The sequence below is a fragment of the Aminobacter sp. 01T433 genome, assembly GCF_056398585.1.
Genome location: NZ_JBFTPR010000001.1, coordinates 276,555 through 389,507, shown reverse-complemented (window position 1 = coordinate 389,507; position 112,953 = coordinate 276,555). Strand labels below are relative to the sequence as shown.

Here is a 112,953-nt window from a genome sequence, read left to right as displayed (position 1 = left end):
GGGTCTTCGACCTCGACAACACGCTGTATCCGCACCATTCGAATCTGTTTTCGCAGATCGACGTGAAGATGACGGGCTTTGTCGCGGAACTACTGACGCTGTCACGCGAAGACGCTCGCAAGCTGCAAAAAGATCTCTACCTGGAATACGGCACGACGCTGAACGGGCTGATGCACCGCCACAACATCGATCCCGATGCCTTCCTCGAGCATGTGCATGACATCGACTATTCCTGGCTGGTGCCCGATCCTGTCCTGGGCGCGGCCATCCGCCAGCTGCCGGGCCGCAAATTCATCTTCACCAACGGCAATCGCAGCCACGCCGAGCGCACCGCGCGCCAGCTCGGCATCCTAGACCATTTCGATGACATCTTCGACATCGTCGCCGCGGGCCTGACGCCCAAGCCGGCACGGCAGCCCTATGAGACGTTTGCCGCCCTGCACAAGGTGACGGGTGCCAATGCCGTGATGTTCGAGGATCTGGCCCGCAACCTTGCGGTGCCGAAGTCGCTTGGCATGACCACGGTGCTGATCGTGCCGCGCAATTTCGAGCCGACTTTCTCGGAGATCTGGGAAAGCGACCCGACGAACGAAGACGATGTCGACTTCGTCACCGACGATCTCGCGACGTTCCTCACGACGCTTGTCGAGGCCAACGCCGCTTGAGTCGCTTCACCTCCGTCGAGGCACGGATCGATGCCACGGCACACGCCGTGCTCGACCGCCTGCCTGCCGGTGGGTTCTATGGGGCACTGGTCGAATTTCTGGTGTTCGGGCTGAAACAGGCATGGGCCTGCCTGTTCGGCGGCGCAATGCTGGCGCTCATCATGGCAACCAAGCTGTGGTGGCCGCAAGAAGCCGGGCTCGCGCGCTATGACTTCCTGTTTCTTTCAGCCGTCGCCATTCAGCTGGCAATGCTGGCCTTGCGGCTGGAAAAACCCTCCGAAGCCAAGGTCATCCTGATCTTCCACGTCGTTGGCACGGTGATGGAGATATTCAAGACGTCGGCCGGGTCGTGGATCTATCCGGAGGAGAATTTCTTCCGCATCGCCGGCGTGCCGCTGTTTTCCGGTTTCATGTATGCGGCGGTCGGTTCGTACCTTGCCCGCGTCAGCCGCATCTTCGACATGCGCTACACCAACTATCCGCAGCTATGGGCAACAGTTCTGTTGTGCGCGGCGATCTACGTCAATTTCTTCGCCCACCATTTCACGGTCGACATCCGCTACGGGCTGTTTGCCGCAACCGCACTGCTCTACTTGCGAACGGTGGTGCACTACCGCGTCTTCCGCTTTCGCCACCGCATGCCGCTGCTGCTTGGCTTCCTTTTGGTGGCACTGTTCATCTGGTTCGCCGAAAACATCGGCACCTGGTCGCGGGCCTGGATCTACCCCGGGCAGGGCAATGGCTGGGCGCCGGTTTCCATCCAGAAGCTCGGCGCCTGGTATCTGCTGATGATCATTTCCTTCGTACTGGTGACTTTGGTCCACCGGCCGCGGCCGATGGACAGAAACGCCAGGAGTTCAAAGGCTGTAGAACTTGCTGATGATGTCCCAGGCCTCATCAGCGGTGTCGACAAAGTCGATAATGTCCTGGTCGCCCGGCGAGATCGTGCCCTGGTCGGCAAGGAAATCGAGGTCAATCGCGCGCTTCCAGAATGACTTGCCAAACAGGATCACCGGCACACGCTCCATGCGCCCGGTCTGGATCAGAGTCAGCGTCTCGAAGAACTCGTCCATCGTGCCGAAGCCGCCGGGGAACACGGCAACCGCCTTGGCCCGCATGACGAAATGCATCTTGCGGATGGCGAAATAGTGGAAGTTGAAGCACAGCTCCGGCGTCACATAGGCGTTGGGCGCCTGTTCGTGCGGCAACACGATGTTGAGCCCGATCGAGGGCGCGCCGACATCGTCGGCACCACGATTGCCGGCCTCCATCACGCCCGGGCCGCCGCCGGTGACCACGACGAATTCACGGTAGTAGGAAGCAGCCGAATGCTGCGAACACAGGCGGGCAAACTTGCGCGCTTCTTCATAGTAGCGGCTGTTGGCCTCGAGGTTCTTGCGCTGCGTCTCGTTCTTGGCGGCCCAAGCGTCGCCGCCGGGTTCGGGAATGCGCGCGCCGCCAAACAGGATGACCGTCGAACGGATGCCGCGCTCGGCCAGGACCATCTCGGTCTTGAGCAGTTCGAGCTGCAACCGGACCGGGCGCAGGTCGCGCTGGGTCATGAAGTCTTCGTCGTTCCACGCAAGCCTGTAGGTCGCAGCACGCGTCTGCGGCGTGTCGGGCACGCTTTTCGAGCGCTCGAGGTCCTCGTCGGAGTGCGGCAGCGGCGTCCAGCCAGCCTTTTCCATAGGATTCATTTTCAGCTCGACCCCAAATTACCGTTGACCGCGACATTACGCGGCGCCACCGCGATTGACCCCTTCATAAGGCTGAAATAGGGTCCGCGCGATTTTATGCCAGCTTAGAAGCCTTAAGCTTAACGGCTCGTAACGGAGATGTTTATGTCGAAGCCCGATCTCGCCAGCCTCGAAAAGACCATCGACAAGGCGTTTGAGGAACGCGACGGCATCTCGACGTCGACCCGCGGCGAAGTCCGCGAGGCCATCGAAACCGCGCTCGACCTGCTGGACAAAGGCACTGCGCGTGTCGCCGAGCGCCAGGACGACGGCAAATGGCAGGTCAATCAGTGGCTCAAAAAGGCCGTCCTGCTGTCCTTCCGCCTCAACCCGATGGAGCTGATCTCCGGTGCGCCGGGCGGCGCTTCCTGGTGGGACAAGGTGCCGTCCAAGTTCGACGGCTGGGGCGCCATGGACTACGAGAAGGCCGGCTTCCGCTCGGTGCCTTCGTCGATCGTGCGCCGTACCGCCTATGTCGCTCCCGGCGTCGTCTTGATGCCGTCCTTCGTCAATGTCGGCGCCTATGTCGATACCGGCACGATGGTCGATACCTGGGCCTCTGTCGGCTCCTGCGCCCAGATCGGCAAGAACGTTCACCTGTCGGGCGGCGTCGGCATCGGCGGCGTGCTTGAGCCGATGCAGGCCGGCCCGACCATCATCGAAGACAACTGCTTCATCGGCGCGCGTTCGGAAGTCGTCGAAGGCTGCATCGTCCGCGAGGGCTCGGTGCTCGGCATGGGCGTATTCATCGGCCAGTCGACCAAGATCGTAGACCGCGCCACCGGCGAAGTGTTCTATGGCGAAGTACCGGCCAATTCGGTGGTTGTCGCAGGCTCCTTGCCAGGCAAGCCGCTGCCCAATGGCGAGCCTGGCCCGAACCTCTACTGCGCGGTGATCGTCAAGCGCGTCGACGCCAAGACCCGCTCCAAGACCTCGATCAACGAACTGCTCAGAGATTAATCTTGCGGCAGGACTTCTAACCGGGCATTTGAACAAATCGGTCGAATGCCCGGCCAAACAGAACGGACCAGATCCACTTGCCTGACAAATCCCAGCTTTTCTGGTTGTTCTTCCGATTCTCGGGCCGCGTGAACCGCGCGGTCTATGTGCTCGGTTTCCTGTTCATGCTGGTGGCGATGTCATTCCCGCTCTACCAGTTCATGCGCGTGCATCCCGAAAGCGGGGCCGCGCAAATCTGGTCGATGCTGTTCGGCCTGACGTTCCTTGTCTTCTTGTGGGCGCATATCGCCTTCAGCGTCAAACGCCTGCATGACTTCGACAAGCCCGGTCTCTACGCGATTGCCTTGTTCATCCCGGTGATCTCGATCTTCGCCTTCATCGCGATGTGCTTCTTTCCGGGCACACCAGGTCCGAATCAGTTCGGATACGAGACCAACGCGCCGCGGTAGCGGCTGACGGCCAACTGTTTGCAGCCCGAACGGTTGGCTGGGACGGCAAAAACCGCAGCGATGCTTTACTGAGCCTGGAATCGGCGTGCGCTGGAACAACCGAACGTCGTGACAGGACCGGGCGATTCGATTATCGCTGTCGCCATGAAGCTGCCCACAGACCCCGCCGAGAACCTCGCCGCCCTCATCCGTTGCCCGTCGGTGACACCCGCCGAAGGTGGCGCGTTGACTGCGCTCGAAGCCATGCTGAAGCCGCTCGGCTTCGCAGTCGACCGCCCGACCTTTTCCGAGGACGGCACACCCGACATCGAAAACCTCTATGCCCGGCGCTCGGGCAACGGCCCGCACCTGATGTTCGCCGGCCATACAGACGTGGTGCCGGTTGGCGACGAGGCGGCATGGACACATCCGCCCTTTTCGGCCGCGATCGCCAATGGCGAGATGTATGGTCGCGGCGCAGTCGACATGAAGGGCGGCATCGCCTGCTTCATTGCCGCTGTCGCACGCCATGTGGAAGCCAAGGGCGGGCCGAAAGGGTCGATCTCGCTCGTGATCACCGGCGACGAAGAAGGCCCGTCGATCAACGGCACCAAAAAGCTGCTGGAATGGGCCGCTTCGCGCGGCGAAAAGTGGGACGCTTCGCTGGTCGGCGAGCCGACCAACCCGGATGCGCTGGGCGACATGATCAAGATCGGCCGGCGCGGCTCCGTCTCGGCCACCATCACCGTCAATGGCCGGCAGGGCCACGCGGCCTATCCGCATCTCGCCGACAATCCGGTGCGCGGGCTGATGACGCTGGTCGACGCGCTCCTCAACCCGGTCCTCGACACGGGGACGAAGGATTTCCAGCCTTCCAACCTGGAGGTCACCACCGTCGACGTCGGCAATCCGGCGACGAACGTCATCCCGGCCAAGGCAACCGCAGTCTTCAACATCCGCTTCAACGACACCTGGACGGCCGAGACGCTGCAGGCCGAGATCCACAACCGCCTGGACAAGGCCAGCGGACGCAAGAAATACCGCAAGGACCGCAAGGAACCGATCGAATTCGAGATCGCTTGGCGCGACACGCCGAGCCATGTGTTTCTGACCCGCAACGACAAGCTGATCGACGCTTTGGCGGGGTCCATCAAGACGGTCACCGGCCGCGAGCCCAAGCTTTCGACCACCGGCGGCACCTCGGATGCACGCTTCATCAAGGACTACTGTCCGGTCGTCGAGTTCGGCTTGGTGGGCAAGACCATGCACATGGTCGACGAGCGCGTGCCGCTTGCCGAACTGGAAATGCTGACACAAGTCTACCAGCAGTTCCTCGCAGACTGGTTCGGGTGACGAAAAGCCCTCATGCTGGCAACCAATGACATCGAGCAATATCTGTCGGGTGCCTGGCGGCTGATGCTGGGCAAGGCCGATGGCCTGCGCCAGCTCGATCTCAGCGCCGACGGTTTCTGGAATTCGTTCTTCGCCATCTTGATCGCAGCCCCCGCGCTGACTGTCGGCTGGGTCGGGGTATCAGATGAGGTTGCCGTGCAGACGGCAACATTCGCCGGGCGTTTCGGCATCGTTGTGCGGCTGGCTCTGGTCGACATCGGTGCCTGGGTATTGCCGCTAATCGCCTTTGCGCTGGTGGCACCGCGCGCCGGCGTCGGCGACCGCTTCGTCCACTATGTGGTTGCCAGCAACTGGGCTTCGGCGATCATCGCCTGGCTGATGTTGCCGACCGCACTCTCGCGCATGCTGTTTCCAGCGGCGCAGAGCTTCACAACGCTGCTGTCGCTGGGGCTGTTTACCCTGTCGATGGTGTTTACCTGGCGAATGACCAATGTCAGCATCGGCAAAGGTGCCGCTGTAGGGTCGGCGGTCTTTACCGCCATGTTCATGATGTCGCTTGTGGTGCTGTTTTCGCTACAGGCGATGTTCGGGATTTACGTGCCTCAGTAGTCCACACCAGACAGGTACAGCCCGTCGGGCGGCGCCACCTGGCCGCAGGCAGCGCGATTGCGCGCATCGAGTGCCGCCTTGAGATCATCGGCTGTCCAGCCGCCCTCGCCAACCCGCTTCAGGCTGCCGACCATCGAGCGAACCTGATTGTGCAGGAACGAGCGCGCCGATGTCCGGACCTCGATCATCTCGCCGGTCCGTGTCACGTCGAGCTGGTCTAGCGTCCTCAGCGGGCTGTTAGCCTGGCACTGGGTCGAGCGGAAGGTGGTGAAATCGTGCCGGCCGAGCAAAAGCTTGGCCGCCTCGGCCATGGCCTCGTGGTCGAGGCGCTTGGGCACCCACCAGACCTTGCCGCGCTCAAGGGCAGCGGGTGCCCGGCGATTGAGGATACGGTAGATGTAGTGCCGCCCGGTGGCCGAGAAGCGGGCGTCGAAATCGTCTGGCACCTGCCGTGCTGCAAGTACCGCCACGGTCTCGCCGGCGGCCTGCATATGCGCGTTGACGGCATCGCGCACCTTGTCATTGGCCCACGCCTTTGTGAGGTCGGCATGGGCGACCTGAGCGGTCGCATGTACGCCGGCGTCGGTGCGGCCAGCGCCGCGCAGCGAGATCTCGTCGCCCGAAAACTTGAAGATCGCTTGCTCGATGGCAGCCTGCACCGTATGCAGGCCGGCCTGCCGCTGCCAACCGGCATAGGCGCGACCGTCATACTCGATATCCAGGCGATAGCGCGGCATGTGCTGGGAAAACTCCGGCCGCTTTAAGCGGCCAGAGCCGTGCCGAAGGCCGAGGCGTAGACCAGCTTGCCGGTCTCGGGCGCATCGCCCCAGGCCAGCGCCTGCAGCGCGTCGCACTGATAGTCGCTTTCGAACTTCGCAGCACGTTCATGCGTGTAGCCGAAGCGGCCGTAATAGGCCGGATCGCCAAGCACCACCGCCAACGTCTCGCCGGCATCCTTGAGGCGGATATGGGCTTCGCGGATCAGTGCGCCACCGATGCCGCTGCCGTGGAAATCGGGTTCGACCGCCAGCGGCGCAAGTGCGACCGCCGGAACGGCGCTGCCGCCGTTCTGGACATAGAGACGCGAAAACAGGATATGGCCGACCACGTCGCCATCTTCCTCGGCGACCAGTTCGACGACCACGTCGCCTTCGGCAACCAGCGCATCGACCAGACCGGCCTCAGCCTGCTGGCCGAAGGCATGTTCTTCAACGAGGCGGATCGCCTCACGGTCGCGTGGCGTTGCCGCCCGGATCGACATCATGCTCATGACAACTTCATTCCTTTTTCGATCTTGGCACCGCGCAGGAATTCATCCGCGGTGACGGGTTTTCCTCCCGCCCTTTGTACCTCGACCAATCCAACGGCACCTTCGCCGCAGGCAATCTCCAACCGGTCGTTGAGAACCGTTCCCGGCTCTCCTTGTCCAGCGGCACGTCGCGAGCGCAAAACTTTCAGGCGCTCTGTTCGTCCGCCGATTTCGAATTCGCACCAGGCGCCGGGAAACGGCGACAGGCCACGGATATTGTTGTCGACCGCCGTCGCCGGCAAGGTCCAATCGATCCGCGTCTCCGCTTTATCGATTTTTTTGGCGTAGGTCACGCCTTCGCTCGCCTGGGGCACTGTTTCCAGCCTGGCCGCTTCGAGTTCCGCCAGCGCTTCTACCATGAGCGAGGCACCCACCGCCATCAGACGATCGTGCAACTCGCCGGCTGTCATGTCGGGTCCAATCGCGACTTTTTCAAGTCTCGCCACCGGTCCGGTGTCCAATCCTTCTTCCATCCGCATGACCATCATGCCGGTTTCGGCATCACCTGCCATGATGGCGCGCTGGATGGGGGCTGCCCCGCGCCAGCGTGGCAGAAGCGAGGCATGACCGTTGTAGCAGCCAAGCCGGGTGCCCAGAAGAATGGGTTTGGGCAGCAGCAATCCATAAGCGACGACGACAGCCACATCGGCCTTGAGGCCGGCAAATGCGGCCTGCTCGGCCTCGCCTTTGAGCGACAGCGGCGTGCGCACCTCGATGCCCAGCCGCTCGGCCTCGCGCTGCACCGGCGACGGCGTCAGCTCCAGCCCGCGACGACCGGCGGCGCGCGGTGGCTGGCTGTAGACGGCGACGACCTCGTGGCCGGCCTCCGCGATCGCCCGCAGTGTCGGCACGGAAAAATCCGGCGTGCCCATGAAGATGACGCGAAGGCTCATTCGGCTTTGGCTATCCCGCAATGCCCCGGATGGCATTTGGCTATCCGTTCAGGCTCTAGCTTCAAACGGGTTTACGAGCCTGAGGTCAAGTCCGTCGAAGTCTCGTATGTTGCGTGTGGCAAGCGTAGCATCATGAGAAAGGCAGATCGCAGCGATCATAGCGTCCATCGGCCCGATCGGACGGCCGGCCGCCATGCGCCTCGCCATGATCTCCCCGAACTTGATGGCGGAGACGACGTCGTTGGGGAGAATCTTGTTGCGAAACTGCTGGCCGATCAGCACGGACAGTGCATCAAGATGGCCCATATGCTTGTCTCGTTGCAGAATGCGGTATCCACCGTAAGAGAGTTCGGCGACTACGGGGATGCAGAGAAAAAGCTCGGCCGGATCCTGCCGTGCCAACCAGGCAACAGCATTGGCGTTCGGACGCTGCAGGCGTACCTCCGAAATCACATTCGTATCAAGGACGATCATTCAAGGTCGGGGACTGGTCGCCCCATGTCCTTGCGCATCTCTTCCACGGCTTGCATGAAGTCTTCGTGGTCCTCATCCGACATCAGCGCATTGTGTTCCTGAAAGATGCTTCTCAGCATCTCGTAGGCATTGCGGGTGTCCGCCGGCGCCTCTTTCTCTTCCGCCAAGCTCTGCGCCAGCCGCAACGTCGCCTCGTCAGACAGGCTACGCCCGCCTTGGCGCGCCTTGTCGGCCAAGCTTTCCTTGACGGATTCCGGAATATTCCTGATCAGCAGGTCGCCCATATGCGCCTCCATCGGTTGATATCAATGATATCAGACCGTGACGATACCGGCAAACGGGCAGAAACTACCCCACCATGCGGCTCGGCGGACGGTCCTTGGCGAGCTTCTTGAACTTCTTCATCACCATGTCGCGCTTGAGCTTGGAGATGTAGTCGATGAACAAAACGCCGTTCAGATGGTCGATCTCGTGCTGCAGGCAGGTGGCGAGCAGGCCGTCGGCGTCGACTTCCTGGGGCTTGCCATGCTCGTCGAGATACTTGACCCGCACCGTCGCCGGGCGCTCGACCTCGGCGTAATAATCGGGGATCGACAGGCAGCCCTCTTCGTAGACCGAGCGGTCATCGCCGCTGGTAACGATCTCGGGATTGATGACGATGCGCGGTGCTGGCTCCTCGCCTTCCTTGGCAAGGTCGATCACCAGCATCCGGATCGGCTCTCCGACCTGGATCGCGGCGAGGCCAATGCCCGGCGCGTCATACATGGTGTCGAGCATGTCGCGCGCGAAGTTGCGCACGCCGTCGTCGATGCGTTCGATCGGCTTGGATTGTTCACGCAGGAGCGGATCGGGAAGGAGGATGAGCTGCTTGATCGTCATGCGCTTCAACTAAGATGTCGGAATAAAACCGTCAACTGGTCTGAAATGATGATGTTCCTGTTTTGATCTGCCCAAGCGAGGCGAATCGGCTATGGTGCCGGCGATGAACGAGCTTTCCAGCATTCTGTCCGCCCCGATCGCCCAGCTTGGCGCGACCATCATCACCCTCGGCCAGGCGCTCGGCTTTGGCGCGTTGTTGTTCGTTGTCCTGCTCGCCGTGCTGATGATCGCCCTGTGGCGCTCAGCCAAGGCACGCGCGGTAGCCGCGGCAGAGGCCGCCGACCATGCCCGCGACGCCGAGGCCCGTATGGCCGGCATCCTGCGGGCGCAGGCCGAGATGCAGGGACGTCTCGGCACGGTCGCCGATATCTTCGGCGCGCGCCAGGCGGAACTCACGCAATCGCTCGGCCAACGCCTCGACGCCATGACCGGCCGCATCGGCCAGACCATGGTCGAGCAGACCAAGTCGACGCATGACAGCCTGGCCAAGCTGCAGGAGCGGCTGGCCGTCATCGACACAGCCCAGGGCAACATCCAGTCGCTCGCCGGCCAGGTCGTGCAGTTGCAGGCGATCTTGTCCAACAAGCAGACGCGCGGCGCTTTCGGCCAGTCACGCATGGAAACGATCGTCGCCGACGGCTTGCCGCTTGGCGCTTACGAATTCCAGGCGACGCTGTCGAACAACAACCGGCCGGACTGCCTGGTCAAGATGCCGAACGGCGCGCCGTCGCTGGTGATCGACGCCAAATTCCCGCTCGAGGCATGGAACGCCATCCGCTCGGCAGCCGACGTCGAGGGCGCGGCGGAAGCACAGAAATATGCAGCCCAGGCATTCCGGCGCGACCTTGAGGTGCACATCAAGGCGATCTCGGAAAAATACCTGATCGCGGGCGAGACGCAGGACACCGCCTTCATGTTCGTGCCGTCGGAGTCGATCTTCGCCGAGATCCACGAGAATTTCGAATCGCTGGTGCACCGCGCCCACCGCGCCCGCATCGTCATCGTTTCGCCTTCGCTGTTGATGCTGTCGATCCAGGTCATTCAGGCGATCCTCAAGGATGCCCGCATGCGTGAGCAGGCCCACCTGATCCAGGGCGAAGTGATTCGCCTGATGGAAGACGTGGGCCGCCTCGACGAGCGCGTGCGCAAGCTTCAGACCCATTTCAGCCAGGCCAGCAAGGACATCGACGATATTTTGGTGTCGTCGTCCAAGGTCGCCAAGCGCGGCGAAAAGATCGAGGCGCTTGAGTTCGTCGCCTCGCATCCCAGCGCGGCGGAGGAGGCCGCGAAACCGCAAGCACCGAATGCCCGCACCGCTGATTCCAAGACCGGCCAGCTCAGGCTACGTGTTGTCGACGAGCGCGATTAGCAGAAGCCTGGCTGGGTTCCGGTCGGCCAGCTGGCTTATGAAGCCTTCTCGGCGGTCTCCATGCCCTCGAACTCTGGCAGCCAATGCAGGGCTGAGCGATGCCAAACCTGCCGACGCGGAACGAGCTGTTCACGCTGGTCGGATGTTCCGACCCTGAGACCGTAGACCTTGGGTCCATCGCCGACTGAGGTTGCAAACAAATGTGTGCCACATTCGCCGCAGAACCCTTGTGCGCGCTTGTTGCCGCTGTCGCCTGTCTTCACATAGATCTTGGGCGTGCCCAAGAATGCGATGTTTGCTTCGGGCACCTGCACCGTGACGCGAAACGCGGTTCCGGTCAGCTTCTGGCAGTCGGTGCAATGACAGATTGCCGTCTTTTCCGGATCTACGTCAGCCTTGTAGGTGATGGCGCCGCAATGGCATCCGCCTTCGATCTTCACTGGAAGTCCTCCATTTCACAAAGTTGATGATTCCAGTGGCATCCTAATCCTTTTCGGGTTTTGCCGTCTCGGGCGACCGGTCCACGATCCGCTCCCTCCGTTCCCGCCAAAGCCGCGACGTCTGCGGCTTGACGAAGACCGCTGTCACCTCGGGAACCTCCGCCTTGAGCTTCGCCTCCAGCCGCTCGACGCATGTCTCGATGTCGGCAGCCGAGATGTGATCGACGAAATCGAGGCTCAGGCCGGCGACGATCTGCTCGGGGCCCATATGCACGGTCAGCACGCCATTGGCCTTTTCCACCGCTGGATCGGCCTGTGCGATCGCCAGGATCGACGATTGCACGTCAGGCAAAGCCGGCTCGCCCATCAAGAGCCCCTTGCTCTCGCGGGCCAGGAATACGGCCGTTGCGCCCAAAATCAGGCTGATGCCGATGGAAGCGGCGCCATCGAGCCATGGCTGCTCGAAATACTGCGCGGCGGAAATGCCGACGAGCGCGATCATCAGGCCAAGCAGCGCGGCACTGTCTTCGAACAGGACGGTATAGACGCTTGGGTCCTTGCTGCGGCGAACCGCCTGGATGTAGCCGAGATTGCCCTTGGAGCGTCGGAATTCCTTGAGCGCCACCAGCCACGAACCACCCTCGAACACCATGCACAGACCAAGCACGATGTAGTTGATGAGCGGGTTTTCGATCGGCTCGGGGTCAAGAATGTGGATGATGCCTTCATAGAAGGCGACGCCGGCACCAAGCGCGAAGACCAGGAGCGCGACGATGAAACTCCAGAAATAGAGTTCGCGGCCATAGCCAAATGGATGCAGGCGGTCAGGCGGCTGGGCCGCACGATTGAGCCCGTAGAGCAGCAACAGTCCGTTGCCAGTGTCGACCAGCGAATGCACGCCTTCCGACAGCATCGCCGAACTGCCTGTGATGGATGCCGCAACGAACTTGGTGGCAGCGATGAGCAGATTGCCCGCTATCGCCGCAAAGATCACAATCTTCGAACCGGAATGTGCTGCCATCTGTGCCTCGTGCTGTCGGACTGTAGCGGGGACATTGACGCACTCAAGCATTTTCGCCTCGGCGGTAGACTCGCTGTCGACGCCTCAATACCCCCCTTGCAAGCGCGGCAAGTTCGCGTTTCACTTCGCTTCTCAGCAGCGGGAGAAACGAATCATGGCCAAGGGTGCGATGAAAGCCGGGAAAGAAGCCCGGAAACCTAAAAAGGATGCCAAGAAGCCAGCACCTGCGCCGGCATTCAAGGCGCCTCCGGTGCAAGCGACCAAGATCAAGGACAAGTAGTCCCTGCTTTCGGCTTGACGCCAGTCAACCACGCCCGGTTTCGGCCGGGCGCATGGTTGAATTCTTCTTCAAAAAAAACTATTTGAGCGGGGCAAGGACGACCTTGCACTCCCCCAAAAAACCCGGCCGGGACGACCCGCCATCCCAATGGAGCGTTCCATGGCTTGGACTTATCTGTTTTTCGCCGGCCTGTTCGAGATCGGCTGGGCCATCGGCCTGAAATATACTGAGGGCTTTTCGAAGCTGACGCCGACCGTCCTCACCGTTGCTTCGATGGTCATCAGCCTCGGCCTGCTTGGCCTGGCTCTGAAGACACTGCCCCTCGGCACTGCCTATGCCATCTGGACCGGCATCGGTACGGTCGGCACTGCGATGCTTGGCATCTGGCTTTTTGGCGAGCCCGCGACGGCGATCCGCCTCGCCTGCATCGGCCTGATCGTGTCGGGCATCGTTGGCCTCAAGCTCGTCGCCTGATCAGCAGCCAACCTTTATTGGCCTGCCCGAAATGGGCGGGCCTCACCATTATCCCGTTTTGAACCAGGTACTCCCGAGAATCGATTCAGATTCTGGGGGCATGCTTTAGACGCGCGAAAGCAGCCCGCGACCGGGACTTGGCAATACCCCCGGTCGCGAACTGCTAGCAATGAGAATTTACACAATCGACCTCGAGCGCCGCGCGTCCGAACGGACGTACAAAGGGCGCTCTAGCCGATGCGTCGGATGTATCCCGCGATCAGCCGAAGTTGGCTGAGGGCGGCATCCGCTTGCCGCGCGACTTGCGCGCTGCGTAACGCGCGTCACGCTTGGCCTTGCGCTCGGCCTCGTCGGAAAGCACGCGGCTGATACGGTCGGCCTCTTCCGCCTCGCGTGCCTTGGCCTCTGCTTGTGCTGCCTCTTCGGCGGCTAGGCGTTCGGCTTCGGCCAGAGCTTCGCGCTCGGCCTTTTCAACGGCTTCGCGAGCCAGGCGTTCCTGCCTCAGCTTTTCCTTCTCGGCTTCGCGGATGGCGCGAGCCTCGAGGATGGCCTTGCGTTCGACCTGGCGAGCCAGAACTTGCGGATCGTCAGCAGCCGGGCGTGCCTTGTACTTTTCGAGGAGAGCCTTCTTTGCGTCATTAGCAGCGTTACGCCGCTCGAAGACGTCTTTTTCTCTGTAGATTGCCAATTTGATTTCCCTGGAGTCACTTCTCGCCGTTTACATACGCGCGCGAAGGCAGAGTTCAAGCGCCAAAAAGGCATGTCTCCCATGAAATCGCCTGATGTTGCCGATGGGAAACGCTCTTTGGGCGCCAATCTCGATATGGATTGTTCACTAGACCGCATCTGGCGGCTTCGTGGAGCGATAGCTACGTGTAGCACGAATAATAGCGATAGGACCAGCGATCATGGAACTTGGCCTCTATACTTTTGCGGACGTCAGCCCTGAGCCGGGCCCTGGTGCCATCGGGCCGCATCAGCGGCTGCGCAATCTCATCGAGGAAATCGAGCTGGCCGACCAGGTCGGGCTCGACGTATTCGGCCTCGGCGAGCATCACCGCCCCGATTATGCCGCTTCCGCACCTGTCGTGGCACTCGCGGCAGCGGCCGAGCGCACCAAGCGCATCAGGCTGACAAGTGCTGTCACCGTGTTGTCGTCGGACGACCCGGTGCGTGTGTTCCAGCAGTTCGCAACGCTCGACCAGCTCTCCGGCGGTCGCGCCGAGATCATGGCCGGACGCGGCTCGTTCATCGAATCGTTTCCGCTGTTTGGCTACAATCTCGAGGACTACGACGACCTGTTCGCCGAAAAACTCGATTTGCTGCTGGCACTGCGCGACAGCGAGCGCGTGACATGGTCGGGCACGCATCGCGCGTCGATCAATGATCGTGGCGTCTATCCCCGCCCCTATCAGGACAAGCTGCCGATCTGGATCGCCATTGGCGGCACGCCGCAATCGGCGGCACGAGCCGGCGTGCTCGGCCTGCCCTTGGCACTCGCCATCATCGGCGGCGAGCCAGCGCGATTCGCCCCCCTGTTCGACCTCTATCGCGAGGCAGCGCGGCGCGGCGGACAGGATCCGGCCAAGCTCGCCACCAGTATCAACGTGCATGGTTTCGTCGGCGAGACGACCGAACAGGCGGCTGACGACTTCTACGCACCGCAGGCTGAAGTGATGAACCGAATCGGCCGCGAGCGCGGCTGGGGACCAACATCCAGGGCGCATTTCGACCAGTCGCGTTCTCCGCAAGGCGCGCTGTTTGTCGGCAACCCGGAGGTGGTGGCGGAAAAGATCGTGGCGCAGCACAAGCTGTTCAAGAACGACCGCTTCATGCTGCAGATGGCGATCGGCATCATGCCGCACGACAAGGTCATGAAAGCGATCGAACTCTACGGCACCAAGGTCGCGCCACTGGTGCGCAAGGAACTGGGCGCAGCGGCAACGGCGGCCTGACAACCACAGGAACCTTCAGCGGGCTTCGGCGTTTATCGCCAAGCCCGTCGTCCCGATGGCGGGCATTGGGGGTTGATCATGCAAACCGAGTCTGAAGCCTCCGGCGCGGAGCAGCTGGAGCGCGGCTTTCCTCTGGCCGAGATTCGCCTGATCCGCTCGCTGTTGCTCGGCCTCTTCATCTTCGCCAGCGTCTACGCGCTCTATTTTGCGCGCGACTTCTTCATGCCGGTGGTGCTCGCCTTCTTGTTGGCGCTGATGCTGACGCCGATCGTGCGTTTCTTACGCAGGCACGGCGTGCCGGAGGCGGTATCGGCCACGCTTCTGGTGCTGTTTTCCGTGCTGACCATCTCAAGTGCTGGCTATTTCATGAGTGGGCCGGCGATGGACCTCGCCAACAACGCGCCGGCGATCGGCCGCAAGCTGACCGAACGCCTTGCCGAGATCAGGCATCCCTTCGACCGGATGCTGGAGATTTCTCAGCAGGTCGACCGTGTCGCCGAGACCACCCAGGAGCCCGGCCTGCAGAAGGTCATCGTTTCCCAGCCAGGCATTGTCTCGCAAGCCGCGGGCAACCTTCTGTCGGCGGCAACCACCGCGGCTATCACCTTCGTGCTGTCGCTGTTCCTGCTCGCGTCCGGCACGCTGTTTTACGAAAAGATCGTCCAGTCCTTCGCCCGCATGAGCGAGAAGAAGCGGGCGCTTCGCGTCGTCTATGATGTCGAGCGCGAAATCTCGCGCTACCTGCTGACCGTTGCGGTGATCAATGGCGGGCTTGGGGTGGTGGTCGCCTCTGGCCTTTGGTTGATCGGTATGCCCACGGCAGCACTATGGGGCGTGACAGCCGCCCTGCTCAATTTCTTGCCTTATGTTGGCGCGCTGGTGTCGGTCCTGCTGGTCGCAGCCATATCGCTGGTCACTTTCGACAGCCTTTCCTACGCCTTGCTGGCACCTGGCTTTGTCATCCTTTGCAATGTCATCGAGGGCCAGTTCGTCACCCCGCTCGTCGTGGGAAGGCGCCTGGAGGTCAATGCGGTGGCGATCTTCATCGCGGTCGCCTTCTGGTCCTGGCTGTGGGGTTTCGTCGGCGCACTGATCGCCGTGCCGCTGCTCGTCGTCATCAAGGTGTTCTGCGACCATTTCGACAGCCTGAGGCATGTCGGCAATTTCCTCGCCGCCCAGCAAACGGCCGAGCCCGAAGAGCAGGCGTCCGAGTCAACAAGTTGAACGCAGCTGTTTGTGACCGAGGGTGGCCATACCTATATCGGAACGGCAACAGGTTGACTGCCATGTCCGATTTCGATCTCAGCGCCTATTTCCAACGCATTGGCTATGACGGCCCAGGCGTGCCGACGCTTGAGGTTCTGCGGGCGCTGCATCGGCTGCATCCACAAGCGATCCCATTCGAGAACCTGGACCCTTTCCTGTTCCGCCCGGTCGATCTCGACGCGGCGGCCGTGCAGCGCAAGCTGGTGGCAAGCCGGCGCGGCGGCTATTGCTTCGAGCACAACCTGCTTTTCATGGCGGCACTTCAAACGCTTGGATTCACTGTATCGGGCCTTGCCGCACGCGTTTTGTGGGGCCAGCCGGAGGACGCCATCACGATGCGCGGCCACATGCTGCTCAGGGTCGAACTGGACGGGCAGACATGGCTGGCCGATGTCGGTTTTGGGGGACTGACGCAGACCGCGCCACTGCTGTTTCAACCCGGGCTCGAACAGGCAACGCCGCACGAAACCTTCCGCATCATCGAAACCGACGGCCATTTCCGTACCCAGGCGAACACCGGAGGCGAATGGCGCACGCTCTACCGTTTCGACCTGCAGCAACAGTATCCAATCGACTACGGCGTCACGAACTATTTTCTGTCGACCAATCCGGCCTCGCATTTCCGCATCAACCTGATGGCCGCGCGCGCTTTGCCCGAGGGCCGGCTTGCGCTCGCCAACAACCGTCTGTCGCATTACCTCGCCGACGGCCGCATCGAGCGTCGCGAACTCGCTGACGCAGCTGGGTTGGCCGAAGTCATCACCCATGAGTTCCGCGTCGACATCCCCGATGTGGATGCCTTCAGCGCGCTTGCGCGCGAAAAAATCTTCCAGGAGAAGCCATGACCACCCTGTCCGTGCTCGATCTATCCCCGGTCACCGAAGGCAGCACTGCCGGCCAATCGCTGCGAAACACGCTCGACCTCGCCCGCCACGCCGAGAAGCTGGGCTTTCACCGCTACTGGCTGGCCGAACACCACAACATGGCGGGCATCGCCAGCGCCGCGACATCCGTAGTCATCGCCCATGTTGCAGCCGGCACTAGCACCATCCGCGTCGGCGCAGGCGGCATCATGCTGCCCAATCATGCTCCGCTGGTCATCGCCGAGCAATTCGGCACGCTGGCCGCCCTGCATCCAGGCCGCATCGATCTTGGCATCGGCCGTGCGCCGGGCACCGACATGCTGACCGCGCGTGCCCTGCGCCGCAATCTCGAAGCCGGCGTCGACAACTTCCCGCAAGATGTGGTCGAGCTGATGGGCTATTTCGAGCCGGCGACGCCGGAGCAGCGCATCCGCGCCGTACCCGGCGAGGGCGAGCAGGTCGAGGTCTGGGTGCTCGGCTCCAGCCTTTACGGCGCCCAGCTCGCGGCCATGCTCGGCTTACCCTACGCATTTGCCTCGCATTTCGCCCCGGCCGAACTCGACCATGCGATCGAAATCTACCGCTCGCGCTTCCAGCCCTCGGAGCGTCTGGCAAAGCCTTATGTCATGGCCGGCATCAATGTCGTTGCCGCCGATAGCGACGCGGAGGCGAAGCTGTTGTTCACCTCGGTGCAGCAGGCTTTCGTCAATCTGCGTAGCGGCCGGCCAGGCAGGTTGCCAGCACCTGTCGAAGGCTATGAGCGCGAGCTCGACCCGGTCGCACGCCAGATGCTGTCGCAGACGCTCGCCTGCGCGGTCGTCGGTGCGCCCGAAACGGTGCAACGCGGCGTCGAAGCCTTCATCGCACGCACCGGCGCCGACGAGCTGATGGTGACCGCTCAGGTCTACGATCACACAGCGCGCAAGCGCTCATATGAGATTTTGGCCGAAGTGGGAGCTGGGCTGTCCAAGGCGGCGTAAGTGGCGTTCCTGCCCTCGCCCGTTTACGGGGAGAGGGAAGCGAAGCGAGCTTGCGAGCTGAGTAGGGTGAGGGGCAGCGCCTACCTGCAAAAGTTCACGCTGCCCCTCATACGCCCTTCGGGCACCTTCTCCCCGTAAACTGGGAGAAGGTAGAATTCACCGCATCGCCTCGACGATGGCCTTGTCCGGAAAGCATGTGGCGGCACGGCCGTTCTTGGCCTGCCAGTCGCCGATCGAACGGCGGGTCTTGAAACCGGGCAGGCCGTCGGAGCCACCGACGTCGTAGCCGAGCTTTTCCAGCCCGCGCTGCATATCGGCGATGTCGGAGCGATAGAGCCCGTCGACCTTGCCCCAGCTACCTACGAAACGCCTATCGCCGCTGGCGATGCGGTCGGCACCGTGGCCGATGAACAGCGCGTAGACGTCGCTCTCGTTATACTCCTTGAGCACGTAGAAATTGGGCGTGACGATGAAGGCCGGGCCGTTGCGCCCGGCCGGCATCATCAAGAAACCTTCGGCACGTGCCTCGCTGGCCGGAAACGGCTTGCCACCGACACGGGTGATACCCATCGCCGCCCAATCGGCGATCTTCTTGCCCTTGTCGGGGCCTTCCAAGGCGCAGGTGACATTGTCGGGCAACGTCACCTCAAAACCCCAGCCGCGCCCTTTGACCCAGCCATAATGGACGAGATAGTTGGCGATCGAAGCCAGCGTGTCGGGCGTCGAATTCCAGATATCGGCGCGGCCGTCACCGTCAAAATCGACGGCATGTTGAAGGAATGATGTCGGCAAGAACTGCGGCTGGCCCAGCGCGCCAGCCCAGGACGAGCGCATGTCCTTGCGGCTGACCAGCCCGCGCTCGACCATTTCGAGGCCGGCGAGCAGCTCCTTGCGGAACATGTCCTTGCGGGTCGCCAGAAACGCCTTCGTGCCCAGCACCTCGAACGCGTCATATGGCATCTTGGCAGCACCGAAGCCGGATTCGCGGCCCCAGATGGCGAGCACCACCCCGCCAGGCACGCCGAAACGTTTTTCGATCGCGGCAAGGGTCTTGGCATTCGCGCTGGCGCGCGTGCGACCGCCTGCGGTGACGGCACCGAGGGTCTTTTCGGCGAAATAGTTGCCCGGCGAGCCGAATTCGGCCTGATGCTGCTTCTTGGGCGTCGTGGGTTTTTCACCCGGCAGCACGAGGTCGGGCAGCTTCAGGTTGGGCGAAACGCCTGAAAAAGCCGCATCGAAGGTGGCCTTGGAAATGCCCTTGGCCTTGGCTTCCGGCCACAGGTCCTTGGCCAGCCAGGCCTGGAACTGATCATCGATCTTTGCCGCCGAAGCGGGGGTGGCGATGGACAGCGCGGCAAAAGCCACTGCAAACAAGGCGGCCAGCGTTGAAGGCTCGCGTCTCTTCGCGCCCCCCTCTGGCCTGCCGGCCATCTCCCCCGCAAGGGGGGAGATCAGCAGCTTCAAGCTCGGCGCTTGTTTTGCAATGTTGGTGATTGGCGAAGATGGTGGCGACAGCTGATCTCCCCCCTTGCGGGGGAGATGGCCGGCAGGCCAGAGGGGGGTGTGAAGGAACGAAAAAGCAGCAAGAAGACGTTTCATCCACCCTCCCTGCCGGGCAATTGCGTCAAAAGACGGTCCGCGACTTGAGTGCGGCGGACAGCGTTCCCTCGTCGAGATAATCGAGCTCGCCGCCGACCGGCACGCCATGGGCGAGCCGCGTGATCTTGACGTCGAAGCCTGAAAGCTGGTCGGTGAGGTAGTGCGCCGTGGTCTGGCCCTCGACGGTGGCGTTGACGGCCAGGATGACCTCGCCGACACCGCCCTCGGCGATGCGGGTCACCAGCTGCTTGATGGTCAGCTGGTCGGGGCCGATGCCATCGAGCGGCGACAGCGTGCCACCCAACACATGGAAACGCGCGTTCATCGCCCCTGCCCGCTCCAGCGCCCAGAGATCGGACACGTCCTCGACGACGATGATGGTGGCCGAATCGCGGCGCGGATCGGTGCAGATCATGCACGGATCCGACGTATCGACATTACCGCAGGTCGAACACACGCGCACCTTGTCGACCGCCTCGCCCATGGCGGCGGCCAGCGGGGCGAGCAGCTGCTCTTTCTTCTTGATGAGATGAAGTGCGGCGCGGCGGGCCGAGCGCGGCCCAAGTCCCGGCACCTTGGCCAGGAGCTGAATCAGGCGTTCGATCTCGGGACCGGCGATTCGCTTCGACATGGAAGCGATATAGGACGAGTACGGAGTAGTGAGTAGCGAATAGTGAACTGAAAAGCGGCCTGCCGCCTCGTTCCCCTACTCGCTACTGACTATTTCCCACTCTCTCAGTCGTTCATCGGCCGATCCTGGCTGGCGATCAGCGCTCCGACAGCATCGGCTTGCTTGGGGCTGGCCTGGAACGACATGGCACTCGCCAGCGCTGCATCGGAGCCTGCGGAAGCGACAGTGGTGGGCTTGGAATCGTCGACGCCAGGCAATGTCGGCTGGTCGGCGGACGCCACCATCGTTTCCGGCTCCGCAACGGCTGGCAGGCGATGCCGGCCGCGCTTTTCATAGAAGGCATTGCCGCCGGCAACCGTGGTGTAATGCATGTTCTTGTAGGGGAATTTCAGACCGGCCGTGTGGAAGAACATGACCTCTTCCTTCACCTTCGGATGGCGCTCGCCCTTGAGCACCGCTTCGGCTGCCGCCTGCACATCGGGGAGCGCTGCCGAATCCATGCGCCTGGACAAAACGCCGGGCGCGAACTGGCCCTTCTGGCCGACCACGCCGCAAACCGTATTGGCATATTCGCCCGATTTGAGCCGGTTCATGACAACACTGCCGACGGCCACAAGGCCGTCGCGACTGGAGCGGTTCGATTCGAAGAACATCGCGCGGGCCAGGCATTCCTTGTCCTTCGCCGTGTAGGCGTAGGATCCCGTGCGGACCGAACTCGTGGTGACCCCGTCGGCCATTTTGCTGGTGGTGCAACCGGACACGACGAACGGGGATGCGACGACGCCGATCAAAATCGGCATCTTCCATCTCTTGGCGACCAAAATCGCCCCCTCTCTCTATGCCCGCCACGTCCCCGTAATGCATGCCAGCATGGACCAGTTTCGGGCAAAATAATGGCCACAGGTCGAAAAGCAGCTCCTTGCCGGTCTCGCCTGCGCAACGTCCGGTCGTTATGCTCGAACCACAGCCAATGGAACCGACCGGGCGAGCCGCCTGAAGAGCGGAGGGAAAAACCGTGAAAGCCGTTTTATTCGAGCAGTTCGGCCAGCCGCCGAAGGTGCAAAATGTTGCCGATCCGACGCCCTCGCCAACAGGCGTGGTGATCAAGGTCGAGGCCACGGGGCTGTGCCGCAGCGACTGGCACGGTTGGATGGGACACGACGCGGATATCGTGCTTCCACATGTGCCAGGCCATGAACTTGCCGGCACGATCGCGGCACTCGGCAAGCAGGTCACGCAGTGGAAGATCGGCGATCGCGTCACCGTTCCCTTCGTCGGCGGCTGTGGGCACTGTTTCGAGTGCAATTCAGGCAACCACCAGGTCTGCGAGCATCAGTTCCAGCCGGGCTTCACCGCCTGGGGCTCGTTCGCCGAATATGTCGCTGTCGATTTCGCTGACACCAATCTGGTGCGCCTGCCTGAAACGCTCGATTTCGCGACGGCAGCGAGCCTCGGCTGCCGCTTCGTCACCTCTTTCCGCGCGGTGGTCGACCAGGGTCGCGTCAAGCCGGGCGAGTGGGTCGCCGTGCACGGCTGCGGCGGCGTCGGCCTGTCGGCGATCATGATAGCCTCCGCCGCTGGTGGCAATGTCATTGCCGTCGACCTCGCCGACGACAAGCTGGAGTTCGCCAGGCAGGTCGGGGCGGTGGCGACGATCAATGCGTCAAGCACGAGCGACGTTGTTGGCGCTGTCAGGGAGATCACCAAGGGCGGCGCGCATTTGTCGCTCGACGCGCTTGGCCACCCCACCACCTGCTTCAACTCGATCGCCAATCTTCGCCGGCGCGGCCGCCATGTCCAGGTCGGCCTCATGCTCGGCGATCACCACCACCCGAAAATCCCGATGGACAAGGTGATCGCCCACGAGCTCGAAATCCTCGGCAGCCACGGCATGCAGGCGTTCCGCTACCAGGCGATGATGGAGATGATCGAGGCGGGCAAGCTCAGGCCGCAAAAGCTTGTCGGCAAGCATCTCAGCCTCGACGAAGCGCCCGCCGCGCTGATGGCGATGGACAGGTTCGAAGTACTGGGGATCAGCGTGATAACGAGATTCTGATGACTTGCTAAGACTTCGGCTGCGCCGTTGTTGCAATCTGCCCGAACACCCAGTTGCGAAAGGCTAGAACCTCGGGGTCCTTCCTGCGTTCGGCCGCCACTATCAGCTGATACTGGAGGTCGGAGTTGATCGTCTCCGAAAAGCATCGCGTCAGTTGATTGCTGCGCAGATCATCCGCAACCAGCGACGTGCGGACAAGCGCTATTCCTGCACCTTGCTTGGAAGCAGCCAGCATCTCCGAAAATGTCGCGTAACAAGGCCCGTCATCGAATTCGATGCCCACGGCCTCGCTGTCGGTGCCGGAGACCAGGCCGTACCATCGCCGCCAATCGAGCGCTGTGTGCCTACTTCCCTCGTAGCGCAACAGCTGGGCCGCGCGCAGGGCTCCCCTGGAAGGCAGACTTTCCGCCAGCTCCGGCGAGCAAACAGCGAACTCTTCGTCGGATGTCAGTATTTCGGCACCAGGTTCCTGCGACACGCCTCCCAGCCAAATGGCGACATCGACATCATCCGCGGCAAAACGCGTGCGGCGATACTCGACGACAACGCTCACATCGATATCCGGATGGCTGCTGCAGAAATCAGGCACCCGCGGGACGAGCCACTGGGTTGAGAATTCAGGTGTGGTGGAGATCCTGAGCTGCCCGCGCGCTGACGTCCGGCGCGCACGCTCCAGCAAGTCGGCCAGGGTCTCGATGCTTCGTCCAAGCTCAGGCGCCAATTTCGTTGCCAGGCTGGTCAGTTCAACGCCACGGCGATCCCGCATGAACAAGCGAGCACCTAGCCACGCCTCCAGCTGCGCAACGCTGTGGCTGACCGCCGTCTGCGTCACGCACAACGCCTCGGCGGCCTTGGTGAAGCTCTTCAATTCGGCGACGGCAACAAACGCCCGCAATGTCTGGATCGGTGGGATGGCTGGCGGCTTCTGCATAAGTTTTCCTCATGCAATTGCTGACGAGCATTCATTTTCCAGCCAGAAAATGCTGCGCCAACATGCACCGCATGAAAAACGCGCCGGCCAACATCACGAGAAGAATTGCTTACTGGGTCGTCATGTCAATGGCTAAAATTCTTGGCGCCAAGGCATGCCGATCTAAACATCCGCCCGAGCATCTCAGGTGCGACGTTGGTTTGTCCGAGGCCGAACGGCCCCGGCAATGGCAGGATTATCTCTGAAGTATCAGCTGCTCAGAACGGCAGTTTCATGCCGGGTGGGATCGGCAGGCCGGCGGTCAGCGCCTTGGTCTTTTCCTGCATCGTCGCCTCAACCTTGGCCTTGGCGTCGTTGTGTGCGGCAACGATCAGGTCCTCGAGAATCTCGCCTTCGCCTTCCTTGAGCAGCGACGGGTCGATCTTCAGCGACTTCATTTCCGACTTGCCCGAAAGCGTGACGACAACCATGCCGCCGCCAGACTGGCCGGTGGCTTCGATCAGGGCGACCTCTTCCTGCATGGCCTGCATTTTGGCCTGCATTTCCTTCGCCTTGCTCATCAGGCCCAGCAAATCTTTCATCGTCTTGTTCCTTTCGTCTCAGAACGGATCGTCATCGTCATTGTCCACGCCCGGATCGGGCGGCAACTCGATGTCTGTGTCGATATCGGGTGCATCAGGCGCTGTGGGAAGACGCACGTCGATGATTTTCGCACCGGGAAAGCGCGACAATATCGCCGCCACCGTGGGGTCGGCGCGCGCGTCGGTCAGGGCGACCTCGCGCTTGTTCGCCTCGATCTCGGCGAGCGTTGGCCCGCCCTCCTCGCGCGACAGCGACACCATCCAGTGCCGACCGGTCCAGGCCTTCAGCCTGACCGTCAGGTCGTTGAGAAATGTCCGCGGCGCATCCGCAGTGAGGCTGACCTCGATATGGCCGGGCTCGATGCGGACTGGACGCATGACGCGCCGGATCAGCACCTTGAAGGCCATTTCGCGATTGGATTCGGCGAGGTTCGCGAGTTCGGCGATCGTGCGCACCGGCACGGCATCGACAACCGGTTCGGGCGCGGGGGTCGGTGCGACAAAGGCCGTGGGCGCTGGCGCGCTTTCAACCAAACGCATCGCCTGGCCGCCGCCATTGCTGACCGGCATACGAGCCTGCGACACGGCCGAAGTGCTGGGTCCGCCATTGCCCGCGCCGGGAGCCGCACCACCGTTGCGAGGGCCAGATGATGGCTGCGACGACGCATCGCCCAATGATTTCAGCGCCTCGTCGAGCGTCGGCAGGTCGGCGGCATGCGCCAGCCTGATCAGCACCATTTCGGCGGCACTGACCGGGCGGTTGGACGACTGCACCTCGGGAATGCCCTTGAGCAGCATCTGCCAGGCGCGCGACAACACCCGAATCGACAAGCTCTGTGCGAACTCCGCGCCGCGCTTGCGCTCGTCTTCCGACAGCGAAGCGTCGTCGGCCGCCGACGGCACGAAGCGCAGCCGGGTCACCAGATGGGTGAACTCGGCAAGATCGTTGAGCACCGCCACCGGATCGGCACCGGTGTCGTATTGAGCGCGCAGCTCACCGAGCGCTGCGGCGATGTCGCCCTTCATGATGTTTTCGAACAGGTCGACGACACGGGCACGATCGGCGAGGCCGAGCATGGCGCGCACCGCTTCGGTCGTCACCTTGCCGCCGCCATGGGCAATGGCCTGGTCGAGGATCGACAGCGAATCGCGCGCCGAGCCCTCTGCGGCGCGGGCCACCATGGCCAACGCATCGTCTTCGACAGATATGCCTTCCTGCGCCGAAATATTGCGGAGGTGGCCGACAAGCTTGCCGGCGTCGATGCGGCGCAGGTCGAAGCGCTGGCAGCGCGACAGGACCGTGATCGGCACTTTGCGAATTTCGGTGGTGGCGAAGATGAACTTCACATGCGGAGGCGGCTCTTCAAGCGTCTTCAGCAGGCCGTTGAAGGCCTGCGTCGAGAGCATGTGCACCTCGTCGATGATGTAGACCTTGTAGCGGGCCGAAACGGGGGCATAACGCACGCGGTCGATGATGTCCCTGATGTCGTCGATGCCGGTGTGGGACGCCGCGTCCATCTCGATGACGTCGACATGGCGGCCTTCCATGATCGCCTGGCAATGCTCGCCAAGAACTGTGAGGTCGACCGATGGGCGGTCGATGTCAGCTGTCTTGTAGTTGAGCGCGCGGGCGAGAATGCGGGCAGTGGTGGTCTTGCCGACACCGCGGACGCCGGTCAGCATCCAGGCCTGGGCGATGCGGCCGGAGGAAAACGCGTTGGTCAGCGTCTGGACCATCGGCTCCTGGCCGACGAGTGCTGAGAAATCCGCAGGGCGGTATTTGCGCGCGAGAACGCGGTAGGCGCCGTCCTTGCTCTTTTCAGTCTGTCCGGCTTCGCTCATTCGCCCCGTCGCCCGTTCGTATTGGCGCCCCTGCCTCGACCGCAAAGGGCCGATTCCGCGAAACGAGTTTCGCCCGCACGGCGTAACGCCGTCAATGACGCGGAGAAGGGCGAAGAGGCGGGAGGCTGGAACAATGACCCGTTCCGGGCTCGTTAGGGCTGCTTCCTTCCGGACCTGACCCAGTTGGCGAGTGGATCGTCCACCACCAACCTCCCAGCCTCCATATCGGCAATTGCCGGACGAATTGCAAGAGCCAAGGATGAGCTGCCCCCAACCGCGATCAAATGCCTTAGGAATTGAGCGCCCAGAGATAAGCGAGGGTCGCAGCGCACCCCAAGGCTGTGCGCACCGCGTGCAGCGTCCCCCAGCGCATGATCAATGTCCGGGATACAGGGCCGCCTTCATCGTTGGGAATCGCCTCGATCTTTTTGTTGGTCGGCATGATGGCAAGCATTGTGTAGGGCCAGTTGGCGAGCATGAGCAGCGCGCCGACAACCCATCGCCAATCCGCTGTCAGCCACGCCGCGAGCAGGCCAAGAATGCCCGAGACGGCCGCAAGTGTTGCCTGCATGGTGAAGCCGGCGGCATAGCTGGGTTTCCACTGCGCGAGCAGATTTTTGTCGTCGAGGCCAAGCCGTGCGGGCTGTTCGGCGAAATTGATGTAGAATGCGGCGCCCGCAAAGGCAGCTGAGAGAACCAGGGCAATCTGACCGGCAAACATTGCGCATCTCCGCTGGAATTCTACGCATAACATATCGGCGCTAAGCCGGCGCTTGCCACTGTCCGGTCGGCAAGTTGCGACCTGGCCTTTTTCAATGATTCGCTTGCAGGCGCCGCAGGCAGGCTCTAGCCTTCGCCTGAACAAAGGAAACGCAAATGATGTCGGGCCTCAAGGCTGGGTTTACGCTCGATTCGCGTCTCGACGCCGACAGCGAACCGCTGATGTGGCTCGGCCTTTGCGAATTGCGCGTGATGAACGACCAGCGCTGGCCCTGGCTGGTGCTGGTGCCACAACGCCCTGGCGTCGAGGAAATCCATGACCTGACCCCGCTCGACCAGGCGATGCTGACGTTTGAGAGCAACATGGTCGCGCATGCGCTGAAGCGCACGACCGGGTGCGGCAAGATCAACAGCGGCGCGCTCGGCAACATCGTGCGCCAGCTGCATTTCCACGTCGTCGCCCGCTCCGAGGGCGATCCCGGCTGGCCCGGCCCGGTCTGGGGCCACGGTGTGCGCGAGCCTTATCGCCGCGATGATCTCCACCGGTTTGCCGAGAGCATCAAGTCCGCTCTATAAAAGCGGCCTCAGACCCAGACCGAGTTTCAGATGCCTTTCAGCCTGTTCAGCGCACCGCCGCGTGAAGCCAGCCATTTTCTCGGCTTCGCGGGAAACATCATCGACCGGCAATCGGAAAAGCGCAGCGACGACTCCGCCAGACTGGCGCTGGCCGAGCCCGACGCCAGGCTGCTGCTGATTGCCTCCGGACGGCTGGTGCTCGACTTTGCCGATGGTCCGGCCAATCCTTATTTCACGCTCGCGGCGGCGCAAGCGCTCGGCGCTCAAACCAACGACGCGATCCTGCTCGGCCGAACCGACGGGACAGCCACCCTCGCGGTGCCCGTTACCGCCGAGCCCGAAGGCCTGCCCGACCACTTGAAAGCCGTCGAGTTCCGCTCACTCCTTGCGCAAGGCCTCACCGACAAGGCCGAGCTCGGGGCGCTGGCGCAAGGTGCCGCCCTGCTCGCCTGGCATGCCAATCATCGTTTCTGCGGCCGCTGCGGTGCGCCAACCGAGATGCGGGCCGGCGGCTACAAGCGGCTGTGCACCTCTTGTGGTGCCGAGCATTTCCCGCGCACCGATCCGGTTGCCATCATGCTGACCGTGTCAGGCGACAAGTGCCTGATGGGGCGGGGCCGGCATTTTGCACCGGGCGTTTATTCCGCACTCGCTGGCTTCATCGAACCGGGCGAAACGATCGAAGCAGCCGTACGGCGCGAAACGCTTGAAGAATCAGGCATCCGGCTTGGCCGCGTCGTTTACCACTCAAGCCAGCCCTGGCCGTTTCCATATTCGCTGATGATCGGCTGCTACGGTGAAGCGCTCAACGAGGACATCTCGGCGGATACCGACGAACTGGAAGACTGCCGCTGGTTCTCCCGCGCGGAAGTCCTGCAAATGCTCGACGGTACGCATCCCGGCGAACTCAAGGTGCCGGCGGGCCATGCGATCGCCCATCAGCTGATCCGCACCTGGGCGGAAAACGACTGACGATACCTGACTAAAGTCCGATAAAACTTGCTTTTTTCGCATGCCTGACTATAGTCAGGCAATGGACAAGTCTCTGCAAATCGCCCAGATGCGCAGTTTCAACCGCGCAGTGACCCGCCGCATTGGCGCACTGGAAGACAGCTATCTCAGCCGCGGGCGCCCGCTCAGTGAGGCACGGCTCATTTTCGAGATTGGGCCGGAAGGTGCGGGGCTTGGCGTCCTCCGCTCCCGGCTTGGGCTGGACTCGGGCTACCTCAGCCGCATGTTGCGTTCGCTTGAGGCACAGGGCCTCGTCTGTGTCGTCAAACTCGACGGCGACGCCCGCAGCCGCCACGCTACGCTGACCGACAAAGGCCGCGCAGAGCACGCCGCCTACGACGCCCTGTCGGACGACCTGGCGAACTCCATTCTCAAACCGCTTTCCGAGTCAGCGCGAGATCGCCTCGTTGCGGCGATGACAGAGGTTGAGCGCCTGCTTGCCGCGGCGTCGATCACGGTCGAACAGGAAGCCCCCAATACTGCCGACGCGCGTCAATGCCTGGCGCATTATTTCGACGAACTCGCCGCGCGCTTCGAAGAAGGGTTCGACCAGGCCAAGGGCAACACGACCACGGAGGACGAGTTCATCCCTCCCCGTGGCAGTTTCGTGATCGCCCGCCTTGATGGAAATCCCGTAGGCTGCGCGGCGCTGCGCATGGTCGATGCCACCACTGCGGAGATCAAGCGGATGTGGGTCGCGCCCTCCGCGCGCGGGCTTGGCGTTGCCGGACGCATTCTGCACGAGCTCGAGGCGATGGCACCGGGTTTGGGCGCGAAGACAGTGTGCCTCGACACCAACCGCGCGCTCAAAGAGGCGCAGTCTCTCTACAGGCGTGAAGGGTACCGGGAAGTTGCCCGCTTCAACGACAATCCCTACGCCGACCACTGGTTCGAAAAACGCCTGTAGAAGCGCTTAACAGCCGGATCGAATCGTTCCGCAGCGGTTCCGGCGGGCACGCCGGAACCGAGCGCGGCCAACTTAGTCGCCGTTGTTTTGCGTGCCGCGGAACTCGTTTGCTTCGTAGACGCCAAGGATGCGGACTTCACGGGTGAAGAAGCGCAGCTCCTCCAGTGCGAGCGCCACCAGCCGGTCGTCGGGATGGCCTTCGATGTCGGAATAGAACTGGGTCGCGGTGAATTCGCCGCCGAGCTGATAGCTCTCCAGCTTGGTCATGTTGACGCCGTTGGTGGCAAAGCCGCCCATCGCCTTGTAGAGCGCTGCCGGCACGTTGCGGACACGGAAGACGAAGGTGGTCATCATCTTGGTGTCGGGATTGGTGCGCTCGGCCCAGCTTTTTCCCTTCGACAAAACAACGAAGCGGGTGATGTTGTTTTCGGTGTCCTCGACGTTCTCTTCGAGGATGTCGAGACCGTAGAGCGAGGACGCCAGGCGCGGCGCAAGTGCGGCCATCGTCCGGTCCTTGACCTCCGCGACAAACTTGGCAGCTCCAGCGGTGTCGCCGGCCACTACCGGCTTCCAGCTGTTCTTGCGGATGTATTTGCGGCACTGGCCGAGCGCATGGATATGGCTGTGCACGGTCTTGATCTCGGAGCGCTTGACGCCCGGCAGCACCATCAGCTGGAAATGGATCGGCAGGAAATATTCGCCGACGATGTGCAGCTTGGATTCCGGCAGCAGGTGGTGGATGTCGGCAACGCGGCCGGCGATGGTGTTTTCGATCGGGATCATCGCCAGGGCGGCCTTGCCGGTCTCGACCGCATTAAATGCGTCCTCAAAGGTCGGGCACGGCAACGGCTCCATATCGGGATAGACGTTGCGGCAGGCGGTGTCGGAATTGGCACCCTGCTCGCCCTGGAAGGCAATCTTGTTGGTCGTGGTCGGCATGGCTGGCCTGTCTTTGTCTATTTCGAGAGAAGTTCGCGAGCGCGTTCGAGATGTTCCGGCGTATCAACGCCCAGCGGCACCGTATCGACGATTTCGACGTCGATGCGCATGCCGGCCTCCAGCGCCCGCAGCTGTTCGAGCCGCTCGCGCTTTTCGAGCGGCGACGGGCCAAGCCCGACAAAGCGCTCAAGCGCCGCACGGCGGTAAACATAAAGCCCGACGTGATGATAGAGCGGGCCGTCGCCCCAAGGTGCCGTTGCGCGGGTAAAATAAAGCGCCCTCAGCCGCTGCACCGACAACGGCGAGCCGATGATCTTGGGGACGTTCGGGTCGACTTTTTCTTCCTGTCGGGTGATCTCGACGCCAAGCGTGGAAATGTCGACCGCCGCTTCTTCCAACGGCCGCAGCGCGGCTTGAATGATCGCCGGATCGATGGTCGGCAGGTCGCCCTGGACGTTGACGACAATCTCGACCTCGCCCTTGGGATCGAGCTTGGTCAAGGCCTCGAAGATACGATCGGAACCCGACTCATGGTCGGCGCGCGTCATCACCGCCTCGAAGCCATGCGCCCGCACGGCATCCGCCACCGCATCCGTGTCGGTCGCCACAACGACCCGGCCCAGCCCGCTTTCAGAAGCGCGCGCTGCGACATGGACGATCATCGGACGGCCAGCGATATCGGCCAAAGGCTTGCCCGGCAAGCGTGTCGAGGCCATACGGGCGGGGATCAGGACAAGGGTGGACATGGCTGCACGGCTGCTTCTAAATGGCTTTGGAAAGTGTCAAAACGTCTCACTGGAAGCGCCCTTATAGGTGTTGCAACCGGCAAGCAAAAGACCTAGTTTCCGCGCGATTTGACCCGGTCCGCCGGGCTATAGACTTTACCGACAAACGGCAGCGGTCGCAGAGGATGGCGATCGACCGGATAAGGGAGCCAGGGGCGTATGGACTCATTCGAAATGAACAAGGTACTTGGCGGCCTGCTGGGTACTGCCTTTGTGGTGTTCTCCATCTCGCTCGTGTCGGACGCGATCTTCGCATCGCCCGCCCCGGAAAAGCCGGGTTTCGCCATCGAAGCGGCTGAAGAAGGTGGCGCGGCTGCCGGTGGCGGCGAAGCTGCTGCTGCTGCTGTGCCGATCGCTCAGTTGCTCGCCAGCGCCAATGCCGAAGCTGGTGCTGCCGTGTTCAAGAAGTGCACCGCCTGCCATTCCATCGAAAAGGGCGGCCCCAACAAGGTCGGTCCGGATCTTTGGGGCGTAGTGAACCGTCCAATGGCCTCGCATGAAGGCTTCGCCTATTCCGGCGCGATGAAGGAATTCTCGGAAGGCGGCAAGGTCGTGTGGGATTTCGAACACCTCAACCACTTCCTGACGTCGCCGAAGGGCTACATCAAGGGCACAGCGATGGGCTTCGCCGGCATCAAGAAGGATGACGAGCGCGCCAATCTGATCGCCTATCTGAATTCGCAGTCGGACAGCCCGGCGCCGCTGCCCGCAGCAGACGCTGCTCCTGCGGCACAGCCCGCAGCGGCTCCGGCTGGTGCTGCTCCCGCCGTCGAAGGTGCTGCTCCTGCCGCTCCCGCAGGTGCTGCTCCGGCCGCCCCGGCAGAAGGTGCGCCGGCTCCGGCCGCTCACTAACAAATTTGTCATTTTCGCATCTTGAAAAAGCCGGGTTTAGCCCGGCTTTTTTGTTGCCTGGCGCAACATGCGACGACAATTGTCTAACGTGTGGTTTCCATGCGCCGTGAATGAATTAGAGTGTCCGAGTATACCGGGCCAAGGGGATATTCATGAAGGCTTGCCTGAGCAGGGTTTTTGCAGCCGCCGGCATCGCAGCGGCTCTTCTGTCGGGCACCTGGCTGCCTGCAAGCGCGCAGGACGCCGGAGAATGGCACAAGACCTCGTCGCTGATCGGCACCTCGAAATATGGCGAGGACTTCAAGCAGTACGACTACGTCAATCCGAACGCGCCCAAGGGCGGCACGCTGAGTTCGACGACGTTCGGCACTTTCGATAGCTTCAACCCATTCATCGTCAACGGCACGCCTGCGGCTGGCTTCACCTATTTCGGCGGCCTGCTCTACGACACGCTGATGCAGCAGGCGACCGACGAGTCGAGCACCAGCCACCCGCTGATCGCCGACGCCTACAAGTATCCTGCCGATTACTCTTCAGCGACATATCGGATCGATGCCCGCGCAAAGTGGCATGACGGCAAGCCGATCACGGCGGAAGACGTCGTCTGGTCGCTGAACACGTTGAAGCAAATCAACCCGCTCTACAGCAAATATTTCGCCAATGTGACCGAGGCAGTGGCCATATCCGACCGCGAGGTCGAGTTCCGCTTTAACCAGAAGGGAAATCGCGAACTGCCCCACATCATCGGTGACCTTGCCGTGCTGCCGAAGCATTGGTGGGAGGGCACGGACGCTTCCGGCAAAAAGCGTGACATCGGCAAGGGCACGCTGGAGCCGCCGCTCGGCTCGGGTGCTTACAAGATCGAGAGCTTCAAGCCAGGCTCCGAGATCGTCTGGGCGCGTGTGCCCGATTATTGGGCGGCTGATGTGGCGGTCAATGTCGGGCGCAACAATTTCGACAAGCGCCGCTACATCTATTTCATGGACCAGGACGCCGAATGGCAGGCCTTCACCAAGGGTGGATTTGAAGACATCCGCCTTGAGAACCGCTCGCAGCGCTGGGCCACCGGTTACAATTTCCCAGCCTTCACGGCCGGCGATGTTATCAAAAAGGAATTCGACAAGACCTCAGGCGCGCCGATGCAGGGCTTCGTGCTCAACACGCGTCGCCCGCAATTCCAGGATCGCCGCGTGCGCGAAGCACTTACCAAGGCTTTCGATTTCGAAAGCATGAACCGCACACTGTTTTACGATTCCTACGTGCGCACCGACAGCTACTTCAAGGGCGGCGACCTCGCATCCAGCGGCGTTCCGCAGGGCAAGGAGCTCGAAATCCTCGAAAAGTATCGCGACAAGCTGCCGCCTGAGCTGTTCACGACACCGTTCAAGCTCCCGGTCTACGACACGCCGCAATCGTTCCGCGAAAACCTACGCTCGGCTTCGCAACTGTTCAAGGAAGCGGGTTGGGTCAATCGTGGCGGCAAGCTTGTCAGCGAAAAAACTGGCGAGCAATTCAAGATCGAATTCCTCGGCAACGACCCTACCGACGAGCGCGTCACCGCGCCTTTCATCGACAATCTGCGCAAGCTCGGCATCGATGCCACGCTCAGGATCGTCGACGTCAGCCAGTATGTGAGCCGCGTCAATCAGTTCGACTATGACGTGATGACCACGGTCATTGCCCAGACGCAGTCGCCGGGCAACGAGCAGCGCGATTTCTGGAGTTCGAAGGCCGCAGCTACGCCGGGGTCACGCAACTATGCCGGCATCAAGGACCCTGTGATCGACGAACTGATCGATGGCGTCATCTTCGCCGACAACCGCGAGGATCTCGTCGTCGCCACCCACGCACTCGATCGCGTGCTGCTCTGGAACTACTACATCGTTCCGCAGTGGCATCTGCCGAAGGTGCGGACGGCCTACTGGAACAAGTTCGGCATTCCCGAAAAACAGCCGGCCTATCTCGGCGTCGATCCCGATTCCTGGTGGATCGACAAGGACAAGGAAGCCGCGCTGGCCGCCAAGTACAAGGGAGCCAATTGAGCCCGCGCCTGCCCCGTCGCGATTTCCTGGCGCTTGGTGCGGCGGCTGCCGTCGCACCTTTGCTGCCGGGGCGCGTTTTCGCCGCAAGCCCGACCGGCACCGGGCTGCATGGCCTGTCGGCCTTCGGCGAGCTGAAATACGGGCCTGACTTCACGCATTTCGAGTTCGTGAATGTCGATGCGCCCAAGGGCGGCACCTTCAACTTCTCGCCGAACTACTGGTACTTCAACCAGAGCCCGCAGACCTTCAACACGCTCAACACCTTCGTCGCCCGCGGCGACGCGCCACCGCGCATGGAGCTTTGCTACGATTCGCTAATGGTGCGGGCGATCGACGAGCCCGATGCGATCTACGGGCTGCTGGCGCAGTCGGTGACCATTTCCGACGACCGCAACAGCTTCGATTTCGCGCTCAGGCCCGAAGCGCGTTTCAACGACGGCACGCCTTTCACCGCCGAGGATGCGGCTTATGCCTTCAAGCTGTTCAAGAAGGACGGCCATCCCAGCCTTCTTCTGCCGCTCAGCCACCTGACGGAAGCCGTGGCGGTCGACGCCCACACGCTGCGGCTCAGCTTCGACGGCAAGCAATCGGACCGCACGATCCTCGACATCGCGACCTATCCGATCCCAGCCAAGTCTTTCTTCGAGGCCAATCCCTTCGATGCCTCCCAGATGAAGGCGCCGCTGGGGTCAGGTCCATACAAGGTCGGCCGCGTCTCGCCTGGCCAGACAATCGAATATGAGCGGGTGCCCGACTATTGGGGCCGCGACCTGCCGGTCAATCGCGGTCTCTACAATTTCGACCGCATCCGCATCGAGTTCTACCAAGACAGGCAGGCCGCCTTCGAGGCGTTCAAGAAGGGCGACATCGCCTATCGCCAGGAATTCACCGCACGCATCTGGGCCACCGGCTATGACTTTCCAGCCTTCACCGCCGGCAAGGTGGTCAAGCGCGAATTCCCCAGCGAAAAACGCCCGATGATGCAGGCAACCGCGCTCAACCAGCGGCGCGAGCGCTTTCGCGATCCGCGCGTGCGCCGGGCCATTGCGCTGTGCTTCGACTTCGAATGGACAAACCGCAATCTGTTCTACGGCGCATACGAACGCTCGCAATCGACCTTCGAAAAATCGGCCTATCGCGCCGAGGGCCTGCCCACACCCGCCGAACTGGCGCTACTCGAACCTTTCCGCAGCCGCCTTCCTGACGAGGCTTTCGGCGAGGCCGTGCTGCAGCCGCCCTCCGACGGTTCGGGCCGCGACCGCAAGCTGTTGGGACAAGCCTCGAAGCTGCTGGCGGATGCCGGTTGGGCGCGCAAGGACGGCAGCTTGCGCAATTCCAAGGGCGAGCCGCTGACGCTCGAAATCCTGGTCGACGACGACGCATTTGTTCGCGTGTTTTCGCCCTGGATCGAGAATATGCGGGCGATCGGCATCGATGCATCGGCGCGCATGGTCGACTCGACGCAATACCAGGCGCGGAAGACCAGTTTCGACTTCGACGCGATTGTCATGGCCGTGTCCTTTTCGGCAACACCCAGCCGCGACGAGATCGACGGGCTGTTTCATTCCCGCGCCGCCAACATGCAGGGCTCGACCAACCTGCCCGGCACCGCCGACCCGGCAATCGATGCGCTGGTCGACGCCGTGGGTGCGGCCAAGGATCGCGAAGCGCTCACAGTTGCCATGCGCGCGCTCGACCGGGCCTTGCGTGCCCGGCTAGACTGGATTCCAAATTGGTTTTCGGCGAATCACCGCGCCGCATTCTGGGATATGTTCGGCTATAAGGAGCCGAAACCGGATTTCGGCTTCCCCGTCGAGGCTATGTGGTGGTTCGACAAGGACAAGGCTGCACGTATTGGCAAGACCTGAGATTTCTGCCCCTGACTCTTTGCTCCGTCTGAGGAGCCTTGCCTGATGGGCGCCTATATCCTCCGTCGCATCCTTTTGATGATACCGACCCTGTTCGGCATCATGGCGATCTCGTTCGCCGTCGTCCAGTTCGCGCCCGGCGGTCCGGTCGAGCAGGTCATCGCCAAGCTGACCGGCCAAGGCGGCGACGCCGGCGACCGGCTCTCCGGCGGCGGCGGCGATGTCGGTGGCGGCAACACTTTCGACGCCGCTGGCAGCGAAGGCTCGTCCAAATATCGTGGCGCCCAAGGCCTCGACCCCGAATTCATCGCCAAGCTCGAAAAGCAGTTCGGCTTCGACAAGCCGCCGCTCGAACGCTTCGGCATGATGTTGTGGAACTATGCCCGCTTCGATTTCGGCGACAGCTATTTCCGCGACATTTCGGTGCTCGACCTGATCATCTCGAAGATGCCGGTGTCGATCTCGCTCGGCATCTGGATCACGCTGTTGTCCTACCTCATCTCGATCCCGCTCGGCATCCGCAAGGCGGTCAAGGATGGTTCGACCTTCGACATCTGGACCAGCGGCGTCATCATCGTCGGCTACGCCATCCCGGCCTTCCTGTTCGCCATCCTTTTGATGGTGCTGTTTGCCGGTGGCTCGTTCTTCGACTGGTTCCCGCTGCGCGGCCTGACCTCGGAGAATTTCAGCGAACTGTCGCTCGGCGGCAAGGTGCTCGATTATCTCTGGCACGTCACCCTGCCGCTGGCGGCACTGGTGCTGTCGGCCTTCGCCACGACCACGCTTTTGACCAAGAACTCGTTCCTGGACGAGATCCGCAAGCAATATGTGGTGACTGCCCGCGCCAAAGGGCTTTCGCAGCGCCAGGTGCTCTACGGCCACGTCTTCCGCAATGCCATGCTGATCGTCATCGCCGGCTTCCCCGGCGCCTTCATCTCGGCCTTCTTCACTGGCTCGCTCCTGATCGAAAACATCTTCTCGCTCGATGGCCTCGGCCTGCTCGGCTTCCGTTCGGTGCTCGACCGCGATTATCCGGTGGTCTTCGCCAATCTCTACATCTTCTCGCTGATGGGGCTGTTCGTCGGGCTGATCTCCGACCTGACCTACACCTGGATCGACCCACGCATCGATTTCGAGCGGAGGGACGTCTGATGTCGGCGACAGATACGGTTGCCGCTCCGGTCAAGCGGCCCTGGCTCTCGCCGATCAACAAGCGGCGCTGGCAGAGTTTTCGAGCCAACCGGCGCGGCTACTGGTCACTGTGGCTCTTCCTCGTCCTGTTCGGGCTGTCGCTGGTTTCCGAATTCATCGCCAACGACCGGCCGATTCTGATCCGTTTCAAGGGCGAGTTCTTCTCGCCGATCATGCGGGACTATGGCGAAGAGACCTTCCTCGGCGATGAGGGCTTCTTGCCCATCACCGACTACCGCATGGCGGTGGTGCAGGAGGCAATCGCTGCCAATGGCTGGATGATCTGGCCGCCGGTCCGCTATTCCTATCGCACCACCAACAACGAGATACCTGAGGCAGCACCGGCCAAGCCGTCCTGGATGTACCCCAAGGAGGTGCGTTGCCAGCGCTATCCGCAAGGGGTCGACGATCCCAATTGCACCATCGGCAACTGGAACTGGCTCGGCACCGATGACCAGGCCCGCGACGTCCTGGCGCGTGTGATCTACGGCTTCCGCATTTCGGTGCTGTTCGGCCTGATCCTGACCGTCGGCTCGGCATTGATCGGCGTCTCGGCAGGCGCCATGCAGGGCTATTTCGGCGGCTGGACTGATCTTTTGTTCCAGCGCTTCATCGAAATCTGGTCGGCGATCCCGGTGCTCTATCTGCTGCTGATCATCGCTGCCGTGCTGCCGCCCGGCTTCTTCATCCTGCTTGGGCTGATGCTGCTGTTTTCCTGGGTAGCGCTGGTCGGCGTCGTGCGCGCCGAGTTCCTGCGCGCGCGCAATTTCGAATATGTGAATGCGGCGCGCGCGCTCGGCGTGCCCAACCGCACGATCATCTTCCGCCACCTGTTGCCCAACGCCATGGTGGCAACGCTAACCTTCTTACCCTTCATCCTCAACAGCTCGATCTCGACGCTGACCTCGCTCGACTTCCTCGGCTTCGGCCTGCCGCCCGGCTCGGCTTCGCTCGGCGAATTGCTCAAGCAAGGCCAGCGCAACCTCAACGCGCCCTGGCTCGGCCTGTCAGGTTTCGTGGTGATCTCGCTGATGCTGTCGCTGCTGATCTTCGTCGGCGAAGCCACCCGCGACGCCTTCGACCCAAGGAAGACGTTCAAGTGAGCTTGGATCTATGGTATAATTTCTTATGTTTTCTACCATGGAGACAAACATGGGCATGAACATCAAGAATGCGACCGTCGAGCGGCTGGCCAAGGAACTCGCCGCCGAGACCGGCGAGACGATGACGTCGGCCATTCAGGCTGCGCTCGAGGAACGGCTTGAACGCCTGCGCCATGACAGGGGTGTGGCAGAGAAGAAGCGTCGGTTGCGTGAAATCCTGGATTCGTTGCCGCCGCCACCTCCTGGCGTGACCAGTGACCATTCGGACTTTTATGATGAATTCGGATTGCCGAAATGATCGTCGACGCTTCGGCAATCCTGGCAATTCTGCTCAAGGAACCAGAAGAATATCGCTTCGCTGATGTTCTGACCGAACAGGCCGACACAGTCGTCTTGTCTCCGGTCAACTATCTGGAGGTCGCCCTTCGGGTCGATCGCGGAGACATGGCGGTCGCCTCTGACAAGTTGGACCAAATCATCGCCAGCATGAATGTAAGGCTTGTCGACATCACGCCAGACCAGGCCCGTCTCGCCCGCGAAGCATACAAGCAATTCGGCAAGGGCAACCATCCAGCCAAGCTCAACCTCGGCGACTGCTTTGCTTATGCGCTTGCCAAGGCGCGCCGGGAGCCGCTTCTTTTCAAAGGCGACGATTTTCGCATGACCGACATCGAGGCCGCCATTTGACCTCCCCCCTCCTTTCCGTTCAGGACCTGTCCGTTGCCTTCAGCCAGGGTGGTTTGACGACGACCGCAGTCGACCACATCTCCTTCGATATCGCCAAGGGCGAGACAGTGGCGCTGGTCGGCGAATCAGGATCCGGCAAATCGGTCTCCGCCCTTTCGGTGCTCAAGCTGCTGCCCTACCCGCCGGCTAGCCACCCGTCAGGACGGATGATGTTCGGCGGACAGGACCTGCTGGCGCTCGACGAAAACGCGTTACGCAAGGTGCGCGGCAACAAGATCACCATGATCTTCCAGGAGCCGATGACCTCGCTCAACCCGCTGCACACGATCGAGCGGCAGATCGTCGAGGTGCTTTCGTTGCACCAGGGCATGGGCGATAGGCAGGCGCGGGCACGCACGCTCGAATTGCTCGAAGAGGTCGGCATCCGCGAGCCTCAGAAGCGGCTCGACGCCTATCCGCACCAGCTCTCCGGTGGCCAGCGCCAGCGCGTAATGATCGCCATGGCGCTCGCCAACGAGCCCGAACTTCTGATCGCCGACGAGCCGACAACCGCACTCGACGTGACGGTGCAGGCACAGATCCTTGAGCTGCTTGCCAAGCTGAAGTCCCGCAAGGGCATGTCGATGCTGTTCATCACCCACGACCTCGGCATCGTCAGGCGCATTGCCGACCGCGTCTGCGTGATGACACGCGGGCAGATCGTCGAAACGGGACCGACGCAGGAGATCTTCGACAACCCGCAGCACAGCTACACCCGCCATCTGCTTGCCGCCGAGCCGAAGGGCAAGCCGCCGGCAGCCAATGCCTCGGCCAAGACGGTGATGTCAGGCACTGACGTGAAGGTGTGGTTTCCGATCAAGCAAGGTTTCTTCCGCAAGACCGTCGATCATGTGAAGGCCGTCGACGGCATCGATATTGCCGTGCGCGCCGGCCAGACCGTCGGCGTGGTCGGCGAATCCGGCTCGGGCAAGACCACACTCGGGCTTGCTCTCACCCGCATGATCTCATCGCAAGGCAGGATCGACTTCGACGGTCGCGAGATCGACAAGCTGACCTTCAATGCAATGCGGCCGCTGCGTCGCGAGATGCAGATCGTGTTCCAGGACCCGTTCGGCTCGCTCAGCCCGCGCATGTCGATTGCCGACATCATTGAAGAAGGTCTTAAGATCCACGAACCCGGGCTCAAGGCAGCCCAACGTGACGCTGCAGTTGTCGACGTGCTGCGCGAAGTTGGCCTCGATCCCGAGACGCGCTTCCGTTATCCGCACGAATTTTCAGGAGGCCAGCGCCAGCGTGTCGCCATTGCCCGCGCCATGGTCCTCAAACCGCGCTTTGTCATGCTCGATGAGCCGACCTCGGCACTCGACATGAGCGTGCAGGCGCAGGTGGTCGACCTTTTGCGCAGCCTGCAGACTAAGCATGACCTCGCCTACCTGTTCATCAGCCACGACCTCAAGGTGGTGCGCGCACTTGCCAATGACGTCATCGTGATGCGCAACGGCAAGGTGGTCGAGGCGGGATCCTCCGAGCAGATTTTCGAGCGACCGCAGACGGATTACACTCGCGCGCTGATCTCTGCGGCATTCAAGATCGAAACCGCACCGACAGGTGTGGTCAGCGAATAGCATCAAGGGAAGAGCATGTCGGCCAAGGGAAAAATCCTTCTTTCGATCACCGGGTTCAGCCCGCAACGCTGGTACGAGCTGCTGTCGGCAGAGCGCGAGGTGGTGCTCGAACCGGACGGCGCTGCAGACCCTTCGATCGAATATGCCGTCGTGTGGAAACAGCGCCCTGGAACGCTTGCCAAGCTGCCCAACCTCAAGGCGATCTTTTCGGTCGGCGCCGGCGTCGATCACGTCTTTGCCGATCCCGGCCTGCCCGAGGTGCCGATCGTGCGCGTGGTTGCCGACAACCTCACCCAATACATGACTGAATATGTGCTGTGGCGGGTGCTTGACCACCATCGCCAGGGCCAGCTCTACCGCACGCAGCAGACCAAAAAGGCCTGGCATGAACCGCCGCAGCGGCCGGCCGAGGACATTTCGGTTGGCATCATGGGAATGGGCAATCTCGGCCGCGCTTCGGCTGAGGTGCTCAAGACTGTGGGCTTCCGTATCAATGGCTGGAGCCGCAGGCCCCAAGAGGTAGCCGGCGTGACCACCTTCAGCGGCGATGCCGGGCTGGTGCCGTTCCTCAATGCCACCGACATCCTGGTTGTTTTGCTGCCGCTGACGGACGCGACCAAAGGCATCATCAACTACGGCCTGCTCAAGGAGCTACGGCGACGCAACGGGTTGGGCGGCGCTGTGCTGATCAATGCCGGGCGTGGCAAGCTGCAACGTGACGCCGACATCTTGCGCGCGCTCGACGACGGCACGCTGAAGGAAGCGAGCCTCGATGTATTCGAGGTCGAGCCACTGCCCAAGACCAGCCCGATGTGGAATCACCCCAAGGTGTTCGTGACACCGCATGCCGCAGCGACCTCCGACCCGGCGCACCTGGTGCCAGCCATGCTCAAGCAAATGGACGCGTTCGAACGCGGCGAGAAGCTGGAAAACGTCGTCGACCGCAACGCGGGATATTGAGGCGAAAGCCCCCTCGCAACCCGTGGAAACATTGTCCACGGTTGCGAGGATCCGCCCCTACGGGCGCCTGAAGACGGTCGGGCCGCCATAGAGGTAGCCGATGCGGTCGATGGCTTGGCGCAGGCCCTCGCGGGCAACGGTCATGGTGTGGCCGTTGGCGTGGATCATCATCTCGGCATCGGTCATGATGGCGACGTGGCCCTTCCAGAAGACGAGATCGCCGCGCTGGAGCTGCGAAAAATCAGCGCCCGCATCTACCGGAGTGCCGAGCGTAGCTTCCTGCATGTCGGAATCGCGCAGCACATCGCGTCCGGCCATACGCATCGAGAGCTGGACCACGCCAGAGCAATCGATGCCGAAGGCGCTGAAACCGCCCCAGAGATAGGGCGTATCGATCAGCCGTTCCGCTACCGAAACAAAATCGTCGGCCTTGGTTCCAACCGGCGCCAGATGCTGGGTGACAATCGCCTCGCCCGAAGCCAGGAGCGCATAATTTGTGCCGCGCGTTTCGGCATAACCGGTGACGGCGACCTGCGAGCCCAGCGATAGAGCCGAGCTGCGCGGAAACTTCATGTCCGGGCCAGGGTAGACGAAAGTGCGAAGGGCGGCAACGACATGCGTCGGTTCAGGCCCACGCGGAGCAAGGTCGCCCGCCGAGACATAACCGACATAACCATCGCGCTCGGCCTGGAGCCAGGCGAAACCCTCGGTCTCTTCGAAAACGAGCACGTCGTCGCCAAAAAGCAGCTGCGTGTTGAGGCCCGCATCAGGACGGGGCGCCTTGCGAACATCTGCGACTGGCACGGAAATGCGCGCCGGGCGACCAGTGACAAAGCTCTCGGCTGCGACTTCGCCCTTGAGGCGGGCGTCGGCAAGGTCGGGGCGGAAGGCGTGAAGGCGGCTGTCTCGGGCGGTCAAATCGGAAGCTCCATTGCTTTGGCAATGATAGCATCGCCCAATCGCTCGACATAGAGCGCGCCTTCGACCGTGCGCCGGATCAGGACGTTGCGTTTGTCGAGTTCGTCGCGGTGGCGCGACACCAGCTTGAGCGCACCCATAGTGTCGAGCGCGCGGGTGATGACGGGCTTGCTGACGCCGAGCCGGGCGGCGAGCCCACGCACTGTGTGCGGCGGCGGGTCGAGATAGATGGTGAGCAGGATCGCCATTTGGCGCAGCGTCAGATCAGGCGCGTCGTCGCGCACCTCGGACAGGGCAAACTGCTGCAGCAGTCTCAGTGACTGGCTCGGACGCAATGCGATCGGCATGACGCCAGCATCCATGCTAATTGTTTCGGTTCCGTTTCAGTCAAAAAGGAATTTGCGGCAAGGGCAAGGCGGCGCTGGCTGACAGCGTGCGTCGCACCGCCCCTCATCCGCCTGCCGGCCAGGCCCTACGCTATCGCTTCGGGCGTTCGTCATTCGAGAAGCCAAGCAATTGGCTTCTCGCCCGCCGTGCGGACCACTCCTCACCCCCGTGAACGGGGAGAAGGGACAAGACCGTCAGCCAAACCGCGCCGAAATCACCTTTTCCAACGCGCGGATCGCCTGGGCCTCACCGCCGATCGGGCCGTGCGGGCGGTCGGAGGGGTTCCAGGCAAAGATGTCGAAATGCGCCCAGCTGGAGGTCTTTTCGACAAAGCGCTTGAGGAACAGGGCAGCTGTGATCGAGCCCGCGAAACCGTCTGTGGTGACATTGTTCATGTCAGCGATCTTGGACGACAGCTTGGCGTCGTAGGGCTTCCACAGCGGCATGCGCCAGATTGGATCCTCGGCGGCAACCGATGCGGCGGACAACTCCGCGGCGAGCGCTTCGTCGTCGGTGTAAAAGGGCGGCAGGTCGGGCCCAAGCGCCACGCGTGCGGCACCCGTCAGCGTCGCCATGTCGACCAGCATCGCCGGCTGCTCTTCGTCGGCAAGGGCGAGCGCATCGGCCAGCACCAGCCGGCCCTCGGCGTCGGTGTTGCCGATCTCGACCGTGATGCCCTTGCGGCTTTGCAGCACGTCGCCAGGGCGGAAGGCGTTGGCCGAAATCGAGTTCTCGACCGCCGGGATGAGCACGCGCAGTCTGACGTTGCGCTTGGCCGCCATGATCATCGAAGCAAGGCCGAGCACGTTGGCGGCGCCGCCCATGTCCTTCTTCATTAGAAGCATGCTCGATGGCGGCTTGATGTCGAGGCCGCCGGTGTCGAAGCATACGCCCTTGCCGACCAGTGTGACCTTGGGAGCATCCTTGGGGCCCCAGCTCAGGTCGATCAGACGCGGGGCGTCATCAGAGGCGCGGCCGACAGCGTGGATCATCGGGAAATTGTGCTTGAGCAGGTCGTCGCCGATGGTGACCCTGACCTCGGCGCCATGAACGCTTGCGAGCTTCCGGACCGCCGCCTCAAGTGCTGATGGTCCCATGTCGTTGGTCGGCGCATTGACGAGGTCGCGAACCAGGAAGATCGACTCGACCATGTGGTTCAGGCGAGTAGCATTGACGCCCTCCGGCAGAGCGAGGCCGACCTCCCTGCCCGACTTCTTGCCATAGCGCGTGAAGGTGTAGCCGCCGAGCGCAACACCAAGCGCGGCCAATTCAGGATGTGAAGGTGGAGTGGCGAAATGCCAGGCGCCTTGCGGCAGGTTGCGGGCGAGCGCGCCAAAGGCGAGTCCGCTTTCACTCTGGCCAGTCCCGAACAACGCTCCTGCAAGCCGGCCATTGGCACCGGGAACCGCCAGCACCTTGCCCGCCTCGCCGGCGAAGCCGTTGGCATTGGCCCAGGCGAGGATTTCGGGTGCGAGGCCCGCACTTTCGAGGCCGTCCTTGGCAACGAGGTGGATCGGCAGCGCGTCAGCGGGCCTGGTGTCCAGCAGTTCGACCGGCATTTCGACTTCCTTCAGTGTCGGATGGCGCAGCGCCTTGGCGTTCTTAACCGTCCGTTAGGGTTAACAGAATATTTCTCCAATCCGGGGAGATGGCCGCCAAACGGCCACGCGGGCGAATGGAGAGCCGTCGTCGATGTTGACCAATCATTCGATGAACGCAACGGGAAAACGCCTTGCGCAAGCGGCTTTGCTTTCGCTGCTGATGGCAAGCATTGCTGGCTGCGGCACCTCCAAGATGACCACCGGCTCGATCGGCCGCGGCGGCCAGTCGGTCGACACGATGGCAACGGGTTCCCTCACCGGTTCCGCCGACAAGCTCGGACGTACCTATGCCAGCGATCCCAACAACAAGCCGGTAGCGATGCAATACGCCTCGGTGCTGCAGATGAAGGGGCAGACCGACCAGTCTCTGGCGGTGATGCGCAAGCTTGCCATCGGCTACCCCAAGGACCGCGACGTGCTCGCCGCCTATGGCAAGGCGCTCGCCGCTTCCGGCGAATTGCAGCCAGCACTGGACGCCGTGCGGCGCGCCCAGACGCCTGAATATCCCGACTGGAAGCTGGTCTCCGCCGAAGCCGCGATCCTCGACCAACTCGGCCAGACACAGGATGCGCGCGGCCTCTATCGCCAGGCGCTCGACCTCAAGCCGAACGAGCCAACGGTGCTGTCCAATCTTGGCATGTCCTATGTGCTCGAAGGCGACCTGAAATCAGCCGAGACCTATCTGCGTTCTGCAGCTTCCCAGCTAGGTGCCGACAGTCGGGTGCGCCAGAACCTGGCACTGGCGGTCGGCTTGCAGGGCCGCTTCGACGAAGCCGAGCAGATCGCAAGCCAGGAGCTTTCGCCCGAACAGGCACAGGCCAATGTCAGCTATCTCAGAGGCATGCTGGCCCAGCAAAATGCCTGGAACCAGATCAAGGCCGACGACAAATCGAAGAAAAACTGACCGCGGCAGCACTCCAGTGCTGTAGCACCTTGAATCTGCGCATGATCCTTTCCGAAAATCGGAACCGATTTTTCGGGGTCATGCGCCAGCACAGCTTGGAATGCAAAAGCCGCGTCTAACAGCGCGGCTTTTTGTGTTGGTGCCGAAGCGGCTTTTATTCGCTGCTCGACTGCTGCTTGTCGCCAAACAGACCGCGCTGGCTGACCTGCATGCCGGCAGGGCCGAGAATGATGGCAAACAGCACCGGCAGGAAAAACAGGATCATCGGCACGGTCAGCTTGGGGGGAAGTGCGGCTGCCTTCTTCTCCGCCGCGTTCATGCGCATGTCACGGCTTTCGGCTGCCAGCACGCGCAGGGCCGTGGCAACAGGGGTGCCGTAGCGTTCGGCCTGGATCAAAGCCTGGGTGACCGACTTGACCGATTCGAGACCGGTGCGGGACGCCAGGTTCTCATAGGCTTGGCGACGCTCGGTGAGATAAGAAAGCTCGGCATTGGTAAGTACGAATTCTTCGGCAAGATCGACCGACTGGGCGCCAATCTCGTCGGCAACCTTGCGCAACGCGGCCTCGACCGACATGCCCGATTCAACGCAGATCAGCATCAGATCGAGCGCATCCGGCCAAGCGGCCTGGATCGACTGCTTGCGCTTGCTGGCGCGGTTGTTGACGTAGAGTACCGGCGCATAGAAGCCGGCATAGGCCAATATGATGCAGGCGAAGATCTTGAAGAAGAATGGTTTTTCCGCAAACCCGCCAAGCACGAACACGTAGATCGCACCGAGCATCAAGCCGACAAAAGGCAACACGAGACGAAAAAACAGGAAGCGGGTCAGCGGGTTCTGGCCGCGAAAGCCGGCAACCTTGAGCTTGTCGAGCGTGCCTGCGTCGACCAGGGCCCGCCGCAGGTCGAGCCGCTCGACGATGTTGCGCATGCCGATCGACTGCTGTTCACGCAGGCCCTTGTGGCGGCGGTCGGCTTCGGCGGCAAGACGGATGCGCTGCTTGGCGCGCAACTCGTCGCGTTCCAGCGCCACCGCCTTCATGCGCCCCTTGAGCGGATTGCCGGCCAGGGAGGGCAAAACGGTGAAGATAGTGGCAAAGACCGCAATGGCAACGAGCAGCGCGATGAGAAACGACGGATCGGTGAGCGATTTGACGACCTGGTCTGTCACGGTCCTAAACCTCGAAATTTATCATCTTGCGCATGATAAAGATGCCGATCGCCATCCAAATACCTGAGACACCGAGGATGAGGTGCCCGGTGCTCGTGGTGAACAGCGGCATGATGTAGTTCGGGCTCGAGAGAAAAACGAGCACGGCAACGATGACAGGCAGCGCACCGATGATCCAAGCCGACGCCTTGGCTTCCATCGACAGCGCCTGAACCTTGGCCTTCATCTTCTTGCGGTCGCGCAGCACCCGCGAGAGATTGCCAAGAGCTTCCGAGAGATTGCCACCGGCCTGGCTCTGGATCTGGATGACGATGCCGAAGAACCCCGCTTCGGGGCATGGCATGGTCTCGGTCATGCGCAAGGCAGCATCGGGGATGGAGACGCCGACCTGCTGGGCTTCGACGAGGCGACGGAATTCGCTGCGAACAGGCTCAGGCGATTCCGAGGCGATGAGGCGGATGCCGTCATTGAGCGGCAGGCCCGATTTCACGGCGCGCACGATAATGTCGAGCGCATTGGGAAATTCCGCGAGGAACTGCTTGACGCGACGGCCTCGGCGGAAAGAGACGAACCATCTCGGCAGGCCAATGCTGCCGGCAAGCAGCGCTCCAGGCAGCAGGATCGGCGGGGCGCCGACAATGAATACCAGGGCAGTGATGACCAACCCGCATATGGCCGAATAGACGTAGAAACGCTGAACCGTCACCAGCATGCCGGCCTGGCGGATCTGGACGCGCAGCGGCGGCTTCTTGATGTTGCGGTCCTTGGCCTTCTGCTTTTCCTCTAGTTCGTTGAGCGTGTCCTGTACGGATTTCCGCCGCTTGGCGACTTCGGCGACCCGGTCGCGGGATGCCTTCACCACTGATTTGTCGGAGTCGGTCTGCCTCACCGAGGCAAGCCGACGATCGCTATTGGTCTGGCTCTCAATGCGGTTGAACAGAAAGGCGTAGGCGACCGCGCCAGCGCTGAGGCCAGCAAGGGCGATGAAGATCAGCATCATGGGGTCGAGGCCGAACATGGCGCGTCAGATCCTCGTTTCTTGCATGTCAGCCTGCGCTCTTTTCCATGGCTTCCAGCGCGGTTGCGAGCCGCGCCTCCTCGCCATAGTAGCGGGCACGATCCCAAAAGTGCGGACGCCCGATGCCGGTGGAGACATGCTGGCCGATCAAGCGGCCGTTCTGGTCCTCGCCCTTGATGTCATAGAGCACCAGGTCCTGGGTGATGATCACGTCGCCTTCCATGCCGATCACCTCGGTAATGTGGGTGATGCGACGCGAACCGTCGCGCAAACGCGCGGCCTGGATGATGATGTCGACGGAACCTACGACGATTTCACGTACTGTCTTCTGCGGCAGCGAATAGCCGCCCATGGCGATCATCGCCTCGATACGGTTGAGGCATTCGCGCGGGCTGTTGGAGTGGATGGTGCCCATCGAGCCGTCATGGCCGGTGTTCATTGCTTGCAGCAGATCGAAAACCTCAGGTCCACGCACTTCGCCGACGATGATCCGCTCGGGACGCATACGCAGGCAATTCTTGACGAGGTCGCGCATGGTGACCTCGCCCTCGCCTTCCAGGTTGGCCGGGCGCGTTTCCAGGCGGACGACATGCGGCTGCTGCAGCTGCAGTTCGGCCGAGTCTTCGCAGGTGATGACCCGCTCGTCGCGGTCGATATAGTTGGTGAGGCAGTTGAGCAGCGTCGTCTTGCCCGAACCCGTACCGCCCGAGATGATGATGTTACAACGGACGCGGCCGATGATCTTCAGCACTTCGGCACCTTGCGGCGAGATGGCACCAAATTTGACGAGCTGATCGAGCGTCAGCTTATCTTTCTTGAACTTTCGGATGGTGAGGGCAGCGCCATCGATCGACAGCGGCGGCGCGATCACGTTGACGCGGGAGCCGTCGGGCAGGCGCGCATCGCAGATCGGCGAAGATTCATCGACGCGGCGCCCAACCTGGCTGACGATGCGCTGGCAGATATTGAGCAACTGCTGATTGTCGCGGAAGCGAATATTGGTCTGCTCGACCTTGCCGTTGACCTCGATGTAGACGTGTTTAGCGCCGTTGACCATGATATCGGCGATGTCGTCGCGGGCCAGCAACGGCTCCAACGGGCCGTAACCCAGGACGTCGTTGCAGATGTCTTCGAGCAGTTCCTCCTGCTCGGAGATCGACATCGCGAAATTCTTGATCGCGATGATGTCGTTGACGATGTCGCGGATTTCCTCGCGCGCGCTGTCGGGATCAAGCTTGGCCAGTTGCGACAGATCGATCGTGTCGATCAGCGCTGAAAACACCTGGCTCTTGGTGTCGTAGTAACTTTCGCTGCGCTCGCGCTGCTGCGGCTTGCGCTCGGCGGCGAAGGATGGCGAAGGTTCGGCGGTACGTCGAGCCGGAGCAGATGCGACCGGTGACGGCACCGCAGGGCGCGAGGCAACCAGCGTGTCAGTGGATTGCGCTACGGGCACCGCTCCAACTGGGCGGAATCCCGGCGTCGAGCGGTTGCCGTCGTCGTTGCCTCTCTTGCCAAACATGGTCGACTAGCACCTCCGCTCAGCACGCATCACTTCTTGCGAGCCTTCAGCCGATTGAGAATTCCTCCGAGACCCTTCGGCTTTTTTGCCTTGGCTTCGGACCTTCCGGTCAGGACATGGGCGATCTCGTTGATTGTCTGGACGACCGCATTCTTCGCATCCATCTCGCCGAGCATGCGGCCATTGTTGGCGGCATTGCCAAACAGCAGCGGATCAAACGGTATGACGGCCATCGGCGTGATCCCCAGCGGCTCGGAGAAATCCTTCACGGAAATTTCGGGCCGCTTGGGCATCCCGGCCTGATTGAGGACCAGCCTGGGAGGCGGGTCGTTGGGCCGGAGCCGCTTGAGCATATCGACCAGGTTCTTGGCATTGCGCAGATTGGCCAATTCCGGCGTCGCGGTGATGACTACCTCGTCGGCACGGATCAACGTGTTCTTGCTCCAGCCGCTCCAGATATGGGGAACGTCGAGCACGATCAGCGGCGTACTGCGCTGGGCGGTGTCGATGATCGAGGCGAAGGCTTCGGCATCAAAATCATAGACGCGCTCCAGCGTCGATGGTGCGGCAAGCAGCGACAGATGTTCTGCGCATTGCGCGAGCAGGCGGTCGAGATAGACCTCGTCGACACGCTCAGGCGCGAACACCGCCTCGGCGATGCCCTGGGCAGGGTCCTGGTCGAAATTGATATTGGCTGTTCCGAAGGCTAGATCGAGATCAGCGACGATGACCTCCGACTTGAACAGGGTGGACATGCTCCAAGCGACGTTGTGGGCGATGGTGGAGGACCCTACCCCGCCCTTTGCGCCGACAAAGGCGATCGAACGGCCGATGGGCTCCGCCTCTGGATCAACGAAGATCGAGGAGATGACGCTGACAACATCTGCCGTAGAAACGGGCGCCACGACATATTCGGAAATGCCCGAACGGATCAGTTCGCGATAGAGCGCGACATCGTTGTAGTGGCCGATGACCACGACCTTGGAACTCGGGTCGCAGTATTCGGACAGACGGTGCAGCATTTCGAGCAGGCCCTTGGGCTCGCCGCGCGATTCGAGGATGATCAGGTTGGGCGTTGGAGCGCCGCTGTAGACTTCAAGCGCGGTTTCGATGCCGCCCATGTGGACTTGAAGATGGGCCTTGGCCATGCGCCGGTCTTCGCCGGCGCGTTCGATCGGGCCGGCGACGCTGTCGGTCTCGCAGAACGCCTGGATCGAAATGCGCGGCACCGGCCGCAGCACCTGCATCACGGCAAGATCCTGCTGCGAAAGCTCGGCGCTCTCGGGATGGGAGTCGTAGGCGAGATTGCTCATGTCGAACTGCCTCCAAATCCCATCAATAGATCGTCTCAGGCCGCCATGCGCGCGGCGCCTTGCGGTACTCGCCGATCACGACGTCTCGGTTCTCGGCATCGATCGGGGTCTGCTTGCGCGGCCCGAGCAGATCTGCCGGATTGGCGATCTGGGCGGCAATGTTGTTTTGATAAGAACAGCCGAAATTGGCGTAGTGCTTGTTGTCGGTGGTGTCGGCGATGTCTTCCGGCCAGCGGCCGCATTGATCCGTCTGGGCGCGCATAGCCGTATAGACGACGCGTACCGGCGAGGACGCCTCTGGATAGTCCGACTGATAGTTGGTGAGGGCGATGCGGTTTTTTGGGACGCCTGCCTTGATCGCAACGTTTATCAGTCCCCGCGCCGCATGGGACGCAGCCACATCATTGGCGCCGCCGGACGGCGCAATGATGGTCAGCGCGGGTGCCGCACGGTAATCGTAATTCTGCAGGAACCCCTCGAAAGTGTCCCGCTGCCCCCTGGTGATGCCGCGATCACTGGCGCCGACCGGTATGTCGATCGTCTGGTTCTTCTCGGCAATGACGATCGGGTGGTTGGTGCGATAGTCGTCGGGGATCGAACCGACGGTGACGCTGTCGCGGTTGGCGCACCCCGACAGCAAGGCCACTGCCGTTGCCGCGAGAAGCGGGAGGAAGATGCGCACCTTTGCCGATCTGGCGAGATCGCGCGTGAATACTGCCTGAGACATGCCCCTATCCCCGCTCATTTGTAGATGAAGCCGACGACGCCGTGGTAACGGCCGGCGGGCTTGTCGGTTTTCATGGTGCCATAGACACGATTGACGCGGCCAAGGAACATGCCGGCGCCGTCGCTTGCGGCATTGAAATTGTCGTCTGGCTTGGCGAGTTCGTTGCGTGCCACCGGGCGTGCCAGATAGGGCGTCACGATGATGACCAGCTCGGTCTCGTTGCGGACAAAGTTGCGGCTGCGGAACAGCGTACCGAGCACCGGAACCTTCGCCAACCCGGGTAAGCCGCCTATGACCTGCTTTACGTCGTCGCGAACAAGGCCAGCAATCATCATCGACCCGCCAGACGGAAGTTCGACGGTCGTGTCGGCGAGACGCTTACGCAAGGATGGAAGCATCGGATGGCCACCAGAGGTGCCCGGCGATTCATTTGTCGGCTCGGAAACCGCCGTGCGAACCTTCAGACTGATGCGCCCTGCCGAAAGGACGACCGGTTTGAAATCAAGGCTGATGCCGTATTCTATTTGATCGTATTTGAGACCACCGGGATCAGTAACGCCATCCTTATCGCGTTTCTCAGGCTCGACCTCCCGCAAGATATTGAATTCGCCGCCAACGCGAAAGGTCGCCTGCTCACCGGAGACGGCAGTCAAAGTCGGCTCGGCCAGCGTCTTCATCACACCGGACTGCTCCATGGCGCTGATCGACGCTTTAAGGCTATTCCTCGCAAGTCCATTCGAAAGAGCGATGTTTCCGTCTGCCAAAGGCGACCCAAGGCCACCCGGAATCAAGTTTTCGACGCCCCAGCTGATCCCGTTTGAGTTGCCATGCGCCAGCATGTTGACGCCGAGCTGCTTCATGACATTGCGGCTGACCTCGGCGACGGTGACCTTGAGCATCACCTGGTCCTCGCCGACGATCTGAAGCAGATTGACGATCTTGCTCTTCTGGCGGGTCTGGTCCGGGTTGTTGATGTCGACGCCGGCATTGTCGGAGCCGCCGGTGGCGGTCTGCGAATATTGGCCGGTCGTCGCCTCACCGCCGGTGACAAAGATCGTCGCCAGATCGACAGCGCGTTTGGAATCGAGCGGCGTGTCGACGGTGCCGGTCAGCACGACGTTGTCGTTCAGCAGTTCGACCTTGATGTCGGCTCCGGGAATGAAACGCCTGATGTAGTCCTCGAGGCCGGCAACGTCGCGCTCGACCGCGAGGTCGAGGCTGACGATCTGCTCGCCATTGGGGCCGAAGACAAAGATGTTGGTCTCGCCGACCGCCTTGCCGAACAAATAGATGCGGCGCGCCGTTCGAGTGACGGCGTCGGCGACCGCCGGATTGGCGACGAGAATGTCATAGGCATCGCTCGGCAGGTCGATGACCACCGACTTGTTGAGCCCGAGCTTGACGCGCTGGCTGTTGGAACTGTTCGACCCGACCTTGGCCTGGCCAGCTGCTGAAGCCGGCGACTGGTCGGCTACGATCGCACCAGCGGCGAGGATGCCGAATGCTGCGGCGACAATTGCGATTTGTCTGGCGCAAGACTTCATTTCCTTGCTCCTGACTCTGATATCTCGCCAGATTTGATAAGTCGGACTGTGCCGCGCTTGCCGCTGCCGGAGACCAGATAATCGGCCTCGGCCAGGTTTTTTTCCTGCGCATCGGCGACGGAGCGCAGCGCCAGTGTCAGGCGGTCGGCCATCTGCTGCGCCACCGTGATGATCTCGGACTGCTGCTGGGTCAGTTCCAGCGTCGCCGTTTGACCGACCTTGACCTTCTTGCCTTCCTCATCTTCCTGGATGGTCTGGTCGATGGCCAGAACGCGGATGTTGCTGAGGATGGTTTCGGTCGTGAAGCCGCTGCCGGATTTTTCCGCATCGGAACGCCGCGTCATGATGACGTCGACATAGTCGTTCGGCAGGATGAAGCCACCAGCCGAGGTGTCGGCGGAGATGGCGGTGGCGACAGCGCGCTTGCCCGCAGGCAGCACTGCCGACATGAAGCTCTGGCCCTCGCCGATCAGCTTCGACTTGCGCAGCGGTTCGCCGCTGAACATGCCAAGACGCGCGACCGAATTCTTGAACTTTTCAAGCGCCTCTGGCTCGGCGCTGCGGGTGATGAAATTGGGGTTGAGGCCATCGTTCGGCCAAGGCTGCCAGGCGATGTTGTTTTCCACCAGGCCGCCCATCGGCACGTCGCCGGTCAGGACCAGAACGTCGGTCAACGCAAGCTGGGGCTGCTGCGGCCCGGATTCGATGACCACCTCAGGTGGAAGCGGTGCCGACATGTTCTTTGCGACGAAACCGGCGCCGCCCGCTGCGGCAACCGCTACGCCAAGTATCATCAGTCGCGATGCAGCCATCGTCCGAACCCCACCCTGGCAACCCCATCAAGCCAGGCCGGACTTTGCAGAAGCAATCGTCAACTTATGGTTAATCTAGTGCTTACGATCGTGATTAATTTTGTCTTACGCGCTTATTGCGCCGCAAGCCGCTCGACTGCCCAGACCATCAACGGTGAGCCGGGATATGTGACGAGGCCACCGATGCCGAGCGCGATGCCGTAGGGCACACCGCCGGCGTCCTTGGAAAAATTCCTGAGGAACATGTTCTGGCTGGTGATGTGGGAAAGTGCGGAGCTGCGGAATGACAGGATCGCCAGCGTCAACATGCCGCCGAAGACCGCCGAGGTGAGCAGATATTCCATAAGGGGAATGCCGAACCCCATCCATACAGCGGTCGCAGCGATCAGCTTGGCATCGCCGCCGCCCATGCCCCCAAGGGCAAAAAGCGCGAAGGTGACAGTGAGCATCAAGGCACCCGCGGCCATATGCATGCCGATGTCGCTCCATGCCATGCCCGTCAGCGGAGCGACAACGAGGAACACACCGAGCAAAAGCAACGGCACACGGTTGGCGATGGTCATCGACATTGTGTCGGAGACAGCCGCAAAAACCATGCAGAAGGGAAAAACGACAAAGATCAGCGCTTCAAGCATAGCAGATGTCCGTCATCGAAAATGTCTGTTGAGCATAGCACCGCGGTGTTAAGCGTCGGTGAAGCAACGGGCTGATCAAATGCATGCTCAGCAACGAAAAAAGGCCACTCATGCGAGCAGCCTTTTCACTCGCCTTACCGGCGATATCGTCGGCAGCGGTGTTCGATTACTTCGTATTTGCCTTGACCAGTTCGTCGGAGATGCCGCCGAACGTCGTCTTGAGCTGGCTGCCGATTGCCGTAGCGCCGCCGATGATGGCAACTGCGATAAGGGCGGCGATCAGACCGTATTCGATGGCGGTCGCGCCGGATTCGTCCTTCACAAAACGTGCGATAAGGTTGGTCATTGTTAGCTCCTTGCTCCGTGTTACAGCACTTCCGCCAACATTTCTTTGTCGTTGATCGGATGACTGCAACCTATCGGGGAGCTGTTTCGATCGACTTAATAAACAGCCTTACCGAAACCTTTAGCCGGCCATTGCGCTCGTGTGGTTAACCGCTAACTAAACCGGAGGTTACCATTTTCGGCGATGCGAAACGTCCCGGAATGGCTGCAAGCCGGGTTTCAGGAGCCGACTCCTGACCATGTTCGGATCACGCAACCTCGCCCATGGGTTGCGGCGACCGGCCGCTTAACCGTTGGTTCACCAAAGTCGTTCATGTTCCATTGAACAGTATAGCGACAGCCGCCGAGGGGGCGACGAGCATGGCGAAGCCAAACCTTTACATCCTGGGAGCCTGCGCCGTCGTGGCGTCGTTTGCCACGCCTGCCCACGCGGGCGCGGGCATCGAGGTGACGATGAACCAGGCCAAGATCGTTCGGCTTACCCGCCCGGCCGACACCATCGTGGTTGGTAACTCGGCCATCGCCGACGCGTCGGTGCAGGATGCATCGACCATCGTACTCACCGGCAAGGGTTTCGGCGTCACCAACCTTGTGGTGCTCGACGCGCAAGGCAGCCCAATCGTCGACGAACAGGTGACCGTCATCCGCCACGACGCGTCGTCCGTTCGCATCTACAGGCGCTCGGAGATCCAGACGCTATCATGCACACCTTATTGCGAAAGCTCCTACAAGAGCGACGCCGAGCGATTGTCCGAAAACGAGCTCAACGCGAGCCAGTAGGCTGGGCTCAGGGGCGGAGCAAGGTTAGCGCCAAGTAAAGCTGGTGCGCACAATTTCGCCGATCATCCAAACCGGACTTCAACAGCTTTCCCTTATAAGTCGGCCCGAACCATGAGGGGCGGTCGGGACATGAGCGAAGCAGCGCCTGCAGCACAAGACGATACGAAAGCGCTACGGCGGGGGTTTCTCGCCCGGTTCGTCCGCGATCAGAGCGGCAGCACGGCAATCGAATTTGTCATGCTGGTGATTCCTTTTTCACTGCTGGTCTTTGCAATTCTTGAGAGCTGCATTGCCTTTGCCGGCCAGCAGGTGTTGTCGAATGCCGCCGATGACGTCGCCCGTCAGTTCCGCACGGGTCAGATCAGGGCAACAGGCTTCACCGAAAAAGACTTGAAGGACAAGATCTGCAACAAGCTTCAAGTGCTCGTCGCCACGGGCTGCAATGAAGCATTGGTCGTCGACCTGCGCAGCTATACGTCCTTCGCTGACGCGGCCAAGGTGAAACTGACGTTCGTTGGCAACGATATCGATACCGCAGGGTTCGATGTGAAGCCCGGACTATCGATGTCCAAGAATATGCTGCGTGTCTTCTACAGATGGCCCGTCATCACCGACTTCATGCGCGCGTCGATGTCGAACCTCAAAGACGGCAAGACGCTGCTCTTTGCCGCCATCGTCTGGCAGAATGAACCATTTAACGACTGAACAAATTCATCGGCTGGCGGCAAGCCGCGGCCCAAGAAAAGGCAAAGCATGTCTATCTGCGCGGGGGCACGGTCCATGCTGAAGGGGTGGCGGTCGAGCTTACAGGCTCTGGTCAGCGATAGTCGCGGCATCGCGGCCGTGGAGTTCGCTTTGATTGCGCCGCTTTTGTTCTCACTCTACTTCGTGACCATGGAAGTCTCCCAGGCGGTCGAGACCAGTAAGAAGGTCAGCCGGGCCGCTTCCATGGCCGCCGATCTGATCACCCAGCAACAGTCAATCGCCAGAACCGAAGTGGACGCCGTGATGAAAATCGGCGGTTCGGTCCTGCAACCCTACAGCCGCAGCGTCAGCAAGACCTTTGTCACGGCAATCCAAGTCACCGACGAACCGACACCAAGGGTGCTGGTGGTCTGGTCGCGCAAGCTCGTTGACGGTGCCGCAACGCCTGACCTCGTCAAGGACACGGTAACGACCGTGCCTGACGCTCTCAGGGTCAGGAACACATTCCTCATCCGCGTCGTCACCGAACTCGAGTACAAGCCGGTGATCACCTGGGCGGCAGAGAGCAAGCCTGTGCTTGGCCTCGCCGCAGCCTTCGACAACATCTCGATGGGCGAAACCTATTATCTGCGCCCACGTATGAGCCAGACCATTCCTTGCACAGGCTGCGAACTCTAGGCTGGAACTCAGCTTGGGCATTGCATTGCCAACTGTCAGCTGCATTTCGCCGAATAATTGCCAATGTCGGCGACTGATCCTATGTCTGTGCCGCAAGCTGGCAATTGAGAGCCTTTCATAGATGGCGCGTGCATTTCTGTTCGTCCTGGATTCCTTCGGCATCGGCGGGGCGAGCGACGCCGCGCGCTTCGGCGATGTCGGCTCCGATACGTTCGGCCACATCGCTGCTGCCTGCGCCGATGGCCGGGGTGATCGCGCGGGGCTCCGCAGTGGCCCGCTTCAGCTGCCGAACATGGCATCACTGGGCCTTGGCCAGGCCGCGAAACTGGCGTCGGGTTTCGACTTCGGCGGCACGGCAAAGACAGTGGCTGGCGCGTTCCATGGCGCAGCCCAGGAGATCTCGAGCGGCAAGGATACACCTTCAGGCCATTGGGAAATCGCCGCCCTGCCAGTGACCTTCGACTGGGGTTACTTTCCGCAGACCATTCCCGCTTTCCCGGCGACGCTTACCGAAGCGATCGTCCGCGAGGGCAAGGTGCCGGGCATATTGGGCGATTGCCACGCTTCGGGCATCGAGATCATCGAACGCTTCGGCGAAGAGCATCTGCGCTCTGGCAAGCCGATCTGCTACACCTCGGTGGATTCCGTCCTCCAGATCGCCGCGCACGAAACCCATTTCGGTCTGGAGCGGCTCTACGCGCTTTGCAAAATTGTCCGCCGCCTCGTCGACCCGCTGAAGATCGGCCGGGTCATCGCGCGTCCCTTTACAGGCGAGAGCACGGAAACCTTCGAGCGCACCCCCAACCGCAAAGACTATGCCACCCCGCCGCCTGAGCCGACGCTGCTCGACCGGCTTACCGCGCGCGGCAGCAAGGTCATCGCCATCGGCAAGATCGGCGACATCTTTGCGCACCGGGGCATCAGCGAAATCCGCAAGGGCATCGGCAACATGGCGATGTTCGACAAGGCGCTCGGCGCCATAGACGACGCCAGCGACGGCGATCTGGTCTTCGCCAATTTCGTCGACTTCGACACCGAATTTGGCCACCGTCGCGACGTGCCGGGTTATGCCGCGGCATTGGAGGCATTCGACAAGCGCCTGCCGGAAGCTTTCGCGCGGCTAAGGCCTGGCGATATGCTCATCCTCACCGCCGACCACGGCAACGATCCGACATGGCGCGGAACCGACCATACGCGCGAACGTATTCCGGTGATCGGAATGGCCCCGGGCGTGCCAGGCGGCGATGTCGGGCTGAGGCCAACCTTCGCCGACATCGGCGAAACGGTGGCCGCACATCTTGGCCTGGCTCCCGGCCGCCACGGAACCTCCTTCCTCGAAACGATCGCCACCCATGCCTGAATTACCCGAAGTAGAGACCGTCCGGCGCGGGTTGCAGCCGGTGTTGGAAGGCGCACGCATCGAGCGCGTCGAGACCCGGCGCCCCAATCTGCGCTATCCGTTTCCCGAACATTTTAGCGAACGCCTTGAGGGACATCGGATCACCTCGCTTGGCCGTCGCGCCAAATATCTGATCGCGGATGTGGAAGACGCGCCCCTGCTGATCTGCCATCTCGGCATGTCCGGCTCGTTTCGCATCGAGACCGACGAGGACGCGACAGCCCCGGGCAATTTTCACCACGAACGCTCGAGGTCGGAAACGCATGATCACGTCGTCTTCCACGTCGCCGGTCCCAAAGGTGTCCCGTCGCGCGTCATCTTCAACGATCCCCGGCGTTTCGGCTTCATGCTTTTTGCCGAGCGCGGTGGCGCGGAGCATCCAATGCTGTCCGGCCTCGGCGTCGAGCCGACTGGTAACTCGCTGGATGGCGAATTGCTCTCTGGCCTTTTCCAAGACAAGAAGACGCCGCTCAAAGCCGCCCTGCTCGACCAGCGGCTGATCGCCGGCCTCGGCAACATCTATGTCGCGGAAGCTCTGTGGCGCGCGGGACTGTCGCCGCTGCGTGCAGCCGGCACCATTGCCGGCACCGGCAAGGCCGCGCGCGAACGCGCGTCGCAGCTAGCCACCTCCGTGCGGGAGGTGATTGCCGATGCGATCGCGGCCGGAGGATCTTCGCTCCGCGACTATGTCCATACCGACGGCTCGCTCGGCTATTTCCAACACTCCTTTTCCGTCTACGACCGAGAGGGCGAGCCCTGCCCGCGCCCAGGCTGCGGCGGCCATATCGAGCGCATCGTGCAAAGCGGGCGCTCAACCTTCTATTGCCGCCAGTGCCAGCGCTGAGCTAGAGCAAAGCCTCATTGGTAGCGCTGCGAGACAGGGAGAGCCGCAAGATGGCCTATGATACGATCATCGTGGAAACACGTGGCAAGGTCGGGCTGATCACGCTCAACCGGCCAAAGGCGCTCAATGCGCTGAATTCACAGGTGCTTGGCGAACTCCTTGCGGCCACCGCGGCCTTCGAGGCGGACCAAGGCATTGGCGCCATCGTCATCACCGGATCCGAAAAGGCCTTCGCTGCCGGCGCCGACATCAAGGAGATGCAGGCCAAGACTTATGTCGACGCCTATATGGAAGACTTCTTCTCCGGCTGGGAAGCCTTTGCGCGCAACCGCAAGCCGATGATCGCGGCGGTCGCCGGCTACGCATTGGGCGGCGGCTGCGAACTCGCCATGATGTGCGACTTCATCATCGCCGCCGACACGGCCAAGTTCGGCCAGCCCGAGATCACGCTCGGCGTCATGCCCGGCATGGGCGGCTCGCAGCGCCTCACCCGTTTCGTCGGCAAGTCGAAGGCGATGGACATGTGCCTGACCGGCCGGATGATGGATGCCGCCGAGGCCGAGCGCTCGGGACTCGTATCGCGCGTCGTGCCAGCGGCCGACCTCATGGAAGAGGCGATGAAAGCGGCAGCCAAGATCGCCAACTTCTCGCTGCCCGCGGTCATGATGTGCAAGGAAGCCGTCAACCGCTCCTACGAGGTGACTCTTGCCGAAGGCCTGCGTTTCGAACGCCGCGTGTTCCATTCGATGTTCGCGCTCGACGACCAGAAGGAAGGCATGGCGGCCTTTGCCGAGAAGCGGACAGCGAATTTCCACAACCGCTGACCTGAATCGCGTTGACGTTGGGAATAAGCTGAACTATAAGCCCACCAACCGAGGCGACCCTTAGGGACGCCCGATTGATTTTTGCGCTTTGCGGGAACCCGCTCGCGCCCACCTAGAGATCAAAAGAGAGGCACCATGGCCAATACCTCCTCGGCCAAGAAGGCAACGCGCAAGATCGCCCGCCGCGCAGCGGTCAACAAGAACCGCCGCTCGCGCGTCCGGACTTATGTCCGCCAGGTCGAAGAGGCACTTGCCTCGGGCGACAAGGCAAAGGCAGAAGCCGCCTTCAACGCCGCCCAGCCGGAATTGATGCGCGCCGCCACCAAGGGCGTGCTGCACAAGAACACGGCCTCGCGCAAGGTTTCGCGTCTGGCACAGCGGCTCAAGGCGCTTTCCGCCTAAGCCCTGCAAGCAATTGGATTTCTGATCAACCCGGCCTAACCAGCCGGGTTTTTCTTTTGCCGGTATGGGGCCGAAAAAGCCGTCCGTTGGGCCGCTGGAGCACGCCTTTTGAGGGCCAAGAACTTTGCCGGCATATGCGGTTATTCTGATAACTACAACCACCGCAAGCAGCCCCACAACCAGACTCACCGCAGCAGAAATTACCCTTTAATTTCATATACTTGTGAATGGTCATCCACAGCTTGTTCAAGCCGCCTGCGGGGCTTGGGGGACAAGTTGATGTCAAGCGGATTCTTTTAAAACTTTTTTCGACGGAGCGCGGTTTTTTTCGATCCCCGGAAAAGGGTTTGAATCACAACGGCTTTGTCCGCGTGAGGGCTTCAAACAAGCTTTGAATCCGCAGCCGAGGTAAGCAGATTCATTAAAAACGAGTTAGACTCGGCCTTGCCCTGTCCACAGCGATTTTTGTAAGGTCTTTTTATCGAAGGGACGGGCACCTAGCCCTCTGCCAAGCCTAAAAATCGGCGGCGTTCTCGGCGTGGATGGAATCCGCGATCGGGGGAGGCATGCTCACTTCGATGTATACTTGGGGCGTGTGGGGATACACGGCATAGCGACTTTGCAACGCGCCGGCGACTTCGCCGGAGGGCTACGCATTTGCCTGGTGCTGCCACCCCGCAGCACCGGCCTTCCAAAAGCGCCACCGGGTGCTGGCGGGAGGCGACTACAGCGCGTGGCGTCCTGTTGAGGCGCGACGGACGCTGCAGCACTTTGAACGATGCATGGCCGTTTCCGAAAATCGGTTCCGATTTTCGCGGTCCTGCACCGAGGGGACTCGGCCGGCAACGGCAGCATCCGAATGAACATACCGGTGGCGATGCGAGCGGCGCGTCTCCATTAGGCAAACAGAACCGAAGATTAGGGATTGCGACAATGCAAAGCGGCATCGAAAGGGAAGCAAATGCGGGCTTTCTTTTTACCGGCGAACTGATCGAGGGTAATGCAGTGGCAGCAAGCAGCGCCGCCGAGAAGAATTTTGATCGGGTCAAGACGCAGCTCCAGGTTCGCCTGGGCAGCGAAGTATTTTCGAGCTGGTTCGGCCGCATGAAGCTTGCGGAAACATCGAAGGGCGTCGTGCGCCTTTCCGTGCCGACCGCTTTCTTGCGCTCCTGGATCAACAGCCACTATCTCGACCTCATTTCCGAGTTGTGGCGCCAGGAAGAGCCGGAGCTTCTGAAGCTTGAAATCATCATCCGCACGGCGACCCGCGTGGCGCGTCCGGGCGTGGAGACCGAGGCAACGGCGCTGCGCAAGCCGGTGCGCCAGATGCAGACGGCCCTTGCCACGAGCACGGTCGCCGCAGGCCGCACCGAGCGCCCGGCGCCTGTGCGCAATGGCACGGCCGACGCCGAGTTCAAGCAGAGCGTTCTCGGCTCGCCGCTCGACCCGCGCTATACCTTCCAATCCTTCGTCGAAGGCCCCTCCAACCGCGTGGCGCTCGCTGCGGCGCGTGCGGTGGCGGAATCGAACTCGCGCTTCAACCCGCTGTTCCTCCACGCCACGGTAGGCCTCGGCAAGACGCACCTGCTCCAGGCGATCGCCGCCGAGTCGCTGCGCCAGAACCCCAAGTCGCGCGTCGTCTACCTGACCGCCGAGTACTTCATGTGGCGTTTTGCGACTGCGATCCGCGACAACAATGCGCTGACCCTCAAGGAGCAGCTGCGCGACATCGATCTTCTGATCATCGATGACATGCAGTTCCTGCAGGGCAAGTCGATCCAGCACGAGTTCTGCCATCTCATCAACATGCTGCTCGATTCGGCCAAGCAGGTTGTGGTTGCAGCCGACCGTCCGCCGGCGGAGCTCGAATCGCTTGAGCCGCGCGTGCGCTCGCGCCTCAATGGCGGCGTGGCGCTCGAAATGTCGGCACCAGACTTCGGAATGCGCCTTGGCATGCTCCAGATGCGCTTTGCCGGCGCCAAGAACGAAGACCCCAACTTTGCCATGGACGAGGAAATCCTCACCCATGTCGCCCGCACCGTGACCGGCTCGGGCCGCGAGCTGGAAGGTGCCTTCAACCAGCTGATCTTCCGTCAATCATTCGAGCCGCAGCTCTCCATCGAGCGCATCGACGAGATCCTCGGCCACATCTACCGCTCGGGTGAGCCCAAGCGCGTGCGCATCGAAGACATCCAGCGCATCGTCGCTCGCCACTACAACGTGTCGAAGACCGAGCTTTTGTCGAACCGCCGCACCCGCACCATCGTCAAGCCGCGCCAGATCGCGATGTATCTGGCAAAGGTGATGACGCCGCGCTCGCTGCCCGAAATCGGCAGGCGTTTTGGCGGCCGCGACCACACCACGGTGCTGCACGCCGTGCGCAAGATCGAAGGCCTTTCGGGCGGCGACAACACGCTGGCGCAGGAGCTCGAACTGCTGAGAAGGCTGATCAACGACCAGGCCTGATGGTTTGTCGGCACAGGCGACAAGTTGCCGCCTGTGACTTATCCCCAGAACGCCCGCGCAACTTCCTCGGAGTGGCTGCGCGGGCTTGCCTTTCGGGTCTTTTTACTGTCAGACTCAGCGTAATTCCGATCGTGTTGCGGGCTTTTCCGGGCGCATTCGAGCCCGCGAGCCCGCACCTTCAAATAAGCGAGCCTGTTTCGTCATGCGTGTTATCCTGGAACGCTCCAACCTGTTGAAGTCGCTGAACCACGTGCACCGCGTGGTCGAACGGCGGAACACGATTCCGATCCTGTCCAACGTACTCTTGCAGGCCAATGGCGCGAGCCTCGAACTGAAGGCTACCGACCTCGACCTCGAGATCTCGGAAGCGACACCAGCCAATGTCGAGCAAGGCGGAGCCACCACCGTTCCGGCCCACCTGCTCTATGACATCGTGCGCAAGCTGCCCGACGGCGCGGAAGTGATGCTGAAGACCGACGAGGACGGCAACGCCATGTCGGTGGTGTCGGGCCGTTCGAGCTTCCGCCTCCAGTGCTTGCCCCAGTCGGATTTTCCCGAGCTTTCGGCCGGCACCTTTTCCCATATATTCCGGCTCGAGGCCAATGCGCTGAAGGGCCTGATCGAAAAGACCCAGTTCGCCATCTCCACCGAGGAGACGCGCTATTATCTCAACGGCATCTACCTGCACACGCATGAAAGCGGCGGCAAGCTGATGCTGCGCGCGGTTGCGACCGACGGCCACCGCCTGGCGCGCGCCGAGGTCGAGGCGCCGGCCGGCTCCGAAGGCATGCCGGGCATCATCATCCCGCGCAAGACCGTCAGCGAGCTGCAGAAGCTGATCGACGATCCGGATATCGCTGTGACGACCGAGATTTCCGACACCAAGATGCGGCTGACCATCGGCGCGGTGATCCTGACCTCGAAGCTGATCGATGGCACCTTTCCCGATTATCAGCGCGTCATTCCGAGCGGCAACGACAAGCAGCTGATCATCGATCGCCAGAGCTTTGCCGCCGCCGTCGACCGCGTGTCGACGATTTCGTCCGAGCGCGGCCGCGCCGTGAAGCTGTCGATCGCCGACGGGCTGGTGACGCTCGCCGTCAACAACCCCGATTCGGGCAGTGCCGTCGAAGAGCTCGCCGCAGACTATTCGTCGGACCCGATCGAGATCGGCTTCAACGCCAAGTACCTGCTCGACGTTGCCGCCCAGCTCAAGGGCAGCGAGGCGCGTTTCATGCTGGCGGACGCCGGATCGCCCACGCTCATCCACGACACAGCCGACGAGAACGCTCTCTACGTGCTGATGCCGATGCGCGTGTAGCGCGCGCAAACCAATGCAAGAGCCGGATACGGGGGGAGAGCGGAAACGCATCCCCTCGACGCATATCAGTAAGCTCACGCTTACGGACTTCCGCAACTACGCATCGCTGTCGGTCGAGTTGCGGCCGGGCGCCGTGGTGTTCACCGGCGAGAACGGTGCCGGCAAGACCAATCTACTCGAAGCCATCTCCTTCCTGACGCCAGGGCGAGGCCTGCGCCGGGCGCCCTACCCCGACGTCGCGCGCGAAGGCAGCGCGGGTAGTTTTGCCGTGCATAGCACCATCGAAGGCCCCTTCGGCGATGCCGAGATCGGCACCGGCACAGCGCCGGAAGCCGCAAACGAGGCTGGGCGCCGCGTCCGCATCAACGGTGCCAACGCCAAGGCCGACGACATGCTCGAATGGCTGCGCGTGGTGTGGCTTACGCCGTCGATGGACGCGCTGTTCACCGGTCCCGCCGGCGACCGCAGGCGATTCCTCGACCGCCTGGTGCTGGCAATCGACCCGGCGCATGGCCAACGCGCGCTCGACTATGAAAAGGCGATGCGTGGCCGCAACCGGCTGCTTGCCGAGGACCGCCGCGACCGCGCCTGGTTCGACGCAATCGAGATCCAGATGGCCGAGACAGGTGCGGCGATCGCCGCCGCACGTGTCGAGATGGTGCGGCTTTTGACGGCCATGATCGGGCGGATGCCCGAAACGGGCCCCTTCCCCCAAGCCGAACTCAGCCTCGCCGGCAGCCTCGAACAGAGAATCGGCGACATGCCGGCAGTAGAACTCGAAGAGCATTTCCGGCAAGCATTGGCCGATGGACGCGAGCGCGACCGCGCCGCAGGACGCACGCTCGAAGGCCCCCACCGCTCCGACCTGCTGGTTCGCCACAAGCCAAAATCGATGCCTGCGGAGCTGTGTTCGACCGGCGAACAAAAAGCGTTGCTGATCGGCATCGTCATTTCGCATGCGCGCCTGACCGGGGAGATGGCTGGCGCGCCTCCCATCCTTCTGCTCGACGAAATCGCTGCCCATCTCGACGCAGGGCGGCGGGCGGCGCTGTTTTCGATTCTCGAAGAGCTGAATTGCCAGGCCTTCATGACCGGCACCGAAGCGAGCCTGTTTTCGAGCCTCGCTGGACGGGCGCAGTTCTTGACCGTCGACCATGGCAGCGTCAGGCCAACTGAAGACGCCTGACAAGCCGATTTTGCGGCGATATGGTTGCGCCATGAACCAGGTTACGCCCCTCTCCCCCGAAGAACTCGAACGCTACGCCCGCCACATCGTGCTGCCGGAGATCGGCGGTCCGGGCCAGCAGAAGCTCAAGCGCGCCCGCGTGCTGGTGATCGGCGCCGGCGGGCTCGGCGCACCGGTGCTCGAATATCTTGCGGCCGCGGGCGTCGGCACGCTTGGCATCGTCGACGACGATCACGTGTCGCTGTCGAATTTGCAGCGCCAGGTGATCCACGACACCCAGTCGCTCGGTTTGTCCAAAGCGGAAAGTGCAAAGGCAGCCATTACCCGCATCAACCCGCATGTGACGGTCGAGCTGCACAAGCTCAGGCTGACGAGCGAAAACGCAGCCGGGCTGATTGCCGGCTATGATCTGGTGGTCGACGGCTCCGACAATTTCGAGACGCGTTATGCGGTGGCCGATGCTGCCGCTGCGGTGAAGCGGCCGCTGGTACATGCGGCCGTCGGGCGATTCGATGGCTCGATCACCGTGCTGAAACCCTTCGAGACGGGTGCCGACGGACGCCGCAACCCGACCTATCGTGACCTGTTTCCCGAACCGCCGCCGGCGGGGCTGGTGCCGTCCTGCGCCGAGGCAGGGGTGCTGGGTGCCCTGACCGGTGTCATCGGCACGCTGCAGGCGATGGAGGCGATCAAGCTGATCACCGGCATCGGCGAACCGCTTGTCGGTCGGCTTTTGCTCTACGATGCGCTCGGCGCGCGTTTCGATACCGTGCGCTACAAAGCCTCGTGAGCCATGACCACCGACCTGACCATCGCCCGCCTGCCCCAGGACTTCGACCGCTGGGACGAGTTGCTCGATCTGATCATGCGTTCATTCGCCTATATGGACGGCGTCATCGACCCGCCGTCCTCCGCGCATCGGCTGTCTCAGGCCAATCTGCACGAGAAGACCAAGGACGAAGTCTGCTTCATCGCCACGCTTGAAGGGCGGCTGGTCGGCTGCATCTTTGCCGCAGAACGGACGGATGTGTTTTATGTCGGCAAGCTTGCCGTCGACAACAGCGTTCGCGGCGCAGGCATCGGCCGGGAACTGATGCTGGCAGCCGAGCGTCATGCCATCGATCAGGGCAAGCCTATCCTCGAATTGCAGACCCGAATCGAACTCACAGCCAACCACGCGACCTTTGCGCGGATGGGCTTTGTCGAGTTCGAGCGCACGGCGCATGAGGGCTTCGACCGGCCGACCTCGATCACCTTTCGAAAGGTGCTTGGCTGAGCCTCGCCGCAGCGAGGTCAGCGCACGTGTCTGATTACGTCCTCAGCGGCAGCACCCGGTCGGGTGGGCGGTGCCCGTCGACATGGGCGCGGATGTTGATGATGACCTTTTCGCCCATATCGATTCGGCCCTCGATGGTGGCCGATCCCATATGCGGCATCAGCACCACCTTGCCCCTGGCGGCGAGCTTGAGCAGCTTGTGGTTGACCGCCGGCTCGTGCTCGAAGACGTCGAGGGCTGCACCGGCAAGCTTGCCGTCCTGCAGCATCTTGACCAGCGCGTCCTCGTCGATGATGTCGCCGCGGGCAATGTTGACGAGGTAGGCGTGCGGCTGCATCAGCGCGAGGCGCCGGCCCGACAGCAGGTGAAAGGTCGCCGGCGTCGAGGGGCAGTTGATCGAGATGATGTCCATGCGGGCAAGCATCTGGTCGAGGCTCTCCCAATAGGTCGCCTCAAGCTCGTCTTCGACCGACTGCAGCACGCGGTGGCGGTTGTGATAATGGATCGACAGGCCGAAGGCCTTGGCGCGGCGGGCAACGGCGGTGCCGATACGGCCCATGCCGACGATGCCGAGGCGCTTGCCCCAGATGCGGCGGCCGAGCATCCATGTGGGCGACCAGCCGGCCCATTTCTTCTCGCTGGTGAGGACGTTGGCGCCCTCGGTCAGGCGGCGCGGCACGGCGAGCATCAGCGCCATGGCCATGTCGGCCGTATCTTCTGTCAGGACATTGGGGGTGTTGGTGACGGTGATCCCGCGTTTTGCGGCAGCGGTCACGTCGATCTTGTCGACGCCGTTGCCGAAATTGGCGATCAGCTTGAGATTGGGTCCGGCCTGCTCGATCAGCGCTGCATCGATCGTATCGGTCACCGTCGGCACCAGAACATCGGCTTCCTTGACCGCTGCAACCAGCTCCGGCTGCGTCATGGGACGGTCGTCGACATTGAGGCGCGCGTCGAACAACTCGCGCATACGCGTTTCGACCTGGTCGGGCAGCTTGCGCGTAATGATGACGAGAGGCTTTTTTCGACCGGCCATTCTATCCTCGACGAAGGTCTCGTTGAGACCTCTTTAACCAAGACCGGCGAAACTGTAATCCGATCCATGAGCGGTAATCTGTGTAACAAGCAGTGCCGCCGAAGACAAAGAAAAAGGGCGCCCCCTTTCCCGTGAAGGCAAAGAGCGCCAAGTTCAAACAGAGGTTACGGAAGTGTCTGGTTTCGCGTCGCTCCGTCTGGCCGTCAGCGCAGCCCTGATCGGTCTTGCTTTCGTTTCGCCGAATGCCGTTTTCGTCGGGCCCGCCGTGGCGGCCCAGAACGTCACGCTCGGTCCCAGCGGGCTGCCGCTGCCGCGATTCGTCAGCCTCAAGGCAGGCAAGGTCAATTCGCGCATCGGCCCGGGCGCTGATTATCCTGTCAGCTGGCTCTATCTGAAGCCCGGCCTGCCGATGGAGATCATCCAGGAATATGACAACTGGCGCCGCGTCCGCGACGCTGACGGCGCCGAAGGCTGGATCAACCAGACGCTGCTTTCCGGCCACCGCACGGCGATGACCGCTCCCTGGCAGCGCGGAAAGCCGGCACCGCTCAACCTGCTCGCGAGGCCCGAACAGGGTGCGCGCGCAGTCGCCATCATCGACCCGGGCGTCGTCGGCTCCATCAAGCAGTGCAACGGTGAATGGTGCGAGATGACCTTTGCCGGCACGAGCGGTTGGCTCAACCAGTCGCAGGTCTGGGGTGCCTATCCAGGCGAAAGCATCGAGAACTGATGGGCCGGCCCGGCCGACAAGGCCGGGTTCGCGCTAGCGTTTAAGCCGGGCGTTTGGGCCTGAGCCTCACCACGATATCGACATTGGCGATTTCCATGCCTTCCGGGGGTTCCGGCAGGTTGGTGACCGTGACCGGGCCCGATTCGATGTCGAACACCCGGTTTTCGCCTTCAATGAAGAAGTGGTGGTGGTCCGAAGTGTTGGTGTCGAAGTAGGTCTTCGATCCTTCGACCGCCAGGATGCGCAAAAGCCCCGAACCGGTGAACTGGTGCAGCGCGTTGTAGACGGTCGCCAGCGACACCGGCACACCGGCCGACAAGGCTTCCTCGTGCAGTTCTTCTGCCGAAAGATGCCGATCGCCCTTGGCGAACAGGAGTTCAGCCAAAGCGATACGCTGCCGCGTGGGCCTGAGCCCCGCATCGCGGACACGCCTTTCCACAGCAATGCTTGCCTTGCGGGAATCCACTCGTTGCCTCGTCGAAGTTTGCCTTCGCCCCAATTCAAGCCTGCCAAACACGCCGAAAACTGGATAGGCAGCCGGCAAGCCTTGCCTGACATATATTCTGTAGCTCAAATGCGATCAATAGCGCGCATTGACCCAGGAGGATGTGCACGTTAATCGCAAACGCCGGTTTCCGGCAGCAAACAGTCTGTGCTAGTGAGAGCACACAAGAAGGGCGTGGCTCCGCCCGAAACGTTGACGGGGAAGGTGTTCATGGCCGATCAGAAATCCAGCTACGGCTACGAAGAATTGCTGGCATGCGCCCGCGGCGAGCTGTTCGGGCCCGGCAATGCCCAGTTGCCCGCTCCGCCGATGCTGATGTTCGATCGCATCACCGAGATCAGCGAGACCGGCGGCGAATTCGGCAAGGGCTTCGTCCGCGCCGAGTTCGACATCAAGCCGGACCTGTGGTTCTTCCCTTGCCATTTCATCGGCAATCCGATCATGCCCGGCTGCCTCGGCCTCGACGCCATGTGGCAGCTGACCGGCTTTTTCCTCGGCTGGCTCGGCGAGTCCGGCAAAGGCATGGCGCTCTCCACCGGCGAGGTGAAGTTCAAGGGCATGGTCACGCCTGCGACCAAGAAGGTCGAATATGGCATCGACTTCAAGCGCGTCATGCGCGGCCGCCTGGTCCTCGGCATCGCCGACGGCTGGTTGAAGGCGGACGGCGAACCTATCTACAAGGCCATCGACCTCAAGGTCGGGCTCTCGAAGCAGGAAGCCGCGGCCTAAGGGTCGCCGGATATTCTGAAAGGAATACTGAATGAGACGGGTCGTCGTAACTGGCCTTGGAATCGTGTCGTCCATCGGCAACAACGCTTCTGAAGTACAAGCCTCGCTGCATGACGCCAAGTCCGGCATCAGCTTCTCCGAGTCTTTCGCCGAACATGGCTTCAAGTGCCAGGTCTGGGGCTCGCCGAATCTCGACACCACCGAACTCGTCGACCGCCGCGCCGCCCGTTTCCTGTCTCAGGGCGGCATGTGGAACCATGTCGCGATGAAGCAGGCGATCGCCGACAGCGGGCTCGAAGAAACAGACATCTCGGGCAATGAGCGCACCGGCATCATCATGGGTTCGGGCGGTCCTTCGACGCGCACGATCGTCGAAGCGTCGGAAATCACGCTGAAGAACAACAGCCCCAAGCGCATCGGGCCGTTCGCTGTGCCGAAAGCGATGTCGTCGACCGCGTCGGCAACGCTCGCCACCTGGTTCAAGATCCACGGCGTCAACTATTCGATCTCCTCGGCCTGCTCGACCTCGGCGCATTGCATCGGCAATGCGGCGGAGATGATCCAGTGGGGCAAGCAGGACATCATGTTCGCCGGTGGCCACGAAGATCTCGACTGGACCATGTCGAACCTGTTCGACGCCATGGGCGCCATGTCGTCCAAATACAACGACCGTGCGGCGGTCGCCTCGCGCGCCTATGACCTCAACCGCGACGGCTTCGTCATTGCCGGCGGCGCGGGTGTGCTGGTGCTCGAAGAGCTGGAGCACGCCAAGGCGCGCGGCGCCAAGATCTACTGCGAATTGGTCGGCTATGGCGCCACCTCCGACGGCTTCGATATGGTCGCGCCGTCGGGCGAAGGCGCCATGCGCTGCATGCGTCAGGCGATGTCGACGGTGAAAGGACCGGTCGACTACATCAACACCCACGGCACCTCGACGCCGGTGGGCGACTCGAAGGAAATGGGCGCCATCCGCGGCGTGTTCGGCGACAACATGCCGAACATCACCTCGACCAAGTCGCTGACCGGCCACTCGCTGGGTGCCGCAGGCGTGCAGGAATCGATCTACTCGATCCTGATGATGCAGGGCGGCTTCATCGGCGAGAGCGCGCATATCGAAGAGCTCGACCCGGAATTCGAAGGCATGCCGATCGTGCGCAAGCGCATCGACAACGCCAAGATCGATACCGTGCTGTCCAACTCCTTCGGCTTTGGCGGCACCAACGCCACGCTCGTTTTCCAGCGCCATTCCGCATAGGGACACCGACATGGACGGATTGATGAAGGGCAAGCGCGGGCTCGTCATGGGCGTCGCGAACGACCACTCCATTGCCTGGGGTATCGCTAGCAAGCTTGCCGAGCACGGCGCCGAACTCGCCTTCACCTATCAGGGCGAAGCCTTCGGTCGCCGCGTCAAGCCGCTGGCAGAGAAGATCGGCGCGTCGCTGATCATCCCTTGCGATGTCGAAGACAGCGCATCGGTCGCAGCGACCTTCGAGACGTTGAAGGAAAAGTGGGGCGGCATCGACTTCCTGGTGCACGCCATCGGCTTTTCCGACAAGAACGAGCTCAAGGGCCTCTACGCCGACACCACGCGCGAAAACTTCGTTCGCACCATGGTGATTTCGTGCTTCTCCTTCACAGAGGTTGCCAAGCACGCGGCAGCCTTGATGAACGAAGGCGGATCGATGATCACGCTGACCTATGCAGGCTCAGTGCGCGTCATGCCGAACTACAACGTCATGGGCGTGGCCAAGGCCGGCCTCGAGGCAAGTGTGCGTTATCTCGCCAACGACTACGGCCCGCGCGGCATCCGCATCAACGGCATCTCGGCCGGACCGGTGCGCACGCTTGCGGGCGCTGGCATCGCCGATGCCCGCCACATGTTCTCCTACCAGCAGCGCAACTCGCCGCTGCGCCGTACCGTGACCCTCGAAGAGGTCGGTGGTTCGGCGCTGTATCTTTTGTCCGACCTGTCGTCGGGCGTCACCGGCGAAATCCACTATGTCGATTCGGGCTATCACATCGTCTCGATGCCGACGCTCGACGAGCTCAAGCAAATGGATGGCGGGCGCGACTAAAAACTCCGCCCGGCGCTAAAATTGTAGACAATCGCCGCAAGCGATCTTAACGAGCGAATCGGTAGAAACGACGCGCAAGTTAGGAAAGTCACGCATGCCTGCCGTCAGGAATCCCAGCCGAAGCCCGTTGTTTCGGATTATCACCATCGCCGCTTCGGGCATGGGAAGTTTCGTTCTGGGTACGTGGGGCCTGAGACTCGCCCTTGGCGACGAAATCGGTGGGATGTCGAGCGACACTGTCGGTGCGATCATCGCCGCACTGTGCGCACTGGCCGCATCGATCGCCGCAGCGTCGTTCTTTGCCGGTGTCGACGAGTCGGCCGACTATGTCTTCAACGAAACCCATTTCGACAAGCTGACAGGGCTTCCGGCGCGCACGGCAATGGTCGGCAAGATCGCCGAGGCAGCCTCGGCTACCGCGCGTACCGGCAAGCCGATGTTCCTCATCGACATCGATATCGACCGTTTCAAGCAGATCAACGACGCCATCGGCTACAGCAATGGCGACGCTCTGATCCGCGCCTTCACGGCAAGGCTCAAGGCAGCACTGCCGCGCGATGTGGTCCTTGGCCGCATCGGCGCAGGCGAATTTGCCATTCTCCACCCAGACCGGGCGCTTAACGGTTCGCTGGAAGCCCTGATCGAACGCCTGATCCACGACCTGATGCGGCCCTACCAGCTGGCATCGCATCTCCAGTCGGTCAACGTCTCGGTCGGCGTGGTCGCCATGCCCAAGGATGGCTACGACCCGGTGGTGCTGCTGCGCCGCTCGAACCTCGCGCTGCAGAACGCACGGGCCAGCGGCATCGGCGACTGGGCCGTCTTCCAGCCCGAAATGGGCAAGGTTGCGGACCATCGCCAATGGGTCGAATCGGAACTGCATGTCGCCTTCGAGCGTGGCGATTTCGACCTGCACTACCAGCCGCAGCTCGACCTGTCGTCCGGCCGCGTCGTCGGCTACGAGGCGCTGATCCGCTGGCAGCATCCCGAACGCGGCATGATCCCGCCGATCGAGTTCATCTCGGTCGCCGAAGAGACCGGCATGATCGCGCCGATCGGCGAATGGGTGCTGCGCAAGGCTTGCACCGATGCGCGCCTGCTGCCCGAGGACTGCTTTGTTGCGGTCAACATTTCGCCGGTGCAGTTCATGACCCGCGACTTCGTCGGTATCGTCGAGCGGATCATGAAGGAAACAGGCATCGAGCCCAAGCGGCTTGAACTGGAACTGACCGAATCGGCGATGATGCAGGACCGCGACCGCGCGGCACTGATCCTGAAGCAGCTGACGGCGATGGGCATTTCGGTTGCGGTCGACGATTTCGGCACCGGCTACTCGAACCTCGCCTATCTGATCGACTTTTCGTTCCACAAGCTCAAGATCGACCGCTCATTTGTCAGCCGCATGGAAACCGACAGCAATTCAGGCGCTGTGATCTCGACAATCGTCGGCCTGTCGCGAGCGCTTGGCGTGCGCACGATTGCCGAGGGCGTGGAGACGGAAAGCCAGGCGGCCCTGCTCAGGGCTACCGGCTGCCAGGAAGTACAAGGGTACTTCTACGGACGCCCGGCACCGCTCAACATCGGCGACCTGGCAGTCGCCAAGGCCGCCGAGCGCGCCGCGAGCGTCCATTGATCGCCGACGTTACCGTTTCGCCGAGTAAACCCTGAAGGCGCTGTCGACGGCGATTTCCTGAACCGATGCGAAGGCTTGTGCCAGCACCGGCTGGTAGGGCAGATGGCGGTTGGCGACCATGAACAGCCGGCCACCCGGCTTGAGAGCCGCAGCAGCAGCCCGGATCATGCGCTGGCCGATCTCGGGGTCGGCATCGCGATCCTGGTGGAAGGGCGGATTCATCACCACCACGTCGTAGCGGCGTTCGACCGGCTCCTTGGTGAGATCTTGCCAGTGGAAGCCAGGCACGATCGGAGCTGTGGGCACATTGGCCTTTGCCGCTTCAAGCGCATCGAAGTCGGCCTCGAACAGATCTAGAGCCGTGAGGCTTTTCGCCCGGGCCACCACTTCAGCCGCGACATAACCCCAGCCGGCGCAGAAATCGGCGACCTTGCCCTTGATGTCGTTGGACAGATTGTCGACCAACAGGCGCGATCCGGCGTCAACGCGCTCGAACGAAAACATGCCAGGTGCTGTGCGGAAGCGGCCTTCGACCAGCTGCTCGGGATTGTCGGCCCGCAATGTTGCCGCCGCAACGTCGGCCTGGGCGGTGCGGCGGAACCACAATGCGGCGCCGTGAAATTTCGGCAGATGGTCCTCGATCTCCAGCAAGGTCGCGAGCCGCTTGCGCAGGCTGGCGATGCCATCGTCCTTGCCGCCGGCGACCACGACCAGACCGCCCGACGTCACGCGCTCGATCGCCTCGGCAACACGCAGCTCATTCAACCCGCGGTGACGCCCGGCAAGTACCAAGGTGACGTCGAAGCCGTCTTCTTCGGCGCGCGCGGCAACATCGTGTCCAGCGGCCGCCAGGGCCAACACGTGAGGCCGGAAGCCCTGCACGAGGGAAAGCTTGGCGTCGAAGCCCTGCGGCTTCCTGAAGCCCGGCTCAGCACCGATGAACAATGCGCGCGCGCCCTGCCCCGGCATCGGCAGCGCCTCTGCCTCGAAAGGATAAAACAGCGTCTTCAGTGCATCGCGCGGCATGGTCGAGTTCCAGTGTTGTTGGGTGTGCTCAAAACGAAAACGGGCGCGACCTTACGGCGCGCCCGCTTCATATCAAAAAGCGCTGCTATCAGGCGGCGGTTTCTTCGCCTTCGGCCTTCTTTTCGCGAGCAAGTTCCTTGCCCGTTTCCTGGTCGACGACCTTCATCGACAGGCGGACCTTGCCGCGCTCGTCGAAGCCCATAAGCTTGACCCAGACCTTGTCGCCTTCCTTGACCACATCCGAGGTCTTGGCAACGCGGTCGTTGGCAAGCTGCGAGATGTGGACGAGGCCGTCGCGCGGACCGAAGAAGTTGACGAATGCGCCGAAGTCAGCGGTCTTGACGACCGTGCCTTCGTAGATCTCGCCGACTTCCGGCTCAGCCACGATGGTGTGGATCCACTTCTTTGCCGCCTCGATTTCCTTGGCGTTGGAGGAAGCGATCTTGACCGTGCCGTCGTCTTCGATGTTGATCTTGGCGCCGGTCTTTTCGACGATCTCGCGGATGACCTTGCCGCCCGAGCCGATGACTTCACGGATCTTGTCGGTCGGGATGTGCATGACCTCGATGCGCGGAGCGAACTCGCCGAGTTCCTGGCGACCTTCCGACAGAGCCTTGGCCATTTCGCCGAGGATGTGCAGGCGGCCGTCCTTGGCCTGGCCGAGCGCGATGTTCATGATCTCTTCGGTGATACCGTCGATCTTGATGTCCATCTGCAGCGCGGTGATGCCGTTGGTCGTGCCGGCAACCTTGAAGTCCATGTCGCCGAGGTGATCCTCGTCGCCCAGGATGTCGGACAGAACGGCGAAGCGCTCGCCTTCCTTGATCAGGCCCATGGCGATGCCGGCAACCGGCTTCTGCAGCGGAACGCCCGCATCCATCAGCGCCAGCGAGGTGCCGCAGACGGTGGCCATCGACGACGAGCCGTTGGACTCGGTGATCTCGGACACGACGCGCAGCGTGTAGGGGAACTGCTCGGCAGCTGGCAGCATCGGGCGCACAGCGCGCCAGGCGAGCTTGCCATGGCCGATTTCGCGGCGGCCGGGCGAACCCATGCGGCCGGTTTCACCAACCGAGTAGGGCGGGAAGTTGTAGTGAAGGAGGAACTTCTCCTTGTACATGCCGGTCAGCGCGTCGACATACTGCTCGTCTTCGCCGGTGCCGAGCGTGGCAACGACCAGCGCCTGGGTCTCGCCGCGGGTGAACAGCGACGAACCGTGGGTGCGCGGCAGGACGCCGACTTCGGAGACGATCTGGCGAACGGTCGAGAGGTCACGACCATCAATGCGCGAACCGGTGTCGAGGATGTTCCAGCGCACGATCTTGGCCTGGAGTTCCTTGAACACGGTGGCGACCTTGTCAGCCGACCACTTCGGAGCTTCTTCGCCTTCAGCAGCGAAGGCTGCCTTGACCTTGGCCTTGACCGCGTCGACGGCGGTGTAGCGGGCCTGCTTGTCGGTGATCTTGTAGGCGTCGCGCAGTTCGCCTTCGACGATCTTCAGCATCTCGGCTTCGAGATCGGAATTGTCCGGCGCTGTGAAATCGCGCGGGTCCTTGGCAGCCACTTCAGCCAGCTTGATGATGGCGTCGATGACCGGCTGGAAGCCGCGGTGACCGAACATGACGGCGCCGAGCATGATGTCTTCAGCCAGTTCCTTGGCTTCCGACTCGACCATCAGCACAGCGGCATCGGTGCCGGCGACAACGAGGTCGAGCTTGGATTCCTGCATCTCGTCGATGTGCGGGTTGAGCACGTATTCGCCGTTGATGTAGCCAACGCGCGCGCCGCCGATCGGGCCCATGAAAGGCACGCCCGAGAGCGTCAGAGCAGCCGAGGTGGCAACGATCGACAGGATGTCCGGATCGTTTTCGAGGTCGTGCTGGACAACCGTGATGACGATCTGGGTGTCGTTCTTGTAGCCGGCTGCAAACAGCGGGCGGATCGGACGGTCGATGAGGCGGGAGACCAGCGTCTCCTTCTCGCTCGGACGGCCTTCACGCTTGAAATAGCCGCCGGGGATCTTGCCGGCTGCGTAGGTCTTTTCCTGGTAGTTGACGGTCAGCGGGAAGAAATCGAAACCCGGCTTCGGCTCCTTGGCCGAAACGACGGTCGCGAGAACGACGGTTTCGCCATAGGTGGCGAGCACGGCAGCGTCAGCCTGGCGGGCGATCTTGCCGGTCTCGAGGATGAGCGGGCGACCAGCCCACTCGATTTCAACTTTGTGGTGATTGAACATGTTCTGTCCTTCGTGGCGGGAATGACCAACGCCGCAATCCGGCGCGCCAATTCCCTGGCTTGTTCGGCGCGCAATTCCGGAAAACCATCTGGTCTTCCGCACGCGCCTGGGCTTCGGTTTGGCCAGCCACGGGCAAGACAACAAGAAGTTCGGTTGGCAATAGGCCCGCAAATGCGGCTGACCGAACGTCCTGTAATCCTGCCCCATGACCGTCCATGGGTTGGTTCGGGCGCTTCCCTGTGGCGCTCCGGACCCTTTTTCAGCGCGACCGTGCCCCTGTGGCAGGATCGGGCCGATGGACCATCAAAAAGGATGGCCCGAAATATGCGAACGGCGGGCTCTCACATGGAAAGCCCGCCGGTCAATTCATCAGCGGCGCAGACCGAGCTTCTCGATCAGCGTCTGATAGCGTCCCTCGTCCTTGCGCTTGAGGTAATCAAGCAGGCTACGACGCAGCGAAACGAGCGCCAGAAGGCCACGACGGGAGTGGTTGTCCTTCTTGTGGTCCTTGAAGTGCTCGGTCAGGTTCTTGATGCGCTCGGAGAGGATGGCAACCTGGACTTCCGGCGAACCGGTGTCGCCCTTGGCGGTTGCGAATTCAGTCATCAATTCCGACTTGCGCTCGGCAGTAATCGACATCGTGTTTTCCTTTCGATTAGGAGGAAACGGGACGCCCTCGGCCGGGATGTCGTCCAGCTGGGGCCGATGAACAAGGCACTCAAAAGCGCGATGTTGCGGCGCATATAGTGGAATTTGGCGACAAAAGCCAGTCCAATTCGCAAGCCGGCTCCGGGCAGGCCTTCACAGCCACCTTCGCAGCTTGAAAATGATCACCAGCCCGATCGCCACGCAGGCCATGAAGCCCAGCGCCAGCGGATAGCCATAGTAGGACCTCAGTTCCGGCATGTTCCAGGGCGAGGCCGCAGGGTCGAAATTCATGCCCCATACGCCGACGAGGAAGGTCAGAGGGATGAAGATCGCCGAAACGATGGTCAGAACGGCTATGATCTCGTTGGTGCGCGACTGCGACAACGACAGGTGCATCTCAATCAGGCCGATCATCGTTTCACGCTGCGAATCCACCGTTTCGACCAGCCGGATCGAATGGTCGAGCGTGTCGTTGAAATAGATCTTGGTTTCAGCCGAGATAAAGGGCGCATCGGAACGGATGATCGTGGTCAGCGCATCGCGCAGAGGCCACAAGGTGCGCTTGAGCAGATTGGTCGCCCGGCGCAGGCCGTGGAGCTGACCGATCTGGTGCTTTTGCGGCGAGGCCAACAGCTCGTCTTCGATCTTGTCGAGAGTGTCACCGGTGGCGTCGACGATCGGGAAATAGCTGTCGACCACGGCATCGATCAGCGCATAAGCGAGATAGTCGGCCTTGCGGTGGCGGAGGCGGCTTGGATTGGACGTGCGGATGCGCTGGCGCACCGGCTCGAACGGATCGCCTTCCCGCTCCTGAAAGGTAACGACGAAATTCTCGCCGAAGAAAAAGGAGATCTGTTCGTAGCGGCTGGTTTTCGCGTCATCGATCATGCGGAGCACAAAGAAGGCGTGATCGTCGAAGAAGTCGGCCTTGGGTCGCTGGCCCGTATTGACCACATCTTCAAGTGCCAGCGTATGGAGGGCGAAAATCCGGCCGATCTGTTCGATCAGCTCGACGTTGGCAAGCCCGACGCAGTCGAGCCACACCAAAGGCCACTTGTCGCAAGCAGCAACGACATCGTCGAGACTGGCGTTGTCGACGAACTCGCATGTATCGGGCGAGATCAGCGTCAAATTGAGCGCGGACTGATGCGCCGCCGGATCGGCGATCAAAGTGCCGGGCGATGCGCCCACAGGCGAGCGCCTGCGGTGTCGCCTGGCGCGTTCGCCGGTGGTTTCAGTCGCTGCCATCGCCTTTGCCCGCTCCCTCATCGACGTCGATCCAAGCGGAAACGGGACCTGGCTACAAGCCTCAAGCGGTGAATACCCGCTTGGGCTTGAACATGCCCTGCTCGATGGCGCCGATGGCAACGAGCTTGCCGCGCGCTGTGGCGCAGGCCTCTTCGGCCTCCACCGGCGCATCGCGACCACGCACGATGACGGGGTTGCCAAGCCTGATCTTGTTGGCTGCCTCGTCGGTCACCGCAACCTGCGGCAAGCAGTCGAGCGCTGCTGAGGTGTCGACCACGAATTCGTCGATCGCCGTGAAATCCCACCTGCCCTCTTCGCCGTCCGGCTGACCGGCGGTGCGCGCGGCTTCGAGTTCAGCGATGGTGACGAAGTCCTCGGCAGTGAACGGATCGACTTCGGTGCGGCGAAGCTCCGAGATATGGCCAAAGCAACCGAGATCGCGGCCCATGTCGCGGGCCAGCGAGCGGACATAGGTGCCCTTGCCGCATTCAATCTCGAAGATTGTGCGCTCAGCACTGCTTTCGATGATCTCAAGGCGGCCGATTTCGACCTCGCGCGGCGGAATGTCGACGGTCGCACCCTCGCGGGCGAGATCGTAGGCACGCTCGCCGGCGATCTTGATCGCCGAGAACTGCGGCGGCGTCTGCATGATCACACCGGTGTATTTCGGCATGACAGCGCGAATCTCTTCCTCGGACGGACGCTTGTCCGAGGTCTTCGTCACCGGGCCTTCGAGGTCGTCGGTCGAACGCTCATCGCCCCAGGCTACGGTGAAGCGATAAACCTTGGCACCGTCCATCACGTAGGGCACGGTCTTGGTGGCTTCGCCCAGAGCGATCGGCAGCATGCCGGACGCCAGAGGATCGAGCGTTCCAGCGTGACCGGCCTTTTCGGCATTGAACAGCCACTTGATCTTGGAGACAGCCTCGGTCGAGCCCATGCCCACAGGTTTGTCCAGCACCAGCCAGCCGGAGACGGGCCGGCCTTTCTTCTTGCCGCGACGCGACATGTCAGTCTTCCTTGTCTTCTTCGCTGCCAAGATCGCGCACCACTTCGGGTGAGCGCAGCAGATCGTTGATCTTGGCGAAATTGTCGTAGCTCGTGTCCAGCCGGAAACGGAATTCCGGCATGTATTTCATCTGCCGCAAGGCAAAGGAAACACGGCCACGGATGAATTTGGCATATTTGTTGAGCGCCTCGATGACAGCATCGGGGTCTTTGGCGCCGAGCGGCGACACAAAGGCGGTGGCGATCTTGAGGTCGGGCGACATGCGCACTTCGGTGATCGAAATCACCGCCGTTTCGACCACCGGATCAATGATCTCTCCGCGCTGGAGCGTCTCGGAAAGGGCGTGACGCACCTGCTCGCCGACGCGAAGCTGACGCTGGGTTGGGCCTGAACTCGAAAAACGCGACATGGTCCTGAAAATCCATATGTCGCAGGGGGCGGAATGGGACCGCACTTCCTGCTGCACGAAAACGGACGGCGGCCGACCGGCCACCGTCCAAACGATGAGACAAACGCCAGACGCTTAGAGCGTCCGGGTCACCATCTCCACGCGGAAGCACTCGATGACATCGCCAGCGCGCATGTCTTCGTAGTTCTGGAAGGCCATACCGCATTCCTGGCCGACCGGCACTTCAGAGACTTCGTCCTTGAAGCGCTTGAGCGTCTTGAGCGTGCCTTCGTGGATGACAACGTTGTCGCGGATCAGGCGGACGCCTGCGCCACGTTCGACCTTGCCTTCGGTGACACGGCAGCCCGCGACCTTGCCGGTCTTCGTGATGTTGAAGACTTCGAGGATCTCGGCGTTGCCGATGAAGGTTTCGCGACGTTCCGGCGACAGCAGGCCCGACATTGCCGACTTAACGTCATCCACGAGATTGTAGATGATGTTGTAGTAGCGGATTTCGATGCCCGACTGTTCAGCGGCATGACGCGCCTGCGCATTGGCGCGGACGTTGAAGCCGATGATCGCCGCACCCGAGGTTTCGGCAAGCGTGACATCGCTTTCGGTGATAGCGCCGGCGCCCGAATGGACGATACGGGCACGCACCTCATCGGTGCCGAGCTTGTCGAGCGCTGCGATGATCGCCTCGACCGAGCCCTGCACGTCACCCTTGATGATGAGCGGGAACTCCTTGAGGCCGGACGACTGCAGCTGCGACATCATCTGCTCGAGCGAGCCGCGCTGCGTGGCGTGCTTGGCGACAGCTTTGTCGCGCGCCAGACGCTGGCGGTACTCGGTGATCTCGCGGGCACGGGCCTCGTTGTTGACTACCGCGAAGCGGTCGCCAGCCTGAGGTGTACCCTGGAGGCCGAGAATCTCGACCGGCATCGCCGGCGGAGCTTCTTCGAGACGGTTACCACGATCGTCGACCAGAGCACGGACGCGGCCCCACTGGTCGCCGGCAACGAGAATGTCGCCTGGCAACAGCGTACCGGTCTGCACCAGCACCGTCGCAACCGGGCCACGGCCCTTGTCGAGCTTGGCTTCAATGACGACACCCTCGGCCGTACGGTCGGGGTTGGCCTTGAGGTCGAGAACTTCGGCCTGCAGCAGGATCGCTTCGAGCAGCTTGTCGAGATTGGTGCCGTTCTTCGCCGAAACTTCGACGTCGAGCACTTCACCGCCCATCGATTCCACGAAGACTTCGTGGCGCAGCAGCTCGGTACGGACCTTCTGCGGATCCGCCGACGGCTTGTCGATCTTGTTGATCGCAACAATGATCGGCACGCCGGCAGCCTTGGCGTGGCTGATCGACTCGATGGTCTGCGGCATGACGGAATCGTCGGCCGCGACCACCAGGATCGCAATGTCGGTCGCCTGAGCACCACGGGCACGCATCGCCGTGAAGGCGGCGTGGCCGGGTGTGTCGATGAAGGTGATCTTCTGACCGTTCTTCTCGACCTGGTAGGCGCCGATGTGCTGGGTGATGCCACCGGCTTCGCCCGACACGACATTGGCGTGGCGGATGGCGTCGAGCAGCGAGGTCTTGCCGTGATCGACGTGACCCATGATGGTGACGACGGGCGGACGCGTGACCAGCGTTGCGCTGTGGTCGGCGATGTCGAACAGGCCCTCTTCGATGTCGGACTCGGCAACGCGGCGAACCGTGTGGCCAAATTCGGAAGCGATCAGCTCAGCCGTATCGGCGTCGATGACGTCGCCCGGCTTCATCATCTGGCCCTGCTTCATGAAGAACTTCACGACATCGACGGCACGCTCGGACATACGCTGAGCGAGTTCCTGGATGGTGATGGTCTCGGGAAGGATAACCTCGCGAATGATCTTTTCGCGCGGCTCGTTGTGCATCGCACGCTTGAACTTCTCCTGACGGCGACGCATCGCCGACAGCGAACGCGAACGCGCATCGCCATCCACGGAAGACAGCGCCGTGTTGAGCGTGAGCTTGCCGCGACGGCGATCTTCTTCGGTCTTGGTCTTGGCCGGACGGGCAACCTCAGGCGTCGCAATGCGGCGGATCGGCGTTGCGGTAGCTGCGCCTGGGCCTACGCGGCCCTTCGGCTTGGCTTCCACCTCGTCGGGCACATTGGCCTCGAGTGCTGCGGCAGGCGCACGGCGGCGGGCTTCGTCCTCGGCACGACGGCGCGATTCTGCCTCGGTCTTGAGACGGGCTTCTTCTTCAGCCTGGCGACGAGCCGAATCTTCACGCTCCTTGCGGCGGCGCTCTTCTTCCTCGAGGCGGCGACGTGCGTCCTCGACAGCGCGCAGACGGTCTTCCTGCTCACGTACGACAGAGCCTTCAAGTGCGCGACGACGCGCATCCATCTCGCTGCGCGACAACGTGTTCAGCACCATGCCAGACCGCTCGGGCTGACGCGTGGGCCTTGGTGTTTCGCGTACGACAGGGGCCGGGGCGGGAGCACGAGGTGCCGCAACCGGCGCGGGCGAAGGTGCCGCCACGACCGGTGCAGGCGCTGGCGCTGCGACAACCGGCGCGGGCGCTGGCGCTGCGACGACCGGCGCTGCCACAGGCGCGACCGGTGCTGCCACCACGGGCGCTACGGGCTGCGGCTTGGGTGCGAACACGGCGGCTGCAGTCGGTGCGGGCTCGTGCTTGTCGCCGGGCATGGAGAATTTACGCTTCTTCGTCTCCACGACGACCGCCTTTGTGCGGCCGTGCGAGAAGTTCTGGCGTACGGTTCCCTGCTCCGATCCCGGGCGCTTCAGCGTCAAGGTCTTCTTCGGAGTGACGCTCAACGTGTTGTCATCGCCCGATTTAGTGTCGCTCATTCCATATCCTCTGCGGCATCATCGTCGTAGGCAATTGCCGCAATCATTGCCAGATCATCCGGGGATCCGCCCCGATATCGGTCAAGCGCAACCATGCGCTTTGCGACCGCCTTGCCCGCTTCTCCCGCGAGGACGGCAGCATGTATCACATTTGTTGCCCCCAATGCCAAACCCAATTCGGCTTCCGAAAAAAGTTTGTAGGCAGGCGTTGCAGGCCCGCCGATATGCACTGTGGCCTTGCGGGCCTGGGTGATCTTGCGGACGCCATCTTCGGCGCCCTCATAAGCATGGAGTACTAGAAGCGCCTTACCGGCGCGGACCGTGGAATCGACCTTGGCGGCACCGAGCGCCACCAGGCCGGCCTTTCGGGCGAGCCCGAGCGCGCCGAGCGCCGATTTCGCGAGCAGTTTGTCGACCATGGCGCCCAATTCGGGCGGCACGACGACCTGCGCCTTGAAGGCGCGGGCGAACATGCCCTTGGCCTCAGCCTTGTCGATATGTAGGCGGTCAGCCGTCACCCAGCAACCGCGGCCGGGCAGATTTCTCTTGAGGTCCGGAAAAACGGTCGAATCCGGGCCGACGACGAAACGGATAAGATTATCCGGTTCGGCGCTCTTGCGCGTGACGATGCAGGTGCGATCGTTCATCTCGTCCAAGGGGTTCTCCGGCCGGCCTCACGTCACTCACCGGCGACGTCGACTGGCTCTTCCTCGGACACTTCGTCCTCGGCGATCCAGCCAACCATACGTCGGGCAGCAACGACCATCTGTTCTGCATCGGTGCGCGACACGCCGTAGTCGGCCAGCACGCCTGGGAAGAACTTGGTCTCTCCGTCCTTGCGTTCCTTCCAGCCGACGAGATCGTCGGCTGCATAGCCGGCGAAGTCCTCGACCGTCTTCACACCATCATTGCCGAGCGCCACCAGCATTGCGGTGGTGATGCCCGGGATCTCGCGCAGTTCGTCCTGCACGCCGAGCGCCTTGCGCTTTTCGTCGTGTTCGGCCTCGATCTTGCCGAGATATTCGCGAGCGCGGGTCTGGATTTCAGACGCGGTGTCTTCATCGAAGCCGTCGATCGATGCGATTTCGTCGGCATCGACGTAGGCCACTTCCTCAACGCTGGTGAAGCCTTCCGAAGCCAGAACCTGGCCGACCATCTCGTCGACGTCGAGCGATTCCATGAACAGCGTCGAACGCTCGACGAATTCCTTCTGGCGGCGCTCCGACTCTTCCTGCTCGGTCAGGATGTCGATGTCCCAGCCGGTCAGCTGCGAAGCCAGACGCACGTTCTGGCCGCGGCGGCCGATGGCCAGCGACAGCTGGTCGTCGGGAACCACGACTTCGATGCGCTCTGCGTCTTCGTCGAGAACGACCTTGGCGACTTCAGCCGGCTGAAGCGCGTTGACGATGAAAGAAGCGGCCGAAGGCGACCACGGAATGATGTCGATCTTTTCGCCCTGGAGCTCGCCGACGACGGCCTGGACGCGCGAACCACGCATACCGACGCAGGCACCGACCGGATCGATCGAGCTGTCACGCGAGATGACGGCGATCTTGGCGCGCGAACCGGGGTCGCGGGCAACCGACTTGATCTCGATGATGCCGTCGTAAATCTCGGGCACTTCCATGGTGAACAGCTTCGCCATGAACTGCGGATGGGTACGCGACAGGAAAATCTGCGGGCCGCGCTGTTCGCGACGCACGTCGTAGACGTAGGCGCGGACGCGGTCGCCATACTTGTAGTTTTCGCGGGGGATCAGCTCGTCGCGGCGGATGATCGCCTCGCCACGGCCGAGATCAACGATGACGTTGCCGTATTCGACGCGCTTGACGGTGCCGTTGACGATCTCGCCGATACGATCCTTGTATTCGTCGTACTGGCGGTCGCGCTCAGCTTCACGCACCTTCTGGACGATGACCTGCTTGGCCGACTGGGCGGCGATGCGGCCGAAATCCATGGGCGGCAGCTGTTCGGCGATGAAGTCGCCGAGCTGGGCATCGGGGTTGCGCTCACGTGCCGAAGACAGCGCGATCTGGATGGCGTAGTCATCGACCTTTTCGACGACTTCCATCAGGCGCTGCAGCTTCATCTCGCCCGTATTGGGATTGATGTCGGCGCGGATGTTGGTCTCTTGGCCATAACGCGAACGCGCTGCCTTCTGGATCGCGTCGGCCATGGCGGCGATGACGATCGACTTGTCGATCGACTTCTCGCGGGCGACCGCATCGGCGATCTGCAGCAGTTCGAGCCTGTTGGCGCTTACAACCATTGTATTTCTCCCGGAGCGTTCGGCCGAATCTGGTCCAGCCGTGCTGCTCTATCAATCTTCCGTTTCGGTTTCTTCGCCTTCCGGCGCATCTTCGTCTTCGCCGCGACGCTTCCGTGCTTCCTTGCGCGCCTGATTGTCCTTGCTCAGGGCATCGCGAATGAGATCGTCGGTAAGGATCAGCCGTGCCTCGGAAATCGCCTCGAAAGGCACGCGCACGGTCGGCTCCTCGCCATAGGCCGCCTGGTCACGCTGGAGCAGGATGCCCTCTTCGTCGACCTCGGCGATCTTGCCGCGGAACCGCTTGCGATCGGCAACCATGACCGAGGTCTCCATCTTGACGATGTGACCGATCCAGTTGCCGAAATCCGACTTGCGGACCAGCGGCCGGTCGATACCCGGCGACGACACTTCCAGATGATACGCCTTTTCGATCGGATCATCGACATCCAGGGCAGGCGAAACCGCGCGGCTCACCTCTTCGCAATCCTGGACGGTCATGGTGCCGTCTTCGCGCTCGGCCATGATCTGCAGCGTCAGCCCGCTCTGCCCCGACAGGCGGATGCGAACGAGGCGGAAGCCGATCGCACGAAGGACGGGCTGAACGATCAACGCGATGCGGGCATCAATGCCGGTCTCGCGGATGATGCGGTCGTCGCCTGTCTGTTCGGCTGCGTTTTCGGTCATATAATCTCCAGACGGTCGGCAGGTAACAAAAAAGAGCGGGACCGGGTGGACCCACTCTTCGTCATACCGACCAAGAATTTGAGGCTGATATAGCCGAAGGCGGCGCGGCTTTCAAGTCCTGTGGCCGGTTGCGTCCACTGCTATGCGTTTAGCCGACCATTGCAGCGGATGCATGGCAAACATGCGACAACACCCCTACCGGTTTCCTTTGAGGCACCTATATTTGTTGCGTTGCACAAAATCATGACGCAACGCAAAAGAGGACACCGAGATGAACACCCGCAAGCAATTTGGTCGCATTGGTCAACTGGTCCGCACCTTCGGTAGCGCCGTGGCTGCAGCTGCGGCCGTTGAGCACGGTCATCGTCCGAACAACCAGGATCTGGTGATGCTGGGCATCGACCCGCGCCACTTCGACCGCATCCGCCGGTTCTAAAATTTCTGTTTCAGGGTAGAGAGCGCACACCGCTGCCCACGTTATTGGCGTATGCCGAGACGTGGGCCAAGTGGGCCGTGCTCCGGAGCGGCAGGTTATCTTGACCGTCGCTCTGTCCCTGACAGTTTCCGCCTCCCCTGAGGAGGCAAAGAAAAAGCCGAGGCCGGAAAATCCGGGCCTCGGCTTTTTCGTTTCAGGGCTGAGTGGAACTCAGTCTTCGTTGGCGCCAAGCTGGGCCAGCACCTTGCCGCGACCACGAGAGCGCAGGTAGAGCGGCAACAGCACCGCGGTTGCCGCAAGCAGCAACAGCACCACCGCAATCGGCGATCCCAGCAGGATCGACGGGTCGCCCTGGCTGATGGCCAGCGCGCGGCGCAATTGCTGCTCCGCCATTGGCCCCAGAATCAACCCAACCACCACAGGCGCAATCGGATAGCCGAAGCGGCGCAGGCCGTAGCCGAGCAGGCCGAACGCCAAAAGCATGCCGAGCTCGAACGACATCGGCCAGGTGAACATGCCGAACACATTAAGCTGGAAGACGGCCGAGTTGGCGCCGATGGTGCCAAGCGTCGCAAAGGTCAGGATGCCGGCATAAAGCCACGGTGTCGGGATGGTCAAAAGCTTGATCCACACGCCGATCAACGGCAGGTTCAGCACCAGCAGCATCAGATTGGCGACGAGCAGAGAGGCGATCAAGCCCCAAACGAGTTGCGGGTTGGTGGCAAACAGCAGCGGTCCCGGCTGCAAGCCGAACTGCTGGAAGCCGGCGAGCATGATCGCGGCCGTCGCCGTGGTCGGCAGGCCAAGCGTGAGCAGCGGCACCAGCGTGCCAGCGGCAGAGGCGTTGTTGGCCGCTTCGGGCCCCGCGACACCTTCGATCGCACCCTTGCCAAACTCTTCGGGCTTTTCAGCCAGATTCTTTTCGACCGAATAAGACAGGAAGGTACCGATTTCGGCGCCGCCCGCCGGCATCGCGCCGATCGGGAAGCCGATAGCGGTGCCGCGCAGCCATGGCTTCCACGAACGGCGCCAGTCCTCACGCGTCATCCACACAGAGCCCTTGATCGCCTGGATGGTCGATTCGCCGCCTTTGCTGGCAGCAACGCTGAGCGCTTCGCCGACGGCAAACAGCGCCACCGCAAGCGTCGTCACTTCGACGCCGTCAAGCAGGTCGGGGATGCCGAAGGCAAGGCGCGCCTGGCCCGTCTGCAGGTCGATGCCGATCAATCCCATGGCCAGGCCAATGAAAAGTGCGGTCAGCCCGCGCAGCGTCGAGTCGCCGAAGGCGGCCGAAACAGTCATGAAGGCGAGGATCATCAGCGCGAAATATTCGGCCGGGCCGAAAGACAGCGCCATCTTGACGACCGTCGGCGCGATGAAGGCAAGGCCGATGGTGGCAATCAGGCCGGCAACGAACGAACCGATGGCGGCGGTCGCCAATGCCGGTCCGCCGCGCCCGGCGCGCGCCATCTTGTTGCCTTCCAGGGCCGTGACAATCGAGGCACTTTCGCCTGGGGTATTGAGCAGGATCGACGTCGTCGAGCCGCCATACATGCCGCCGTAATAGATGCCGGCGAACATGATCAGCGATCCGGCCGGATCGAGCTTGTAGGTGACCGGCAACAGCAGGGCGACGGTAAGTGCCGGACCGATGCCGGGCAAAACGCCAACAGCAGTGCCGAGCGTCACGCCGATGAGCGCATAAAGCATGTTCATCGGCTCCAAAGCCGTGAGCAATCCCTGCGCCAGCAGACCAAAGGTATCCATTTAGAGCCGAGCTCCCTTAAAAATCGCTCAGAACAACAGGTGTTCGAGCGGGCCGGCGGGCAGCGAGAGCTGCAGTCCCTTGGCGAAAATGAACCAGATGACGAAGGAAAGCACGATGCCGAGGGGAATCGTCTTCCACAGCGGGCCACGACCAAATGCGCGCGCCGTTGCGGCAAAGAGCAGTCCCGTGGCGATCGAGAAGCCGGCTGCCTTGAGCAGCAGCATCTGGGCCACAAGGCCGCCGACGATCCACAGGATCGGGCTGATTTCCTGATGCTCGCGCTCGGGGAAGTCACCACGCCAGGCTTCGAAGGCCGTCCAGATCGACAGGCCGAAGAACGCAGCAGCGATCACATAAGGAAAGGTGGTTGGGCCGACGCGGGCATAGCTGTTGCCGGCGCCATGGCTGGCGGTGCTCCAGGCGATGACGACCGAAACCGCCATAAGCAGCGCGGCGATGGCAAGCGCCGCCCAATCGGGGCGGCGCCTTTCTTGTTGCTGGTTGTCCAGGCTCATTTCACCAGGCCGATGTCTTTCAGGATGGCGGACGTCGCTTCGGTGTCCTTCTTCAGCTGTGCTGCGAAGTCGTCACCGGCGAGGTAGGTGTTGGCCCAGCCCTTGTCGGCGAGGATCTTCGTCCACGAGGCCGAGGTCACCATCTTTTCGACGTCGGCGAGCACAGCTGCCTTCTGCTCGGCCGACAGGCCAGGAGCCGCAGCGACCATGCGCCAGTTCTGGATCGAGACGTCAACGCCGCCGTCCTTGAAGGTCGGGGCGTCGATGCCTTCGACCTTGGCGTCGGACGAGATGCCGATGATGCGCAGCGTGCCAGCCTTGATCTGCTCGGCGAATTCGCCGTAGCCGGAAATGCCGACGGTCACCTGGCCGCCGAGAATAGCGGCAAGCGCTTCGCCACCGCCGGAATAGGCGATGTAGTTGACCTTGGTCGGGTCGACGCCGACTGCCTTGGCAATCAGGCCGGCCGTGATGTGGTCAGTGCCGCCGGCCGAGCCGCCGCCCCAGGAAACCGCGCCTGGATCAGCCTTGAGCTTGGCAACGAGGCCAGCCATGTCCTTGATGTCGGAAGCAGCAGGCACGACCAGAGCTTCGTATTCGCCGGTCAGGCGAGCGATTGGGGTGACCTGATCGAGCGTGACAGGCGAGGCGTTGGTCAAGATCGCGCCGACCATGACATAGCCGCCGACGATGAGCTGAGCCGGGTCGCCGCTGGCCTGGTTGACGAACTGGGCGAGACCGATGGTGCCGCCGGCGCCCGGAACGTTGTTGACCTGCACGGAGCTCGAGATCTTCTCGTCCTGGAGCGCGGTCTGCATCGAACGCGCGGTCTGGTCCCAGCCGCCGCCAGGCGCTGCGGGGGCCATGATCTTGTAGTCGGCCGCTGCGGCCGGCAGGGCGAGCGCGCCTGCGATGATAGATGCCAATACGAACTGCTTCATTGCTGTTCCTCCCTTGCAACCCGCATACGCGGGGCAAATGCTTTTTTCAGTTTCGAGGCCCGCGCCTGAGGCAGCGTCCCGGAACGTCAAGGGAAGGAATGGACCGTCTAAATGAGCCGGCCACTTGTGCAGCGTTTCCAGGGCCCCATTACGCGACGATATTGCGCCGCTGGATAGCCTTTGAAGAAACGTGTTCGAAGTCCTCCCGAACTTTCCGAGCCCTGCCGCCTCCAACGGATGGGCCGAAACTTCCCTATCGCAGCAACCTGACATCAGACTGACACCGATGCAACAGCTTGGGAACATCGCATGATCAGGGGCTGCGCAGCGCCTCGTTCCAGCGCTCGATGACGCGGGATCGCTTGACCTGGTCGAGATAGACCATCAGGCCCGGGCTGACCGGCACCGGGCGCAATTGGCCGCCGAGAACCTCCTGCATCCGGTTGGCGGTGTTTTCGCCCGAGACATCAGGATTGACGGCCGCAATGTGCAATTGCCGCGCCATCACCGTCTGCCCCTCGGCCGACATGAAATATTCGAGATAGCGGCGGCCGAGGTCAGGCGACTTGGCCGCAGCCGGCACCAGGCCGATGCGCGACATCACCACCGTGTAGTCCTTGGGCAGGACGATGCCGACATCGGGGTTGCGCGCCGCCCAGTCGGCGGCATAGGAGCCCAGGATGTTGTAGCCAAGCACGAAGCGCCCGTCGGCGATGCGTTCGAGGATCGCGCTGCTTGTCGAATAGAGCTTCACGCCCGCTGCCCCCATGGCGCGGATCACCGACCAGATGTCGGGATATTGCTCCTGGTCGCGCGCCATGAACATGAAGCCGACGCCGGAGCGCTCGATGTCATAGGTGGCGATGCGGCCATAGACCTTGTCGCCCTGGGCCTGGAGGAAATCGACGAACTGGCCACGCGTGGCGGGTGGAGGCGCATCCTTGAAGCTCGGCTTGTGATAGACGAACACCGCCGGCTCGAAGGTCAGCGCATAGGCAGTGTCGCGCCAGTTGGCCCAGCGCGGCCAGCGGTCGGACAGCGGCAGCCGGCTTTCCTGGGCGTAACCGTCATTGGCGAGCTTGACCTGCAGGTCCATGGCCGAGGAAAAGGCGATGTCGGAAGTGCCCTTGCCGGCGTCGGTCTCGGCCACGACCCGGTCGTAGATGTCGACCGTCTGCAGTTCCTCGTAGCGGACAGCGACATCGGGATTGGCCTTCTGGAAGCCTTCGATCATCGGCTTGGCCAAAGGCGCGTCGAGCGAGGAATAAACGACAAGCGTGCGCGCGTCCGAAGCGCCGTTGAGTGCTGGAAAGACGGTGACCTCGGCCCAGGCGGGCGCTGAAAGGCAAACAAGGGCGGCGAGAATGGCTAAGCGCATGATCGCCTGACCATGCCTCAGCCAAGCGAGCGGCACAACGACGAAGCGCTATAGATGCGTGCAAGGGGCTCTGGACCTTTGCCTATCGAATAGGCATCGTCATAACGGCTGGGGCAAGGAGAATTCGGTTGCGCATTCTGGTGGTGGAGGACAACGCGACGCTGGCCGGCGGCTTGGCGGCGGTGCTCAAGGGCAGCGGCTATGCCGTCGACGTGGTCGGCGATGGTGCCTCGGCGGTTGCGGTACTCGCCACCGAGCGCTTCGACCTCGTCATCCTCGATCTCAATCTGCCCGAAATGGACGGGCTCGACGTGCTGCGCACCATGCGCGGTCGCCAGCATGACGCGGCCGTGCTGATCCTTTCGGCACGGCATTCGCTCGATGAGCGGGTGAAGGGGCTCGACCTCGGCGCTGACGACTACATGGTCAAGCCCTTCGACGTTGGCGAACTGGAGGCGCGTGTGCGCACGCTGCTGCGCCGCCGCGCCGGGCTCAAGGCGGCGACCGTCACCTTCGGCGAGGTGGCGCTCGACCTCAACACGCGCAGCTTTTCATCCAACGGGGCGGCGATCGACATTCCGGCGCGGGAACTGGCGCTGCTGGAAACGCTGTTCATGCGCGCCGGCAAGGTTGTCGCCAAGCAGGCGATCATCGAATCGCTCGCCGGCTTCGACGAAGATCTGAGCGCCAACGCCATCGAGCAATATGTCAGCCGCCTGCGCAAGCGCCTGGCGCCTTACGGCCTGACCGTCAGGACCGCGCGCGGCATCGGCTATTATCTCGAAAAGCTGCCAAGCCCCTGATGGCGAGGACGAAACCCTATTCTCTGCGCAGCCGGCTGCTGTTGTGGCTACTGGTGCCGCTGGTCACCATCGGCCTGATCGCGCTCGCCGACACCTATCGCGAGGCGGTGGACACCGCGAACGCCGTCTCCGACCGGGTACTGGCAGGCTCGGCACTGGCAATCGCCGAACGCGTGGTGGTGGCCGAGGACGGCGCGCTTGAGGTCGACATTCCTTATGTCGCGCTCGAAATGCTGACCTCGGCGGCACAGGACCGCGTCTTCTACCGCGTCGACGGTCCCCAGGGGTTCATCACCGGATACCAGAACCTGCCTGTCATCCAGGGGCTCGATCAGGAGGAAAGCGGTTATGCCGACGCGAATTTCCGCGGCGAGCCGATCAGGCTGAGTTCGCTCTCCCGCGCCGCCTCGACGGGTGCGACCTCGATACCATTCGTCGTCACCATCGCCGAAACGACGATTGCCCGCACCCAGCTGGCACAGACAATCCTTTTGCGCTCGGCGCTCAGGCTCGCCATCCTGATCGGCAGCGCAGCGGCGATCGTCTGGCTCGCCGTCACCTTTTCGCTGCGCCCGCTCTACCGGCTGCGCGACGCGATTGCCGAACGCAATCCTGACGATCTGCACCCAATCGAACAATCGGTGCCCAAGGAGGTGCGCGGGCTGGTCGACACGGTCAACTCGTTCATGGGCCGGCTTGGCTCGGCACTGGGCGCCATGCGCCATTTCACCGGCAATGCCAGCCATCAGCTGCGCACGCCGCTGACCATCATCCGCACCCAGCTTGCCCTTGCCTCGCGTGCGCACTCGCTCGAAGAGGCGCGGCAGGCGGCCCGGATGGGCGATGAGGCGGTGGCCCATGCCGAGCGCGTCATCGCCCAGCTGTTGCTGCTCGCCAAGGTCGACGAGGCGGCGTCCGACCGGCTCAAGAACCTCGACGCGATCAACCTGACCGCGCTTGCGCAGCAACTGACCGCCGACCGCGTGACCCAGGCGCATGCCGCCGGCATCGATCTCGGTTTTGACGGAGAAAGGGCACTGTTTGTACGCGGCGAACCGATGCTGCTCAGCGAAATGATCCGTAACCTGATCGAAAACGTGCTCGCTTATGCCGGCAGCGGCGCGGAAGCCACCGTCAAGGTGCTCGACGCTGGCACGGAGGTCGTGCTGGAGGTCGAAGACACTGGGCCAGGCATTCCGGCGTCGGAGATGGAAAGCGTTCGCCAGCGTTTTGTGCGCGGGCGATCGGGCGACAGGCCAGGTGCCGGCCTTGGCCTACCGATCGTCGAGGAGATCGCCTCGCTTTTCGGCGGGCGACTGGAACTCTTGGCGGGTGCCGAAGGACGCGGGCTCAGGGTGCGGGTGGCGTTTGCTGCGGCCGAGGGATGAGCCCTTCTCAACTCTTGAACCTGATCCGCGCTGCAAGCTAGCTGCAGCTGCGGGAATCGATGCCAATCTGCACCCGCAACGGCATGGATTCCCGACACTCTCCGCTCGTTTCACTCGCTCACGAGGTCGAGAATGACGGATGCAGGGAACGCCTCTGCTAATCTCCAACCTCGACGATTGGCCGAAAACCGCCGATGAAGTTCGTCATTCCCGACCTCGTGAGCGAGTGAAACGAGCGGAGAGTGTCGGGAATCCATGCAGTGACGCAAAGACATACAGAGCGGGTCCCAGTCCATTGGACGATCGGATTTTCCGCCCTCTAGCACCCGGAATTTGCCTTCAGGCACCTACTCCCACGAAGGGGGCACCAGCCTATGCCCTCACAAACGTCAAATACGCCGGAGTGCGGTTTTCGCGGATGGCTTTGGCTTCGTAGCGCGTGCGCGTCCAGCCCTCATAAGGCGTGTGCCAGTCGCGGGCGTCGGCCGCCTGCCACTCGAAGGCAGGATGGGCGCGGCAGTGCTGCAGCGTCCAGTTGACGTAGGTGTCGATGTCGGAGGCAAAGCGGAATTTCGCGCCGCTTTTCAGCACACGGGCGAAGCGGTCGAGATTGACCGGGCTGACGAAGCGGCGCTTCCAGTGCTTCTTCTTCCGCCACGGGTCGGGATAGAGCAGGTCGATGCCGTCTAGCGAGGCCTCCGGCAGCCAGTCGAGCAGCTGGGTGGCGTCTTCGTCATAGAGGCGGATGTTGGCGAGCGGGTTTTCGTCGAGCACCGCCGTCATCTTGGCCATGCCGTTGACGAAAGGTTCGATGCCGATGAAGCCTACATCCGGATTGTTCGCGGCGATGTGGCGAAGGTGCTCGCCGCCGCCGAAGCCGATCTCCAGCTTGACCTTGGACACCTCGGCTTCAAACATCGTGCGAAGATCGGCAGGAGCGGCCACGCCAAGGTCGATGCCAAGGCGGGCCAGTCCTGTTTCAAGCGCTTCCGCCTGATGCGGGCGAATGGACTTGCCGCGCCGCCGCCCGAAAAAGGCTTCGCTGGTGCGACTGCGGCGCGGTTCCTGTTCCATAGATACCACGGTCGCCTTAAGCGGCGACCGCATCCTTGAGTGCCTTCACCAGGTCGGTCTTTTCCCACGAGAAAGAACCGTCGCGACCGGCCTTGCGGCCGAAATGGCCGTAGGATGAGGTCTTGGCGTAGATCGGCTTGTTGAGGTCGAGGTGACGACGGATGCCCGACGGCGACAGGTCCATGACCTGGCGCAGTGCATCTTCCAGCACCGCCTCATCAACCTTGCCGGTGCCGTGCAGGTCGACATAGACCGACAGCGGCTGGGCAACGCCGATGGCGTAGGACAGCTGGATGGTGCAGCGCTCGGCAAGCTTGGCGGCAACCACGTTCTTGGCGAGATAGCGCGCGGCATAGGCTGCCGAACGATCGACCTTGGTGGTGTCCTTGCCGGAGAACGCGCCGCCGCCATGCGGGGCAGCACCGCCGTAGGTGTCGACGATGATCTTGCGGCCGGTCAGGCCGGCGTCGCCGTCAGGACCGCCGATGACAAACTTGCCGGTCGGGTTGATGTACCAGTTGCAGTCATTGGCGATTTCGAGTTCGCCAAGGGCTTCACGGATGTAGGGCTCCACGACCTTGCGGACCTTGCCTGAATCCCAGCTGCCGTCGAGGTGCTGGGTGGAAAGCACGATCTGCGTGACTTCGTGGGCCTTGCCGTCCTGATAGCGCACGGTGACCTGGCTCTTGGCGTCAGGGCCAAGCTTGCCGGCGTCGCCCTTGTTCTCGTGGCGGGCGGTGGCGAGCAGTTCGAGGATCTTGTGGCTGTAGTAGATCGGCGCCGGCATCAGGTCCGGCGTCTCGCGGCAGGCATAACCGAACATGATGCCCTGGTCGCCCGCGCCTTCTTCGCCCTGGCGGTCGGAAGCGCTGTCGACGCCCTGGCCGATGTCAGGCGACTGGCCGTGCAGCAGCACGTCGATGCGGGCGGTCTTCCAGTGGAAGCCGGCCTGCTCGTAGCCGATCGCGCGGATGGCCTTGCGAGCCACCGCTTTGAACTTGGACGGATTGACGACCGGATGGCCGGCTGCGTCCTTCACGATCTGGCCGTTCTTGTCTTTCTTGAGCAGCGTGTCGGGCACGCGAACTTCGCCGGCGATCACAACGCGGTTGGTGGTTGCAAGCGTTTCACAGGCAACGCGGACCTTCCACGGATCCATGCCGGTCTTTTTGGCTTCACGGTAGACGAGATCGACGATCTCATCGGAAATGCGGTCGCACACCTTATCGGGGTGGCCTTCGGATACGGACTCGGAAGTGAAGAGATAATTCTGCCGCTGCACGGGATGTCCCCTCTGGAAAGCGATCGGCGCGATGCCGATCTTTGGCGCGACACGTGTTAGCGAAGCCTGCCAGACCTCGTCAAGCAGGCTTTCGTCGCGGAAGGCCAGTTATTGCAAGAGCGTGGCGACGGCGCATCGCCGTCGCACAGCGCATCGACCTGAATATCGGAGCCGATTTTCAGAAAGCATGATGCGAAATTTCAGACACTAAAGCGTCAGTTGTGCGTCCATTCGGGCGCACGGCGCTCTGGCATTACTGCTCTTCGTCGTCGGCCAGAACCTTGGCCAATTCGATGACTTTGCGCCGAATTTTGGGGTTGGAAATCCGGGCAAAAGCGCGGTTGAGCTGCAGGCCTTCGGCGCTGCTGAGAAAATTGACCACGAAAGAGGTGGAAGAATCTTCCGCCAGCCCTTTATGTTCGACACCTTCGGCTCCCGGAGCGTCCTCGAAGAAGAAAGCGACCGGAACGCTGAGGATCGAAGCGATGGCCTGAAGGCGACTCGCTCCGACGCGGTTTGTTCCTTTTTCGTATTTCTGGATTTGCTGGAAGGTGATCCCTAAGCTTTCTCCAAGCTTTTCCTGGCTCATTCCCAACATGTTGCGTCGCAGACGAATTCTACCGCCGACGTATACGTCGGTCGGATTTGGTTTCTTCTTGTTTTCTTTTTCCACTGTCTTTCCTCGCCGGATTTTCCCAGCTTATTTTTTGGGCAGATAACCCACTTCAGGGCAATTTATAACGCTCGGATCTGAACGCCGATTGGCGCAGCATCTCGCCGCGCGTGGGCATATGAGTTTCTAACAACCGCAGTGTCAATTCGCCCTGAGCCTCTGCCTGAGCTTCAAGCCACTTGCCGCAACGGCAATGACGAACATGATCAGGAAACCATTAACGCGCGAATGCGGCGTCGGGGCGGCGCCAGCGGCGGCCACCGGAAGCGAGAAATCGATGATGCCGCGAACATTCATCGCAAGTGCATCCACAACTCGCCCGCTTGGGTCGACAATGCCGGAAATTCCTGTGTTGGCCGCGCGCAGGACCGGCAACCCGTTTTCCACCGCGCGGACTTGCGACTGCCGGAAATGCTGATACGGACCCGGGGTATCGCCAAACCACGCATCGTTGGTGACATTTACCATAATCTGAGTTGACGCCGCGTCAACTGCAACTAGGCGGGGAAAAATTATTTCATAGCAGACGAATGCTGCCGCCTTCAGACCGCCAGGCAGGTCGAGCGGCCGGCGACTGGTGCCTGCGGTGAAATTCATCGGCCCAGCGACAAGTTGAGTGAGCCCGATGCGCTCCATCAGGCCAGCGAACGGGATATATTCGCCGAAGGGAACAAGGTGGACCTTGTCGACAGCATCCACGATTTCGCCCTTGTCGTTGATGCTGACGACGGAATTGTAATAGCGGGCTTCCGCGTCGGCTGACGACTCGCCTTCCTCGCGCACTGTGCCAGCCATCAACATCTGGCCTTCGGCCAGCATGTCGCCGATCGCCACCAGCGCGTCGGGCCGTTCGGTGAAAAGAAAGGGCACTGAGGTCTCAGGCCATACGATGAGGTCGGGCTTCTTGGCGCCCGGTTTCGGTGCCTCGGCCGACAACTGCAGCATGCCGGCAAAGATGCGGTCGCGGACACGGCCATCCCATTTTTCGCTGAGGTCGATATTGGGCTGGACGAGACGGACATTGATCGTCCGGCCAGTCGGCGCGGCGGGTGCTGCCAGCCTGTAATAGCCGTAGACGGTGTGGGCGGCGACCAGCACCGCCGCCAATGAGAAACCGAGCTTGAGATTGCGCCGGTCGGCAAGCAGCGCGGGCATGGCAAAGACAAAGACAGCAAGCACGTTCATGCCGGTGACGCCGACTACCGCCACGCTCTGCATGAACAGCGGCACGGGCATGGCGGCAAAGCCCAGCGGGTTCCACGGAAAGCCGGTGAACAAGAAGGTGCGCAGCCATTCGGCCAAGCCGAAGGCGAAGGCGAGTGCCGCAATACGGCCGATGCCGTCGCTCCACAACAGCCGGGCCAATGCAGCGGCAAAGCCGTAGAAGAAGGCCAGAATCAGCGGAATACCGACGACGGCAAAAGGCAGCGCCCAGGCAAAACTCTCGGCTTCGACCAAAAGCGCCCCACCGACCCACCACAGCCCGGCAAGGAAATAGCCGAAACCGAACCACCAGCCGGTGGCGAAGGCAGGCATGAGGCGGCGCAGGAAGCCTGCAGGCCTGTCTGCGACAGCACCGTCAAGCAGCCACACCAGGATCGGGAAAGAAACGAAGCAGGCGGCGAAAAAGTCGTAGGGCGCTTGGCCCAGAACGGCGAAAGCGCCGGCCACAAAGGCGACCAGCGCTCTTTTCCATCCCCACAGCAGAATTATCCGCCCAGCGTGGCGCTCCATCCGTGCCCCTCTCCCAGAATCACGGATCGAAGGTGTAGCAGCACCGCAAGGCGGCACCAAATGGCGGACCGCCCAGGCAGGCCAGGCTCACGCCTGCTCAGCCTTGGCGCGGCGGCGGCGCTCGCTCTTCAAGCTATGGACGATGCGCACGCGCTTGACGCGGCGCGGGTCAGCGTCGAGCACGTGGAACTCGAAGCCCGGAATCGCCTGCACGACTTCGCCCCGGGCCGGCACGCGGCCAAGCGCATTGAAAATCATGCCGCCGATCGTATCGACATATTCGCTGTGTTCGCCGGGCGAGAATTCCTCACCGAGGACCTTGGCGACCTCCTCGATCTCGGCCTTGCCGTCGACGACATAAACGCCGTCTCCCGCCTGGGTGATCATCGGTTCGTCGTCGTCATGTTCGTCTTCGATGTCGCCGACGACCATCTCGACGATGTCTTCGAGCGAAACCAGCCCGTCGGTGCCGCCATATTCATCGATGACCAGCGCCATCTGGGTGCGCGTCGCCTGCATGCGGGTCATCAAATCCGAGGCCAGCATGGACGGCGGCACAAACAGCACCGTGCGGATGAGGTTCAACTCGCCAATGTTGCGCTTGAGGTCGACCTGCGCGAGATCGATCTGCACGTCGGCGGGTTGCGCCTTGCGTGCCCTGCCCTTCTTGACGCGCGCACCACGGGTGATGTGAGCGAGCACGTCACGAATGTGGACCATGCCGCGCGGGTCGTCGAGGGTCTCGACATAGACCGGCATGCGCGAATGGCCGGACTGTTCGAACACCGCAAGCAGTTCGCCAAGCGTGGTCGAGAGCTCAATCGCCTCGATGTCGGCGCGCGGCACCATGACGTCCTCGACCCTGACTTCGCGGAGCCTGAGGATGTTGTTGAGCATGGCGCGTTCGCCGGGCGAAAATGAGTCGGCGTCGCTGCCGGTTTCGGCCAGCGCGTCGACAATTTCCTCGCGGATATTGGTGCCATTGCTGCGGTGACGGAAAAGCCTGGTCAGCCGCTCAATGAAGGATGGCCGATCGGCCTGGGGGTCGTGCGTCGCGTGTAACGGCGCACTGCTACTAGGTCCGTCCTCGTTCTGGTCGGAGGCCTTTGCCGCGGTTCCCGCTTCGGGCGTGGCGGCAGTCTCTGTTTTGTCGTTCATCGTCTTCCGGTCGTTGATCGCCCCTGTTACGCGTAGGGATCGGGAATGGCAAGCCTCGCCAGAGCCTGACGCTCCAGGGCTTCCATCTCCTCGGCTTCCTCGTCGGTCTCGTGATCATACCCCAAAAGATGCAGGAGTCCGTGGATTATGAGGTGGGTGATGTGGTTTTCGAGCGGCTTTTGTTCAAGCTCGGCCTCGCGCACCACCGTCTCATAGGCCAAAACGATGTCGCCGAGCATCGGCGGCAGCGGATCGCCCGGCGCCATGGGGAAGGCCGGAAACGACAAGACATTGGTTGGCTTGTCTTTTTGACGCCATTCGGCGTTGAGGCTCTGGATGCTGTCGTCGTCGGTGAAGACCAGGCTCAGTTCGACGCCGTCGACAATTTCCACCTCGGCCTCGGCCAAGGCCGCAGGCACGGCGCGGTCGACCAGCGCCCTCAAAGCTTCTTCGCTGGGCCAGGCGCCTTCCTCGATCATCAGGTCGATGTCGAGGCCGTCCTCCGCGACGGAGGACACCGGTGTTTTCTTGTCAGGCATAACCAAAACCGTTCCCGATCAACCCTCGGTGCCAAGGCCGCGCGCGACCTTGCCGTCGCGGTCATAGGCCCGTACGATCTCGGCGACGAGCGGGTGGCGAACCACGTCGGTGTCGTTGAAGCGCACCGTAACCGCACCTGGCACACCGTCGAGGATACGCAATGCCTCAACCAGGCCCGACTTGGTGTTGGGCGGCAGGTCGATCTGGGTCGGATCGCCGGTGATGATCATGCGCGAGTTCTCGCCCAGGCGGGTCAAGAACATCTTCATCTGCATCGAGGTGGTGTTCTGCGCCTCGTCGAGGATGACGGCGGCGTGCGCCAGCGTGCGGCCGCGCATGAAGGCGAGCGGGGCGATCTCGATCACTTCGGCGGCAATGGCGCGCTCGACCTTGTCGGCCGGCATCATGTCGTAAAGCGCGTCATAGAGCGGACGCAGGTAAGGATCGACCTTTTCCTTCATGTCGCCGGGCAGGAAGCCCAAGCGTTCGCCCGCTTCCACCGCCGGACGCGACAGGATGATGCGCTCGACCATGCCGCGTTCGAGCAGCATGGCGGCATGCGCGACAGCGAGATAAGTCTTGCCGGTACCAGCCGGGCCGATGCCGAACACCAGCTCCGAGCGCTCCAGCGCGCGCATATAGGCGTCCTGGTTGAGCGAGCGGGCATAGATGGTGCGCTTGCGCGTCGAAATCTGAGCCGCCGCCATCTTGCCCTTGCGCTCAAGCGTCGGCAGCGTCAGCTGGTCGTCAGGGGCAACCGCCATGCGCACGGCGCCGTCTACGTCGGACTGGGCCACTTCGCCGCCTTTCTGCAGGATGGCATAAAGATGATCAAGCGCGCGGCGCGCCTGTTCGGATGCGGTGGCGCTGCCCTTAATGGTCAGTTGATTGCCGCGCGAGCGGATGTCGACGCCGAGTTTCTGTTCGAGACGGGCCAGGTTCTCGTCGAACTGGCCATAAAGCGCACTGGCTAGCTTGTTGTTGTCGAAGGTCAGTACGATGTGCGCCATGTCAGACGCCCCGGAGGGCAGGTTCTTGAGTTCAGCAGCGCTCAACCGTCTCTCCTCATCTGCCGTACGGCCGATCAGACCGCTTCGGCGAACAGGCTGTTGGTGCCTGTCTTCGTGATTCGCACATTGATAATGTCACCGATTTCGCCGGCCTTTTCATCAACAATAACCGGCTGCAGCCAAGGTGAGCGTCCAACGATCTGGCCGGGCTCGCGGCCGGGCTTTTCGATCAGCGTCGAAATGGTCTGTCCGACCAGCCCGTCGGCGAAGGCGTGCTGCTGCTGGGTGATCAGCTGCTGCAGCCTTTGCAGGCGCTCGTCCTTGACGTTTTCCTCGACATGGCAATCCATCTCGGCGCCAGGCGTGCCGGGGCGCGGCGAATATTTGAACGTATAGGCCGAGGCGTAATTGGTGGCGCGCACGATCTCCATCGTAGCCTCGAAATCTTCGTCCGTCTCGCCTGGAAAACCGACAATGAAATCGCCAGACATGGCGATGTCGGGACGCGCGGTGCGGATGCGCTCGATCAGCTTGAGATAATCGGCGGCGGTATGCCGGCGGTTCATCGCCTTGAGGATACGGTCCGAGCCCGACTGCACCGGCAGATGCAAATAAGGCATCAGCGCACCCAAATCGCGATGGGCCGCGATCAGCTCATCGTCCATGTCGCGCGGATGGCTGGTGGTGTAGCGCAGCCTGGCAATGCCGGGGATTTCGGCGAGCCGATAAAGCAGCCGTCCAAGGCCCCATTCCTTGCCGTCGGCGCCCTCGCCGTGCCAGGCGTTGACGTTCTGGCCCAGCAGTGTGACTTCGCGCACGCCGGCCTCGGCCAGCCGTTCGGCTTCGGTGACGATCTGGGCAACGGAGCGCGACACTTCCGAGCCCCTGGTATAAGGCACCACGCAGAAGGTGCAGAACTTGTCGCAACCCTCCTGCACGGTCAGGAAGGCGGTGACGCCGCGCTTGGCGACCTCGGACTTGCGTGGCTGCGGCAGGTGCTCGAACTTATCTTCGAGCGCATACTCGGTTTCGATCACCTTCTGGCCGCCGCGCGCCCTGCGCACGACTTCCGGCAAGCGATGATAGGTCTGCGGTCCAACGACCAGATCGACTGCGGACGCGCGGCGCAGAATCTCGCGGCCTTCAGCTTGAGCTACGCAGCCGGTGACGCCGACGATCAATTCGCGGCCGCTTTCCGCCCGCTCGGCCTTGAGTTTGCCCAGGCGTCCCAGCTGGGAATAGACCTTTTCGGCCGCCTTCTCGCGGATATGGCAGGTGTTGAGCAAAATGAGGTCGGCGTCTTCGATGGTCTCGGTCGCCGCATAGCCGTCGGCAATGAGCGCATCGCTCATGCGCTGCGAGTCGTAGACATTCATCTGGCAGCCATAGGTCTTGATGAAGACCTTCTTGGCAGCGTCTGTGGCCGTCGAGGCCAGTTCCGCTGAGCTTGCCGGGACTATGGTGGAGATATCGTCGAGTTCCATGCGGCGCCTCATAGCGCCTTTCCGAGGCAAAAAACAGACGATTTACGCTTGTCGGGCCGGCACCGGCGATGCGAGCGACTCCAGCATCATTTCACGCACCCGCTCTTCCATCAGCCGTGTCGCTTCCTTGCGGCTCGACTTGGCCGAAAAATCGATCGGCTCGCCGAAACGGATTTCCACGTCGAGCCCACCTTCGGCCAGCAACTGCGTGATATGCGGCACCAGATCCATGTCGCCGATCCAGCTGGCGATCGGGCGGTGCAGGCGGCCCAGCGGAATGCCATGGATGCGGGTATAGGCGATCGATACCGGCTGGATCACGACGTGCTCGGCGGCGCCCTCTGCAATCGCCATCGAGGCGGCGCCAAACAGCGTGCTCTTGAACGGCAGCAAAAGGTTCCCGTCGCCGGTACTGCCTTCGGCAAACAGCACCACGGCATTGCCAGCGGCAAGGCGCTGGGCGATCTCGCTGGCCTGGTCGCCCGACTTGCGCTTGCGCTCGCGTTCGATGAACACTGTGCGCTGGAGCCGTGACAGAAAGCCGAAGATCGGCCAGCCGTTCAGCTCCGACTTGGCGATGAAGGTGACATCGACGAGCGAGCCGAGCGCCATGATGTCGGTCCAAGAAATGTGGTTGGACGCGATCATCAGCGGCCGGGTCTCGACCATCTTGCCGACCATGCGCACGCGCATTCCGAGCGCCCTTAGCATGGCGCGATGCCAGATCTTCAGGATCACGGTCTCCGGCCACAGGCCGGTCTTCATCGAGATGACCTGCAGCGGCACAAGCACCAGTGAGGCCGCAACCATCCAAGAGAGCGCGAGCCCCGTACGGATCTTTCCGATCATATAGTGCTTAATGCCTCGTTCAACCGGGCTTCTGGCTAGCGAAGATCGAGCCGCATGACAAGCGCGCCCGTCGCGCCTTGCGCCGACTGGTAATAATTCGGGCGCTTGCCGACCTCGTGAAAGCCGAAGCGGCGATAAAGACCGATCGCCGGCGCATTGGTCTCATCGACCTCGAGAAACAGCGCCTCGGCGCGCTGGGCATGCAGTTCGCGCAGCACGGCATCCATCAGCCGCCAGCCCAGGCCGTGCCTGCGATGCGACCGCGAAACCGCGATGGTGAGGATTTCGGCCTCGCCCGCCGCCAGCCGCGCCAGCACGAAGGCGATCGGGGCCTCATTGCCGTGACCGGTTTCGCGCACGGCGAAACCGAAGACGGTGTCCTGCTCAAGCAGCGACGAAAACTCGTCTCCGGACCACGGACGTACAAAATCCTCGCGATGAAGCGGTGCCAATGCCGGGCTGTCATCGAGTGAAAGCGGCTGGAGCGCATAGTCGCGGCGCAACGGCCAGAATGGCAGCTTCATTTCTGTTCCCTCGGCAGCACAAAACCGGCCTGCGGCTTGGCATCAGGTGCACGGAGATAGACCGGCTTTGGCCGTTCGCCGGGCTCTTTGCCGGCAGCGAGGCGCGCATAGGTGCCGATGTCGGCGGTCGCATGCAGCGGACCGATAGCGAACGCCTTGTCAACCACGACCGCATCTGCGACCAGTCGAGCAGCAGTGCCGGCCAAAGCCATCTGCCCAGACGCAGCGATCTCGGCCGCCTCGGCCAGGCTCAGAACCGCCGGCTCGCGCAAAACGTGGCCGGTCTCATCATAGAGCGCCGCATGGATTTCTTCGCGCCCGGCGTCGAGTGCTGCGAGCACGGTTTGTTGGCCAAGAGCATCGCGTGTTTCCTGGGCGAGTGCTTCCAGCGTGGTGACACCAACCGCCGGGATTTTCAGCGCGAGCGAAAAGCCGCGCGTTGCAGAGACGCCGACGCGCACGCCGGTGAACGAGCCGGGGCCGGTGGACACGGCGATCAGGCCGAGATCGGCATAAGCGATGCCCGCCTGTCCAAGCGCTTCTTCCACCACGGCCATCAGGTGCTCGGCATGGCCCTTGCCGAGATCGCGCACAGAGCGGCCGAGTTCCTTGGCAGCCACCGTATCGTAGACAGAGGCGGCACAGAGACTTGCGGCACAATCGATGGCGAGGAGGATCATTTCTTGCTCCGGGGGCAATGTCGGAGGTCAGCACGCCGCACACCCCCCTTTGGCCTGCCGGCCATCTCCCCCTCAAGGGGGGAGATCACCCAAACCCGCTGATTTCGCCAGCCACGAACGCCGAAGGATGGTCGCCGTGACCGAAGCTGCCGATCTCCCCCCTTGAGGGGGAGATGGCCGGCAGGCCAGAGGGGGGTGCGAAGGGACGCCATCATAGGTGTCAAGCTATCACGGACTACTTAGCATTCCGTTCGAATCATTATCCTCGCGCCTGCGCCTTCAGCTCGAGCCTGCGCTTGTGCAGGACCGGCTCGGTGTAGCCATTGGGCTGCGCGCGGCCTTCAAAGACCAGGTCACAGGCGGCGCGGAAGGCGATCGACTGGTCGAACTCAGGCGCCATCGGACGATAGAGCGGATCGCCGACATTTTGCCGGTCGACGATCGCCGCCATGCGCTGCAGTGAATCCATCACCTGGATATGCGAGCAGACATCGTGGCGCAGCCAGTTGGCGATATGCTGGGAGGAGATGCGCAAGGTGGCGCGGTCTTCCATCAGGCCAACGTCGTTGATGTCTGGCACCTTGGAGCAGCCGACGCCCTGGTCGATCCAGCGCACGACATAACCGAGGATGCCTTGGGAATTGTTGTCGAGTTCGCGCTGGATCTCGTCAGGCGTCCAGTTGGGACGGACAACGACAGGCACCGACAGGATGTCGTCGAGCCGCGCCTTGGGGCGGGACTTGAGCTGCTCCTGCACCGCGTGGACATCGACCTTGTGGTAGTGGGTGGCGTGCAGCGTGGCCGCCGTCGGCGACGGCACCCAGGCGGTGTTGGCGCCAGCACGTGGGTGGGCGATCTTCTGCTCCAGCATCGCTGCCATCAAATCCGGCATCGCCCACATGCCCTTGCCGATCTGGGCATGGCCCGACAGGCCGCATTCAAGCCCGGTGTCGACGTTCCAGGCTTCGTAGGCCGAAATCCACGGCGCCTGCTTCATGTCGCCCTTGCGCACCATGGGACCTGCTTCCATCGAGGTGTGGATTTCGTCGCCGGTGCGATCGAGGAAGCCGGTGTTGATGAACACTACGCGTTCCTTGGCGGCGCGGATGCACTCCTTGAGGTTGATGGTGGTGCGCCGCTCCTCGTCCATGATGCCCATCTTGATGGTTTTCCGGGGCATGCCGACAAGGCGCTCGACCCGGTCGAAGATCTCGACGGCGAAGGCGACTTCGTCGGGGCCGTGCATCTTCGGCTTGACGACATACATCGAGCCGGCGCGGGAGTTCATGCGACGCCCATTGGCGCCGACATCGTGCAACGCGATCAAGGCGGTGATCGCCGCGTCCATGATGCCTTCAGGCACTTCATGACCGTCGCGGTCGAGGATGGCCGGATTGGTCATCAGGTGGCCGACATTGCGCACCAGCATCAATGAGCGGCCGGGCAGCGACACGGCACCGCCATCGGGACCGGTGTACTCACGGTCGCCATTGAGCTTGCGGGTGACAGGCTTGCCGCCCTTGTCGAAGGTCTCGGACAGGTCACCGCGCATCAGGCCGAGCCAGTTGCGGTAGACCAAAACCTTGTCTTCGGCGTCGACCGCTGCAACCGAATCCTCGCAGTCCTGGATGGTGGTAAGCGCGGACTCCAGCACCATGTCGGAGATGCCGGCCGGATCGGTCTTGCCGATCGCGCTGTCGCGGTTGATCACGACCTCGACATGCAGGCCGTTCTTCACCAGCACCACCGCATCGGGATTTGTTTCCCCGGCACCGCGATAACCAACGAACTGTTTTGCATCACGCAGGGCAACCGCGCCGGATGCCGCCGTCAGCACCAGCTTGCCAGCGTCGACCGCAAGACCGGTGACGTCAGCCCAGCTGCCCTCAGACAACGGTGCCGCTTCATCCAGGAACGACTTGGCCCAGGCAATCACCTTGGCGCCGCGCTTGGGATTGTAGCCCTTGGTCTTCTCCGCGCCATCGGCATCGGAAATCGCATCGGTGCCGTAGAGCGCATCATAGAGCGAACCCCAGCGTGCGTTGGCTGCGTTCAGCGCATAACGCGCATTCATCACCGGCACGACCAGCTGCGGCCCAGCGACGGTGGCGATCTCGGCGTCGACATTGTCGGTGGTGACTGCAAAGGCCGGGCCTTCGGGCACGAGATAGCCGATCTCGCTCAAAAACGCCTTGTAGGCGGCCATGTCGTGCGGCGCGCCATGCTTGCGGTACCAGGCATCGAGCTTGAGCTGGAAATCGTCGCGCTTTTCGAGCAGCGCCCGGTTCTTGGGCCCAAGATCATGGACGATCTCGGCAAAACCTTCCCAGAACTTTGCAGCATCGACCCCAGTCCCGGGCAAAGCCTCCGAAACAACAAAGTCGTGCAGTTCGCGAGAAACGCGAAGGCCGAAAAGCTCAACGAGGTCGGTCATAATATAAACTCCAGAATTCCGGGGCCGCTGGGGCGGTCAAAATAGGTTTTCGGGCGTTTGACACGCAAAGCGCGCAGGGTCAATTCGTCCAATTTTGCAAGGCAGCAATTGGCTTGCCGCCTATCGCCGCAGCGAACCGATTTAGCCGTCAGACCGCAATCCGGGGACGACCTGCGGCAACCGCCACGACATGGGCCTCGATGAACATGCGCTGGCCCTCGACCGTCGACACGTTGATCTCGGTTACGATCTCGACTTCGGCAGCGTCGGTGCCGGCATCGCTGGCGCGAACGGCCACGATGGCGCGCGCCTCGGCCTCGGCTGCGGCCATCGCCGTTTCCTCGTCGAGGAAATCCCGCAGGATCTCGCCGACCGATAGCCGGAACAGCCCCTCCTTGGGCTGACTGACACGCGCTTCTGCCGTCACGCGCACCTGTCCGACCACAGCGCCAAGCGCATTGGCAACGTCGGTGTCCTCAGGCACCACGCATTCATTGCCGACCAGCGGCGGCAGGCCGGCATAATGCAAGGGTGCTGAGGCACCGAGACCAATGACCGGGCGGTCGAGCGCGACAGACAGACGGGCGATGCCCTCATGGCCATCGACGGCGCGCTGGACCAGAGCGTGAGCGACGGTCGCCGCACCATCGAGCCCGTCCTCGGCGAATGCCGTTTCCAAGATGACTTCAGCCGAGAGGCGGGTCAGCGTCGCCAGCACACGTTCGGCCAATGCTTCGGGGGTCGCTGCGATCGGCTGGCCACGTCCGTCGCGCTTGCGGGAAAAAAGCTCGGCACCAAGCCGCGCGGCGGTTTCATCCCAATTGGCCTGCCTGCCCAACACATGGGCGGCATCGGAGGGGGTGAAGCCACAGACATGGACCAGCCCGCGCGACACCAGGCGGTTGAGCGTGGCGCTTTGGGCATTGGAGGTCAAAAGCCGGTCGATGGGCAGCGGCACCGCGGTGATCGTGTCGTAGAGCTTTGCCTCCGGCGCCGTCAGGCCAGCTGCCAGGTGTTCCGGCACGCCGGTGCGGACGGCGAAGCGGCCATCCATGCGCCCCGGATTGGGGGCGCGCAGCTGGCGCTCCAGTTCGCTCGTCACCGCCTCGCCATGCATCATGCCGGCGAGCGCCAGCGGCACCAGGCGGCGAGGTCCGAGCGACATTTTTGGCTTCAGGCCGCCGTCTTCCAGCGTCACTTCGGAATCGCCACCGAGGCCGAAGGTGCGCATGGCGACCGCCTCGACCATGGTGCGGAAACCACCGACGGTAGCGCCCTCGGGGTCGAGCCGCGGACGGCCATTGTCGAGCACGGCAACATCTGTCGTCGTGCCGCCGATGTCGGACACCACCGCATTGTCGAGCCCGGTCATGTAGCGCGCGCCGACGAGGCTCGCGGCGGGGCCTGAGAGGATGGTCTCGATCGGGCGCTGGCGGGCGAACTCGGCCGAAACCAGCGCGCCATCGCCACGCACCACCATCAGCGGCGCGTTGATCTTGCGTTGCTCCAGAAAACCTTCGGTTGCAGCGACAAGGCGGTCGATCATCGAGATCAGGCGGGCGTTAAGCAGCGTTGTCAGCGCCCGGCGCGGGCCGCCGAGTTTGGAAGAGAGCTCGTGGCTGGCCGTCACCGGCAGGCCGGTCTTCTGGCGGATCAGGTCGCGCGCGGCGATCTCATGCGCCGGGTTGCGGGTGGCGAAATAGGCGCACACGGCAAAGCCCGAGACGGATTTCGCCAGCTCCGACAGGGCTTTCTCAAGCTCGGCCAGCTCCAGCGTGCGGGCATTGCCGTGAACGTCGTGACCACCGGCGCACAGCACCAGCGGATCGGTTCCGAGCGCGGTCTTGAGGCCGTCGCGGGCGAGATCGGCCTCGGAAAAGCCTATCATCACCAGCGCCACGCGTCCGCCCTGGCCCTCGACCAGCGCGTTGGTGGCAAGCGTCGTCGACATCGACACCAGCTTGATGGCGGCGGGGTCGACATGGGCCTTGTCCAGCACTGCGTCGACGGCACCCGATATGCCGACCGCCAGGTCGTGGCGGGTGGTCAGCGCCTTGGCTTTGGCGGCGACGCCGTGGTCCTCGGACCACAGAACCGCGTCGGTGTAGGTGCCGCCGGTGTCGATGCCGAGGAACAGGGGCTGCGGGCGGGATCTGGCGTTCATGCGCTGGTGGTCCGGGGCTTTTTCCAACTGTCCCGCTCTAGCCGATATGGCCGGCAAAGGGAAACCGGCCAGCGCTGGCTATCGACCGGCTCAGCTAGGCCACGAAGCCGATCTTCTTGTGCGTGCTGTCGCAAAACGGCTTGTTGGCCGAATGGCCGCAGCGGCAGAGGAAAACCTTGGTGGTGCGCTCGACCGTGTGGCCGGTGCCGGTGACGATTTCGAGATTGCCTTCAAGCTTGAGGCTGCCGTTCGGCTGCGGGGTAACGACGAGTGGGCCGTCACGCGCGGCGAGCGGCTGGGACTCCTTGAGCGGCGGCTCGCCGGTGGCGGCAAAGCCTGTCTTGCCGTGGCTGCCGTCGCAGAAGGGCTTGTTCTGGGACGCGCCGCAGCGGCACAGCGTGGCGCGATACAAGGTCTCGCCGCCAAGCACGATCTCGGCATGGACGGCCAGTGGGCCGTTCTCGCGCACCCGCACGATGTTGACCACCGGCGGCGCCTCCTGCGGCCCGCCATCCTTGCGCCGATAGGTGATGGCACCCGAGGGGCAGCTTTCGGCGATCGCCACGATCTGCTCGACCGAGGCCGCGTCGGGGTGGATCCACTCGCCCGGCGCGTTGGGCTCGAAGACATGCGGATTGCCGAGCACGCAGTTGCGCGAGTGGATGCAGCGGCGACCGGAGAACCCGACGTCGATCTTGTCGCCTTCGACCATGCCCTTGGACATTTCGTTCCGCTGCCTCCGTCGCCAGATCCCGAGCTTACGCTGCCCGAAGGCTCTGACAAGGGCTCATTCCGCGCCCTTTGCGGTAACGACGCGCGCGACCTCGGCACGGATTTCAGCGCGCATCGCCTCGAGGGTTGCCTCCTCCAGCGGGACGCATGGCGGGATGAACGGGCGGAAGGCGAAGGACCAGTCGTGCTCGGCGCGGCGGCCGACACATTTTTTCAGCCGACGGCAACCGCGCTGCGGGCAATGGCGATGAAATCCAAGATGGCTGCACAGCATCTGGAACAGGCCCAGATAAATGCCCTTGGCCTCGGCGTGGCGCTCCTGGTCGCGGCACACGCAGGCCCATTGCGCGTCGGTGCGCCAGGGCTCGCGCTCCATCTTAGGAATGGCAAAGACGGGATGCTGCCAGGGTTCGTCGGACACATGCGCCTCCGTTGCCGCGCTCGAACCGAGCCGGGTTGGGGTGGAAAGGTCGGGAAGACGGGCGGTCGCGAGATCGCTCGGCAATGTCTAAATGCGATCTCGCGACCGCCCGTCCGGCGATTTCTGTTCCCGTCCGTTCCGCTTCCGCAGGCCGTTTTGGGCATAAACGCCCTTGCCGGCCCCACTAGCGCATCGTCCAGCGCACCCGGGCCGTAGTGCCCGGAGGGGAACCCTTGGACGGAACCTCCCCGGGCGATGGGCCACGTTTGCCCGCCGCCGGAGGCGCCGGCCCCTCCCCACTGATCACCGTCGGACCGGCTTTCCCTTGGGAGGGACGGGATGGATTGTACGGCAGGTTTTTGGGGCGTGGAGAAAAGGGATGGGATTTCCACGCCAATCGCCGATGCCGAGATCCTTCGCACCCCCCTCTGGCCTGCCGGCCATCTCCCCCACAAGGAGGGAGATCACTCGCGTCGCCGGCGGCGTCCGTCCTGCAAGCTGATCGTAAATCCCCTTGCGACGCAGGCAATTTAGCCGCGGCGGCGATGAAGGCGTGATCTCCCTCCTTGTGGGGGAGATGGCCGGCAGGCCAGAGGGGGGTGCGAAGGAATGAGACAGAAAAGAAAAAGCGAAAAAACTTTGAAACCGTGGAGAAATTCTCCCCGTTCAGCCCCGTGAAATCTGCTCGTCCTGCTCGACCGTGAGCGGTTTTACCCCCTCCGGCATCGGCTCGACCACTTGATGGGGCTCGACCACGGGCACAGGCGAAACCACAGGTGCCAACGGCACCGGCGCGTGGGCAGCGCAGGCGCTAAGAGCCGCGAGGGCAACGAGGAGGGCCAGGAATTTCATGGAGCCGGCGTTAGGTGGAAGGTGTGGCGTTATCGCGGCGGCAGACAAGCCGACAGCACAGCCCGCGTCAAGCGCGCGACCCTGACATCTCCTGACAATAGCCTGTCAGGAGGGGACGGCTATACTGCCTTGATCAAGAGGAGGCAAAGATGAGCGGCTTTGACGATTTCGACTTCCTGATCGGCGACTGGACCATCACCAACGAACGTTTGCGCGAGCGGCTGAAGGGCTCGAGCGAATGGGAGACTTTTTCGGCCACCTCGAAGGTGGAAAAGGTGATGGATGGCTGCGGCAACCTCGACCAGATGGCGGTGCCCGCGCGCGGCTTCACCGGCATGACGCTCAGGCTCTACAACCCCGAGACAAAACTGTGGTCGATCTACTGGTCCGACACCAAGAGTTGCCGGCTGTTTCCGCCAATGGTGGGCACGTTCGAAAACGGGCGCGGTGAGTTTTATGGCGACGATGTCGAAGGCGGAGTGCCGGTACGGGTGCGGTTTTTATGGATGGGAGGGGCTAGCCCGCGCTGGGAGCAGGCGATGTCGGTGAATGGGGGTAGGACGTGGGAGGTTAATTGGGTGATGCGGTTTGGGAAGTGGCAGCGCTGAACCCGATTTACGACCCAAATGACACTTTGGGCACCTCGCCCAACGCCACCCGACCCCGGATAACCTCACAAAACAACGCACTTTTTCAATAATCTTCAAATACTTGACATGCCGCTATAACTCAATAATCTTGCTCAGAATTTGCACAGAACGATGAATGTTTCATATGACCTCACTTTCCGACGCCCTTACCTCCAATTTTTCTACCTCACTTTCACAATTAGTTGACAAGGCATTTCAGGGGGCTGTTTCTGGATCAAAAGAGGGCGCAAATATAGTAGCCACTCGCTTTGCGGTCGGATTTGAGCGCTATATTGCGTCCACGAGGTCCAGATGCATCAATGTAAAGACGCTAATCTCGTCAAGCTCGCCAATCCAGCTCAGCCAAGCTTATGAACCTGCTGATCTTACGTTTGGTGACATAAAAATACCTATCGACAAATTTATTAGCGAATTGGGAACAAATAGGAATCATGCGCTGATTACAGCCACCCTTGGCGCGGGCAAATCCTTTACGATGAGATACATATATAGCCAATTTTCAGAGCCAGGGATACTTTCTCATATCCCTATATTTATCGAGTTGCGTGATATACAATTCTCCGAACGAACACTTGTAAGCTATATATTTGACGCTATTTCCCCTTTTACAAATTTTGTTTCGGAAAGATCAATTATCTCTGGACTCAAATCCGGCGTTTTTTGCTTGATACTGGACGGATTCGACGAAATTTCCGGAAGAAATCAAAGAGCAGCCGACCAACAGATAAACAAAATTGTTTCCGACTACCCGAATAACATTGTGGTAGTCTCGTCTCGACCCAATCGCACTCGATTTATGAGTTGGCACAATTTTCCAGAGTATGCAGTCGCGCCATTAACTCTCCCAAAGTTGGAATCTCTTGTAAATCGAATTGATTTCGATGAGACGGACAAAGGACTTTTTCTTAAACGAGTAAAGGGTAGTTTGTTCGAATCTCATGAGAATATATTGTCGAATCCGCTTCTAGCATCAATGATGCTTTTGACTTTCAAGGAATTTCAAGACATTCCATCAAAGATGCACGTTTTTTATGGAACTGCGTTTGATGTTCTTTATCGTCGGCACGACACGATAAAGCCGGATTATCAAAGAGAGTTCAAATCTGGCCTCGACTTAAATGATTTCAAGCGCCTATTTATGACTTTTTGTTTCATGAGTTTTTTGGATAGAAAATTTACGTTTAATAGCTCTACATTTAGCTACTACATATCGCGGGCAATCGAATATGAGGAAATGGATGTAAAAGTTTCTGACATTTGCGATGATCTAAACCACAACATTTGCATAATGCACACCGAAGGTGATGACATTAATTTTATGCACAGATCATTTCAAGAATATTTTGCGGGACTGTTTCTTTCAAAGAGAAGCATCGAAGATGCTTACAGGTACATCGATTTTCTTTTCTGCGAGGTAAGCACTCATGACTTCTTTCGTATGCTTATTGAAATTGATAGAGAGGAATTTGAAAGAAAATACCTAATCGAAAAAATTAAACAGCTTGACGACAATTTCGCACGTTCTCGAACCTTGGGCGAAAAAATTGAAGTTCTGGCGAGCTCTTTTATATGTGGAGCTTTGGAGATGAGCCAGGTACGCAAACGATTTTCATTCCTTCTGGATTTAAGAAGAATGGGAAGGGAATTGAAGCTAACAACGTCATTTCTATAATAGCGGTTATGGGTGACCACTACGATATCAATACATTCTTGCCATGGACTTGGGGCAAAGAAGGATGGGAAGAAGCCATTCCAGAAAAATTCAAGAAAAGGAATAGCATTGATATATTCGAGGTTAAAGATATTCCTATTAAAGTTTTAAATTTGGTCGGAATGAAGTCATACCTGTCATACCTCGTAAAGAAGATACGATTTATTCGGAAAGACTTGGAAGACAGGCACAGTAAGAAGTCAAAACTACTCTCAGATAGCCTCAAAAAGACGCATTTATTGAAGTCAACAAACTAGAGCGCCAGGGCGCTAGGCGCCATCATCTGTTGGCCCCAAAATCCGTGGTTCGACGGTTTCGACAAGCTCACGGCTCGCCATGAGGATTTTGTGGAGGGCGCTTAATTCTGCCGCGTGGCAGCGCCTCAACCGTTCGCGTTTAGCTTGGGGAGACTGCCCTCATGGAAGTCACTGTCTACATCCTGCGATGCTCGGATGGGTCCTACTACACCGGCCTGACCAAGCAGGAGATCGAAGCGCGGGTGTGGGAGCACAATGAGGGCGTCTATGACGGCTATACGCGCAAGCGGCGGCCGGTCGAGCTGGGGTTTACCGAGACCTATGACCGTATCATCGAGGCGATCGACCGAGAGCGGCAGATCAAGGGGTGGAGCCGGGCCAAGAAGGAAGCGCTGATTGCGCTGGCCTATGAGAGGCTGCCGGAACTGTCCAAGAACCGGCAGGGGGTAGAGTTCACGCCGTGGTGGAGGCGCATGGACGAGGACGACGGCCCGAAATCCGACGGTTCGACAGGCTCACCATGAGGATTTTTGGGCGGGCGGCGCGCCAAGTTCTGGGCGCATAGACAACGGTATGCAACAAAGGAAATGAAGGCGGAGGTGCTCCAGTAGCCCTCATGGTGAGCCTGTCGAACCACGAGGGCGTCAGGCGCCAAGGTCTGCTGGGCCCAAAACCTCGTGGTTCGCCCGTTCGACAAGCTCACGGCTCACCATGAGGGTTTTGGGGGAGCCCGCCATCGACGTGCACGGCTGATGTTTTGAGAAAGCTTGGTTGGTGGG

General features: G+C 62.0%; 109 protein-coding genes, 1 other RNA gene and 3 pseudogenes (1 of these 113 cut by a window edge). 50 read left to right on the top strand and 63 right to left on the bottom strand.

Annotated elements, in window-relative coordinates:
• Positions 1-665: the 3' portion of a pyrimidine 5'-nucleotidase gene (locus AC1DLV_RS01980; protein WP_476799740.1), read on the top strand. Its footprint begins 46 nt before the window's first position; the window shows 665 of its 711 coding nt (coding positions 47-711); the start codon falls outside the window, past its left edge; the stop codon is at positions 663-665.
• Positions 662-1,507, top strand: a pseudogene (locus tag AC1DLV_RS01975) (DUF817 domain-containing protein); the annotation flags it as partial. The gene AC1DLV_RS01980 and the pseudogene AC1DLV_RS01975, both read left to right, overlap by 4 nt.
• A 15-nt stretch (positions 1,508-1,522) precedes the next feature.
• Here AC1DLV_RS01975 and AC1DLV_RS01970 read toward each other — a convergent pair.
• Positions 1,523-2,362, bottom strand: a complete 840-nt coding sequence (locus AC1DLV_RS01970; protein ID WP_476799741.1) for an LOG family protein — start codon at positions 2,360-2,362, stop codon at positions 1,523-1,525.
• 144 nt (positions 2,363-2,506) lie between these two features.
• Between AC1DLV_RS01970 and dapD the strand changes: the two genes are divergently transcribed.
• The 4 genes from dapD to AC1DLV_RS01950 all read left to right on the top strand — a co-directional run bounded on the left by dapD (position 2,507) and on the right by AC1DLV_RS01950 (position 5,751).
• The gene (gene dapD, locus AC1DLV_RS01965) at positions 2,507-3,361 is read left to right on the top strand and encodes a 2,3,4,5-tetrahydropyridine-2,6-dicarboxylate N-succinyltransferase (RefSeq protein ID WP_476799742.1); all 855 of its coding nucleotides are present in this window, start codon (positions 2,507-2,509) and stop codon (positions 3,359-3,361) included.
• Between the two features lie 77 nt (positions 3,362-3,438).
• Complete coding sequence (locus AC1DLV_RS01960; protein WP_476799743.1) at positions 3,439-3,810, top strand: DUF805 domain-containing protein; 372 nt, start codon at positions 3,439-3,441, stop codon at positions 3,808-3,810.
• 144 nt (positions 3,811-3,954) lie between these two features.
• On the top strand, positions 3,955-5,142 hold the full coding sequence (gene dapE, locus AC1DLV_RS01955) for a succinyl-diaminopimelate desuccinylase (protein ID WP_476799744.1): 1,188 nt from the start codon (positions 3,955-3,957) through the stop codon (positions 5,140-5,142).
• 12 nt (positions 5,143-5,154) lie between these two features.
• A complete protein-coding gene (locus AC1DLV_RS01950) occupies positions 5,155-5,751 on the top strand; it encodes a transporter (RefSeq protein ID WP_476799745.1) in 597 nt (198 codons plus the stop codon).
• Here AC1DLV_RS01950 and truA read toward each other — a convergent pair.
• The 6 genes from truA to def form a co-directional block, all read right to left on the bottom strand.
• Complete coding sequence (gene truA / locus AC1DLV_RS01945) at positions 5,745-6,488, bottom strand: tRNA pseudouridine(38-40) synthase TruA (RefSeq protein WP_476799746.1); 744 nt, start codon at positions 6,486-6,488, stop codon at positions 5,745-5,747. The two genes, AC1DLV_RS01950 and truA, sit on opposite strands and share 7 nt — an antisense overlap.
• 23 nt (positions 6,489-6,511) lie before the next feature.
• Positions 6,512-7,021: a GNAT family N-acetyltransferase gene (locus AC1DLV_RS01940; protein ID WP_476799747.1), complete on the bottom strand. Its 510-nt coding sequence runs from the start codon at positions 7,019-7,021 to the stop codon at positions 6,512-6,514.
• A complete protein-coding gene (gene fmt / locus AC1DLV_RS01935) occupies positions 7,018-7,953 on the bottom strand; it encodes a methionyl-tRNA formyltransferase (RefSeq protein WP_476836106.1) in 936 nt (311 codons plus the stop codon). The genes AC1DLV_RS01940 and fmt overlap by 4 nt, the downstream gene beginning before the upstream one ends.
• A gap of 48 nt (positions 7,954-8,001) precedes the next feature.
• Positions 8,002-8,427 (bottom strand): PIN domain-containing protein, encoded by a 426-nt coding sequence (locus tag AC1DLV_RS01930; RefSeq protein ID WP_476799749.1) that lies wholly within the window; start codon positions 8,425-8,427, stop codon positions 8,002-8,004.
• Entirely contained in the window at positions 8,424-8,711 is a 288-nt protein-coding gene (locus AC1DLV_RS01925; RefSeq protein WP_476799750.1) for a FitA-like ribbon-helix-helix domain-containing protein, read from the bottom strand. Before AC1DLV_RS01925 ends, AC1DLV_RS01930 begins: the two co-directional genes overlap by 4 nt.
• Before the next feature lie 64 nt (positions 8,712-8,775).
• Positions 8,776-9,306 carry a peptide deformylase gene (gene def, locus AC1DLV_RS01920; RefSeq protein ID WP_476799751.1) on the bottom strand — a complete coding sequence of 177 codons (531 nt, stop codon included), beginning with the start codon at positions 9,304-9,306 and terminating at the stop codon, positions 8,776-8,778.
• Between the two features lie 103 nt (positions 9,307-9,409).
• On the opposite strand from def, the gene AC1DLV_RS01915 reads away from it, so the two are divergent.
• Entirely contained in the window at positions 9,410-10,675 is a 1,266-nt protein-coding gene (locus tag AC1DLV_RS01915) for a DNA recombination protein RmuC (RefSeq protein ID WP_476799752.1), read from the top strand.
• Between the two features lie 35 nt (positions 10,676-10,710).
• On the opposite strand, the gene AC1DLV_RS01910 is transcribed toward AC1DLV_RS01915, so the two are convergent.
• Positions 10,711-11,115, bottom strand: coding sequence for a GFA family protein (locus AC1DLV_RS01910; RefSeq protein ID WP_476799753.1), 405 nt, complete (start codon positions 11,113-11,115; stop codon positions 10,711-10,713).
• Positions 11,116-11,158: 43 nt separating this feature from the next.
• Positions 11,159-12,136 carry a cation diffusion facilitator family transporter gene (locus AC1DLV_RS01905; protein ID WP_476799754.1) on the bottom strand — a complete coding sequence of 326 codons (978 nt, stop codon included), beginning with the start codon at positions 12,134-12,136 and terminating at the stop codon, positions 11,159-11,161.
• A gap of 154 nt (positions 12,137-12,290) precedes the next feature.
• Between AC1DLV_RS01905 and AC1DLV_RS01900 the strand changes: the two genes are divergently transcribed.
• Together AC1DLV_RS01900 and sugE are read left to right on the top strand one after the other, a co-directional pair.
• Complete coding sequence (locus tag AC1DLV_RS01900; RefSeq protein ID WP_108609499.1) at positions 12,291-12,416, top strand: hypothetical protein; 126 nt, start codon at positions 12,291-12,293, stop codon at positions 12,414-12,416.
• 159 nt (positions 12,417-12,575) lie between these two features.
• The gene (sugE, locus tag AC1DLV_RS01895) at positions 12,576-12,890 is read left to right on the top strand and encodes a quaternary ammonium compound efflux SMR transporter SugE (RefSeq protein ID WP_476799755.1); all 315 of its coding nucleotides are present in this window, start codon (positions 12,576-12,578) and stop codon (positions 12,888-12,890) included.
• Between the two features lie 259 nt (positions 12,891-13,149).
• Here sugE and AC1DLV_RS01890 read toward each other — a convergent pair whose 3' ends face one another.
• Positions 13,150-13,578 carry a DUF6481 family protein gene (locus AC1DLV_RS01890; RefSeq protein WP_476799756.1) on the bottom strand — a complete coding sequence of 143 codons (429 nt, stop codon included), beginning with the start codon at positions 13,576-13,578 and terminating at the stop codon, positions 13,150-13,152.
• A 220-nt stretch (positions 13,579-13,798) separates the two neighbouring features.
• Between AC1DLV_RS01890 and AC1DLV_RS01885 the strand changes: the two genes are divergently transcribed.
• The 4 genes from AC1DLV_RS01885 to AC1DLV_RS01870 all read left to right on the top strand — a co-directional run bounded on the left by AC1DLV_RS01885 (position 13,799) and on the right by AC1DLV_RS01870 (position 17,954).
• On the top strand, positions 13,799-14,845 hold the full coding sequence (locus tag AC1DLV_RS01885; protein ID WP_476799757.1) for an LLM class flavin-dependent oxidoreductase: 1,047 nt from the start codon (positions 13,799-13,801) through the stop codon (positions 14,843-14,845).
• A gap of 78 nt (positions 14,846-14,923) precedes the next feature.
• Positions 14,924-16,069, top strand: coding sequence for an AI-2E family transporter (locus AC1DLV_RS01880; RefSeq protein ID WP_476799758.1), 1,146 nt, complete (start codon positions 14,924-14,926; stop codon positions 16,067-16,069).
• 62 nt (positions 16,070-16,131) lie between these two features.
• On the top strand, positions 16,132-16,956 hold the full coding sequence (locus AC1DLV_RS01875; protein WP_476799759.1) for an arylamine N-acetyltransferase family protein: 825 nt from the start codon (positions 16,132-16,134) through the stop codon (positions 16,954-16,956).
• Entirely contained in the window at positions 16,953-17,954 is a 1,002-nt protein-coding gene (locus AC1DLV_RS01870; RefSeq protein WP_476799760.1) for an LLM class flavin-dependent oxidoreductase, read from the top strand. Before AC1DLV_RS01875 ends, AC1DLV_RS01870 begins: the two co-directional genes overlap by 4 nt.
• A gap of 156 nt (positions 17,955-18,110) precedes the next feature.
• Here AC1DLV_RS01870 and AC1DLV_RS01865 read toward each other — a convergent pair whose 3' ends face one another.
• The 3 genes and pseudogenes from AC1DLV_RS01865 to AC1DLV_RS01855 all read right to left on the bottom strand — a co-directional run.
• The gene (locus tag AC1DLV_RS01865) at positions 18,111-19,385 is read right to left on the bottom strand and encodes a lytic murein transglycosylase (RefSeq protein WP_476836105.1); all 1,275 of its coding nucleotides are present in this window, start codon (positions 19,383-19,385) and stop codon (positions 18,111-18,113) included.
• Positions 19,386-19,578: 193 nt separating this feature from the next.
• Positions 19,579-20,184 (bottom strand): recombination mediator RecR, encoded by a 606-nt coding sequence (gene recR / locus AC1DLV_RS01860; protein ID WP_476799761.1) that lies wholly within the window; start codon positions 20,182-20,184, stop codon positions 19,579-19,581.
• Positions 20,185-20,429: 245 nt separating this feature from the next.
• A pseudogene (locus tag AC1DLV_RS01855) lies at positions 20,430-20,984 on the bottom strand (cell wall hydrolase); the annotation flags it as partial.
• Positions 20,985-21,199: 215 nt separating this feature from the next.
• Here AC1DLV_RS01855 and AC1DLV_RS01850 point away from each other — a divergent pair.
• Positions 21,200-22,240, top strand: coding sequence for a zinc-dependent alcohol dehydrogenase family protein (locus tag AC1DLV_RS01850; RefSeq protein WP_476799762.1), 1,041 nt, complete (start codon positions 21,200-21,202; stop codon positions 22,238-22,240).
• 7 nt (positions 22,241-22,247) lie between these two features.
• Here the strand turns inward: AC1DLV_RS01850 and AC1DLV_RS01845 are convergent, their stop codons facing one another.
• From AC1DLV_RS01845 to AC1DLV_RS01825, 5 genes are all read right to left on the bottom strand, one after another.
• Positions 22,248-23,171, bottom strand: a complete 924-nt coding sequence (locus AC1DLV_RS01845; protein ID WP_476799763.1) for a LysR substrate-binding domain-containing protein — start codon at positions 23,169-23,171, stop codon at positions 22,248-22,250.
• A gap of 257 nt (positions 23,172-23,428) precedes the next feature.
• Positions 23,429-23,752, bottom strand: a complete 324-nt coding sequence (locus AC1DLV_RS01840) for a YbaB/EbfC family nucleoid-associated protein (protein WP_476785841.1) — start codon at positions 23,750-23,752, stop codon at positions 23,429-23,431.
• 18 nt (positions 23,753-23,770) lie between these two features.
• On the bottom strand, positions 23,771-25,594 hold the full coding sequence (locus tag AC1DLV_RS01835) for a DNA polymerase III subunit gamma/tau (protein ID WP_476799764.1): 1,824 nt from the start codon (positions 25,592-25,594) through the stop codon (positions 23,771-23,773).
• Positions 25,595-25,711: 117 nt separating this feature from the next.
• Positions 25,712-25,808, bottom strand: an RNA gene (gene ffs, locus AC1DLV_RS01830) — signal recognition particle sRNA small type.
• A gap of 75 nt (positions 25,809-25,883) precedes the next feature.
• On the bottom strand, positions 25,884-26,315 hold the full coding sequence (locus AC1DLV_RS01825; protein ID WP_476799765.1) for an anthrone oxygenase family protein: 432 nt from the start codon (positions 26,313-26,315) through the stop codon (positions 25,884-25,886).
• Between the two features lie 155 nt (positions 26,316-26,470).
• Here AC1DLV_RS01825 and AC1DLV_RS01820 point away from each other — a divergent pair, with 155 nt between their 5' ends.
• The 3 genes from AC1DLV_RS01820 (at position 26,471) to AC1DLV_RS01810 (ending at position 28,808) form a co-directional block, all read left to right on the top strand.
• Positions 26,471-26,890, top strand: coding sequence for an HIT domain-containing protein (locus AC1DLV_RS01820; protein ID WP_476799766.1), 420 nt, complete (start codon positions 26,471-26,473; stop codon positions 26,888-26,890).
• Between the two features lie 30 nt (positions 26,891-26,920).
• On the top strand, positions 26,921-27,862 hold the full coding sequence (gene nudC / locus AC1DLV_RS01815) for an NAD(+) diphosphatase (RefSeq protein WP_476799767.1): 942 nt from the start codon (positions 26,921-26,923) through the stop codon (positions 27,860-27,862).
• A gap of 61 nt (positions 27,863-27,923) precedes the next feature.
• Complete coding sequence (locus AC1DLV_RS01810; protein ID WP_476799768.1) at positions 27,924-28,808, top strand: bifunctional helix-turn-helix transcriptional regulator/GNAT family N-acetyltransferase; 885 nt, start codon at positions 27,924-27,926, stop codon at positions 28,806-28,808.
• A 72-nt stretch (positions 28,809-28,880) separates the two neighbouring features.
• Here the strand turns inward: AC1DLV_RS01810 and AC1DLV_RS01805 are convergent, their stop codons facing one another.
• Both AC1DLV_RS01805 and AC1DLV_RS01800 read right to left on the bottom strand, forming a co-directional pair.
• Entirely contained in the window at positions 28,881-29,747 is an 867-nt protein-coding gene (locus tag AC1DLV_RS01805) for a prephenate dehydratase (protein WP_476799769.1), read from the bottom strand.
• A 17-nt stretch (positions 29,748-29,764) separates the two neighbouring features.
• Positions 29,765-30,493 carry a 3-deoxy-manno-octulosonate cytidylyltransferase gene (locus AC1DLV_RS01800; protein ID WP_476799770.1) on the bottom strand — a complete coding sequence of 243 codons (729 nt, stop codon included), beginning with the start codon at positions 30,491-30,493 and terminating at the stop codon, positions 29,765-29,767.
• A 198-nt stretch (positions 30,494-30,691) separates the two neighbouring features.
• Here AC1DLV_RS01800 and AC1DLV_RS01795 point away from each other — a divergent pair, with 198 nt between their 5' ends.
• From AC1DLV_RS01795 to AC1DLV_RS01755, 9 genes are all read left to right on the top strand, one after another.
• The gene (locus AC1DLV_RS01795) at positions 30,692-31,384 is read left to right on the top strand and encodes a c-type cytochrome (protein ID WP_476799771.1); all 693 of its coding nucleotides are present in this window, start codon (positions 30,692-30,694) and stop codon (positions 31,382-31,384) included.
• Between the two features lie 152 nt (positions 31,385-31,536).
• On the top strand, positions 31,537-33,426 hold the full coding sequence (locus AC1DLV_RS01790; protein ID WP_476799772.1) for an extracellular solute-binding protein: 1,890 nt from the start codon (positions 31,537-31,539) through the stop codon (positions 33,424-33,426).
• On the top strand, positions 33,423-35,294 hold the full coding sequence (locus AC1DLV_RS01785; RefSeq protein WP_476799773.1) for an extracellular solute-binding protein: 1,872 nt from the start codon (positions 33,423-33,425) through the stop codon (positions 35,292-35,294). The genes AC1DLV_RS01790 and AC1DLV_RS01785 overlap by 4 nt, the downstream gene beginning before the upstream one ends.
• Positions 35,295-35,339: 45 nt before the next feature.
• A complete protein-coding gene (locus AC1DLV_RS01780; RefSeq protein ID WP_476799774.1) occupies positions 35,340-36,446 on the top strand; it encodes a microcin C ABC transporter permease YejB in 1,107 nt (368 codons plus the stop codon).
• Entirely contained in the window at positions 36,446-37,588 is a 1,143-nt protein-coding gene (locus AC1DLV_RS01775; RefSeq protein ID WP_476799775.1) for an ABC transporter permease, read from the top strand. The genes AC1DLV_RS01780 and AC1DLV_RS01775 overlap by 1 nt, the downstream gene beginning before the upstream one ends.
• A 49-nt stretch (positions 37,589-37,637) precedes the next feature.
• A complete protein-coding gene (locus AC1DLV_RS01770; RefSeq protein ID WP_476799776.1) occupies positions 37,638-37,886 on the top strand; it encodes a type II toxin-antitoxin system VapB family antitoxin in 249 nt (82 codons plus the stop codon).
• Positions 37,883-38,275 carry a type II toxin-antitoxin system VapC family toxin gene (locus tag AC1DLV_RS01765; RefSeq protein ID WP_476799777.1) on the top strand — a complete coding sequence of 131 codons (393 nt, stop codon included), beginning with the start codon at positions 37,883-37,885 and terminating at the stop codon, positions 38,273-38,275. The genes AC1DLV_RS01770 and AC1DLV_RS01765 overlap by 4 nt, the downstream gene beginning before the upstream one ends.
• Positions 38,272-39,900: an ABC transporter ATP-binding protein gene (locus tag AC1DLV_RS01760; protein ID WP_476799778.1), complete on the top strand. Its 1,629-nt coding sequence runs from the start codon at positions 38,272-38,274 to the stop codon at positions 39,898-39,900. The genes AC1DLV_RS01765 and AC1DLV_RS01760 overlap by 4 nt, the downstream gene beginning before the upstream one ends.
• A 15-nt stretch (positions 39,901-39,915) precedes the next feature.
• Positions 39,916-40,860: a 2-hydroxyacid dehydrogenase gene (locus AC1DLV_RS01755; RefSeq protein WP_476799779.1), complete on the top strand. Its 945-nt coding sequence runs from the start codon at positions 39,916-39,918 to the stop codon at positions 40,858-40,860.
• Between the two features lie 57 nt (positions 40,861-40,917).
• Here AC1DLV_RS01755 and AC1DLV_RS01750 read toward each other — a convergent pair whose 3' ends face one another.
• The 3 genes from AC1DLV_RS01750 to AC1DLV_RS01740 form a co-directional block, all read right to left on the bottom strand.
• On the bottom strand, positions 40,918-41,778 hold the full coding sequence (locus AC1DLV_RS01750; protein ID WP_476799780.1) for a C40 family peptidase: 861 nt from the start codon (positions 41,776-41,778) through the stop codon (positions 40,918-40,920).
• Positions 41,775-42,125 carry a MarR family winged helix-turn-helix transcriptional regulator gene (locus AC1DLV_RS01745; RefSeq protein WP_378944995.1) on the bottom strand — a complete coding sequence of 117 codons (351 nt, stop codon included), beginning with the start codon at positions 42,123-42,125 and terminating at the stop codon, positions 41,775-41,777. Before AC1DLV_RS01745 ends, AC1DLV_RS01750 begins: the two co-directional genes overlap by 4 nt.
• Positions 42,126-42,359: 234 nt before the next feature.
• Positions 42,360-43,724, bottom strand: a complete 1,365-nt coding sequence (locus tag AC1DLV_RS01740; RefSeq protein WP_476799781.1) for a leucyl aminopeptidase family protein — start codon at positions 43,722-43,724, stop codon at positions 42,360-42,362.
• 133 nt (positions 43,725-43,857) lie between these two features.
• On the opposite strand from AC1DLV_RS01740, the gene AC1DLV_RS01735 reads away from it, so the two are divergent.
• Complete coding sequence (locus tag AC1DLV_RS01735) at positions 43,858-44,670, top strand: tetratricopeptide repeat protein (RefSeq protein WP_476799782.1); 813 nt, start codon at positions 43,858-43,860, stop codon at positions 44,668-44,670.
• Positions 44,671-44,824: 154 nt separating this feature from the next.
• On the opposite strand, the gene AC1DLV_RS01730 is transcribed toward AC1DLV_RS01735, so the two are convergent.
• From AC1DLV_RS01730 to AC1DLV_RS01690, 9 genes are all read right to left on the bottom strand, one after another.
• On the bottom strand, positions 44,825-45,841 hold the full coding sequence (locus AC1DLV_RS01730) for a type II secretion system F family protein (protein WP_476799783.1): 1,017 nt from the start codon (positions 45,839-45,841) through the stop codon (positions 44,825-44,827).
• A 4-nt stretch (positions 45,842-45,845) separates the two neighbouring features.
• A complete protein-coding gene (locus AC1DLV_RS01725) occupies positions 45,846-46,859 on the bottom strand; it encodes a type II secretion system F family protein (protein ID WP_476799784.1) in 1,014 nt (337 codons plus the stop codon).
• Positions 46,860-46,887: 28 nt separating this feature from the next.
• Positions 46,888-48,378 carry a CpaF family protein gene (locus AC1DLV_RS01720; protein ID WP_476799785.1) on the bottom strand — a complete coding sequence of 497 codons (1,491 nt, stop codon included), beginning with the start codon at positions 48,376-48,378 and terminating at the stop codon, positions 46,888-46,890.
• A 29-nt stretch (positions 48,379-48,407) separates the two neighbouring features.
• Positions 48,408-49,691 (bottom strand): CpaE/TadZ family protein, encoded by a 1,284-nt coding sequence (locus AC1DLV_RS01715; RefSeq protein ID WP_476799786.1) that lies wholly within the window; start codon positions 49,689-49,691, stop codon positions 48,408-48,410.
• A gap of 22 nt (positions 49,692-49,713) precedes the next feature.
• On the bottom strand, positions 49,714-50,418 hold the full coding sequence (locus tag AC1DLV_RS01710) for a CpaD family pilus assembly protein (RefSeq protein ID WP_476799787.1): 705 nt from the start codon (positions 50,416-50,418) through the stop codon (positions 49,714-49,716).
• Between the two features lie 14 nt (positions 50,419-50,432).
• Entirely contained in the window at positions 50,433-51,962 is a 1,530-nt protein-coding gene (locus AC1DLV_RS01705) for a type II and III secretion system protein family protein (RefSeq protein WP_476799788.1), read from the bottom strand.
• Positions 51,959-52,774 carry a Flp pilus assembly protein CpaB gene (gene cpaB / locus AC1DLV_RS01700; protein ID WP_476799789.1) on the bottom strand — a complete coding sequence of 272 codons (816 nt, stop codon included), beginning with the start codon at positions 52,772-52,774 and terminating at the stop codon, positions 51,959-51,961. The genes AC1DLV_RS01705 and cpaB overlap by 4 nt, the downstream gene beginning before the upstream one ends.
• A gap of 113 nt (positions 52,775-52,887) precedes the next feature.
• Complete coding sequence (locus AC1DLV_RS01695) at positions 52,888-53,409, bottom strand: A24 family peptidase (protein WP_476799790.1); 522 nt, start codon at positions 53,407-53,409, stop codon at positions 52,888-52,890.
• A gap of 166 nt (positions 53,410-53,575) precedes the next feature.
• On the bottom strand, positions 53,576-53,755 hold the full coding sequence (locus AC1DLV_RS01690; RefSeq protein ID WP_476799791.1) for a Flp family type IVb pilin: 180 nt from the start codon (positions 53,753-53,755) through the stop codon (positions 53,576-53,578).
• Positions 53,756-54,114: 359 nt separating this feature from the next.
• On the opposite strand from AC1DLV_RS01690, the gene AC1DLV_RS01685 reads away from it, so the two are divergent.
• The 12 genes from AC1DLV_RS01685 (at position 54,115) to AC1DLV_RS01630 (ending at position 65,635) form a co-directional block, all read left to right on the top strand.
• Positions 54,115-54,534, top strand: a complete 420-nt coding sequence (locus tag AC1DLV_RS01685; RefSeq protein WP_476799792.1) for a pilus assembly protein N-terminal domain-containing protein — start codon at positions 54,115-54,117, stop codon at positions 54,532-54,534.
• A gap of 129 nt (positions 54,535-54,663) precedes the next feature.
• Positions 54,664-55,239, top strand: a complete 576-nt coding sequence (locus AC1DLV_RS01680) for a TadE/TadG family type IV pilus assembly protein (RefSeq protein ID WP_476799793.1) — start codon at positions 54,664-54,666, stop codon at positions 55,237-55,239.
• Between the two features lie 75 nt (positions 55,240-55,314).
• Positions 55,315-55,917 (top strand): TadE/TadG family type IV pilus assembly protein, encoded by a 603-nt coding sequence (locus tag AC1DLV_RS01675; protein WP_476799794.1) that lies wholly within the window; start codon positions 55,315-55,317, stop codon positions 55,915-55,917.
• Between the two features lie 121 nt (positions 55,918-56,038).
• Positions 56,039-57,277, top strand: coding sequence for a phosphopentomutase (locus AC1DLV_RS01670; protein WP_476799795.1), 1,239 nt, complete (start codon positions 56,039-56,041; stop codon positions 57,275-57,277).
• Entirely contained in the window at positions 57,270-58,160 is an 891-nt protein-coding gene (mutM, locus tag AC1DLV_RS01665) for a bifunctional DNA-formamidopyrimidine glycosylase/DNA-(apurinic or apyrimidinic site) lyase (RefSeq protein WP_476799796.1), read from the top strand. The genes AC1DLV_RS01670 and mutM overlap by 8 nt, the downstream gene beginning before the upstream one ends.
• A gap of 50 nt (positions 58,161-58,210) precedes the next feature.
• Positions 58,211-58,984, top strand: a complete 774-nt coding sequence (locus tag AC1DLV_RS01660) for an enoyl-CoA hydratase (RefSeq protein ID WP_476799797.1) — start codon at positions 58,211-58,213, stop codon at positions 58,982-58,984.
• 135 nt (positions 58,985-59,119) lie between these two features.
• Positions 59,120-59,386, top strand: a complete 267-nt coding sequence (gene rpsT, locus AC1DLV_RS01655; protein ID WP_067965745.1) for a 30S ribosomal protein S20 — start codon at positions 59,120-59,122, stop codon at positions 59,384-59,386.
• 933 nt (positions 59,387-60,319) lie between these two features.
• Entirely contained in the window at positions 60,320-61,852 is a 1,533-nt protein-coding gene (dnaA, locus tag AC1DLV_RS01650; protein ID WP_476781568.1) for a chromosomal replication initiator protein DnaA, read from the top strand.
• 202 nt (positions 61,853-62,054) lie between these two features.
• Positions 62,055-63,173, top strand: coding sequence for a DNA polymerase III subunit beta (gene dnaN, locus AC1DLV_RS01645; protein ID WP_476799798.1), 1,119 nt, complete (start codon positions 62,055-62,057; stop codon positions 63,171-63,173).
• A 49-nt stretch (positions 63,174-63,222) separates the two neighbouring features.
• Positions 63,223-64,359 (top strand): DNA replication/repair protein RecF, encoded by a 1,137-nt coding sequence (gene recF / locus AC1DLV_RS01640; RefSeq protein WP_476799844.1) that lies wholly within the window; start codon positions 63,223-63,225, stop codon positions 64,357-64,359.
• Between the two features lie 31 nt (positions 64,360-64,390).
• Positions 64,391-65,149 carry a molybdopterin-synthase adenylyltransferase MoeB gene (locus tag AC1DLV_RS01635; protein ID WP_476799799.1) on the top strand — a complete coding sequence of 253 codons (759 nt, stop codon included), beginning with the start codon at positions 64,391-64,393 and terminating at the stop codon, positions 65,147-65,149.
• A gap of 3 nt (positions 65,150-65,152) precedes the next feature.
• Positions 65,153-65,635 (top strand): GNAT family N-acetyltransferase, encoded by a 483-nt coding sequence (locus tag AC1DLV_RS01630; protein WP_476799800.1) that lies wholly within the window; start codon positions 65,153-65,155, stop codon positions 65,633-65,635.
• A gap of 34 nt (positions 65,636-65,669) precedes the next feature.
• Here AC1DLV_RS01630 and AC1DLV_RS01625 read toward each other — a convergent pair whose 3' ends face one another.
• The gene (locus AC1DLV_RS01625; protein WP_476836104.1) at positions 65,670-66,671 is read right to left on the bottom strand and encodes a 2-hydroxyacid dehydrogenase; all 1,002 of its coding nucleotides are present in this window, start codon (positions 66,669-66,671) and stop codon (positions 65,670-65,672) included.
• Between the two features lie 172 nt (positions 66,672-66,843).
• Between AC1DLV_RS01625 and AC1DLV_RS01620 the strand changes: the two genes are divergently transcribed.
• Entirely contained in the window at positions 66,844-67,401 is a 558-nt protein-coding gene (locus tag AC1DLV_RS01620) for an SH3 domain-containing protein (RefSeq protein WP_476799802.1), read from the top strand.
• A gap of 40 nt (positions 67,402-67,441) precedes the next feature.
• On the opposite strand, the gene irrA is transcribed toward AC1DLV_RS01620, so the two are convergent.
• Positions 67,442-67,867, bottom strand: a complete 426-nt coding sequence (gene irrA, locus AC1DLV_RS01615; protein WP_476799803.1) for an iron response transcriptional regulator IrrA — start codon at positions 67,865-67,867, stop codon at positions 67,442-67,444.
• A gap of 249 nt (positions 67,868-68,116) precedes the next feature.
• On the opposite strand from irrA, the gene fabA reads away from it, so the two are divergent.
• From fabA to AC1DLV_RS01595, 4 genes are all read left to right on the top strand, one after another.
• Complete coding sequence (fabA, locus tag AC1DLV_RS01610; RefSeq protein ID WP_476799804.1) at positions 68,117-68,635, top strand: 3-hydroxyacyl-[acyl-carrier-protein] dehydratase FabA; 519 nt, start codon at positions 68,117-68,119, stop codon at positions 68,633-68,635.
• Positions 68,636-68,666: 31 nt separating this feature from the next.
• Positions 68,667-69,890: a beta-ketoacyl-ACP synthase I gene (gene fabB, locus AC1DLV_RS01605; protein WP_476799805.1), complete on the top strand. Its 1,224-nt coding sequence runs from the start codon at positions 68,667-68,669 to the stop codon at positions 69,888-69,890.
• 10 nt (positions 69,891-69,900) lie between these two features.
• A complete protein-coding gene (gene fabI / locus AC1DLV_RS01600; RefSeq protein WP_476836103.1) occupies positions 69,901-70,713 on the top strand; it encodes an enoyl-ACP reductase FabI in 813 nt (270 codons plus the stop codon).
• 94 nt (positions 70,714-70,807) lie between these two features.
• Positions 70,808-72,346 carry a putative bifunctional diguanylate cyclase/phosphodiesterase gene (locus tag AC1DLV_RS01595; protein WP_476799807.1) on the top strand — a complete coding sequence of 513 codons (1,539 nt, stop codon included), beginning with the start codon at positions 70,808-70,810 and terminating at the stop codon, positions 72,344-72,346.
• A 9-nt stretch (positions 72,347-72,355) separates the two neighbouring features.
• Here AC1DLV_RS01595 and AC1DLV_RS01590 read toward each other — a convergent pair whose 3' ends face one another.
• The 10 genes from AC1DLV_RS01590 to rimP all read right to left on the bottom strand — a co-directional run bounded on the left by AC1DLV_RS01590 (position 72,356) and on the right by rimP (position 84,716).
• Positions 72,356-73,372 carry a class I SAM-dependent methyltransferase gene (locus AC1DLV_RS01590; protein WP_476799808.1) on the bottom strand — a complete coding sequence of 339 codons (1,017 nt, stop codon included), beginning with the start codon at positions 73,370-73,372 and terminating at the stop codon, positions 72,356-72,358.
• Between the two features lie 88 nt (positions 73,373-73,460).
• A complete protein-coding gene (gene pnp, locus AC1DLV_RS01585) occupies positions 73,461-75,608 on the bottom strand; it encodes a polyribonucleotide nucleotidyltransferase (protein ID WP_476799809.1) in 2,148 nt (715 codons plus the stop codon).
• A gap of 369 nt (positions 75,609-75,977) precedes the next feature.
• Positions 75,978-76,247, bottom strand: coding sequence for a 30S ribosomal protein S15 (rpsO, locus tag AC1DLV_RS01580; RefSeq protein WP_476781581.1), 270 nt, complete (start codon positions 76,245-76,247; stop codon positions 75,978-75,980).
• A gap of 162 nt (positions 76,248-76,409) precedes the next feature.
• Entirely contained in the window at positions 76,410-77,504 is a 1,095-nt protein-coding gene (corA, locus tag AC1DLV_RS01575; protein ID WP_476799810.1) for a magnesium/cobalt transporter CorA, read from the bottom strand.
• Positions 77,505-77,565: 61 nt separating this feature from the next.
• Positions 77,566-78,513, bottom strand: coding sequence for a tRNA pseudouridine(55) synthase TruB (truB, locus tag AC1DLV_RS01570; protein ID WP_476799811.1), 948 nt, complete (start codon positions 78,511-78,513; stop codon positions 77,566-77,568).
• A gap of 1 nt (position 78,514) precedes the next feature.
• Complete coding sequence (rbfA, locus tag AC1DLV_RS01565; RefSeq protein ID WP_476799812.1) at positions 78,515-78,922, bottom strand: 30S ribosome-binding factor RbfA; 408 nt, start codon at positions 78,920-78,922, stop codon at positions 78,515-78,517.
• A gap of 114 nt (positions 78,923-79,036) precedes the next feature.
• Entirely contained in the window at positions 79,037-81,763 is a 2,727-nt protein-coding gene (gene infB, locus AC1DLV_RS01560) for a translation initiation factor IF-2 (protein ID WP_476799813.1), read from the bottom strand.
• Positions 81,760-82,410 (bottom strand): RNA-binding protein, encoded by a 651-nt coding sequence (locus AC1DLV_RS01555; RefSeq protein WP_476781593.1) that lies wholly within the window; start codon positions 82,408-82,410, stop codon positions 81,760-81,762. The genes infB and AC1DLV_RS01555 overlap by 4 nt, the downstream gene beginning before the upstream one ends.
• Before the next feature lie 32 nt (positions 82,411-82,442).
• Entirely contained in the window at positions 82,443-84,032 is a 1,590-nt protein-coding gene (gene nusA, locus AC1DLV_RS01550; RefSeq protein ID WP_476781585.1) for a transcription termination factor NusA, read from the bottom strand.
• A 51-nt stretch (positions 84,033-84,083) separates the two neighbouring features.
• Positions 84,084-84,716, bottom strand: coding sequence for a ribosome maturation factor RimP (gene rimP, locus AC1DLV_RS01545; RefSeq protein ID WP_476799814.1), 633 nt, complete (start codon positions 84,714-84,716; stop codon positions 84,084-84,086).
• A gap of 271 nt (positions 84,717-84,987) precedes the next feature.
• Between rimP and AC1DLV_RS01540 the strand changes: the two genes are divergently transcribed.
• The gene (locus tag AC1DLV_RS01540; protein ID WP_476799815.1) at positions 84,988-85,152 is read left to right on the top strand and encodes a hypothetical protein; all 165 of its coding nucleotides are present in this window, start codon (positions 84,988-84,990) and stop codon (positions 85,150-85,152) included.
• Positions 85,153-85,362: 210 nt separating this feature from the next.
• On the opposite strand, the gene AC1DLV_RS01535 is transcribed toward AC1DLV_RS01540, so the two are convergent.
• The 4 genes from AC1DLV_RS01535 to AC1DLV_RS01520 all read right to left on the bottom strand — a co-directional run bounded on the left by AC1DLV_RS01535 (position 85,363) and on the right by AC1DLV_RS01520 (position 89,754).
• Positions 85,363-86,919 carry a tripartite tricarboxylate transporter permease gene (locus tag AC1DLV_RS01535; protein WP_476799816.1) on the bottom strand — a complete coding sequence of 519 codons (1,557 nt, stop codon included), beginning with the start codon at positions 86,917-86,919 and terminating at the stop codon, positions 85,363-85,365.
• Positions 86,920-86,946: 27 nt separating this feature from the next.
• Positions 86,947-87,435, bottom strand: coding sequence for a tripartite tricarboxylate transporter TctB family protein (locus AC1DLV_RS01530; protein WP_476799817.1), 489 nt, complete (start codon positions 87,433-87,435; stop codon positions 86,947-86,949).
• Complete coding sequence (locus tag AC1DLV_RS01525; protein ID WP_476799818.1) at positions 87,432-88,376, bottom strand: Bug family tripartite tricarboxylate transporter substrate binding protein; 945 nt, start codon at positions 88,374-88,376, stop codon at positions 87,432-87,434. Before AC1DLV_RS01525 ends, AC1DLV_RS01530 begins: the two co-directional genes overlap by 4 nt.
• A gap of 313 nt (positions 88,377-88,689) precedes the next feature.
• A complete protein-coding gene (locus tag AC1DLV_RS01520; RefSeq protein WP_476799819.1) occupies positions 88,690-89,754 on the bottom strand; it encodes an ABC transporter substrate-binding protein in 1,065 nt (354 codons plus the stop codon).
• Positions 89,755-89,882: 128 nt separating this feature from the next.
• Here AC1DLV_RS01520 and AC1DLV_RS01515 point away from each other — a divergent pair, with 128 nt between their 5' ends.
• Together AC1DLV_RS01515 and AC1DLV_RS01510 are read left to right on the top strand one after the other, a co-directional pair.
• Complete coding sequence (locus AC1DLV_RS01515) at positions 89,883-90,557, top strand: response regulator (protein ID WP_476786315.1); 675 nt, start codon at positions 89,883-89,885, stop codon at positions 90,555-90,557.
• Entirely contained in the window at positions 90,557-91,945 is a 1,389-nt protein-coding gene (locus tag AC1DLV_RS01510) for a sensor histidine kinase N-terminal domain-containing protein (RefSeq protein ID WP_476799820.1), read from the top strand. Before AC1DLV_RS01515 ends, AC1DLV_RS01510 begins: the two co-directional genes overlap by 1 nt.
• A gap of 372 nt (positions 91,946-92,317) precedes the next feature.
• Here AC1DLV_RS01510 and trmB read toward each other — a convergent pair whose 3' ends face one another.
• The 15 genes from trmB to AC1DLV_RS01435 all read right to left on the bottom strand — a co-directional run bounded on the left by trmB (position 92,318) and on the right by AC1DLV_RS01435 (position 108,704).
• Complete coding sequence (trmB, locus tag AC1DLV_RS01505) at positions 92,318-93,019, bottom strand: tRNA (guanine(46)-N(7))-methyltransferase TrmB (RefSeq protein WP_476799821.1); 702 nt, start codon at positions 93,017-93,019, stop codon at positions 92,318-92,320.
• Positions 93,020-93,035: 16 nt separating this feature from the next.
• Positions 93,036-94,301, bottom strand: coding sequence for a methionine adenosyltransferase (gene metK, locus AC1DLV_RS01500; protein ID WP_476799822.1), 1,266 nt, complete (start codon positions 94,299-94,301; stop codon positions 93,036-93,038).
• Between the two features lie 253 nt (positions 94,302-94,554).
• Positions 94,555-94,974 carry a helix-turn-helix domain-containing protein gene (locus AC1DLV_RS01495; RefSeq protein ID WP_476799823.1) on the bottom strand — a complete coding sequence of 140 codons (420 nt, stop codon included), beginning with the start codon at positions 94,972-94,974 and terminating at the stop codon, positions 94,555-94,557.
• Positions 94,975-95,115: 141 nt separating this feature from the next.
• The gene (gene lnt, locus AC1DLV_RS01490; protein WP_476799824.1) at positions 95,116-96,708 is read right to left on the bottom strand and encodes an apolipoprotein N-acyltransferase; all 1,593 of its coding nucleotides are present in this window, start codon (positions 96,706-96,708) and stop codon (positions 95,116-95,118) included.
• 87 nt (positions 96,709-96,795) lie between these two features.
• Positions 96,796-97,866 (bottom strand): hemolysin family protein, encoded by a 1,071-nt coding sequence (locus tag AC1DLV_RS01485; RefSeq protein ID WP_476799825.1) that lies wholly within the window; start codon positions 97,864-97,866, stop codon positions 96,796-96,798.
• A 26-nt stretch (positions 97,867-97,892) separates the two neighbouring features.
• Positions 97,893-98,405: an rRNA maturation RNase YbeY gene (gene ybeY, locus AC1DLV_RS01480; protein ID WP_476799826.1), complete on the bottom strand. Its 513-nt coding sequence runs from the start codon at positions 98,403-98,405 to the stop codon at positions 97,893-97,895.
• Between the two features lie 18 nt (positions 98,406-98,423).
• Positions 98,424-99,416, bottom strand: coding sequence for a PhoH family protein (locus tag AC1DLV_RS01475; protein ID WP_476799845.1), 993 nt, complete (start codon positions 99,414-99,416; stop codon positions 98,424-98,426).
• A gap of 74 nt (positions 99,417-99,490) precedes the next feature.
• Positions 99,491-100,900 carry a tRNA (N6-isopentenyl adenosine(37)-C2)-methylthiotransferase MiaB gene (miaB, locus tag AC1DLV_RS01470; protein ID WP_476799827.1) on the bottom strand — a complete coding sequence of 470 codons (1,410 nt, stop codon included), beginning with the start codon at positions 100,898-100,900 and terminating at the stop codon, positions 99,491-99,493.
• 42 nt (positions 100,901-100,942) lie between these two features.
• Entirely contained in the window at positions 100,943-101,749 is an 807-nt protein-coding gene (gene olsA / locus AC1DLV_RS01465) for a lyso-ornithine lipid O-acyltransferase (protein ID WP_476799828.1), read from the bottom strand.
• Between the two features lie 35 nt (positions 101,750-101,784).
• Positions 101,785-102,273: a GNAT family N-acetyltransferase gene (locus AC1DLV_RS01460; RefSeq protein WP_476799829.1), complete on the bottom strand. Its 489-nt coding sequence runs from the start codon at positions 102,271-102,273 to the stop codon at positions 101,785-101,787.
• A complete protein-coding gene (tsaB, locus tag AC1DLV_RS01455; protein WP_476799830.1) occupies positions 102,270-102,953 on the bottom strand; it encodes a tRNA (adenosine(37)-N6)-threonylcarbamoyltransferase complex dimerization subunit type 1 TsaB in 684 nt (227 codons plus the stop codon). Before tsaB ends, AC1DLV_RS01460 begins: the two co-directional genes overlap by 4 nt.
• Positions 102,954-103,212: 259 nt before the next feature.
• Positions 103,213-105,387, bottom strand: a complete 2,175-nt coding sequence (locus tag AC1DLV_RS01450) for a malate synthase G (protein WP_476836102.1) — start codon at positions 105,385-105,387, stop codon at positions 103,213-103,215.
• Positions 105,388-105,535: 148 nt separating this feature from the next.
• Positions 105,536-107,551, bottom strand: coding sequence for a hydantoinase/oxoprolinase N-terminal domain-containing protein (locus AC1DLV_RS01445; RefSeq protein ID WP_476800332.1), 2,016 nt, complete (start codon positions 107,549-107,551; stop codon positions 105,536-105,538).
• A 94-nt stretch (positions 107,552-107,645) separates the two neighbouring features.
• Positions 107,646-108,275: a CDGSH iron-sulfur domain-containing protein gene (locus tag AC1DLV_RS01440; protein ID WP_476800333.1), complete on the bottom strand. Its 630-nt coding sequence runs from the start codon at positions 108,273-108,275 to the stop codon at positions 107,646-107,648.
• A 63-nt stretch (positions 108,276-108,338) separates the two neighbouring features.
• Positions 108,339-108,704: a hypothetical protein gene (locus AC1DLV_RS01435; protein WP_476800334.1), complete on the bottom strand. Its 366-nt coding sequence runs from the start codon at positions 108,702-108,704 to the stop codon at positions 108,339-108,341.
• A gap of 1,001 nt (positions 108,705-109,705) precedes the next feature.
• Between AC1DLV_RS01435 and AC1DLV_RS01430 the strand changes: the two genes are divergently transcribed.
• The 3 genes and pseudogenes from AC1DLV_RS01430 to AC1DLV_RS01420 all read left to right on the top strand — a co-directional run.
• Complete coding sequence (locus tag AC1DLV_RS01430; protein ID WP_476800335.1) at positions 109,706-110,164, top strand: hypothetical protein; 459 nt, start codon at positions 109,706-109,708, stop codon at positions 110,162-110,164.
• A 166-nt stretch (positions 110,165-110,330) separates the two neighbouring features.
• Positions 110,331-111,878, top strand: coding sequence for an NACHT domain-containing protein (locus tag AC1DLV_RS01425; RefSeq protein WP_476800336.1), 1,548 nt, complete (start codon positions 110,331-110,333; stop codon positions 111,876-111,878).
• Between the two features lie 457 nt (positions 111,879-112,335).
• Positions 112,336-112,608: pseudogene (locus AC1DLV_RS01420) on the top strand (GIY-YIG nuclease family protein); the annotation flags it as partial.
• Positions 112,609-112,953: the final 345 nt, after the last annotated feature.

Excerpts from the sequence above, each read along its gene's own strand:
- AC1DLV_RS01755 (WP_476799779.1), top strand. The coding sequence starts at position 39,916 with ATGTCGGCCAAGGGAAAAATCCTTCTTTCGATCACCGGGTTCAGCCCG.
- AC1DLV_RS01870 (WP_476799760.1), top strand. The coding sequence starts at position 16,953 with ATGACCACCCTGTCCGTGCTCGATCTATCCCCGGTCACCGAAGGCAGC.
- AC1DLV_RS01685 (WP_476799792.1), top strand. The coding sequence starts at position 54,115 with ATGGCGAAGCCAAACCTTTACATCCTGGGAGCCTGCGCCGTCGTGGCG.
- fabB (WP_476799805.1), top strand. The coding sequence starts at position 68,667 with ATGAGACGGGTCGTCGTAACTGGCCTTGGAATCGTGTCGTCCATCGGC.
- trmB (WP_476799821.1), bottom strand. The coding sequence starts at position 93,019 with ATGGAACAGGAACCGCGCCGCAGTCGCACCAGCGAAGCCTTTTTCGGG.
- AC1DLV_RS01740 (WP_476799781.1), bottom strand. The coding sequence starts at position 43,724 with ATGCCGGTCGAACTGCTGGACACCAGGCCCGCTGACGCGCTGCCGATC.
- AC1DLV_RS01925 (WP_476799750.1), bottom strand. The coding sequence starts at position 8,711 with ATGGGCGACCTGCTGATCAGGAATATTCCGGAATCCGTCAAGGAAAGC.
- dapD (WP_476799742.1), top strand. The coding sequence starts at position 2,507 with ATGTCGAAGCCCGATCTCGCCAGCCTCGAAAAGACCATCGACAAGGCG.
- AC1DLV_RS01805 (WP_476799769.1), bottom strand. The coding sequence starts at position 29,747 with ATGCCGACCACGACCAACAAGATTGCCTTCCAGGGCGAGCAGGGTGCC.
- ybeY (WP_476799826.1), bottom strand. The coding sequence starts at position 98,405 with ATGCCTGACAAGAAAACACCGGTGTCCTCCGTCGCGGAGGACGGCCTC.
- AC1DLV_RS01540 (WP_476799815.1), top strand. The coding sequence starts at position 84,988 with ATGAACACCCGCAAGCAATTTGGTCGCATTGGTCAACTGGTCCGCACC.
- AC1DLV_RS01460 (WP_476799829.1), bottom strand. The coding sequence starts at position 102,273 with ATGAAGCTGCCATTCTGGCCGTTGCGCCGCGACTATGCGCTCCAGCCG.
- dapE (WP_476799744.1), top strand. The coding sequence starts at position 3,955 with ATGAAGCTGCCCACAGACCCCGCCGAGAACCTCGCCGCCCTCATCCGT.
- AC1DLV_RS01425 (WP_476800336.1), top strand. The coding sequence starts at position 110,331 with ATGACCTCACTTTCCGACGCCCTTACCTCCAATTTTTCTACCTCACTT.
- AC1DLV_RS01710 (WP_476799787.1), bottom strand. The coding sequence starts at position 50,418 with ATGTCTCAGGCAGTATTCACGCGCGATCTCGCCAGATCGGCAAAGGTG.
- rpsO (WP_476781581.1), bottom strand. The coding sequence starts at position 76,247 with ATGTCGATTACTGCCGAGCGCAAGTCGGAATTGATGACTGAATTCGCA.
- AC1DLV_RS01845 (WP_476799763.1), bottom strand. The coding sequence starts at position 23,171 with ATGCAGAAGCCGCCAGCCATCCCACCGATCCAGACATTGCGGGCGTTT.
- AC1DLV_RS01940 (WP_476799747.1), bottom strand. The coding sequence starts at position 7,021 with ATGAGCATGATGTCGATCCGGGCGGCAACGCCACGCGACCGTGAGGCG.
- tsaB (WP_476799830.1), bottom strand. The coding sequence starts at position 102,953 with ATGATCCTCCTCGCCATCGATTGTGCCGCAAGTCTCTGTGCCGCCTCT.
- AC1DLV_RS01555 (WP_476781593.1), bottom strand. The coding sequence starts at position 82,410 with ATGAACGATCGCACCTGCATCGTCACGCGCAAGAGCGCCGAACCGGAT.
- AC1DLV_RS01795 (WP_476799771.1), top strand. The coding sequence starts at position 30,692 with ATGGACTCATTCGAAATGAACAAGGTACTTGGCGGCCTGCTGGGTACT.
- recR (WP_476799761.1), bottom strand. The coding sequence starts at position 20,184 with ATGTCGAAGCGAATCGCCGGTCCCGAGATCGAACGCCTGATTCAGCTC.
- truA (WP_476799746.1), bottom strand. The coding sequence starts at position 6,488 with ATGCCGCGCTATCGCCTGGATATCGAGTATGACGGTCGCGCCTATGCC.
- lnt (WP_476799824.1), bottom strand. The coding sequence starts at position 96,708 with ATGGAGCGCCACGCTGGGCGGATAATTCTGCTGTGGGGATGGAAAAGA.
- infB (WP_476799813.1), bottom strand. The coding sequence starts at position 81,763 with ATGAGCGACACTAAATCGGGCGATGACAACACGTTGAGCGTCACTCCG.
- AC1DLV_RS01880 (WP_476799758.1), top strand. The coding sequence starts at position 14,924 with ATGCAAACCGAGTCTGAAGCCTCCGGCGCGGAGCAGCTGGAGCGCGGC.
- AC1DLV_RS01790 (WP_476799772.1), top strand. The coding sequence starts at position 31,537 with ATGAAGGCTTGCCTGAGCAGGGTTTTTGCAGCCGCCGGCATCGCAGCG.
- fabA (WP_476799804.1), top strand. The coding sequence starts at position 68,117 with ATGGCCGATCAGAAATCCAGCTACGGCTACGAAGAATTGCTGGCATGC.
- AC1DLV_RS01695 (WP_476799790.1), bottom strand. The coding sequence starts at position 53,409 with ATGCTTGAAGCGCTGATCTTTGTCGTTTTTCCCTTCTGCATGGTTTTT.
- AC1DLV_RS01715 (WP_476799786.1), bottom strand. The coding sequence starts at position 49,691 with ATGAGCAATCTCGCCTACGACTCCCATCCCGAGAGCGCCGAGCTTTCG.
- AC1DLV_RS01800 (WP_476799770.1), bottom strand. The coding sequence starts at position 30,493 with ATGTCCACCCTTGTCCTGATCCCCGCCCGTATGGCCTCGACACGCTTG.
- fabI (WP_476836103.1), top strand. The coding sequence starts at position 69,901 with ATGGACGGATTGATGAAGGGCAAGCGCGGGCTCGTCATGGGCGTCGCG.
- AC1DLV_RS01670 (WP_476799795.1), top strand. The coding sequence starts at position 56,039 with ATGGCGCGTGCATTTCTGTTCGTCCTGGATTCCTTCGGCATCGGCGGG.
- AC1DLV_RS01735 (WP_476799782.1), top strand. The coding sequence starts at position 43,858 with ATGTTGACCAATCATTCGATGAACGCAACGGGAAAACGCCTTGCGCAA.
- AC1DLV_RS01485 (WP_476799825.1), bottom strand. The coding sequence starts at position 97,866 with ATGAACGACAAAACAGAGACTGCCGCCACGCCCGAAGCGGGAACCGCG.
- AC1DLV_RS01720 (WP_476799785.1), bottom strand. The coding sequence starts at position 48,378 with ATGTTTGGCAAGAGAGGCAACGACGACGGCAACCGCTCGACGCCGGGA.
- dnaA (WP_476781568.1), top strand. The coding sequence starts at position 60,320 with ATGCAAAGCGGCATCGAAAGGGAAGCAAATGCGGGCTTTCTTTTTACC.
- AC1DLV_RS01680 (WP_476799793.1), top strand. The coding sequence starts at position 54,664 with ATGAGCGAAGCAGCGCCTGCAGCACAAGACGATACGAAAGCGCTACGG.
- AC1DLV_RS01430 (WP_476800335.1), top strand. The coding sequence starts at position 109,706 with ATGAGCGGCTTTGACGATTTCGACTTCCTGATCGGCGACTGGACCATC.
- AC1DLV_RS01745 (WP_378944995.1), bottom strand. The coding sequence starts at position 42,125 with ATGCCGATCGCATTGCGTCCGAGCCAGTCACTGAGACTGCTGCAGCAG.
- AC1DLV_RS01765 (WP_476799777.1), top strand. The coding sequence starts at position 37,883 with ATGATCGTCGACGCTTCGGCAATCCTGGCAATTCTGCTCAAGGAACCA.
- AC1DLV_RS01630 (WP_476799800.1), top strand. The coding sequence starts at position 65,153 with ATGACCACCGACCTGACCATCGCCCGCCTGCCCCAGGACTTCGACCGC.
- AC1DLV_RS01840 (WP_476785841.1), bottom strand. The coding sequence starts at position 23,752 with ATGAAAGATTTGCTGGGCCTGATGAGCAAGGCGAAGGAAATGCAGGCC.
- AC1DLV_RS01635 (WP_476799799.1), top strand. The coding sequence starts at position 64,391 with ATGAACCAGGTTACGCCCCTCTCCCCCGAAGAACTCGAACGCTACGCC.
- AC1DLV_RS01950 (WP_476799745.1), top strand. The coding sequence starts at position 5,155 with ATGCTGGCAACCAATGACATCGAGCAATATCTGTCGGGTGCCTGGCGG.
- AC1DLV_RS01520 (WP_476799819.1), bottom strand. The coding sequence starts at position 89,754 with ATGCGCTTAGCCATTCTCGCCGCCCTTGTTTGCCTTTCAGCGCCCGCC.
- AC1DLV_RS01595 (WP_476799807.1), top strand. The coding sequence starts at position 70,808 with ATGCCTGCCGTCAGGAATCCCAGCCGAAGCCCGTTGTTTCGGATTATC.
- AC1DLV_RS01825 (WP_476799765.1), bottom strand. The coding sequence starts at position 26,315 with ATGTTTGCCGGTCAGATTGCCCTGGTTCTCTCAGCTGCCTTTGCGGGC.
- dnaN (WP_476799798.1), top strand. The coding sequence starts at position 62,055 with ATGCGTGTTATCCTGGAACGCTCCAACCTGTTGAAGTCGCTGAACCAC.
- AC1DLV_RS01775 (WP_476799775.1), top strand. The coding sequence starts at position 36,446 with ATGTCGGCGACAGATACGGTTGCCGCTCCGGTCAAGCGGCCCTGGCTC.
- AC1DLV_RS01930 (WP_476799749.1), bottom strand. The coding sequence starts at position 8,427 with ATGATCGTCCTTGATACGAATGTGATTTCGGAGGTACGCCTGCAGCGT.
- rpsT (WP_067965745.1), top strand. The coding sequence starts at position 59,120 with ATGGCCAATACCTCCTCGGCCAAGAAGGCAACGCGCAAGATCGCCCGC.
- AC1DLV_RS01875 (WP_476799759.1), top strand. The coding sequence starts at position 16,132 with ATGTCCGATTTCGATCTCAGCGCCTATTTCCAACGCATTGGCTATGAC.
- pnp (WP_476799809.1), bottom strand. The coding sequence starts at position 75,608 with ATGTTCAATCACCACAAAGTTGAAATCGAGTGGGCTGGTCGCCCGCTC.
- AC1DLV_RS01905 (WP_476799754.1), bottom strand. The coding sequence starts at position 12,136 with ATGGCAGCACATTCCGGTTCGAAGATTGTGATCTTTGCGGCGATAGCG.
- AC1DLV_RS01525 (WP_476799818.1), bottom strand. The coding sequence starts at position 88,376 with ATGAAGCAGTTCGTATTGGCATCTATCATCGCAGGCGCGCTCGCCCTG.
- miaB (WP_476799827.1), bottom strand. The coding sequence starts at position 100,900 with ATGGAACTCGACGATATCTCCACCATAGTCCCGGCAAGCTCAGCGGAA.
- fmt (WP_476836106.1), bottom strand. The coding sequence starts at position 7,953 with ATGAGCCTTCGCGTCATCTTCATGGGCACGCCGGATTTTTCCGTGCCG.
- AC1DLV_RS01450 (WP_476836102.1), bottom strand. The coding sequence starts at position 105,387 with ATGACCGACCTCGTTGAGCTTTTCGGCCTTCGCGTTTCTCGCGAACTG.
- cpaB (WP_476799789.1), bottom strand. The coding sequence starts at position 52,774 with ATGGCTGCATCGCGACTGATGATACTTGGCGTAGCGGTTGCCGCAGCG.
- AC1DLV_RS01530 (WP_476799817.1), bottom strand. The coding sequence starts at position 87,435 with ATGAGCCTGGACAACCAGCAACAAGAAAGGCGCCGCCCCGATTGGGCG.
- AC1DLV_RS01970 (WP_476799741.1), bottom strand. The coding sequence starts at position 2,362 with ATGAATCCTATGGAAAAGGCTGGCTGGACGCCGCTGCCGCACTCCGAC.
- rimP (WP_476799814.1), bottom strand. The coding sequence starts at position 84,716 with ATGACCGAAAACGCAGCCGAACAGACAGGCGACGACCGCATCATCCGC.
- AC1DLV_RS01445 (WP_476800332.1), bottom strand. The coding sequence starts at position 107,551 with ATGAACGCCAGATCCCGCCCGCAGCCCCTGTTCCTCGGCATCGACACC.
- AC1DLV_RS01780 (WP_476799774.1), top strand. The coding sequence starts at position 35,340 with ATGGGCGCCTATATCCTCCGTCGCATCCTTTTGATGATACCGACCCTG.
- nudC (WP_476799767.1), top strand. The coding sequence starts at position 26,921 with ATGCCTTTCAGCCTGTTCAGCGCACCGCCGCGTGAAGCCAGCCATTTT.
- mutM (WP_476799796.1), top strand. The coding sequence starts at position 57,270 with ATGCCTGAATTACCCGAAGTAGAGACCGTCCGGCGCGGGTTGCAGCCG.
- AC1DLV_RS01590 (WP_476799808.1), bottom strand. The coding sequence starts at position 73,372 with ATGCCGCGCGATGCACTGAAGACGCTGTTTTATCCTTTCGAGGCAGAG.
- AC1DLV_RS01810 (WP_476799768.1), top strand. The coding sequence starts at position 27,924 with ATGGACAAGTCTCTGCAAATCGCCCAGATGCGCAGTTTCAACCGCGCA.
- AC1DLV_RS01725 (WP_476799784.1), bottom strand. The coding sequence starts at position 46,859 with ATGTTCGGCCTCGACCCCATGATGCTGATCTTCATCGCCCTTGCTGGC.
- corA (WP_476799810.1), bottom strand. The coding sequence starts at position 77,504 with ATGGCAGCGACTGAAACCACCGGCGAACGCGCCAGGCGACACCGCAGG.
- AC1DLV_RS01900 (WP_108609499.1), top strand. The coding sequence starts at position 12,291 with ATGGCCAAGGGTGCGATGAAAGCCGGGAAAGAAGCCCGGAAACCTAAA.
- AC1DLV_RS01625 (WP_476836104.1), bottom strand. The coding sequence starts at position 66,671 with ATGGCCGGTCGAAAAAAGCCTCTCGTCATCATTACGCGCAAGCTGCCC.
- AC1DLV_RS01835 (WP_476799764.1), bottom strand. The coding sequence starts at position 25,594 with ATGAGCGAAGCCGGACAGACTGAAAAGAGCAAGGACGGCGCCTACCGC.
- AC1DLV_RS01915 (WP_476799752.1), top strand. The coding sequence starts at position 9,410 with ATGAACGAGCTTTCCAGCATTCTGTCCGCCCCGATCGCCCAGCTTGGC.
- AC1DLV_RS01770 (WP_476799776.1), top strand. The coding sequence starts at position 37,638 with ATGGGCATGAACATCAAGAATGCGACCGTCGAGCGGCTGGCCAAGGAA.
- nusA (WP_476781585.1), bottom strand. The coding sequence starts at position 84,032 with ATGGTTGTAAGCGCCAACAGGCTCGAACTGCTGCAGATCGCCGATGCG.
- AC1DLV_RS01690 (WP_476799791.1), bottom strand. The coding sequence starts at position 53,755 with ATGACCAACCTTATCGCACGTTTTGTGAAGGACGAATCCGGCGCGACC.
- AC1DLV_RS01820 (WP_476799766.1), top strand. The coding sequence starts at position 26,471 with ATGATGTCGGGCCTCAAGGCTGGGTTTACGCTCGATTCGCGTCTCGAC.
- AC1DLV_RS01440 (WP_476800333.1), bottom strand. The coding sequence starts at position 108,275 with ATGTCCAAGGGCATGGTCGAAGGCGACAAGATCGACGTCGGGTTCTCC.
- AC1DLV_RS01510 (WP_476799820.1), top strand. The coding sequence starts at position 90,557 with ATGGCGAGGACGAAACCCTATTCTCTGCGCAGCCGGCTGCTGTTGTGG.
- AC1DLV_RS01475 (WP_476799845.1), bottom strand. The coding sequence starts at position 99,416 with ATGGCGCACATCGTACTGACCTTCGACAACAACAAGCTAGCCAGTGCG.
- rbfA (WP_476799812.1), bottom strand. The coding sequence starts at position 78,922 with ATGTCGCGTTTTTCGAGTTCAGGCCCAACCCAGCGTCAGCTTCGCGTC.
- AC1DLV_RS01660 (WP_476799797.1), top strand. The coding sequence starts at position 58,211 with ATGGCCTATGATACGATCATCGTGGAAACACGTGGCAAGGTCGGGCTG.
- olsA (WP_476799828.1), bottom strand. The coding sequence starts at position 101,749 with ATGATCGGAAAGATCCGTACGGGGCTCGCGCTCTCTTGGATGGTTGCG.
- AC1DLV_RS01885 (WP_476799757.1), top strand. The coding sequence starts at position 13,799 with ATGGAACTTGGCCTCTATACTTTTGCGGACGTCAGCCCTGAGCCGGGC.
- truB (WP_476799811.1), bottom strand. The coding sequence starts at position 78,513 with ATGTCGCGTCGCGGCAAGAAGAAAGGCCGGCCCGTCTCCGGCTGGCTG.
- AC1DLV_RS01865 (WP_476836105.1), bottom strand. The coding sequence starts at position 19,385 with ATGGCCGGCAGGCCAGAGGGGGGCGCGAAGAGACGCGAGCCTTCAACG.
- AC1DLV_RS01675 (WP_476799794.1), top strand. The coding sequence starts at position 55,315 with ATGCTGAAGGGGTGGCGGTCGAGCTTACAGGCTCTGGTCAGCGATAGT.
- AC1DLV_RS01705 (WP_476799788.1), bottom strand. The coding sequence starts at position 51,962 with ATGAAGTCTTGCGCCAGACAAATCGCAATTGTCGCCGCAGCATTCGGC.
- def (WP_476799751.1), bottom strand. The coding sequence starts at position 9,306 with ATGACGATCAAGCAGCTCATCCTCCTTCCCGATCCGCTCCTGCGTGAA.
- sugE (WP_476799755.1), top strand. The coding sequence starts at position 12,576 with ATGGCTTGGACTTATCTGTTTTTCGCCGGCCTGTTCGAGATCGGCTGG.
- AC1DLV_RS01535 (WP_476799816.1), bottom strand. The coding sequence starts at position 86,919 with ATGGATACCTTTGGTCTGCTGGCGCAGGGATTGCTCACGGCTTTGGAG.